Raw genomic sequence first — 114024 nt, forward strand, 5'->3', positions numbered from 1 at the left:
TGACTGAAATGTTCCTTTCTTTGACGGCACAAGGGCATCAGCGAAATACATCTAGCCAGAATCGTCATCTGCTTTTGCGTGAATGGCATCCCAATACGGATTATCGTTTTAGAACACCTGAAAGCCGTTTTTCTGAAAATGAAAACGTGCCTGACTTTTATGAAATTTCAACGGATGAAAATGGTTTTATTCTTCCAAACAAACAACATGCAATAGCAGATAAAACATTGGTATTTTTAGGGGGGTCCACAACGGAATGCATGTTTGTTGATCCTAAAAAAAGATTTCCTTATCTGACGGGGCGTTTGTTGGCAGATCAAACATCTCTTAAAGTGAACAGTTATAATGCGGGGCGTTCTGGTAATAATGTTATGATGTCCAATCTACAGCTTATGGGGAAAATTATTCCGATGAGGCCAGATTACGTGATCATGATGCATGGGGTGAATGATATAGGTGTATTAGGGCGTAAGGATGGTTATTGGACCGATCATCCGACCTTCTCATTAGTTCGGGCTCCAAAGTCCGGGCTTGTCCCTTTTTTACTTCAAATACGCGATGCGACTGTTCCGCTAACTTATCGTGCCTTGAAAAGTGGCATATTAAAATTTAAGCAGCTTGTCGTCTCTCCGGCCCATGCACAAAATGGGATGGATAAAGGGAAGTCTTTTGAAAGTGCATTGCGAACTTTTGTCAGAACAGCGAAAGCTTGGCAGATAAAGCCCGTTTTAATGACGCAGGTGGTACTTAACAATCAGGACTCAAAGTCGGAATACCTCTCTAAAGAACAATTGGCCAAGGGAGGTTTTAATCAAGGACAATTTGAAGATATGCAGAGATATTTCAATGAAATTACGCGCTCTGTCGCTCTTTCAGAAGGGGCACTTTTAATTGATTTGGTAAAGGCTAAGGTCTGGACAGGTCAAGACTTATACGATGATCTGCATTATTCAGATCAAGGCTCAGAAAAAGTGGCACGTATTATTAGTCAGCATATTCAACAAGATTTGAAACAATAAAAAAACTGGTTCCAAAAAATATGGAACCAGCTTTAAACCTATAAGCAGCAATGGCTTAGTGACGGAAGTGACGCATGCCGGTCATGACCATAGCAAGGCCACGTTCGTTTGCTGCGGCAATAACTTCTTCATCACGGATAGAGCCACCCGGCTGGATCACAGCTGTTGCCCCAGCTTCGGCGGCTTCAATCAAGCCATCTGCAAACGGGAAGAATGCGTCAGAGGCTACAACAGAACCTTTTGCCCAGCTCTCATTTTCACCCGCTGTCTTGGCTGCTTGTTCAGCGCGGAAGGCTGCGATACGACAAGAGTTGACACGGCTCATTTGGCCGGCACCGACACCCACGGTCATATTGTTTTTGCAATAAACAATCGCGTTTGATTTCACATGCTTACAGACAGTGAAGGCAAAGCGCAGGTCTTTCATTTCAGCTTCTGTCGGCTGGCGTTCTGTCACCACCTTGAAGTCATCAGAGAAAATTTGGTTGTCTTTAGACTGGATCAGATGACCACCGGACATGGTTTTAACCATGGCAGCTGTATCTGCCGGTGTTGGCATGCCGCCTGTGCGCAAAACACGAACGTTTTTCTTACCAGACAGGATAGAAAGAGCTTCTTCGTCAATTTCCGGTGCAATCACCACTTCAAGGAAGATTTTGGACAGTTCTTCGGCTGTTTTGCCATCCAGTGTCTTGTTAAAGGCCACGATGCCGCCAAAGGCACTTTCAGTGTCACAGGAATAAGCACGCAGATAAGCGTCTGTCAGGTTATCCCCAACGGCTACACCACATGGGTTGGCGTGTTTCACAATCACACAGGCATTGTCGTCCTGGAATTCAGAGACCAGCTCAAATGCTGCGTCTGTATCATTCACATTGTTATAAGACAGTTCTTTACCGTTGAGCTGTTCAGCCGTTGCCACGCCAGGGCGGTTTTCACCCGTGACATAGAAAGCCGCAGACTGGTGAGAATTCTCGCCATAACGCATGGTTTGTTTCAATTCGCCTGCAAAGACTTTGCGTTTTGGGTATTCGATATCGAGCTGAGAGGTATACCAGTTGGAAATGGCTGCGTCATAAGCCCCTGTGCGGGCATAGGCTGTAGCGGACATGCGCTTGCGGAACGTTTCTGTTGTACCGCCGTTGTTCAGTTTCATTTCTTCCAAAACAGCGTCATAGTCTTCCACATCCACAACGGTGACAACACCTTGCCAGTTTTTGGCAGAGGCACGGATCATGGCCGGACCACCGATGTCGATATTTTCAATACAGGTATCAAAATCGGCACCTGCAGCCACTGTAGATTCAAAGGGGTAGAGATTTACCGCCAAAAGGTCGATCGGCGCGATGCCATGTTCATCCATGGCTGCGACATGTTCATCATTGTCACGCAGGGCCAGCAGGCCACCGTGAATTTTTGGGTGCAGGGTCTTCACGCGGCCATCCATGATTTCCGGGAAACCTGTGTGAGAGGAAACCTCAATCACCGGAATGCCGGCCTCTTTCAGCGCTTTGAACGTACCGCCTGTTGAGAGCAGTTCAACATCTTGATCAGCCAAGGCTTTGGCGAAATCAACCAGACCAGTTTTATCGGAAACAGACAGTAATGCGCGACGGATGGGAGTAGCCATGATGAGACCCTAAGCTCCTAATTCGAAAAGGGAGAAAAACTTGCGCTTCTCATATCAGAACTGGGGCCATCTGTTAATAGATAATTCACCTTTTGCACGACAGGTTGGGGATGTATATAAACACGCCTTGATATGCAAAATTCAAGAATGAGGGGACGATGAAAGGTTTTGTCTTAACTTTAGTCTGTTGGCTTTGCATTTCCTTGCCTGTTTCGGCACAGGAACAGTTGCGTTTTGGCTATATTGAATTTGCCCCTGCCTTTTACACATCCCCAACTGGCCAACCCAAAGGCGATTTGATTAAGACATTTGGTAAAATTGCACAAAAAGCCGGCTTTTACTGGACGGCAAAAAGTTATCCTACACCAAGATTGTTGCGTAATTTGCAGACGGGTGATGTGGATGTCACCATGTTGGTGCGCCATCCCTTATTTGAAAATGCGGCCTTGATGGGGGACCTGCCCGTCGGGAAAATCCGCTTGCGGGCCTATCGCAAACCCGATCAAGTTGCCGTGACGAAATTGACAGATTTACAGGGTAAATCCATTATTACGATTTTGGGTTATGGGTATGGCGGACAGATCAAATATATTGATGATCCGGCCAACCGTATTGAAAAATATGCGGTACTGGATCACGGTTTGGCGGTAAAAATGTTACTGAATGGGCGGGCAGATTATTTACTGGATTATGTCGGCCCAGTCCAAACGGCGATGGAGCACTTAAAGATTAACCCCGCTCAAGTTCAAGGTGATGTTATTCAGGACTCCGACGTGTTTCTCATTGTCTCTAAATCTGTTTCTAATCCGGAACAGCTCTTGAGAACCTTGCAAGTTGCCTATCAAGGCATACAATAAGATAAATAAAACAAACGTCATTCCCAACTCGATTGGGAAACCGGTATGGCCTTGAGGTTATGGGAGTCTGGACCCTCAATCAAGTTGCAGGTGGCAGCGGGTTTCTATTTTTCATCTTCTCCAACGGGTGTGCCAATCTCTTTGGCCAACTCTCGCACTTTGTCAATTTCTGGGTGCTTATCCTTTTCTGCCCGAGCCACATTACCAGAAAGATCAAAATCAAGGGAACGTACTCCTTCATCTAGAAGCTTAGTGATTTCATGATAAGCCGCTTTTCCTTCTTCTGTATGGTAAAGATGGGCAAAACGGTAGAAATAGAGTTCAAGAATGAGTGCTTGATCTATTGCACATTCGGAGGCTTCTTCCAGTTTCTTAATAGCCTCTTGGTCTCGCCCTTCTTCAAAGAAAATTTGCGCAAGGTTTCCAAGGCTATTTGCATGTTTAGGGTCTGCTGTAATCGCTTTGCAATAGTATTCTTCTGCTTGTTTTTTGCGTCCCTCTTGTTTGAGAAAGATCGCAAAGCTTCCTAAAGAGTCTGCATTTTCCGGATCTGTTTCAATAGTGAGGAGATAATATTCCTCAGCTTGTTTTTTGCGTCCTTCCTGTCTGAGAAAAAAGGCAAAATTCGCAAGACAACTTGTGTTGTTAGGGTTTGCTTCAATAGCGCGGACAAAATATTCTTCGGCCTGTTCTTTTCGGTTCTCTTGATTGAGAAAAAGGGCAAAGTTTCCTAAATAATCGGCATCATGGGGGGCTGCTTCGATAGTTTTGAGATAATATTCTTCAGCCTGTTCCATGCGCCCTTCTTGTTTAAGGAAGAGGGCATAATTTCCTAAATAATTTGCATTATTAGGGGCAATCCTTATAGCTTTAAGATAGTATTCTTCCGCTTGTTCTTTTCGACCTTCTTGTTTTAAGAAGTAAGCATAGTTTCTTAAAACATGGGCATTTGTTGGGTCTGCAGATATGGCATTTTGAAAGAAGTTTTCAGCCTTTTTTGTATCACCAACTTTTTCTAAATAGAGGGCATAATTCCCTAGAATTTTTGTATCTTTAGAATTCAGCTCAAGGGCCTTTTTGAAGATGCCTTTTGCTTTGTCCAATTGATTTGCTTCATACAGAAAAAGAGCATAGTTGCTGATTAGGGGGCTAAAATCCGGATATTTCTCGACTGCTTGGTCATATTCCATCATCGCTTTTATGGGTTCTTTTCGATGCTCATCAGTATGAAACTTTAAAAGGTTTTGCACGATTGCCCAGGCTTCGGAGTCGTCTTTGGCCTTTTGTGCCATTTTCTGGGTTTCAGCATTGGGACTGCGTGATGTTTCTTCAGCCTGTTGATTAAAATGAGCATGATAGGTTTCTTGTAAAGTTGTGAAACGATCCCATTTGGGGTGTTTAAGTTCAAGGTTTTGATGGAGGTGAAGCATAAGTTCATCAAAATCACGGTGTTCAACCCAGAAAACACCATGGTCACGCATCCATTGTCCAAGGTCATTATCAGGAAAAGTACGATTGACCCAATAAATAGGGAAATGTGGCCGGGTCCCCTTTAATAAGTCCATAATCGTTTGATCATTGCCCCCATAGCCAAGAAAAATAATGCCTTTTCGTTCCATGAGTTTTTGCAGGGCTTTTTTATATTCTTCATGTAGCTGCCCGGAAAGTTCTTCGGTTAAATGCAGGGGGGTGGTTTTAGCGTCTCCATGGAGTTTAAGGATAATCGGGCGGCTAGTGTTTTGTTCCAGATACGGAATAAGGGCGGAATCATTGATGGTTAGGGGTTTTTTATCGGTAAACAGGTAACAGGCATCTGCAACGAGATCATCAAAATTGGTTGTCAGCACATGGTTACAGCGATGGGAAAAAGATGTTTCCGTCATCATCTTAACCAAGGTGGCATAGCCGGGGCCGGGGTCTTTGCCTTCAACAAGTTTTGAAGTTAGATTGAGCACAGCACCGGGGCGTTTGCCTGTCATATGTTCAATGACATTGGAATAAGAGCCTGCTAAATTTTCAGGGTTGAGAGTGTTGAAGATTGAGGCACCCCATTGAATATGGTCCTCTATTTCTTCTTCTTCACTGGGCGTGAAGTCATACCCCTCTTTTGCATATAAGTCTTTGAGCCAGCCATTGACCAATTGAGAGGCAGCAGGGATTTTGGAGCTAACAGAAGCACCTGCCCCAATAAAGAAGACAAATTCATCAGAATCGTTTGTTAATTTGTCTTTTAGTTCTTTGACAAAACCTTCGACATTTAACTTTCTGATGATGGAAGCCTTGTTGTTATTCCCATCTGGCATCTGAAAATCCCTTTAAAAGCGTCTATTTTTAAATAATGCATTTTAAGGACGTTCTTTGCAAAAGAGCTAGATAAAAATAACCCCCGCACCATTTTCAGGAACGGGGGTCGCTTTTGAGCTTAACGCGTCAAATCACAGGACTAATTAGTCAGTGCGGTTTTGACGGTTTTCGATCAGGTCGTCGACAACGCTCGGGTCAGCCAGGGTGGATGTATCACCCAGAGAACCGAAATCGTCTTCGGCGATTTTGCGCAGGATACGGCGCATGATCTTACCGGAACGTGTTTTCGGCAGACCCGGTGACCATTGCAGCCAATCCGGAGATGCGATCGGGCCGATTTCGCCGCGAACCCATTTAACCAGCTCTTTCTTCAGCTCGTCAGATGGCTCTTCACCAGCGTTCAGTGTCACGTAAACGTAGATACCTTGACCTTTAAGATCGTGCGGTGCACCCACAACAGCAGCTTCCGCCACTTTCGGGTGAGCAACCAATGCAGATTCAACTTCTGCCGTACCCATACGGTGACCGGATACGTTGATTACGTCATCGACACGACCTGTAATCCAGTAGTAACCGTCTTCGTCACGACGTGCGCCGTCACCTGTGAAGTACTTGCCCGCATATGTGGAGAAGTAAGTCTGCTTGAAACGCTCGTGATCACCGAAACATGTACGCATCATCCCCGGCCAAGAGGTTGTCATACACAGGTTACCGTCTGTTGCGCCTTCAAGCACGTTACCGTCGTTGTCAACCAGTTGCGGTTCAACACCGAAGAACGGACGCGTTGCAGAACCCGGCTTCAGGGCAGTTGCACCCGGCAGCGGAGAAATCAGGATGCCGCCAGTTTCAGTCTGCCACCATGTATCAACAATCGGGCATTTACCTTTACCAACAACTTCGTTGTACCAGTTCCAAGCTTCCGGGTTGATCGGCTCACCCACAGAACCCAGTACGCGCAGAGTTTCCAGTGAACATTTTTCAACCGGCTCTTTACCTTCACGCATCAGTGAACGGATCGCAGTCGGTGCCGTGTAGAAGATGTTAACTTTGTGTTTGTCACAAACTTCCCAGAAACGGGAAACTGTCGGATAGTTTGGCACACCTTCAAACATCAGTGTTGTCGCGCCGTTCGCCAGCGGACCATAGACGATGTAAGAGTGACCAGTTACCCAACCCACGTCAGCTGTACACCAGTAGATGTCACCTTCTTGATAATCGAAGATATACTGGTGAGTCATTGCCGCATAAACAAGGTAACCACCTGTACAGTGCTGAACACCTTTCGGCATGCCAGTGGAACCAGAAGTGTAAAGAATGAACAGCGGATCTTCAGCGTTCATTTCTTCAGCCGGGCAATCAGCAGAAGCCGCAGCCGTTACTTCTTCGTACCATACGTCACGACCGTCTTTCATGTCGATGTCACCGCCTGTACGTTTTACAACGATACAAGACTCAACACCTTCACGATCCATAGCGATGTCAGCATTGGCTTTCAGTGGAACCTTACGGCCACCACGCAGACCTTCGTCCGCTGTGATTACCATTTTGGAACCAGAACCCTTGATGCGGTCAGCAAGGGCGTCCGGTGAGAAACCACCGAATACGATTGCGTGGATGGCACCGATACGCGCACAAGCCAGCATTGCAACAGCAGCTTCCGGGATCATCGGCAAGTAAAGAGTGACACGGTCACCTTTGCCAACGCCTTGTGCTTTCATGGCGTTTGCCAGTTTACACACACGGCCGTGCAGATCTTTATAAGTGATGTTTTCAGAGTCAGACGGGTCGTCGCCTTCCCAGATGATCGCAACCTGATCACCACGTTCTTCGAGATGGCGGTCCAGACAGTTGTGCGCGACGTTTGTTGTGCCGTCTTCGAACCAACGGATGTCTACGTCACCGTCAAAAGAGGAATTTTTAACTTTTGTGTAAGGCTTGAACCAATCGATTCGCTTGCCATGTTCACCCCAGAATGCTTCTGGGTCTTCCACGGACTGCTTATACATTTCCAGATACTTGTCGTTATCGGCGTGAGCCTTAGCGGCAATTTCTGGGTTGACTGGATAAATGTCGGACATTTCTTGCGAATCTCCCTAGGTATGTCGAGGTCTATGAGCACGTATTTTCGTGCTTCGGTTAAACATTTGCACAGAGCCTAGCAATGCACTGCGCGTGATTATGTCAGAAAATCATCGCGAAACAAGTGAATAAATTGTACTACCAGTGCGCAATAAAATTTTAACACTGGTCATACCGAAAACTGCGTAACGCTAATTCCCTTATCTTTTTGGGGGAAAGGGCTTACAAGTTGTTGTCGATAAAGACTTCTTCCCCGCGAATTTCGCTGGCAACGCGGGGTAAATTTTGGCCCTGACACGGCCCATGCACGCATTCGCCGTCATCAATTTTAAATAAAGCACCATGGGTTGAACAAAGAATAAAGTTCTTTTCCATGTCCAAGAATCGGTCTGGCTCCAAATTTAATGGCACGCCAAGATGGGGGCAGTTATTTACAAAGACGGAAATTACCCCATCTTTTTTAACCGCTATGATGGAAATCTGCTGGTCTTCTTTTTTCAGGAAGAATTCTTTGCTGTCTTCTTCGTCGATATCGTTATAGCCACACAAGCGGTATTCAAGTGTCATGGTTATAGACCCCCCATGGCATTTATCAAGTCCCATGCTTCTGATGCGATAGGCATCACAGACAAACGAGACTGTTTAATCAGCGCAAGATCCTGCAAGCGCGGATCCTCTTTTATTTGTTTTAAGGTAACGGGATGTTTTAAAGGATGCAATGCCTTGAAATCGACACAGACAAAACGCCCGCTTTCATCTGTGAGGTCTGGATAGGCGTCGCGCACCACTTCCAACACCCCGACAACGGCCTTTTCTTTTTGAGAGTGATAGAAAAAGGCCAAATCCCCACAGGCCATTTCCTTCATAAACTTGCTCGCCTGAAAGTTGCGCACACCATCCCAGGGCTCAATACCTGCGCGGACATGATCGTCCCAGGACCAGCAACCCGGTTCAGATTTCACAAGCCAGTGGTTCATATCCCCTCTCAAATTAGTCAGCAGGCAGAACTTTTTTCCATTTGGAGATGGTCACAGATTCAAACAAACCGGCTGCGGCATAAGGATCGTTTGCACAGAATTTTTCGGCCTCTGTACGGTTTTCCAGATCAAGAATAACAACTGAACCATTCATCTGGTCGTCTTCTTCACCCAATGTCGGGCCAGCGGCAAAGACTTTCTCGCCATAGGATTTAAGATATTCCACATGGGCTGCACGATTATCGAGGCGCACTTGCAGGTGGTCGGCTTTATCAACACATTTAATAACGTAGAGCATTAAATTTCTTCCTTAAACGGGCGGGCAAGCAGATTATCAACGACTTTGGTGATATCTGCCCCTTCATTGAGAATTTGGTTTACGGCGGCACAAATGGGCATATCCACATTCAGACTGTTAGCCAGTTTACAGACAGAGCGGGCCGTATAAACCCCTTCGGTCACTGCCTTGCGAGCTTTCAAAATATCTTCGAGCTTGTCCCCTTGTCCCAAGGCCATGCCAAGGGAGAAGTTGCGCGATTGCATGGAATTACACGTCAGTGTCAAGTCACCCATACCTGATAGCCCCATAAGCGTTTCACTTTTGGCCCCTTTCGCCACCCCAAGGCGGGCCAGTTCTGCAATGCCACGGGTAATAAGGGCAGCGCGTGCATTATCGCCAAAGCCTTTTCCTGAGACCATACCGCTGGCGATGGCAAGCACGTTTTTCACCGCGCCACCGATTTGTGCACCGATAATATCATCGCTGGCATAAATGCGAAAACGGTCAGAGCCGATAATATTGGCAATCTCCATAGCCTGCTTCATGTCGTCCATGGCAAGTGTACAGGCCGATGGCAGGGCGTTGGCGACTTCAATCGCAAAGGTGGGGCCCGATAGAATGCCAATGCTGGCTTGGGGAAGTTCTTCACCAATCACTTCACTCATGATCTTGCCGCTGTTCAGCTCAATTCCTTTGGCGCAGACCAACAAGGGCGTTCCCTCTTTATAATGTGGTTTGAGTGTCTGGCAGGTGGCGCGTACAAATTGTGCGGGCGCGACCATCAAAATCACATCACTATCGACCATTTCCAATAAATCAGGTGTGGCTTTGATATTGGGGTCAAGGCTGGTATTAGGCAGGTATGTCGGGTTTGTGTGGCTGCGATTGATAAAATCCGCTACTTCCGGCTCATGAGATTGCAAGAGAACCTCGTTTTCGGCTCGCTGGGCGGCACAAGCTAACGCTGTTCCCCAAGCCCCTGCACCGATCACACCAATTTTCGCCATTTAAACCTTCCTGACTTTCTTTTGCCTCTTTATGCGATGGAAAAGCAGTTGGGTCAAATATTAGTCGAGTTCAAAGGCGTTTTTGTAATCAAGGGCGAGTTTCTCGTCCTGATCTTCTTTTTTCAGGAAACAGTTGCCGACAACCAGATTGTCTAGTTCTGTGCCCATGAAACAACGAAAAGCATCTTCTGGGGTGCAGACAATTGGTTCACCACGCACGTTAAAGCTGGTGTTTACGGAAACAGGGCAGTCGGTGCGTTCCTTAAAGGCAGAGACGACAGCGTGGAAACGTGGGTTTGTGTCTTTATGAATGGTTTGGATACGGGCTGAATAATCCACATGGGTGATGGCCGGAATTTCTGAGCGTGGTACATTGAGTTTTTCAATGCCAAACAGGGCTTTTTCTTCCTCGCTCATTTCCTTTTGCTTATCCTTATGGACATCAGCCACCATCAGCATATAGGGACTATCTTGGTTATGATCAAACCATTCCCCGACATCTTCACGCAGTACCGATGGCGCAAAGGGACGGAAAGATTCGCGGTATTTCACCTTCAGGTTCAGCGTTTTTTGCATTTTGGGGGAGCGGGGATCAGCAATAATGGAACGTCCGCCCAAGGCACGCGGGCCAAATTCCATACGTCCCTGCATCCAGCCAATTGCTCGTTCTGAGGCCATGGCATCAGCTGTTTTCTCAATCATTTCGCCTTCGGAAAGGGTCTCAAAAACCGCGCCAGCCTTTGTTAAACGCGCTTCAATATCGTTTTGTTCAAAGGCGGGGCCAAGATACGATCCTTGCATGAAGTCTTTGCCCGTATCGGCTTTGCGCTTTCCGCCTTTATGATGGTAATGTGCTGTTAAGGCAGCGCCCAGTGCGCCCCCGGCATCCCCTGCGGCAGGTTGTACCCAGATGTTCTTGAAAGCGCCATCGCGCAAGACTTTGCCGTTTGCAACACAATTCAGGGCCACACCGCCTGCGAGACACAGGTTGTCAATGCCATATTCTTCACGCAAGGAACGGGTCAGACGTAGAACGATTTCTTCGGTTACGGCTTGCACAGAGGCGGCCATATCCATATGGAATTGTTCCAGTGGATCCCCTTCACGCCCGCGCACGGGATGGCCAAACAGGTCCGCAAACTTCTGATTGGTCATTGTCAACCCGGTACAATAGTTGAAATAGGACATATCCAGACGGAAAGAGCCATCTTCCTTCACATCAATAATATTATCCATGATCAGGTCTTTATATTTCGCTTCACCATAAGGGGCGAGACCCATGACCTTATATTCACCGGAATTGACCTTGAAGCCTGTGTAATAGGTAAAGGCAGAATAGAGCAGGCCCAAAGAATGGGGGAAATGGATTTCCTTAACCATTTCCATCTTGTTCCCTCGGCCAATGGCGACAGATGTGGTCGCCCATTCGCCAACCCCATCCATGGTTAGGACCACAGCTTCTTCAAAGGGGCTGGGATAAAAGGCTGATGCGGCATGAGACTGATGATGCTCGGCAAAAAGCAGTTTATTTTGCCAGTCAAAATCCGGGTCTTGTTTCTGAAATTCTTTGCGCAGGTAATCTTTTTGAAACAGCTTTTCTTTCAGCCAGACTGGAATAGCCGTTTTAAATGAACGAAACCCCCGTGGAGTAAAGGCCAGATAGGTTTCAAGCAGCCGTTCAAACTTCAAGAATGGTTTGTCGTAGAAAGCCACATAATCAATGTCTTTCATTTCGACTTTGGCTTCGCTCAAACAATAAGCGATGGCCTCACGGGGGAAAGCCGCATCATGTTTCTTGCGGGTAAAACGCTCTTCCTGAGCCGCAGCAATAATAACACCGTCTTCAATCAGGGCGGCTGCACTGTCGTGGTAAAAAGCAGAAATACCAAGGATACGCATCAAACGGATGTCCTAGAATAATGTGTAGATGAACGGGGCAACAGCAGAGCCTTGGGCCAAGACAAGCAGACCACCGAACAAAACCATGACAAGGATGATGGGCAGGAGCCAGAATTTTTTGCGTTCTTTCATGAACGCCCAGAGTTCAGCAATAAAGGACATGGAAGAAATCTCTTAAAATTGATTTTTCATGGTTTCAGGGGACGGGCCAGCTGGATCGCGTTCAATCCAGTAAGATTTTGCATTGGGCTCTAGCTTGAGGTGCAAAGGGTCTTTACCAAACAGGCGCAACAACAGGCCAATTGGAATAATGGTAAGTACATAGACCGCAAACATGATCACGGGGTTCACCACCTTGAACATAATAAAGCCAAGTTTCATCCAGGCTTTATTGAGTGGAGCCAGAAGTGCTGGATAGGTGAGGCCCAGGATCAGCAAAGGCAGTGCAATAGAAAGCAGGACAATGCCAATGGTATCAAGCATATTGGAAGACCATAAACGATAAGCCTCAATAAGGGCCAAAATACCGCCAACTGTCAGACCAAAGCTACGATCCGAAGAGCCTTCGATTTCGTGATGTTCTTGATGTTCGGTTTGCATATTATTGCTCTGTAAAAATCAGTCTTATGTGAATACTGGACCCGTCCCCTAAAACCGGAGAATATCTTTTCCATTTGGTTGTGACTGATTTTGATAAAAAACGCCAGTCCTATATTGTTTGTTTGTCTTTTCTCGTCATAATCAATACAAAATCATAGCGATCACATTGCCAACCTACCAATTTGGGTCAAATGCTTTTCAATTCATATGCATTTATATTTGTTTTTTTGCCCATAGCTTTTATCGGTTATCACGGACTGCGCCGTCTCCCTCATCATAGCCCTGCGATTTTATGGCTATGTGGCTGCTCCCTTATGTTTTATGCCATGTGGTCCTGGGCTTTTGCACCTCTTTTGGCAGGCTCCATCTTAATCAATTTCATTATCGGCAAATATCTACAGCATATTCAAACATACCGGCATTCCTTATTGGTTTGCGGGCTTATTTTTAATATCGGGCTGTTAGGGTATTTCAAATATACCAATTTTCTTCTCGGTAGCCTGTTTAGCTATTCCGGTTTTGATATTGTTTTGCCCATCGGCATCAGCTTCTTTACCTTTCAACAAGTTGCCTATCTTATTGATACATATCGTCACGAGGCTGAAGAATATGATTTCTTTAAATATTTCCTGTTTGTTAGTTTCTTTCCGCAATTGATTGCCGGACCCATTGTCCATCACAAAGAAATGATGGGGCAATTCCAACATAAAATCGAAAAAGACATCTTGTGTGATAAAATCACACGTGGCCTGATTATTTTCTCCATCGGTCTCTTCAAGAAAGTCATTATTGCAGATTATTTTGCGACACTGGCCACACCTATTTTTACGGCGGCTGACAATCAAAAAACAATCGGTTTTTTTGAAAGTTGGATCGGATCACTCGCCTATAGTTTTCAAATTTATTTCGATTTTTCCGCCTATAGTGACATGGCGATTGGCTTAGGCTTACTGTTTGGCATTAGCCTCCCACAAAACTTCAATTCCCCCTATAAAGCAAAATCAATCATCGAATTCTGGCGACGCTGGCACATGACCCTGTCGCGTTTTTTGCGCGATTATCTGTACATTCCTTTAGGGGGAAACCGCCTTGGTCCTCTTAGGCAATATGCCAATATCTTATGTGTTATGCTAATTGGCGGCCTGTGGCACGGGGCCGGTTGGACCTTTATTGCCTGGGGTGGACTTCATGGTGTATTTATCATTTGTAATCACTTTAGTCCCTTTCAAATAAACCAATGGCTGTCCAGGGCTCTCACCTTACTGTGCATTGTGATCGCCTGGGTCTTTTTCAGGGTAGAAAGCTTTGATGGTGCCTTTTATCTGCTTCAGGCAATGACACTGCAAACAAATTTTTTTGTCCCCATTGTCTGGCAAGAAGAACTTGCCCAAATTCCATTCTTAAGTTTTACTCAGACCCATCTTAGTGCAGATCAATTTAAATGGGGCATTCTCTCCTTACCACTCGCCCTCTTGGTCTGCTGGTTGAGCCCCAACAGTTGGCAAATCGCCACCATGAACATCCAAAAACCAGCCCTTCAAGTCACAACTGCTTGCTTTTGTCTGGTCCTCATGGCTATCAGCCTGTGGTACCTTGATCGCCCTAGCGAATTTATTTATTTCCAGTTTTAGGTGAATAATGCGACCCTTTTTATTCACATTCACCATTGGTTTCTTGCTCCTCAGCACTTTTGTTGCAATTTCCTATTTTTTCTTTGATATACGAGCTCTCACCTGCCGTGGTGCAGGCTATAAAGCCAATACATTCATGGCCTATTGCAACCACCCGGCCTATGGCGATTATGAACATGGTGCCTATTATTTTGATCTGGAAAACGTCAATGCCCATCTCAAAAAAGCAGATGTCTTATTTCTTGGTAACAGCCGCATTCAATTTGCTTTATCTACCAATGTTACGGCCGATTATTTCAACAAAAATAACTTGAGCTATTACCTGCTTGGCTTTGGCTATGATGAAGGGGATGAATTTGTCAAAATGCTGCAAGATAAATATCATTGGCAGCCTAAAGTATTGATTATTAATACAGACCCTTTTTTCACAAAAACATCTGATGTAACAAAAGCAATTTCAAATCACACAATTACCGAAAAAGATTACCGCCTAAAAAAGACTTTTCAAACGATCCACCGCCTGATTAGTCCCGTTTCCCCCCAATCAAAAGGGGCTTTTTATCGATCTTCTCAAAATGGCCAATGGGTATGGGAAGAAAGCTTGAAGTTTCCCCAGTCCCCCTTTCCAATTGATGCTAAAAAAGCTGCTGAGATCCCATTTAAAAGTGAGGCAATATCACAACTATTTGATCTAGTTCAAAAGTTCAAGGTTAAGAAACAATGCGTCATCTTAACATCTGTTACAAATAACCAAGTTAATAGTATTTCTTTTACTAAACGATTGGCACAAGTAAGCAAAATACGTTTCTTTATTCCAAATATTCAAGGTCTTAAAACCGTAGACGGTTCTCATCTTGATTATAAAAGTGCACAAAAATGGTCTGATGTTTTCCTAAACGGTATCCAAAACATGCTAAAGAGCTGTATTTAATCTGTGTCTTTAAGCCCACTTGGCAAAACAATCATCAAGGGAATACCTAAAATTTTAATATAAAAACGCCACCATTTTCTATTCTTGGTGTAGCGCCCTTTTAAAGCTAGTAGGTCTTTGTGCCCATAGTAAGTTTTGAAAATAGGAAACCTATAATCATAATGATCAGGGTGCTTCGTTCCCAAATAGCGTTTGATAAGGCCATCAATAAACTTTCTTGGGTAGGCAACATCCAATTTATCAAGCCACATTTCTAGCTTTGGAGCTTGTTCTGGGTTAACTCTTAAAAGTTTAATTTTCACCAAAGGACAGCGTTTTTTTTGCCAAACCTTAGGGAAAAAAGCACTCGCAACCATAATATTCGTATCATACCAACCCACATAACAGTCAGACTTAAACCCTTCTTCATGTAATAAATCAGATAAGCCAAATTCATATTTCCCAACGATTTCATATCGATTATCCAATTTGGTAATGTTCTTCCAAAAAGACTGAAACCGTTTGTTCCCAACGACTGGCTTACGAAAGCCCATAAAGTAACTATTCACACAATACTGATTAATTCGTTTAATAATTGTGCCGCTGACCCCCCAGAAATCACAGGGATTTTGATCCATTGTCCTGAACATCTCATCAAAATTATAAACAGGTCCAAAACAACTATCATTAACAAACAGAACCTCATCATAATTTGCTAAATCCTGCTCAACAGCCAGAAAAGCCCGTTTCCAACTACCGAAATCATATTCACCATGGGGTGCGGTATGGATCACTTCCCCAAAAGGGGCAATCTTGGCACATTCAGTTTCAGATAAATCCACATCAGATACAAAAACAAGACGTTCGTAATGTGGCTTTATCCCCTCTAACAATCGCACCACATAATCGTCGACAAGGTTGTCTTTATCGTAATGGGCAAATAAGATGAGCCGCTTCATAAAATTGACCTGATTTGGAAACATAAGAATATGGACGTTATAGCGCTTGATATCTCCGATGTGAAATTGATTGTACCCGCAAAATTCAGGGATGAACGAGGCTTCTTTTCAGAAACCTATAATCAACAGCGCTTCGCCGAGGCTGGCATTGAATGCCCTTTTGTTCAAGATAATCACTCATTATCACGTGATATCGGTATACTGCGTGGTCTACATTATCAGAAACCACCCTTTGCCCAAGATAAACTCGTCAGGGTTGTGAAAGGTAAAATTCTAGATATTGCAGTCGATATCCGCAAAGAGTCCCCCACTTTCGGTCAATGGGTTAGCGCAGAACTTAGTGCAGATAACTGGACACAAATATTCGTTCCCATTGGGTTTGCCCACGGCTTTGTTACTTTGGAAGAAAATACCGAAGTCTGTTACAAAACCTCAGCCCCTTACGCACCGGATTACGAAGACGGTATTATCTGGAATGATCCTGACCTCAATATTAATTGGCTTATTAAAGACGACACAATTCAACTGTCAGCAAAAGATAAAATTTTACAAACGTTTGCCGACTATACAGACAAACCAAGTTTCTAGTCATGTGAATCTAAAGTTCGTCACATAAAGTTTGTTTCACTTTGTGGCAAAATCTTTTGACCAAAGCGAGTATCTGGTCTGCTGGTTTTGTCCATTTATAAGGTTTTGGGTCTTCGTTGTGAACTTGAATAAAGTCACAGATATCCTTTTCCAGTTCCTTCACAGATGTATGAACACCGCGTTTGATTTGCTTACGTGTTAGTTCTGCAAACGAGCGTTCCATCTGATTGATCTATGACGCTGATGTTGGCGTAAAATGAACATGGTAATGAGGTCTGCGGGCCAGCCATGCTTTGACTTCCTTTGTTTTATGCGTGGCATAATTATCCATCACAATATGGATATCGAACCCTTCTGGCATATTCTTTTCAATTTCCTTGAGGAATTTCAGAAATTCACTGGAACGGTGGCGTTTATAACATTTTCCGATGACAAAGCCTGAAGCAATATCAAGTACCGCGAATAAGGAAGTTGTGCCATGGCGAATATAATCATGGGTTTGACGTTCCGGAATGCCTGGCATCATGGGCAAGACAGGTAAAGCCTGTATCTGGCTTTTTTCATCGACGCATAGCACAATTACTTGAGTAGGTGGAGACAGATACAAACTGAATAGCCCCTATTTTCCTAGACACCTTGTCGGTTACAAAATGAGGCAAGGAGTTATTCAATATCCAAATCCTATTTCACCGATGAATTTAAAATTGATGCTGTAAAGCAGATTACGGAACGGGGCTATTCAGTCGCAGAAGTTTCCCGGCGTTTAGGTGTCAGCACACATTCGCTTTATCAATGGCGTAAGCGGTTTTCTAAATTGCCAGCTGTTGCCCAAGAAGTTATGGAACAATCTGCCGAGATCAGTCGCTAAAAGAAAGAGTTGGCCCGTGTCACCGAGGAGTGAGACATCTTAAAAAAGGCCACGGCGTTCTTCGCAAAAGATGCCAAGTGAAGTACGCCTTTATGAAGGTGCATCGTTCTGATTTTATGATCCGAAGCATGTGCCGTATATTGCAAGTTCATCCAAGCGGGTTTTATGCGTGGTTGAAATCACCGCTCAGCAAAAGAGCCCTTGAAGACCAACGTCAAACGGAGCTTATCAAGCAGGCTTGGGAAGAGAGTGGCAAGGTCTATGGTTATCGTAAGTTACATGATGATCTGTGCGAATTAGGCGAATTCATAAGCCCCAATCGTGTCGCACGTTTAGCTCGTCTGGCAGGAATTTTACTCAGATCGGATATAAACGTCGCCCTGGTCAATATGGAGGAAAACCGTCTATTGTTGTTGATAATACACTTGATCGACAATTTGATGTTCTGGAACCAAATCGATTTTGGGTAACTGATATTACCTATATTAAAACGACAGAAGGATATTCATATTTAGCGGTTGTTATTGACCTTTATTCCAGAAAAGTTGTTGGTTGGTCTATGCAAAGCAGGCAACTGACAGAACTCGTCTTGCAGGCTTTATTAATGGCTGTGTGGCGGCGAAAACCTAAAAATAAAGTCGTCATACATTCCGATCAGGGCTCACAATTTACCAGCATTGAATGGGCTTCGTTTCTGAAATCTCATAACTTGGAACATTCTATGAGCCGTCGCGGTAATTGTCATGACAACGCTGTTGCGGAAAGCTTCTTTAACCTGCTTAAACGTGAACGCATCAGGCGCAAGGTCTACAAAACCAGAGCGGATGTAAGGCAGGATGTATTTGACTATATTGAAATGTTCTACAATCCAAAACGCAAGCATGCTAGGAACGAAATGCTGTCACCAAATGAATTCGAACGACAGCAAAAAAGAGAGATCAAGGCGTCTAGGGAAATAGGAGCTATTCAACTTGTCAGTCAGGCAAGATCCCAAGATCCACATCTAATGTTCTTTTTGCGGATAAAGAATTCTATCGCTACATTGATTTCTTGAGTATAGAAAACTATGAAAAATCTTAGAGTTCTTTTTATTAATTTAGTTATTTTCTTATTTTTATTTGAGGGCTTATCCTTTTTGTATTTTCATTCAGGGATAAGTTTAACAACATATGAGCCTTCTTATGTTCAGGGGGTACATAAGACCGAAGCTCAATGGATGACTGAATTTGAAGACTGGGGGGCCTGGCATTTACCCAATGGAAAAGCGAGTTTTGAAAGGCGTTGTATTACGACAAACCTCTTGGCCAATTCGTTTGGTGCACGTGACAGGGAACGGATGAAAGAGTCTGCGTCTTCGCGTGTGGTTGTTTTAGGTGACTCTTTCGCTGAAGGCTATGGCATCTCAACTGAATTTCGGTTTTCTGATGTATTGGAGGAACGTTTAGAGAAAGAGTTCCTGAATTTTGGAGCGTCAGGAAATTTTGGCCCTGTGCAATATTATATCCTGTATCGTGATCTTGTACGTTCATTTGATCACGACACTGTTTTAATCAGTTTTTTGCCAGATAATGATTTCACTGATAATGACCCGAAAGAGTGGAATAAAGGGAGTGCAACGATTTTTAAAAATCGTTATCGCCCTTATTATCGTAAATTAGAGCAAGGCTATGAGGTTTTCTATCCAGCAGAGAAGCCGCAAAAAATGAAGACATTTGCAGAAATGACGGCTGCTGGACACGATAATCGCTCTATCAAATCTAAAATTCAGCGAATGACATGGATGTATGGGATTTATCGAGAGATCAAGGCATATAAACAAGTGTTTGATGTGGATGTTCCAGACTATTCTGGTTATTTTGATATGTCACAAAGCCAAATAGAGGCTTCACTCTATTTTGTTGGTGAAATCAAGAAGTTGGCTCGGAATAAAAGAGTCATATTATTCACAATTCCACGCCTTGGAGATCTGAGAAAACTGCAACAGCATAAAAGCCATTTGCCGGAGGTCTTCAAGAGTTCATTGGATGAAATGGGTGTGGAATATTTAGACCTGACGCAAGAAACCTTGCAGGCAGAGAATAAACTTGAAAGCCTGTTTATTCCGTGTGATGGGCATTGGGATCGAAAAGGCCACCGTTTAGCAGCAGATATTCTGCAAAAGCATTTCTTTAGTCCTTAAGCCTTCTTCCCACCAGCAAAGGCTGCTTTCGGCGCATCAGGGTCCAGCGGCCATCTGGGGCGAGGCGCAAAGGTGAGGTCGTCGGTTTTACCAGCTTTGAATGTTTCGAGTCCGGCCCAGGCGATCATGGCGGCGTTGTCGGTGCAGAGTTTCAAGGGTGGGGCGACCATGCGCATGTTGTGTTTGTCACACATTTCGCTCAGCTGTGAACGTATGGCCTGATTGGCAGCAACACCACCGGCTACAACCAATGTATCGCCATCGCAATAATCCTGTTTGAACATCTTGATGGCGTTTTTACAGCGGTTGATCAGGCTGTCGGCTGCGGCGTTTTGAAAGGCTGCGCACAGATCATTGAGGTCTTCTTCTTGAAAAGGACCCTCGGGCAGGGCTTCGGCCGTTTGACGCACAGCGGTTTTTAGACCGGAAAAAGAAAAATCACAGCCCGGTTTTCCTTTCATAGGGCTCGGGAGCTTAAACCGTTCCGGGTTCGTCGCTTTTGCTGCGGCCTTTTCCACATGGGGCCCACCGGGGTAGCCAAGACCTAAGAGTTTGGCCGATTTATCAAAGGCTTCTCCCAAAGCATCATCAATGGTGGTGCCCAGACGTTTATATTTGCCAACCCCTTCAACAGCAAGAATTTGGCAGTGTCCGCCAGAAACCAAGAGGAGAAGGTAGGGGAAGGTGACTTGATCAGTGAGCCGTACGGTGAGTGCATGGCCTTCCAGATGGTTCACGGCAATGAAGGGCAGGTTATGGGTCAGGGCGATGGCTTTGGCCGTCATGACCCCAACAATGACCCCACCAATTAAACCTGGCCCACCTGTGGCGGCGATGGCATCAAGCTCGCTATAGTCAATACCAGCTTTTTCCATGGCTTCATTGACCAAACGGTCGATATGATCAAGATGGGAGCGCGCAGCAATTTCTGGCACAACCCCGCCGTAAGGGCGATGTTCATCCAGTTGGGAGAGCACAACATTGGACAGAATGCGCGTTTCGCCCTCCCCCTCATCGGTGATGACGGCGGCTGCGGTTTCATCACAGCTGGTTTCGATTCCTAAAATCTTCACGCGTCTTTCCTAACGTTTGTCCTTGAATAAGTTGATGAAAATCAACAAATACTTTCGGGTCAGGCTCTTAGCCCTAATGCTGTCACAATTATGCGGCAGAGATAGCATAAATTCAGTGTAACGATAAAGAACAGAGATTCAAATTCATGTCCGATCAGCCCAAAGTCGTCATTGGTACCCGTGGTAGCCCGCTTGCGTTGGCTCAGGCTTATGAAACGCGTGAACGTTTACAAGCCGCCCATGAAGAACTACGCGGGGAAGGGGCGATTGAGATCGAAGTTATCAAAACTACAGGCGATATGATTTTGGATCGCCCTCTTTCTGAAATTGGCGGGAAAGGGCTGTTTACCAAAGAAATTGATGATGCTCAGCTTGATGGTCGGGTCGATATTGCGGTCCATTCCATGAAAGATGTGCCCACCTGGTTGCCTGATGGGCTGTGCTTACCTTGTATCTTGCCGCGTGAAGATGTGCGCGATGTGTTTATTTCCAATAAGGCAAAAACATTGGCAGACTTGCCGCAAGGGGCCGTTGTGGGCACGGCTTCACTGCGTCGCCAAGCCCAAATCAAGGCGAAATACCCCCATCTGAAGGTCGAGACATTTCGTGGCAATGTGCAAAGCCGTTTGCGTAAATTGGATGAAGGTGTGGTGGATGCCACGCTTTTGGCCAATGCAGGCTTGCGCCGCCTCAAGAATGAAGAGGCGATTACGTCTGTTATTGATGAAGATGTGATGTTGCCTGCGGTGGCCCAAGGCGCCATTGGCATTACCTGCCGGGAAAATGATGAAAAGGCGTTGGCGTATCTTGCGCCCCTAAATTGTGAAACCTCTAAAATCCGGATTGAAGCCGAACGTGCGTTGTTGCGTGTGCTGGATGGGTCTTGTCGTACCCCGATTGCCGCGCTGGCGACTGTTGAGGGCGATGAAATTACCTTGCGTGGCCTTTTGGCGAAACCGGATGGTTCTGAAGTGTTGACCAATGAAATGACAGGGCCGGTGAGTGACCCCGATAGCCTGGGCACAAGGGCCGGGGAAGAATTAAAAGAACGCGCCGGTGCAGATTTTCTAGCCGAAGCGACCCAAGCCTAATATACTACTCTGAGAGAATGTTGTCCCTGTGAATGCCGGGACCTTTAATCAGGGGAGTAATAGCGATGCGTATTCTTGTCACGCGACCGAAAGAAGATGCTGCGCCGCTTGTTGAAGCGTTGAAAAAGAGGGGGCATCAGCCCGTTCTTTTCCCCTTACTCACCATTGTGAACGAGGCTGATGGGGCAAAGACGCTTTCGTCTTATAAGATTAAGGATATTCAAGCCCTTTTGGTGACAAGTGCCAATGGGGTACGTGCTTTTGCGTCTGCGGATAAACGCCGCTCTTTTAAAGTGTTGGCCGTTGGGGATGCATCGGCAAAAGCCGCTCGTCAGGCGGGTTTTAAGCATGTTGAAAATGCTAATGGTGATGTTGAGTCATTAGCAAAATTAATTAAAAAAGAGGGCGACCCAGCCAAAGGGAAGTTTCTTCATATTGCGGGCTCCCGCCTTGCCGGTGATTTGAAAGGATTGCTGGAGGCCGATGGATTCGAGTATGAGCGGGTTGTTTTATATCATGCGGATAAAACAACCAGCCTGTCCCCTTCGCTTAAGAAACAAATTACCAATCGTGAAATTGATGCCGTGTTGCTCTATTCCCCGCGCACAGCCACGTCTTTTGGCGAATTGATTGAAAAAGCTGATTTGGTAAAGCACTTAGATTGCATACGGGCCTATGGACTTAGCGAGGCTGTTGCGTCAAAAATAAAACATCTGCCGTTTAAAGAGATGAAGACGGCCCCCACACCGGACCAAGAGGCTCTGCTTGGTATCTTATCTGATTCAGAGGAAGACTCGATGACTGCGAAAAAAGAAGAAGACAAAAAAACAGACGTAAAGAGTGACGAACCCCCCAAGACAGAGGAAAAAGTCAAAGAGCCTGTAAAGGCAGAAGAAAAGAAAGAGGCTAAAAAAGAGGTGTCTGCGGATAAAAAGCCAGAAAATAAAAAAACAGAGCCTAAGAAAGTCGCCTTTAGCGATGATGACCCGGTCAAAATGGCGCTGGAAAGCAAAGCAGCGGCCAAGCCTGTGAAGAAAAAAGGATCTTTCAAGCTCAAAGCTTTGGCCGCATCGGTTGTGATTTTGGCAGGTGCCGGGGCAGGCGCTTATTATACGCAGGATATGTGGGTGCCACGGGTGAAGGCTGAAATTGCACGCGTTTTAAAACTGGAAACGGTGCAAGGCTCAGTGGTGCCTGACCAGGTTTTGATGGATATGATGAACCGCATCGCGGCTTTGGAAGCAGGCGGTGGAAATACAGGCGATGGTTCTGATGCAGTTGATGTCCAGCCCTTGCTTGATCGTATTGCTCAACTCGAAGCGGCCTTGGGTGATGTCAGGACGGGTCTTTCCTCTATTGAAATTGCTAATGGCAGTGAGGAAAAATTAGCTGAGTTTAAAGAATTGGCGGCAAAGCTGGAAAGCGTTGGGACAGCTGAACCCGTTGATTTGTCTGGAATTGAAGCTGAAAATGCAGCCTTGCGTGAGGCGCTGGCAACGTTAAATGCCCGTTTGGCTGATGTGGAAGCTGCTAATTTGCAGGCGCGCAGCAGTTCAGATAGTGCCCATGCGTTATTGGCTGGTTTCAGTGCGCTTCGTGAAGCTATGCGAACCTCATCACCTTTTGAGGCTGAGCTTCAGACACTGAGTGTATTGGCTCAAGGCCACCCCACGTTGGAACGCAGTGTCGCAGCTCTTCAGCCTATGGCGGCAACAGGTATGGCGTCGCTGGCGTCTCTTCATACCTCTTTTGAAACCACAGCCAAGGATATCGTGCGTGCCATTGCCGTGCCGGAAGGGGCAAGCTGGATGGAACAGACCGTGCGCAACCTGACCTCTTATGTCAGTATCCGTCGTGCCCCAGGCAATCTGGACGGGACCGGGCCGTTGGGGATGGTTGCACGCGCCGAACATAATGTGCGTGCCGGTGATTTTGTTGGTGCATTAAATGAACTGCAAAATCTGTATGGCAAGCCGCTGGAAGTCGCCCAGCCGTGGATGGATGCGGCGAAATCGCGCTTGATTGGCAATGCCGCACTGGCTGACCTACAAGCCAATATCCTGACCTTGTTAAGCACATCAGGGGAGCAAGGATAATGTTTGGACGTATTGTAAAATATCTTCTTCTTCTTTTGGTCGTTGTTGCCATTGGGGTTTGGTTTGCTGAACATCCGGGCAAACTCGCCATTGAATGGCAGGGGCTGATTGTTGAAATGCCCATTGGTCTGGCCCTGTTGACCGCGCTGATTGTGATTGCCATTTGTGCGCTGGCCTATCGGATTTGGGTGTTTGTGCGCAAAAGCCCGCAAACATTTGTGCATTTCCGCCATGAACGCCGCAACCACAAAGGCTACGAAGCCTTGACCAAAGGTATGGTCGCAGTGGCCGCTGGTGAAACGGCAGAAGCGCGCAAACATGCGAAAAAAGCCCATGATCTGTTGGATGATCCCAGCCTGACCATGTTGCTTTCTGCTCAAGCAGCTCAGCTTGATGGGGATGAAGAGGCTGCAGGTGAGTTTTTTGATGAAATGTCCAAAACCAAGGGGCTGGAATTTCTGGGCCTGCGTGGGCTGATGAACCAGGCCACAGCGCGTGGTGATAAGGAAGAAGCCCTAAAACTGGCGAAGATGGCCTATAAGCTGAAACCGAAAACCGAATGGTTGGCGCAAAGCCTGTTTGAATTGCAAATTCAGCGTGGCGATTGGGCGGAAGCTGAATCTATCCTGTCTACATCTATCAAACATAAACTGGTGGAGAGCAAGGATGGTGCGCGTCAAAAAGCAGCACTTATGGTGGAACGTGCCTCGCAGGCGGAACGTGAAGGTCAAAATGATCAGGCGATTAAACTGCTTGGTCAAGCGTTGAAACAGGATAAAGAGCTGGTGCCTGCCGCTCTTGCTCAGGCCCGTTTGTTGGGGAAAGCCAATAAACGCCGCAAGGCGGTTTCTTTGATTGAAGAAACCTGGCGCAAAACGCCGCACCCGGCTCTTTATGATTTGTACCAAGAGATGCAGGGCGAACCCGATGCGTTGAAGCGGGTGAATTTGGCGGAACGTCTGGCAAGTCAAAACCGCAAACATGTTGAAAGCCGGATCATCATTGCCCGTGCTGCGCTTGAAGGGCAGTTGTGGGGGGAAGCGCGTGACGAGTTGAAAGTTCTGTTGGTTGAAGCTCCCAGTGCACGGGTCTTTGCTATGATGGCGGAACTGGTGGAAACGGAAAATGGTGATTTGACTGGCGCACGTGAGTGGTTGCGCAAGGCGACCGAAGCGGCGGCCAATCCCGCATGGGTTTGTCAAGAATGCGGCCATGTGTCAGTTGATTGGTCTTCTGTTTGTTCAAAATGTGAAGGGTTTGATACGCAGATTTGGCAGACGCCACAACAAGCTGAAACGACACCCCCTGCTTTGGACCAAGGGCAGGTGGTTGAGGTCGAAGCTGTGGAAGCTGAACTGGTGATTAATAAATCAACGGCGGCGCAATAAGAGGTCCTGACCCTAGACTCTTTATTAAAGACAAGTCCGGACTCTTTTGCTAAAAGGTTTTTTTACCAATTGGTCAAGGATTGGGTCGTCCATGACAATCACGCTGGCCCCGATGGAAGGGGTGGTTGATGTTCATATGCGCAATATGCTGACACGTATCACAGGTTATGACCTGTGCGTGACAGAATTTGTGCGTGTCTCCCAAACCGTGGCTCCGCGTGAATGGTTTTTAAAATATTGCCCGGAACTTTTAAGTAACAGCCAGACCCCTGCGGGTATTCCCGTTCATGTCCAGTTGATGGGGGGCGAAGCCGATGTGATGGCTGATAACGCTGCCTATGTGGTGCATGAACTTGGCGCGATTGGGGTGGATTTGAATTTCGGTTGTCCGGCAAAAACCGTGAACCGCCATATGGCGGGTGCTGCGCTCTTGCAATGGCCGGAAAAGCTTCATGATATTACAGCACAGGTCAAACAGGCTATTGATGGCAAGGCCCCACTAAGTGCCAAGATGCGCCTTGGGTTTGAAGATAAATCCCTTGCTCTTGAAAATGCACAAGCCATTGAAGAAGCTGGTGCTGAAAAACTCACGGTTCATGCGCGCACCAAACTGGAAGGCTATAAAGCCCCTGCCCATTGGGAATGGTTGGCTCGCATCAAGGAAGTCATTGATATTCCTTTGGTCGCCAATGGGGAGGTTTGGACGCCCCAAGATGCGCAAAAATGTCGTGAGGTCAGTGGCTGTGAGCATATCATGATTGGTCGCGGTGCCATTGCACGGCCCAGTCTTGCGCGTGAAATTAAAGGGGGCGAGTTTGCTCTCTGGCCGGAAATGCTTGGTTGGCTCAAGCTTTATTGCGACATGATGATTGATACCAAGCGCCCGAAATGGGGCGAAGGGCGTATGAAACAATGGATCAAGTTATTGGGGCGAACTTACCCAGAGGCCAAGGCCCTTTTTGATCGCATTAAGCCGTTGCGCGATCCAGCCTTGATTTATACCCATGTGTGTGAGGAATTGGGTGAGGTGACACATGTCGCCTAAACAGCACCGTTTGGAATTAAAGGGCCTGACCAAGGCTTTTCCAGCCTGTATTGCGAATGATCATGTTAATTTTAATGTGGAACCCGGTGAAATTCATGCGCTTTTAGGGGAAAATGGCGCGGGCAAATCCACATTGGTTAAAATGATCTATGGGATCATGCAGCCCGATGAAGGGGAAATGATTTGGGAAGGTCAAACGGTTCGGATTGAAAATCCAGGGATGGCTCGTAAACTCGGGATTGGTATGGTTTTCCAGCATTTTTCCCTGTTTGATTCCATGTCAGTGCTGGAAAATATTGCTCTTGGCATTAATGAAAAAGGCCCCTTAAAGGTTCTTGCCAAACGAATTGTGGACATTTCCAATCATTATGGCCTGCCGCTGGATCCTGAACGCCCAATCCATACCTTGTCGGTTGGTGAACGCCAACGGGTCGAGATTGTGCGTTGCCTGTTGCAAGACCCCAGCTTGATTATTATGGATGAACCAACCTCGGTTTTGACCCCACAAGAAGTGGATAAGCTGTTTGTGACCTTGCGTCGCCTGCGTGAAGAGGGGCGTTCTATTCTCTATATTTCCCATAAGTTGGAAGAAATTAAGGCCCTGTGTGATCGTGCAACTATTTTGCGTGCTGGAAAGGTTGTAGGTGATTGTGACCCGGCCAAAGAAAGTGCGCGTTCCATGGCGCAGATGATGGTGGGCCAAGAGATCAAAACACCTGAGAAAAAAGAAGGTGTGCAGACAGGTGATGATTGCCTGGTGGTCAATAACTTGTCTATGTCTTCTGATGATGTATTTGTTGCAGATCTTGATTCGATTTCTTTTTCCGTCAAATCCGGTGAAATCTTTGGCATTGCCGGGGTGGCGGGCAATGGGCAGAATAACTTGCTTTCTGTACTGTCTGGGGAACGGTTGTGCCCCAATGATGATGCAATTTTGATCAAGGGCATGGCTGTGGCCCATTTAGGGCCGAATAAGCGTCGCCGCCTAGGATTGGCGTTCGTGCCGGAAGAACGCCTTGGTCATGGCACGGTGCCGGAAATGTCACTGGCAGATAATACGGTGCTGTCTGGACATGGTGGGGTGACCGAACTGGTGCAAATGGGCTGGCTGCGTTTTTCCAAGGCGCAGAATCTTGCCCAGAAAATTATTCAGGCGTTTGATGTCCGCAGTGGTGGACCAAAGGCAGAAGCAAAATCTCTTTCCGGCGGAAATTTACAAAAGTTTATCATTGGTCGCGAGCTGTTGAAAAATCCCACGGTTCTGATTGTGGCCCAGCCCACATGGGGGGTTGATGCGGGTGCTGCTGCGGCCATTCATCAGGCGCTGATGGATTTGCGCGATCAGGGATGCGCCATTTTGGTGGTGTCACAAGATTTGGATGAGCTTTTTGCGGTGAGCGATCGCATGGCGGTGATTTCCCATGGTCGTTTATCACCAGCCCGTCCCACCCATGAAACAACGGTTGAACAAGTAGGTTTGCTTATGGGCGGGATGTTTGATCAGGTTGATCCTTGGGATCAGGAGGCCCATCCATGATCCGTTTTGAACAGCGTTTGGCTCCTTCTCAGGTTATGATCTATGGTGCACCTGTGTTGGCCGTTGTGCTCACATTATTGGCGGGGGGGATTCTTTTTGGGGCGTTAGGATACGATCCACTCCAGTCTATGTATTTATTTTTTATAAAACCAATTAGTAATACTTATGGCGTGTCTGAGTTGTTGTTAAAGGCTGTACCCCTGACGCTCTGCGCGATTGGGCTCGCTTTTGGCTTTCGGGGAAATGTGTGGAATATTGGGGCTGAGGGACAGCTGACTATGGGGGCAATTGCCGCAGGCGCAATTGCTGTAACCTGGCATGATACGACAAGTTCATTAATTTTGCTAATTATGATATTAGCAGGAATTATGGGAGGGGCGGCTTGGGCAGCGATCCCAGCCTTTTTAAAAACGCGTTTCCATGCCAATGAAATTCTGACCAGCCTGATGTTGACCTACGTTGCCACACTTTTTTTGGGATATTTGGTCAATGGGCCGTTACGTGATCCCGAAGGTTTTAATTTCCCCGAATCACGTATGTTCGGTGAGGCCGCTCTTTTACCGTTATTGGTTGACGCATCGCGGCTTCATGTTGGTGCCTTGATTGCCCTTTTTATTGTGATTGCTGCGTGGCTGATTTTAAGTCGGACCTTAATTGGTTTTCAGGTAAAAGTCGTTGGGTTGACACCCATGGCCGCGCATTATGCAGGTTTCAGCTCAAAAAAAGTTGTTTGGATGGGGCTGTTGGTTGGTGGTGCCTTGGCCGGATTGGCTGGCATGTTTGAGGTTGCCGGACCTATCGGTCAGCTCCAGCCTGTGATTTCCCCGGGCTATGGCTTTACGGCGATTATTGTTGCCTTTCTCGGGCGTCTTCATCCATTGGGGATTTTATGTGCAGCCTTGTTAATTGCACTTTCTTATCTGGGGGGGGAGACGGTGCAGATGCAATTGAGCCTGCCCTTGGCTGTAACCGGGGTATTCCAAGGCATGCTGTTATTTTTCCTACTTGCTTGTGATGTCTTGATCAATTACCGCCTGGTTCTGGGGCTGAAAAGGAAGGTCGCATGATCGGGTTTGAGCTGGAAACACTGGTGGCGATTTTACTGGGGGTTGCCCGTGGGGCGACGCCGCTGGTTTTTGCTGCAATTGGCGAATTGATTACGGAAAAAGCTGGGGTCCTGAACCTTGGCGTTGAAGGGATGATGCTGGTAGGGGCTGTGGCCGGGTTTATTGCGGTTGTAGCCACCGGAAGTACAGGGTTTGGCTTTGTTGCGGCGATGTTGGCCGGGGCGGCTCTATCCAGTCTTTTTGCTTTGCTGGTTTTGTTTCTTCACACCAATCAGGTGGCCAGTGGCCTTGCCCTGACCATATTTGGTATCGGCCTGTCCGCCTTTTTTGGGCTGGATTATGTCGGAACACCGATTAAAGGGCTTTCTGGCCTTTATATCCCCGGCTTAACCGATATCCCCGTGATTGGGCCATTGCTGTTTGGTCATGACATTATGGTCTATCTGTCTTTTGTGTTGGTTGCGGGATGTATCTGGTTTTTAAATAAGTCCCGGTGGGGGCTGATTTTGCGCGCCGTTGGCGAATCGCATCATGCGGCCCATGCGATTGGCTATCCGGTGATTGCCATTCGTTTTGCCGCCATTTTGTTTGGTGGGGCCATGTGTGGACTGGCCGGGGCTTATATTTCCCTGATTTATACACCGATGTGGGCAGAAAATATGACAGCCGGGCGGGGCTGGATTGCATTGGCTTTGGTGGTTTTTGCCACATGGAAGCCGGGGCGGGCTTTAATCGGGGCTTATTTGTTTGGCGGGGTGACGATTTTGCAATTAAATGTGCAAAGCATGGGACTGGATGTTTCCGCCCACCTGATGAATATGTTACCTTACCTCGCAACCATCCTGGTATTGGTGCTGATTTCGCGTGATGAAACAAAAATTCGATTGAATGCACCTGCTTGTCTTGGCAAGCCTTTTCAGGCAAATGGATAATATAATTTGTAAACTATTAGAAAAAGTGATGTCTAGGAGTTTGATTTAATGCGTAATTTCAAGGCTGTAATGGCAGCAGCGGCCGTTTCATTGACGCTGGCAGCTTGTGGGGAAGGCGATGCACCAAAACAGCAGGCCACAGAAAAAGCCCCAGCCAAAAAGGAAGTTGTTGAGAAAAAGGCAGCTCCGGCCAAACCGGCAGGCCCGGCAAAAGTTGGTTTTGTTTATGTCTCTCCGGTTGGGGATGCAGGCTATACCTATCAGCATGACCTAGGGCGCAAGGCCATTGAAGAAAAGTTTGGTGATCGTGTAAAGGTCAGCTTTGTTGAAAGTGTAGCAGAAGGCCCGGATTCAGAACGCGTGATCATGAAATTTGCGCAAGAAGATTATCAGGCTGTCTTCGCCACATCTTTTGGCTATATGAATCCGACTTTAAAAGTTGCCAAGAAATTCCCGAACATGGCCTTTGAACATGCCACGGGTTACAAACGCGCCGCCAACGTGAATACCTATCTCGCCCGTTTTTATGAAGGGCGTTATCTGGTTGGTTTGGTTGCTGGCAAAATGACCAAGTCCAATGTTATTGGATATGTCGCAGCCTTCCCGATTCCAGAAGTGGTCCGAGGCATTAATGCTTTTACCCGTGGGATTCGCACCGTGAACCCGGACGCACAAGTTCGTGTGATCTGGACAAACAGCTGGTTTGATCCGGGTAAGGAACGCGAAGCTGCGGATACATTGATTGGGCAAGGCGCAGATGTATTGAACCTGCATGCTGATAGCCCGGCTGTGATTCAGGCGGCAGAAGATGCCGGTATTTATGCGATCGGGTATAATTCTGATCTGTCCAAGTTTGGACCGAAGGCACATTTGACGGCCTCCATGACCAACTGGGCACCTTATTATGTGAAACGTGTGGAAGAAGTTCTGGCAGGTAACTGGACGGGGAATCGTGACACATGGGATGGGTTGAAAGAAGGAATGGTGCAGATTGCCCCGTTTAACGCGGCTGTTCCGGCTGATGTTCAGACCATGGTGGAAAAAGCCAAGGCTGATATTATCGCAGGCACACTTCACCCGTTTGCTGGCCCGCTTAAAGATAATGAGGGCAAGGAACGCATTGCAGAGGGGGCTGTGATGAGTGACGGTGATATGCTCGGCTTTAACTGGTATGTTGAAGGTGTGGTTGGTAAGTTGCCGAATTAATATGACCCAAACAGTCATCCTCACGGATGCGGGAATCTTTTTCAAAAAGGAAAGAGATTCCCAATCAAGTTGGGAATGACGATTAAGTATCAAAAAGGTCCGATCTTTCGGGCCTTTTTTTGTTACATTGTGTTACATTTGTGACATCATTGCGACATAGCCTTTTGATAATGTGGCTGTTATCGGGAGTTGAATGATGATCAAAATAATCAGCATAGCTATTTTATCTATTGTGTTTGCCACAGGTTTACATGCCAAGGACCCAGAAGAACAAAATGCATCTTGCCTTATTCAGGCTTGGGATTGGGTTGTCTGGAATGGATTGCCGGCGCTTTTTTAGAAATGTTTTAGGACTTGCTTTAAGGGGCTAAAATGTTGCAAAGATTGAGTTAGCCGAAATATAGAAGAAGGAAGCAAGCACTGATGTTTATCACGATTAAAACCGCTGAGAAAGAGTACCTCGTGAATCCGCAGGATATCAGTTATATCGAACCTGTTGCAACAGCGGTGTTTACAGGTGTGCGTGTGTTCCTGCGCAGTAAAAAACCGGGCAGCGATTATCCAGTTTGTTTTGAAGCACTATGCAGCCTTGATGAGATTTATCGCGAGCTGGAATACGCTAAAAAATAGCTGTTAATGAGCCCCGCCGCCCAAGATATCGAGCAGAAGGTTATCTTCTGCTGGCTTTGTGGCGGCGGGCTTATGTTTCATCTTGGGCGTGATGATGCGTTCATGCCCGCTTGTGATAATGAAATTCAGCTTGTTATGGGGTAAATGTTGCGCAGTATAGCTGACGCCGATTTTTTTTAGCTCAGCCGTCAGGCTGCGCAGATTGTTGCGAGCATCAATCTGGATATTTTTATAACTGCCCAAAAGACTGGTCTGGGCAGAGTGGGATAGAAACAGGTCCAGATCTTCCACTTTAATTTCTTCAACCTGCCCCATGACCAACAGGGCTTTTTTCAGCGACTTTTCCCCATCGGTCATTAAATCGGCATACATTTTATGTAAGTGCATATCTTCAAAATTCCCCAGTGTTTTGCCCTGTGAGGGATCGGGAATTTTATAGTTCTCAAGCAAAGTCACGAGTTCTTTGGAATAAGCCTGCTGGGCTTGGGCCGCTGTGTGAAAAAAGGGAAGTTTCCATTTTTCATAAAGAGCTGTGTATAAGTCAGCAGTCAGTTTTTCTTCTTCGCGCAAGAAACGTAAGTCTGTGGCTTCTTGCTGGGTAAGCATAATGGAAGCCCCGCGATAAGGGTGGCTATTGGGGCGTGGTATTTTCACATTGCTTTCAGGAATACCGATAAAAAGGTCAAAAACAAGAATGGAAGTGCCTGCAAAGAACAGGGCGCTGACAAAAATAAGGAAACTGCTGACAGGATTAAAGCCGGATCTGCTCATCTAGGGACCACCACAAAAGACGAATACTATTTTAGGAGTCTTATATAGATAGACAGGGCCGTTTAGCAAAAGATTATTTTGAGATGGAGAGCCCGTATTGTGCCGATTCATCAAAGTGTAAATTAAGAGTAAGTTGCACTTTCATGATTAAATATGGTTTTTTGCCTGATATATTAGAGTTATTCTACTAAAATAATACTTCCAATAATTTAGGCGGAATGTTTTCACACTATTTGATTGCATTTTCGATCTCGGGCTTGCCATTTCTGGCATTTTTTGCAAGTATCAACCGCAAATTATTAAGTAAGAATAAACACATATAGTGTTGCTGGAGAGAATTAAGTGTTTGTAATCGCAATGGTAAAGCAGTCTGGAAACAAAGACTTTGAAGGTTTTTGGGAACAGCAGGAAGCCTCGAGCTATTGGTCGGAGCTTTGCACAAAAATGGATTCCAAGTTCAAAGGAGATCCCATTGCAGAAATTCAGCTGTTTAAGGCCGATGCTTCTTCCATTGCCGATGGGATTAAACAGGCCCGCAAAGGGCAACTGGATATGTTGAAATCCCACCGTCCGGCCAACACAAAACAATTGCGTGAAGTTGTGCGCCTGACCGGGGAAGGGCTTGTGGATGATGCGGTGCTCGATGCAGCCAATAAGGCACTTTATGGGATGGCCGATCAGTTTTTGACGTTGATTTCAAAATTGGTCAGTGAATTGTCAGATGTGGTCAAAGGGTTGGCTGCTGGTCAAAGTGCCAGTGACGAACATAAGAACCGCCTGAATGAAATTGCCTATGAGGTTAAAATTCAGGGCGGCAGTTTTAACTTTCCCTTGATGTCTCTGGTTGGGGCGCATTTGGAAAAGTTCTTGTTAAAAAAAGCTCAGGAACCCATGACCGATACGCATTGTGTGACAGTCATGGAAGCGTATGTTTCCACACTTGAATATATTATTACCCATAAAATCAGCGGAACTGGTGGTGATGTTGGTAAGAAACTGTTGGCGCAGCTCCAAGCTGTGATTAAAGGGGAAAGCCAAAGCTTCGAACTGCCGAAGGTCGAAGAGAAAAAACCGCAAGCCTCTGCCCCGAAAGTGGAAGAAAAAGCGCCTGCACCAAAAACAGAACAACCAGCTGCCCCTGCAAAAGCAGCATCGCCATCGGCTAAAGCTTCTGCTTCTGCGCCAGCGGGGCAAAGCGCCCAAGCAGCAAGCAAACCCGCAGCCACACCAACAGCTGAAGCTGCGCCAAAGCCGACAACGCCAAAACCAGCAACACCAGAGCCCGGTGTTCAGTCTCAGGAAGCATTGGCGGCCATGTTTGCCAATGCCTCAACACACGATAGTGATGATCCAGACCCAAGCAAGGTCCATACGGAAGACTTTGAATTTAAAGATACATATAAAACAGGCTGTACAGCCATGGACGAGGACCACCGTTATCTCCTCCATCTGGTGAAGCACCTTTATTTGATGAATAAAGAACATGCCAGTGTGTTTGAAACGGATTTGATTTTGTTGATGCTGGAAAGCTACAGCCGCGTTCACTTTGGCCGTGAAGAATTGCTGATGGAAAAGATCGGGGACCCGGATCTTGAAAAGCACAAGGCAAATCACGAAGATATGCTGGAACGCTTGCTGGCTGTGCGCGATGAAAAAATGGCAACGGTTGATAAGAATCGCCAGCTGAAAAGTGTCTTGAAATATAAGCAGATTATTCTAGAACATATCATCTTTAATGACTTTGGTTATAAAAACATGGTTAAAGGCAAGGATGATCAGATCAGTGCCTTGTTGAAAGATTATGAAGTTCCTAAATCCTGGCTGGGAGATGAAGTATGAGTGATCTCCAGGCGTTTGGTCTGCAAGACCTGAATGTTTTGATTGTTGAAAAGGACCGCTGGGGCTCCAACCTGGTGGAAACTTTGTTGAAAGCCATGGGGGTGGAAAAAATCCGTGTGGCCTTTACCGAGGTGGATGCGGTTGGGATTATCAAGCATGAGAATCCTGATATCGTGATTATGGAATATATGCTTTCGCAGAATACCACACTGGATTTGGTGAAGCGTTTGCGTTCGGCTGCTTTTGAACCTTATCAATATTCCAACATTATCATGTTGACGGGTCGGGCGGATATGTCAACGGTGGCAGCAGCCCGTGATGCGGGGGTTAATGAATTTTTGGCCAAGCCTTTTAATGCCCATACCTTATATTCACGAATTTGTTCGATGATTATCCATCCACGTCCTTTTATTGATTGTAAAAGTTACAAGGGGCCGGAGCGTCGTCGTCGCAATTACCGTGTTGAACACGAACGCCGAAAAAATAACACATAAATTTACTGTGCGGCTTGATGTGTTTTTTCGGCCCAGTGAAGTACGCGTTCAGCTAAGACATTGGGGGGAAGTGACTTATTAATATAGTCATCTCCACCCATTTGGCGGATATCCCGGATTGTCTCGCTGGAAGCCTGCGATGTGAAAAACAGAATGGGGCAGGTCAGCTGCTCCCATTCCAGCCTGATTTTCTTACAGGTTTTTAGTCCGTTTAATTTAGGGCGTAAACTCATAAAATAGACTTGTTTGGCGGAGATGTATTTGAGGATAGACAAGGCATGAAACCCGCAGAAGTGCGAGCACTTTAAGGGTTTTATAACGCAGCTCTATCCTCAAATACATCCCGTCCCTTACGGGATTTCCCTAAAATATAGGCATTACTGCGTTAAAGTCTTTTGAAAGTACAAGTCTTCCTGCAAGCCTTTGCCTTGTCTTGCCTATATTTTAGGGAAACCAAAGCAAGTCTATTTTATGAGTTTACGCCCTAGGCATTTCCATATCAAGGACAATGACTTTTGGGGTTTTTCCTTCCAGATTACAGATTAGTTCAAGCCCATCTTCATAGGCTTCTACGTTAAATCCGGCGCTTTCTATCACAAGGGTGGCCATTTTGCGAAAATGTGCGCTGTCATCTGCGAACATGACAAGAGGTCTGTCGTCATCTGGGGGGTGACGCTGTTCAATTGACCATTGGGTATCATGTTGTGCCCAGTAATCAATACGTTCAAGCAAAGCTTCTGGCTGAAAAGGTTTGATGATGAATTCATCAGCACCAGCTTCCAGAGCACTGTTTTCCAGATGATCCATGGATGTGAAAAAGACAATCGGGGTTTTGATCTCAGCCATATTGCGTTTGATCTGATAACAGGCGGCAAACCCATCCACATTGGGCATATTGTAATCTAGAATAATGACAGAGGGGAGAGGAGCACCTCTCAAATTGCGAAGAGCGGTTAGAAGTTCCCCACCATCTTCAAAGCAGCTGACTTGATAACCCGCTTTTCCCAGAACATAGGAAACCATTTTACGTACAGTCTCACTATCGTCTGCGATAAAGATATGATGTGAATTACGATCAAAATTATTCATTTGGTGCGCCATTTTTATTATTCTAATTATGCTTATAGTATATTGCTATTTAAGTAGCTTTTTATTTTAAGTTTACCATAAGTCGATTTGACATAAATTGCCACCTAAATGGATGATGCCAATCGTATAGTTTTTTTATAGTCTGTATGTATCTCAGCTAAGGGTGATTCGATATGAATATGAGCAACATACAAATAGAACAAAAACTCATCGAAGCGATTAAGGTTCATTGTAAGGCATGTCCAAAGACAGACCCAAATGACCTTTTGGCAGCTTGTAAATACCAATGCGCAGAAATTGATGAGGTACTGTCTAACATCATGTTGATGACGCGGGGTAAAATTTCCTGATAACGGGAGAGCTGAGGCGTTTTTAAGTGCAAAATAGGTTTATTTATGAAGTTGATGCCTAAGACTTTGATGTCTTGGGCTTTTTCTTTGTCTGCATTCCATTCTTAGAATTGATAAAATTTTATCTAAGTTACGGGGGCGTTATGATATTAAGAATGCGTTAAGACAATAAAGATAATTGCATAAAATCTTTAATAACAAGGTCTTATATTCATTATCCCCAAAAATATCCACAGAAAAGAAGGCTGGTGAGGGCGATTTAACTACTTTTGTATTCTTAAAATCAATGTGTAACTGCATTTGAATCCAGAAAGAATGGATTTGGCAAAAATAGATATCTGCACATGTAGGTAACACTTTTTTTACGAAAATTCAGTAGCTTAGATGAAGGTAGTTAAACCCTCAAAAGACAAGGAAACCTCTTGGTTTTAGGGAGAAGCTGCTTTATAACAACAATCGTAGTTGATTTGACGGGAACTTTCCCGGCATAATGAGAAATAGGCAAGAAACGTGTTAGATAGTTCCATGCGCGCCACAGAGACGGCAGCGAATTCGTCAGTTTCCTCTTCACCAGTTGGCGGGGAAGCCGACAAAGAACAAAATGGTGATGTGAAAATGACAAAGGAAAAATCAAAATCATCGAATTTGAAACATTCTTATACCATTCCTTGCGCCAGTGAATTTCGCGATCGGGTGGGCAAACTGGCTGATCATAAAAAAGTCAATGTTGCTGACCTTGCTCGTTCCGTTTTGTTGATGGTCAGTGATGCTGACATATCTAATTTCACCGATCCGGGTGATCCTGAACCGCAAGATCGTGAAACAGTTATCCTGAAATCAGGTCCAAGTAAGGGTCGTCCCTGGCGTCGCAAGCCACGTTTGCAGGTTCGCATGGCACCGGGGTTTGAGGTGATCCATATTCGCAAGGCTCTCAACCTGGCTTTGTATATGGAGGCTGGAAAAGCTCAGGTGCGCATTGATACAGAAGAGACTATGCGTCAGCAAAAACTGGAAGCTGAACGTATCCGTAAAGAAGCGCGTGAAGCAGCAGAACAGGAAAATAAAAATCATCAACTACCCGAAACAACTGAGGAGTTGGAACGGCTTAAGGCAATTGTCTCTGTTCTTTCTTTTGAGCCTCTAAGCGAAGGGGTGCAAGATCGCAGTGATGCTTTACATATTTTGGGCTTCCCGCCCAAGACCTATCCTGATCGTTCTGAATTGCGTGCACGGTTTCGTATGCTGGCAACCATTCACCACCCAGACGGGAAGTATGGCAGCCATGAGAGGATGAGCCAATTAAACCAAGCCATGGAAATTTTACGCTATGCCAGCTGACTTATCCACAGGGTTGTGGGTAAAATATAGGGCGCCGTTCTGTTCTCGGAACGGCGTTTTTTTATGCGGAGAAGGGATAGGTCAAACCTGATTTGAAGAAGTTTCAAGGAGGATAGCCTTGCCTATTTATCGCTTAGAAATCTCCTGATAAAGGGGAGAAAAGGCAAAATGATACATTTGTAACTATTTTTGAGGTCGGAACTTTGAACCTCAGAATGGAAAATTAATTTAACACTTATAAAAGTGTGTATATGATTTTCTATAGCCTTTACGATCAAATCGGCACCGATTTGATTCAGAATGTACCAGACCGCATTCGCATCATTCCAAACACCTTTGTTGGGGGTGAACAGAGCAAAATTGAAGCATGTCGGGCTGGACATATCATGATGACGAAAACAAGGGGTCTTTTAACTGATAATGTAGTTGAACTTGTACTGCTATTGTTGTTAGCCGTGGTGCAAATGATCTTTAAAGAGATAAAATAACTACTGGGGTGGTTGCTGCGATGATTGGCAGGTAAGCTATTGACTTAAAAGACAGAAACTTAACATTGATGTTGAGCTGAGGCGGTTTGACACCTTTTAAAGTCAAGTCGTGACTACAATCGCAGACAAAAGATTTTGACGTCATCTACCATTGTAGTCTGAAAAGCTCATTTCCTGAAATTTGGCACTAAAAAACCCCGCAAAGCGAAAAGCCGTGCGGGGTTTTTGAGAGCTTGTGTAAAGCCTTATTCGCGCTCACCCATGAAGGACAGCAGGAACTGGAACATGTTGATGAAATCAAGATAGAGCATCAACGCGCCCATGATGGCTTTTTTCCCAGCAACATCAGAGCTATCAAGTTCGTGGTATGTATCTTTGATCTGTTGCGTATCATAGGCTGTCAGACCAGCAAAGAGCAGCACACCCACACCTGAAATGATGAAATGCATCATGGTGCTTTGCAGGAAGATATTGACCAAACCACCGATAATCAGGCCCACAACACCCATAATCAGGAAGGAGCCCATACCGGACAGGTCACGTTTTGTTGTATAACCATAGAGGCTGAGCGAGCCAAAGGCGATGGCTGTGACAAAGAAAGTACGAGCCACGCTTGTGCCTGTGTAAGCCAGTAGAATGTAAGACAGGGACAGACCCATCAGGGCGGAAAAGGCCCAGAAGCAGATCTGCGCTGTTGCAGCAGACATTTTGTGAATGCGCGCGCTGAAGAAGAAAACAAAACCCAGCGGGGCCAGCATGACGACCCATTTCAGTGGTGTGCCGTGGATGGCTTGCATCAGGGGTGCGGATGTGGACGCCAGCATGGCCACAATACCTGTCAGCGCAAGGGCTGCAGCCATATAGTTATAGACACCCAGCATATATTTGCGAAGGCCAACGTCATACTGTGCAACGCGTGCCTCAGCATGTGACATGGTTTGACGGTCATTACCGAATTGCATGTGAATCCTCTTATAGGAGCTGTTAAAACTCAATGAAATGTATTGAGTCTAAATATGTCATGAAATTCATGTTTTGCAAGGGAAACCGGACGTTACTTTACTCATTCCTTAAATGAGGGGCTGCTTTTTGCCCCAAAGCCTGCCAGGTCCCGATAAAGCCTGCCCCGATGGTGAGGATCAAGCAAAGGAAAAGGGTCATGGCGATGGTCTGGGGATAAAAGGCCCAATCCATATTCATCAGGAAGGTAATCACCCCCCAGGAGGACAGGGTGCCCACGATCGCTGCAATCAGTCCGGTGACAAGGCCGAGCAGGCCATATTCGATCAGATAAGCCAGCAACATGCGCCCGCGTGTGGCCCCCAGAACCTTAAAGACAATGGCTTCATAGGTACGTTGTTCCCGTCCTGAGGCCATAGCTCCTGCCAGAACAAAGCCACCGGCCATAACGGTCAGGCTGGCGGCAAGACCAATGGCGGTGGAAATTCCGTCCATCAGGTTACGGGCAGATTGTAACGCGTCTTTCACCCGAATGATGGAAACATTGGGAAAATGGCGTGCCAGTGACTTTTCGATTGTGTCCAGGGCTGTATCATCGGCGTGAACGGCGGCAATGTGGGAGTGCGGGGCATATTCCAGCAGGCCCGGGCTCATGATAATGGCAAAATCAAAACGCATGGACTTCCAGTTAATTTCTCGCAAGGAGGTAATGGTGGCTGTCACATTACGTCCCAAGACATTGACGCTGAGTGTATCACCGATATCCACACCAAAGCCTTTGGCAAGGCCAGCATCCAGTGAAATCAAGGGTTTGCCACGATACTCTTCGGCCCACCACTCCCCTTTAATAATTTTGGAGCCTTCCGGTGTTTGGGCGGCATAGGTCAGGGCACGGTCCCCGCGAATGGCCCATTGGGATTGACTGGCGACTTTGGCTTTATCCACATCAACTCCGTTGATCTTGGTGATGCGCCCGCGCAAGGACGGCACCCGTTTATAATTGCTGGCCCCTTTGATGGTTGTCAGGGTGTCATCAAACGGGGTGATTTGATCGTTTTGAATATCAATAAAGAAAAAGGCTGGGGCATCTTTGGGCAGGTCATCATTAATCTGACCACGTAAATTTTGATCAATTTGCGTGACAGCAACAAGTACGGATAGCCCTAAGCCAAGAGATAGAATCACAGATGGAGCAGTGGAGCCGGGACGATGCAGGGCTGTGATGGCAAGGCGTAAGGAGGTTTGCTTGAAATGCGGGGCTCTTTGGGCCAGTTTTGTCACGACTTGTCCGGCAAGCTTTAGAATACCAAGGACAAGGGCGGCAACAACGACAAAGATAATCGCAAAATCAAGGCGATGGGCTGTGCTGAGAGTTAAGGCAATCAGGAAAAAGACAAAGAGATAAGACAGATACTTATATATAGGGGCTGGTGAGGCTGTAATCGGTGTGGTTTTGTCACGAAACAGGGCGCTTGCCGGTACATTTTGTGTGCGTCCCAGCGGCCAAAAGGCAAAGGATAAGACTGTCAGGATACCGAAAGTTGCAGCAATCAATAATTCTGGAAGATAAAGGGCGCTTTCAGGCTGCACAGGAAAGAAACGAGCCCCCACAGTGGCGGCAATATAGGGAACACTGGCCCCAAGGAAAAGCCCTATACCAATACCGACCAGACTAAGAAGAAAGATTTGCAGGAAATAAATCTGAAAGACGGTCTTGCTGCTGGCCCCAAGGCTTTTGAATGTCGCAATGGTTGCGATCTTGCCATTAAGATAATCCCGTACACCGGAGCTGACCCCCACCCCGCCGATCAATAAAGTGGTGAAACCAACGAAGCTGAGAAAGAGGGAAAGGCGGTCGATGAAATTTTCCACACCGGGGGCAGCCTTGTCAGGGGTGCGCATACGCCACCCGGCTTCTGGAAACTTTTCCTTAAGTATGTCTGAGAAATTATTAGAGATGCTAATGTCATTAAGTAGCAGGCGATAATGATGGCGCACCACGCTGCCAGGTTTCAGAAGCTGGGTATTTTCCAATGTTTTTTGGGAAACCAGAATACGGGGGCCAAAATTAATGACAGAGGCAATACGATCAGGCTCTTTTTTCAAAACGCCGGTAATGGTGATTTCAGCCTTCCCAATGGTCAGGGTGTCACCAAGTTTAAGATGCAGGCGGTCTAAAATTGTGGGTTCGATCAGGGCGGTGTTTTCATCCACAGAAAGCCCGGCAGGTTCACTCTCAATTGCCCCGACAAGGGGGTATAAAGAGTCAACGGCCTTTAATTCTACAAGTAGACGTTTATCCTGTTTTTGGGCCATGGCACGCAGTTCTGTGGCATGGGATAAGCGCCCGTTTTCTTGAAGGAAGTTTTGTTGCTCATCAGTAATTTCGCGACCGGAAAGACGAAGGTCAATATCTCCACCCAAGAGAACTTTCCCATCACGGGCCAACCCGGCAGAGATAGATTGATTAAGGGAAAAGACCGCTGCAATGGTTGTCACCCCCAAAATCAGGCAGGCAAGGAAAATACGAAACCCTTTGGTCCCACCGCGTAATTCCCGGCGGGCCAGTCGCCAACTTTGTGTCCAGTTATTCATGAGGCAGCAACCTCTTTCAGGTTCAGGTTTTGAATGAGCCCATCCTGAACATGGATGATACGGTCACATTTTTCAGCCAGTTTGGGATCATGGGTGATGAGTAAAAGCGTGTTGTTTTGAGCTTTATGTCGGTTAAATAATAAATCCATGACCATTTTTCCGGTTTCCCCATCAAGATTGCCTGTGGGTTCATCAGCCAGTAACAGGTCCGGCTGGGCAGCAAAGGCACGGGCCAGGGCAACACGTTGTTGTTCTCCACCAGAAAGCTGGGAAGGGTAGTGATGCAGGCGATGACCAAGCCCGACGGCCTCTAATTGTTCGCAGGCAAGGTCAAAGGCATTCTTATGATTTGCAAATTCTAACGGTATCGAAACATTCTCTAAGGCCGTCATGGTTGGAACCAGATGAAAATCCTGAAAGACAATGCCGATATGGTCGCGCCTGAAAAGAGCAAGCTGGTCTTCTGTATAGTTTGTTACGTCCTGACCGGAAATGATCACCCGGCCCGATGTTGATCGTTCCAATCCCGCAATGACCATCATCATGGAGGACTTGCCCGACCCGCTGGGGCCGACAATGGCGATGGTTTCCCCACGTTCAATTTCCAAATTAATTCCTTTGAGGATATTGACGTGACCGGCCTGACTTGCCAGCTTAAGGTGAATGTCTTGTAATTGTAGCGCGGGAGTATCGCTCATGGGCTTTGGCCTTTTAAATCCTTTGATGTCTGCCCTCAGATTTGTGTTGTTTCTGGTTCTTGTCAACACGGCCAGTGCAAATGAAGGAAAAACAGATTTTACCATTCTTGTTTTGGGCGATAGTTTAAGTGCTGGATATGGGCTTAATCAAGGTGATGGCTTTCCAGAACAGCTTTCTTCAAAGATTAATGAGAAGAAAAACAACATTAAAATTATTAATGCAGGGGTGTCCGGTGATACCACGCAAGGTGGGCTTGCCCGGCTCAATTGGGCCTTGGTTGATAACCCGGATATGGTCATTGTAGAACTGGGGGCCAATGATGGGTTGCGCGGTCTTGACCCCCAATTAATGGAACAGAACCTTGATCAGATGATTACCCAGCTTAAAAAGCGCCAGATTAAAGTATTATTGGCAGGCATGCTCGCCCCGCCCAATTACGGTGATGTCTATGCACAGGAATTTAATAGCGTTTATCCCCGCCTTGCGCAAAAACACGATGTCACCCTATATCCTTTTTTTCTTGAAGGTGTGGCCGGGGACCCTAAACTCAATCTTCCCGATGGCATCCATCCCACTAAAGAAGGCATTGCGATCATTGTAGAGCGTATCCTTCCCTATGTTGAAAAGGTTATGAGATAATGGAATATAGAAAACTTGGTCGCACTGATATTGATGTGTCTCTGGTCTGTTTGGGCACCATGACATGGGGAGAACAAAATTCTGAGGCCGAAGGCCATGAGCAGATGGATTATGCCCTTTCCAAGGGGGTAAACTTCTTTGATGTGGCTGAAATGTATCCGGTCACGCCGCGCAAAGAAACCTATGCCGATACGGAACGGGTCATCGGCACATGGTTTGAAAAATCAGGGAAACGCAATGATGTGGTTCTCGCCACCAAAGTGATTGGGCCGGGTAATTTCTTTGATTATGTGCGCGATGGGGCAAAACGCCTGACTGAAACAGAGATTATGACAGCGGTGGAAAGCAGCCTTCAGCGCCTGAAAACCGATTATATCGACCTGTATCAAATCCACTGGCCGTCGCGCCCAACCAATTATTTCGGCCAGCTCAATTACCCGGATGGGGCCGATTATTCTAATGCTGTGCCGATTGAAGAAACCTTGGGCGCTATGGTGAAATTGGTGGAGCAAGGCAAAATTCGCCATATCGGGGTATCTAATGAAAGTGCCTGGGGGGTGATGGAATATCTTCGCCTGTCTGAGAAAAATGGCTGGCCGCGCATTGTTTCCATCCAAAACCCCTATAACCTGGTGACCCGCCAATATGAGGTGGGCCTGTCAGAGGTAACAGCCCATGAAGATGTCGGGCTTTTGGCTTATTCTCCGCTGGCAGGGGGGACCTTATCGGGTAAATATCTTGGCGATCAGCAGCCCGAAGGTGCGCGTATGACCTTGTGGCCGGAACGTTACAGCCGCTTTACCAAGCCCAAGGCGAAAGAGGCCACCCAGTCTTATGCTGATGTGGCGCAAAAACACGGTCTTGTGATGAGTGAAATGGCCCTGTCCTACTTGAAAACCAAGAGTTTCCTTACCTCATCTATTATAGGGGCCACGTCCCTGGACCAGCTGAAAAGCAATATTGCGGCTTATGAGATGGATCTGAACGAAGAGGTTCTGGCTGATATTGAAGCGGTTCATGTGGGTAATCCAAACCCGGCCCCGTAAATTTTTATGAGGGGGGAAGGAGGGAGGCAACCATGTTGCGTTTATTTGTCGGGGTGGAACTCCCCACTTCCTTTCATGAATCGTTACGTTCGCTGTGCAGTGGCCTGAAAGAGGTGCGCTGGGTTGCTCCGCGTAATATGCATATTACACTGGCCTTTCTGGGAGAGATTGACCAAGGGGCAGCGGCTGATTTTCATGAGGCTTTATGCGATATTCAGTTCGATTCGTTTGAGCTTTATTTAAATGAAGTGGATTGCTTTGAAAGCCGGGGGCGTGCCCATGTGGTCTGGACCGGGGTTAAAGGCAAGGTGGAGGCGTTGGCCCATCTGCATCAAAAGGTGCTGATGGCGGCTGAATATGCTGGATTGAAACCGGATCGGCGCAAATATAAACCACATGTCACGCTGGCCTGGTTAAAAGGAACACCGTTGGAAAATGTGCAAACGTACATGAGCAGCCATAATGGTTTTAAAACGGAACGCTTTGTGGTGGATCATTTCAGCCTGTATCGTTCCCACCTCACCCGGCATGGGGCGGATTATGAGGTCTTGGAACGTTATGGATGATCAGGCATCAAAACGCTGACCGACAAATTTCCCTTCCGGTAAATCGGATTTTGGCGGGAAGGGGTGGCAATTGTCCAGCTCGTGACGACTGTCGTGGATCATGCAACTTTGCTTAATGGTCGGCCAGAGGTTCTGCTGAATGAAAATTTCATCCATTTTGATCTGAGGGCGTGCGTGGGTGATGAATTTATAAAGCAATGTGCCCATATTGGCTAAGGCCCCTTGCACACCGCCCCACAGGCCCGCTGGCACAAGGGCGGATTGGCTGACATGATCGCGTATAATGTGGAAATGTTTATCTGAATTAATCCATTCATTAACAGCGGCGATTTCACGATGGGTAATTGCCGCCATATGATCACGAATAAGATAGCGGTCAATATGTTCATCCATGCAGACATGCAATTTCCACAGGCTGGTGCGCAGAGCAATGTCTTCGACGTCCATTAAAATAACTTCTGCCCCTTTGGCTTGCAGGGCTTTCTGGATGCGTGCTGGTACGGTTTCATCCAGATAAAAACGACAGGTCCATTGCGGATAGAGCAGTTTTGCACTGTCTACTGCCTGTAAGGCCCCGCGCAATGTTTCTTTTTCATCCCCGTTAAAGGAAAAGGCGATGATGTTTTTTGCCTTTTTCAGGGAGTTAAAGGCTGCAATAGGACAGGTTTCAAGGGTGCTGAGCACAGGGGCCTGACATTGTGATTCTTTTAGGGTCAGCCCACAGCTGCTGTGATAGAGACTGTTTTGTTCATCGCCCAAATGGAAATAGCATTCTGCCAGACAGTCGTGAAGAAGTGTGTCATCTGACTTGTCTTCCAGCATCTTGGTCAAGATGGGGAGGGCCAGGGCATATTGTTGGGTACGTGTATAACACAGGGCAAAATTACGGGTGACTTCTGGGTCATCCAGCCCTTTAAGCGAACGTTTGAGCAGCCCCAGCATATCAAGGGCCCCCCGGTAATCCTGATTGGCAATGACATACTGGATGAAAATTTTTAGATCATTGATCTTCTGCGTTTTGTTAAACACATCCAGCTGAACGGAAATCGCATCTTTAAGATGGCCCGTTTCAAAAAGGGAGTGCGCCAGATCGCGCTTGTTGTCTAAATCCACATCCATCATTTTTGGTAGAACTGTATGAGATTGGGTAAAGCAAACATCTCTCTAAAAGTAATATCTGCCCCGGTTAAGTCAAGCATCTCCGCATAGCCGGGCCCGGCATGGGAGGCCCCGGCAAAGCCAAAGGCCGTCATCCCGGCTTTTTTGGCTGCTTTAATGCCAACGGGACTGTCTTCAATGACCAGACAGCGGTTGGGGGAAACGCCCATTTTTTCCGCTGCATAAAGGAAAAGATCCGGTGCGGGTTTGCCACGGCTGACCATTTCAGCGGAAAATAAATGGGGGGCAAGCCTGCTGTACATCCCTGTCAATTTCAAGGAATGGGTGATTTTTTCCACCGATCCGCTGGAGGCAACACAAAGCGGGAGATGAAGCATATCCAGCGTTTCTTCGATCCCTGAGACCGGGCGCAGGCGTTCTTCAAAAACCCGGCGATCACGAATGCGCAGAAGTTCTTCAAAATTATCGGGTAATTCAATGCCTTTGCTTTGAAAGACGATTTCCTTAACCCGTTTCAGGCTGGAACCGGTAAAGCGTTCGCGACATTCTCGCGGTGTAATATCCAGCCCATATCGGGCCAGTTCTTCTGATAGAATGTCTGAGGCGAGAAGTTCGCTATCGACCAGCACGCCATCACAGTCGAAAATAATCAGGTCAAAAGGGTTTTGGGTCATTTTTATTGTTTATCGGCAGTTTGTTTGTGATTTTGCAGGTTTTCCCCACAGTGGGGGCAATGGGTATAGAAGTGCAGCCCCCCTTGGACGCTATGATGCAAAATATTGCGTGCTTCATCTACTGAAATACCCAAATCTTTCTGAATTTTTCGAAGTTGGTCGGCTTCTTCTGTTGTTAAAACCCCATCTGAGAGTAAATCTGCAACCTTGTCGCGGTAACGTTCTCGCCGGATATGCAGCTGTTCGGAAAAAGCCGAAGCCAAGATCCCGGCTGGCAAGGCAACCATGCCGATTCCGACAATGGAAATGGCTGCCCCAAAGAATTTCCCCATTGCGGTGATGGGATAGGCATCCCCGAATCCAACGGTGGTCAGTGTAATGACCGCCCACCACATGGCATTGGGAATATCGGAAAAGACCTCGGGCTGGGCCTCATGTTCAAACAGGAAAATCATGCTGGCTGAAAAAGTCATCAGCAGAAGCAAGACAAATAATGCAGCGCCAAAGGCTTTGGCTTCCTGTCTTAAGACATTAAGCAAAATTGTCATGGCGGATGAATAGCGCGTCAGTTTAAAGACTCGCAATAAACGTAAAACCCGCATGAAACGCAGATCAACGGCAATCAGAAAGCTGAGATAAAAGGGTAGAATGGCAATCATGTCAATCAACGCCGTTGGGGTGAGGAGATAACGCAAGCGCCCCCATAATGGATGGTGGAATTTATCTTGAGGTTTTTCCACAGCGGTCCAGATTCGACAAGCCAGTTCCACACTGAAGATTGCAACACTGAAAACTTCAAAATAATAGAATTCATCGGCCCAGCGGGTGCGCAGGCTGGCAACGGATTCCAGGATCACCGCCAAGACATTCAGTGTGATCAGGTTGACAATCAGAATATCGAAGATTTTGGACGCCATATCTGCACGATGACCGGCATCCATGATTTCATAAAGGCGGTTGCGTCGGCTTTGCCCTGTTGCAGGGCGCTGGAATTTTGGTGTTAAAGGGGCTGCGGCATTTAAAATATCGCTTTCACGTCGTCCAACCGATTGTGTGGGATTTAGGGGGCGTCCTTTTCTGCGATCATAGCCTGAACGTCTTTCTGAATCGTCCGTCATATCGCCCCCCTGTTTTTGCACGTTATAACAAGAGTATAGCGCAAAAACAGGAAGGGTGCTTGGGTTATGTCAAACAGGGGCAGTCTTCAGATGAAGGTTGATCGTTACGACAACGTGAACCTGCCAGAAAGACGATGGACAGAAGACTACAGGCTGCGGCACTCCACAGGCCCAGCTCGCTGAACCCGGTTTGTTCCATGGCAATTCCAGCCAGAATCGGTCCGACAATTTGCCCAACGCCATAAGAGACCACCAAAATGCCGATCAGGGCTGAGGGGTTATGAGGCGAGAGTTTACCGCCAAGGGCCAGAACAACTGTGACAATGCCCATAAAGCAAGACCCGAACATGAAACCACCGATCAGGGCGCTGGCGGTTGAGGGCCAGAGTACTGGCAAGGCACAGCCGATCGCCTGCACAATATAGGCTGCACTCAAAGCTTTGAAGTCCCCCATTTTAATGGCCGTACGCATCCAGAAGTAACAGGAGGGGGCCAGGGCAACACCCAGCAAAATCCAGGCAAGGTTGCGGCTGTCAGCCAGGGCAGGGCTTTGGGCCATGATGGTGATAATAAAGGTTGTCCCGATAGAGAAAGTTGCGCCTGCCAGACAATAGGAAATCATCAACATGGTAATTGGTTTGGAGCGGACCTTCACCCCTTCACCGTGGGCAACTTTAGGGGCTGAAAGCCCGTGAATATTCATCCATAACAAGGCAGGGATGGCGAGTAAAAATCCAATGGCGCCAACAATGACCCAGCCTTCTGCCCAGCCCATGATGGGTTCAATCAACGTAAGAACCGTGCCACTGATGATCACACCAAATCCGACACCGCTAAAATGAATACCGATATAATCCGGGCGGTGGCGCTGTTTGAGGTGATCCAGAACAATAGCCGTGCCGACAACCATGCCGGCTGCACTGGTCATGCCGCCAAAATAACGCATGATGGACCAGAAAATCACATGATCGCTTAAGGCCATGATCGCGGTGGTGATAACGGCCAAGACAATGCCCCAACGATACCAGCGCAGTTTTGTTTCAGGCTTGCGCAGGCGGCTGGCGATCAAGGCCCCGGTGAGATAACCCGCATAGTTGGAAGCCGCAAGAAAACCTGCGCCATCATCACCCAGTCCTGTTGCGGCCTGCATGGCGGGCAATAAGGGGGTGAGGGCAAATCGGGCAATGCCCATAACAAGGATCAGGGAAGAGATACCTGCACAAAGCAATTTCCAGGTGGCAATAGGCTGAGACATAAGGGACCTCACTGATGAATGGACTGGCTGTCTTGTGGGGCTTGGGTGCGTTCTGTCATGGTGTAATCACGCATGACATGGGCAACGCGCAGGCGATAGCCGTCAAAGGCCTGATCGCGTCCCACGTTTTGGGCATCGCGATGGATTTGCAGATTGCGCCATTGCTGCACGGCTTCTTCATTTTCAAAGAAAGAGAGAGACAGAATTTTATTTTCATCGCTTAAGCTTTGAAAGCGTTCAACAGAAATAAAACCGTCAATTTTTTCCAGCTCAGGGCGTAAGCGGGCGGCGATATCCAGATATTCCTGTTTATGATCTGGATTGGGCAGAACTTCAAAAATAACAGCAATCATAACCCTACTCGTAAAATTGTTGAGTGAACGAACAGTATAGTACGGGATCTATAAAATCATTACAAATGATTAGTTTTGATGTTATCATTCATAAAAAGTGATACCATGAAAAGTGTCATTTCCAAAGTGGTCGAGGGTCTCATGGAACTAACAACCTTAAAAGTGTTTATTGCCGTTGCTGAAGCTGGCGGTGTTTCACCAGCCTCAGAACGGTTGCATTGTGTTCAGTCCAATGTCACCGCACGCATTAAAAAACTGGAAGAAGAACTCGGCGTGGCTTTGTTTATGCGCAAAAGCCGGGGGATGGAACTCAGTGCACAGGGGCGGGTTTTGCTGGAACATGCCTATCAAATTGTGGATATGGAACGTCAGGCCAAGCGGGCGGTGAATGCCAGTCTGGAAGATGGGGGCAGTTTATCACTGGGGTCGATGGAAACGGCAATGGCGGTTCGCTTGCCCTCTCTTTTAAAAGAGTTCCATCATCTTCACCCAAAAACGGAATTATCGGTCCGCACGGGTACAACTGATGAAATGATTACACAGGTGCTGAATCATCAACTGGATTGTGCCATTGTGGGCAGTACGGTGAAGAGTGAGGAAATCATCCAGTATCCTTTCTTTACCGAAAGACTTGTGTTGGTCAGTGCGCCGGGCAAAGAAGCCTCCAAGACATTGCTGGTGTATCGCAAAGGTTGTGCCTATCGCGCACGGGCAGAAGAATGGCTGCGCCATGAAGGACGATTGCCTTATACCATCATGGAATTTGGTACGCAGGAAGGTATTGTTGGCTGTGTGTCTGCGGGGCTTGGGGTGACAATCTTGCCAATTGAAGTTGCCAAAACATTAAGCGCAGAACTGACAATTACGGATTTGCCAGAAGATATTGCCCGTGTGGAAACCTTTCTGATTTGTCATAAATCCACCGTCCAGACCAAACCCATGCAAACTTTGATGAATCTCGCGACCCGCTATAGTGCTGTACAGGCGGCTTAGGTCGTAAACTCATAAAATAGACTTGCTTTGGTTTCCCTAAAATATAGGCAAGACAAGGCAAAGGCTTGCAGGAAGTACTTGTACTTTCAAAAGACTTTAACGCAGTAATGCCTATATTTTAGGGAAATCCCGTAAGGGACGGAATGTATTTGAGGATAGAACTGCGTTATAAAACCCTTAAAGTGCTCGCACTTCTGCTGGTTTCATGCCTTGTTTATCCTCAAATACATCTCCGCCAAACAAGTCTATTTTATGAGTTTACGACCTAGGATAAATTATCCCATCATTCTGTTTGGCAAGGCAGTGTCGCTGAACGTTGGTAGGCGTCGGGCATTGAACAGTTGATAGTGCCACCATTCATTGCGGTAAAAATCCCAGCCTGCTGTGGTCATGATCCCCATTAGCAGAAGGCGATTTTTCTGGGCTTCAAGGGAGACACCCATATTACCGTGATGAGATAAAGGCGTGAAGGCATCAAAGCCTGTGCCCATTTCCAGATCATTTCCGTTTTGATCGACGAGGGTCAGATCAATGGCAGCTCCACGTGAATGGGGTGATCCCCGACGGGGATCAGCAAGAAATTCCGGGTCCGGTGTGTGGTTCCATAACTTCCATTGGGCTTCACTGGGGCGAAAGGCATCAAAAATACGAAAGCGATAGCCCTGTTTATCAGCAATTTCAATGGCATTGCGCAACAAGCCTTCTGCCTCTTCATGCAGATAACAGTGTGGGGCATGATAGATCGGGGCACGGGTGAAATTGTCAGGGGTTGCGTATTTTAAATCCAGCAAGACACCATGTTGGTCTTCGGTAATTTCGATTAATGCCATGTAGGGTCAGGACCTCTTGAAGAGTGAGAAGAAAAGGCAGTATAAAGAGCCATTGATTTAGAAAAGGTTATTTCAGCTGATGAAAATTCTGGCAATGGATACAGCCGCAGCGGCTTGCTCGGTCGCCTTGTGGCAAGAAGGGGCCGTGACCCATCATGTGCTTGAAGAAATGGCACGCGGCCATGCTGAAAAGCTGTTGCCGCTTGTACAAAACTTGTTGCAGGACGCGGATGTTTCCATTGAAGACTTGGATGCGCTGGCTGTTACCGTTGGACCGGGTGCCTTTACGGGCTTGCGGATCGGGTTAGCCTCTGCACGTGGCTTTGCTGCGGCCAGTGGTAAGCCTGTGATTGGGGTGACTACGCTGGAAAGTCTGGCCCATGGGACGGGGCAACAGGCGTGTCCGATCCTTTGTGCGCTGGATGCCAAGCGGGCTGATCTTTATGCCCAACTGTTTGATGGAGACGGCCTGCCCCTATCAGAACCTGTGGCTCGACTGCCTGAAAATGTGGTGGATTTATTGCCAGAAGATTGTACGCAGGTTGTCGTTGCAGGCGACAGCTTTTCCCGCTTAAAAGATCTGTTGGCTGAGAAAGGGGTTAAGGCGATCCCATCTGATGTGCGCTTGCCCAATGCCCATGATGTGGTTGAGATTGCAGCAGGCAAAGGCTTGCCCAAAGAGGGGGAAGGTCGACCATCTGCCTTTTATATCCGCCCGCCTGACGCCGCTTTGCCTAAAAATGGCGGACGATTGCGCCCATGAGGCTCGTGTCTTTGGAACTTGCCCATTGTGAAATTCTTGCAGCCCTGCATGCAGAAGCCTTTGGGGAAAGCTGGTCGGTCAAAGCCTTTCAGGATTTGGTGGGGCTTTCTGCCAGTTATGGTTATCTGGCACAGGTGGGCGAGGAACCTGTTGGCTTTATCCTCTGTCAGGGTGATGAGGTTGAGGCTGAAATTATTACTATTGCTACGCGTCGCTTACAGCGTAGAACGGGGATTGGCACAAAGCTTCTGGAACATGCCTGTCAACAAACAGGGCGCATGTTTTTGGAAGTGGATGAAGAAAACGACGGTGCGATCAGTTTTTATCAGGCCCGTGACTTTCACCAGATCGGCCTGCGCACAGGTTATTACAAGCACCCCGATGGGCGTAAAACCGATGCGCTGGTGATGGAAAGAACCAAGATTTAAAAAATGGTTCTATTTTTTCTGAATAAATAATTTATACGTGATACCGTCACTTTGCTCTTCTGTTGCAAGTACTGAATGACCAAGTTCTTCGGCAGAAAGGGGTACGTTCTTTAGCGGTTCCCCGCCATTGAGTAATACTTCAATAATTTGACCGGACTGCATTTTCTCTATTTGAAGCTTTGTTTTGACAAAGGTCATAGGGCAGGTGTCGGAGGTGATATCTATAAAACAATCGGCCTGTAGTTCTTTTTCTTTATTTTGTGTATTATTCATTTTATTCTGATCCTGAACGATTTATTCAAAATAGAAAGACGTTTTACCATGAGTGACCAGCCAAGCAAACTTGAACTTCTCGAACTCACTTCTGAAATTGTATCTGCCCATGTCAGTAACAACTCCGTTACGACCCAGGATTTGCCGCAATTGATTGAAGATGTCTATAAGACTTTAGGCAATGTGGGGGAGAAGCCGGAAGCAAAAGAAAAGGTTCAACCGGCTGTGCCGATCAAAAAGTCTATCCAGCAGGATTATATCATCTGTCTGGAAGATGGGAAAAAGCTCAAAATGCTCAAGCGTCACCTCAAAACTGCATACAATATGACACCGGAAGAATATCGCGAGAAATGGAATCTGCCGTCTGACTATCCGATGGTGGCGCCAAACTATGCTGAACACCGTAGTAATTTGGCGAAAAAGATCGGTCTTGGTACTCGCGCACGTAAGTAATTGCCTCAAAAATCAGGGTAAATTAGGAAATAATAGTCCTTTGCATTGACAGGTCATTTGTGATGGGCATTATGGGATAACACTTTCATGCGGAACATAAAGTGATTGGGTAGTGAAATAATAAGAGGGTAACAAGATGACGGACTCCCGCATCGAAGAAATGTGCATTGAAAAGGGCATGAAAATGACCGGCCAGCGTCGTGTCATTGCCAAGGTTTTGTCTGAGGCCACAGACCATCCTGATGTGGAAGAGGTCTACAACCGTTCCAGTGCTATTGATACCCATATTTCCATCGCCACTGTTTATCGCACCGTGCGCCTGTTTGAAGAAGCCGGGATTATTGAACGTCTGGATTTCGGTGATGGCCGTGCCCGTTATGAAGAAGCGTCTGAAACGCATCATGATCATCTGATTGATGTACAGTCTGGCAAGATCATTGAATTCCATGATGACGACATTGAAGCCTTGCAGCGCAAAATCGCTGAAAAATATGGGTTCAAGCTGGTGGATCACCGTATGGAACTGTTCGGTGTGCCGTTAAAAGACGATTAAGTCTGGCTTTATCTAGAATATTTTTGCATGAATGCCGCAAGCCGCTTTGCCCGCTTGCGGTTTTCTTTTGTGTCGCGAAAGGCAATGACCAGGGGCTTGTTTTCCACAGTCTGGTCATAAAACTGGATCTGTTCGGCCACAGCTTTAAGCTCGGGATTATTTTCCAGCAGGTAATTGAGCACATATTTATCAATCACCCCGTAATCCGTGCGCCCTAATAAGACAAATTTAATCAAAACGGCATCTGAATCGACGCGTTCTTGTAAGGGATGGTTTTCGTAAACGGATGGATAAACATAGGATTTCACCAGTCCGATACTTTGGCTGGCAATTCCTTGGTAAGATTTTTTGTCTGTTCCCGGTTGATAGCTGCTGAAAACCCCAATGGGGGAGGAAAAAATGGGGACCGAGGCAAAGAAGCCAGTGTCGACTTCTTCGGGCCAGGCGCAATAATATCCCACATAACGCTCATCAACGGTGGGGAGGTATTTGGCCCGTTTCCATGGTAGATATTCAATCTCCAGCTCAATCCCCATATCATCCAGAACATTTTTCAGGGCAATATAGCCAAGGCCGCGCTCGCCCAGCTTTTCATCCATATAGGGGGGCCAGTCACGTATGGCGGTAAAGCGCCATGTTTCAGCTTGTGCATTTAGGGGCTGAAAGAAAAAAGAGATCAGAAAGAGAGAAAAGGCAAAAACGAAACGCATTCCACCATCACAGGATTATTTAGGGCGAGAACTTATAAAATCATAGCATAAGAGTGTCTGCGGAGCATGTGCTTTCTGTTGAAGAACTTGACTCTTGGCTCGTCTGGGCTTATGTCGCACTCAGCGTATCGGATATTGTAAAAAATCGGCTGTGATTATGGGTGCTTCCAAAAAATTATTTATCAAGACTTATGGCTGTCAGATGAACGTCTATGATTCCGCCCGGATGGAAGATGTTCTCAAACCCTTAGGTTATGAAATGACCGAGGGGCCGGAAGATGCCAATATGGTGATTTTAAACACCTGTCATATCCGTGAAAAGGCGTCAGAAAAGGTTTATTCCGAACTGGGTCGTTTAAAAAATATCAAGAAAAAGCGCGATGATGAGAATGAGATGATCATCGGTGTGGCAGGCTGTGTGGCCCAGGCCGAAGGTGAAGAAATTTCCAAGCGCGCCCCTTATGTGGATATGGTTTTTGGCCCGCAAAGCTATCATAATTTGCCGGAAATGATTGCCAAGGCACACCGCGCCGGTGATGAAAAGGGCCGTGGTATTTTGATGACCGAATTTCCGGCAGAAGACAAATTTGACCATCTGCCCGAACCGACCAAGCCGGAAGGCTACAGCGCGTTTCTGTCCATTCAGGAAGGCTGTGATAAATTCTGCACCTATTGTGTGGTGCCTTATACCCGTGGGGCGGAATATTCCCGCCCGGCTGAACATGTGTTGAAAGAAGCCAGGCAACTGGTGGCTCAAGGCGCGTTGGAGATCACGCTTTTGGGGCAGAATGTGAATGCGTATCACGGGGATGATGGTCGTGGGGGGGAATGGTCACTGGGCCGTTTGATCCGCGAATTGGCTGAGATCGACGGGCTGGAACGTATTCGTTACACCACGTCTTATCCGGCAGAAGTTGATGATGACCTGATCACCGCCCATGCTGAGGTCCCGCAGTTGATGCCGTATCTGCATTTGCCTGTGCAGTCTGGTTCCAACCGCGTGCTGGCGGCGATGAACCGCAATCACACCCGTGAAGAATATCTTGAAATTATTGCCAAGTTGAAAGCTGCCCGTCCGGATTTGGCCCTGTCTTCTGATTTTATCGTTGGTTTCCCCGGTGAAAACGAGCGTGATTTTGAAGATACACTGGATATCATCCGCGATGTGAAATTCATTCAAGCCTTTTCTTTTGTCTATTCCGCACGTCCCGGTACACCGGCCGCGACCATGGATTTGCAGGTCGACAAAGTGGTGGCAAACGAGCGTTTGCAGATTCTGCAAAAACTTTTGGTCGATATTCAAACCGACTTTAATCAGAACTGTATTGGCCGTAAATTCCCCATTTTATTGGAACGTGAAGGGCGTAATCCCGGCCAGTTGGTGGGCCGCAGCCCCTATATGCAACCTGTTCATGTTGACGCACCCCTTGATTTAATTGGTAAAATCGCTGATCTTAAAATTATCAGTGCGCGCCCAACGTCGTTGGGGGCCGAACTCGTCAATGTGGAAAGGAAACATGCGTGAGTGACGAAATTAATCTGACATTGGACTTTGAGGACAATGGCCTGCTGCCAGACCTGTTTGGCGAACATAACCGTAATTTGGCCCGTCTTGAACAGATGTTGGATGTCACCATCCATGAACGCGGCAATCAATTGATTGTGGTAGGTGATCCTGAAAATGTGAACCATACCAAGGATGTGCTGCAAAGCCTTTATCAGCGTTTGAAAAAAGACATGATTGTTGGCCCGCAAGAAGTCGATGGTGCCATCCGTATGGCGATTGACGGGCAAGAAGCCCCTTATGTGAAGGCGGATAAGAAAAAGACCAAGGCGGCCTTACCCGATACCGCCATGGTGATCAAGACGCGCAAAAAACATATCTCACCGCGCTCGCCCTTGCAGGCTGATTATTTTCGTTCCATTGACAGTTGCGAACTGGTGTTTGGTGTTGGCCCAGCGGGAACGGGCAAGACGTATCTGGCTGTTGCCAAAGCTGTGGAGGCTCTGACCACAGGGGAAGTGGACCGCATTATCCTGTCACGCCCCGCCGTGGAAGCAGGGGAGCAACTGGGCTTTCTGCCGGGTGATATGCAGGAAAAAGTCGATCCGTATTTGCGTCCGATTTATGATGCGCTTTATGACATGCTGCCTCAAGATCAGGTGGAAAAGCGCATGGAAAAAGGCGAGATTGAAATCGCACCACTGGCCTTTATGCGCGGACGGACCCTTTCCAATGCTTTTGTGATTTTGGATGAAGCCCAAAATACCACAGCCGTTCAGATGAAGATGTTTCTGACTCGCTTGGGCGAAGGTTCCCACATGGTGGTGACAGGGGATTTATCACAGGTCGATCTACCTCACGGGGTACGTTCAGGCTTGCGTGATGCTTTGGAAACTCTGGAAGGGGTAAAAGGTATCGGCGCTATTCGCTTTACGGAAAAAGATGTGGTGCGCCATCGTCTTGTCAAACGCATTGTTGATGCCTATGACAAAGCGGAAAAAAATCGCGAAGATGCAGAAATTTACGAAAAACCACGCGGCAGAAGGTTCAAGAAATGACCTTGGAACTCGGTGAGCTGGATATTGATCGCGCCCATGATCAATGGCCCGATTGTGACGGGCTGATTGAAACATGCGTTCGCGCAGCCTTGAAAGAATGTAAAACCGATGCGAATGATCGCCCTTGTGAAATCAGCATTTTGCTGAGCCATAATGATCAGGTGCAGGAACTTAATCGGGAATACCGCGAAAAAGACAAGCCGACCAATGTGCTGTCTTTTCCCGCTATGGACTGCACAGTACCTGGCGATTTAATTCTGGAACCCGGTCCCCTCCATTTGGGCGATATTGTGCTGGCCTATCAGGTTGTTGTGGGGGAAGCGCAAGAACAAAATATTACCTTTGAGGATCATTTAAGTCATTTGATCATTCATGGGGTGCTGCATCTGTTGGGCTATGACCATATTGAAGATGAGGAAGCCGAAGAGATGGAAGGGCTGGAAATTTCACTTCTGGCTGAATTAGGGATTGCGAATCCCTATGCATCTGAGGCAGACTGAACTTATTATAAATTAGACCTTTCTATTTGATCAGAAGAACGAATGAACGACCAAAACGGCGACAGTAGCCAGCCCCAGGAGATGGGGCAAAATAATGGGGCAGAGGCACCCGGCCTTTTTAAGCGCCTCAATCCGTTTCGCAAGAAAAGCAATGGTGATAACAGTGTGCGTGACACGCTGGAAGAACTGCTGGAAGAACGCGAAGAACAGGAAATCCCACTAGAAGCCGAAGAAGCCCAGCTGCTGAAAAATATCTTTGGCCTGCGTGAACGGACCATCGAAGATGTATGTGTACCGCGTTCTGATATTTGTGCCATCGGGGTGGAAAGTTCGTTAAGCGAAGTCGTTGACTTGATGACCCGTGAAGGTCATTCGCGTATTCCTGTCTATGGTGAGGATCTGGATGATCCTATCGGCATGGTCCATATCAAGGATGTCATTGCCTGGCAGAATAAGGAAACCCCCTTTAATCTGGCGAAACTCTGTCGCAAGGTTCTTTATGTGTCCCCCAGTGCCCGTGTGTTGGAGCTCTTGCTGGAAATGCGTACCAAACGGGTTCATATGGCCTTGATGGTGGATGAATTTGGCGGGACAGATGGGCTTGTCACCATTGAAGATTTGGTGGAAGAAATCGTCGGGGAAATCGAAGATGAACACGACCGCCCGGAAGGCCCGATGTTTGTTGAACGCGCAGACGGCTGTATTGATGCAGATGCCCGTTGGGAACTGATTGATGTGGAAGAAAAGATCGGGGCGTTTTTAGAAGAAGAAGAACGCGAGGATACCGATACTCTTGGTGGTTTGATCTTCTCACTCGCTGATCATGTGCCGATTCGTGGTGAAATTATCAAACATCCAGCCAGTGGCCTTGAATTTGAAATCCTCGAAGCTGATCCGCGACGCATTCACCGCACGCGCATTCAGAATTTGAAAGTCTTGAAAATCGACTAAGGTCATCACCAGCTTGACTGGGGATCTTTGTCCCATCTGAAAAAGGTCCCCGCATTCGCGAGGACGACGCTTTTACTCAACGCATCAGGTACTTTTCGATAAAGCCTTCAACATCGCCTTCTTCCAGACCGCGTTTTTTCAGGTCTTTTCGGATTGAGGAAATATCGACGTTTGGATAGGTGTGGCAGTTTTCAATCTGGTTGGTTTCTGCATCAATAATGCGGAAATCATAGGCCATGTTCTCGCTGCGATAGACATCATATTTCAGAATTTGATCAATGGAGTTATCGGGCAGGTAGGTCAGGATGGTTGGCTGTAAGTCGTACAGATCAGTTGGCTTGCAATAATCGGCTGAACAGATGATGACTTCATCACCTTTTTGACAGGTACGTGCCGCAGCCCCATTGAGGATACAGCATTTAGAGCCCGGTTCACCATAGATGACGTAAGTTGAAATACGCGCACCGCTTTGCTTGTTCCAGATATCAACAAATTCCATTGGATAGATACCGGCCAGTTCACACTGTTCTGGGTCCAGGGTGATGGAACCGTGATAGTTCAAATCAGCGCCGGTGACGCGGATACCGTGGAGTTTTGCACGCACAACTTTCATCATGGTTTTAGGCTTTCTTTATATCCAAACTGTTACTGGCGTTATAACGATTTTAAGTTTTTGAGCCAGCTTTTTTTAACATATTGAGCCTATAAATTATATATTCTTTAACCCAAGGGCAGTTACCCATAAGCGGAAACAAAGATTTAGGATCAGGATAAAGAAATGGCGTTGATGCGTTCTATTGCCACAGTGGGTGGTTTTACCATGATGAGCCGTATCCTTGGTTTTGCACGCGATATTCTGGTTGCTGCCATTTTGGGGGCCGGGCCTGTAGCTGATGCGTTCTTCATTGCCTTTAAATTTCCTAATGTGTTTCGCCGCCTTTTTGCCGAAGGGGCCTTTAACGCAGCTTTTGTTCCCCTGTTTGCGGGGAAATACGAAGAAGACGGCGCAGATGTTGCCAAACAGTTTGCAGAACGGGCCTTTGCCTTTCTGTTCTGGGTGTTGCTGGTTTTGTTGGTAATTATGGAACTGGCCATGCCCTGGGCCATGCAACTTTTTGCCCCTGGCTTTATGGACGACCCTGACAAATTTGACCTGGCTGTTTACCTGACACGCATAACATTTCCTTATTTACTGTTCATATCACTTGTTTCTCTAATGGCAGGTATATTGAATTCATTGAATAAATTCGCAGCTGCGGCTGCAACACCTGTTTTATTGAATATCTGTCTTATCGGGGCAATTATCGGGCTGACCCCTTATATGGAAACACCGGGCCATGCGCTGGCCTGGGGGGTGTTTGGCGCGGGTATTGTTCAGTTTGCCTGGTTGTTCTGGAATTGTATGGGCAACAAGATGACGTTGGTTTTGCGTCTTCCCAGTTGGGGGGAAGATGTGAAATTGATGGTGAAGCGTATTATTCCAGGTGCCATTGGCGCAGGGATTTATCAGGTGAATTTGCTGGTGGATATGATGATTGCCACCTTATTGCCTACAGGGGCCATTTCTTTCCTGTTTTATGCAGACCGGATCAATCAGTTGCCCCTTGGCGTGGTGGGGGTGGCTGTGGGGACGGCTCTTTTGCCCATGTTATCTCGTCAAATCAGGGCTGGGAATGAGGCTGAGGCCATGAACAGCCTGAACAGGGCCTTGGAATTTTCATTGTTCTTAACTTTACCTGCAGCCGCTGCTTATATGGTGATTGCTGATCCGATCGTCAGTGTGTTGTTTGAACGCAATGAATTCACGGCTACAGATAGCACAGCCACGGCTGCGGCCCTTTTTGTCTACGCCTTTGGTTTGCCTGCCTATGTGTTGAATAAGGCATTAACGCCGGGATTCTTTGCGCGTGGGGATACGAAGACCCCCATGAAGATTGCCGCTGTTTGTATGGTGGTTAATATTGCTTTTAACCTTTTATTGATGGGACCGTACCTGCATGTTGGATTGGCGATGGCAACGGTCATTTCAGCCTGGACCAATACCATTTTGTTGGCTTGGGTCTTGCGCAAGCGGGGCTTTTTTAGCGTTGATAGCCGATTGGCCTCTAAATCCTTACGGATTGTTGTAGCCTGCCTTATTATGATGGCGGGGCTATATGGTTTGACTATCTGGCTGGAAGGTTTTCTGACAGGTAATCAGGTGGAGCGAATCGTCGCTCTTATCGGGTTGGTCGGGGCCGGTCTGGTTCTTTATTTTGTCAGTGCCTTTCTATTGCGTATTATGCGACCGTCTGAACTGAAATCTATGTTAAAGCGTGGATAATCAAGCCCTTTTTCGTTTGTATGATTATTGATCCAACCTATTGAAATATTAAGCTTTTATTGCATTAAGATGAAACTCCTGAGATCGGCCCAGTCATAAATTGACAAAAGGTTAAGACCGCCCTCATCTGATAGTGAAATCCACAACGGGTAGACTATTCAAGGTGTACGCAACAATGTCTTCAGATCGTATTTCAATTTCTTATCGTATTTATATCGGGTTTGGTTTTCTTGTTCTGGCTTTATTGGGACTGGGGACTTTTGCCACTTTGCAATTTGATAAAATGGCAGGGTCAACAGAAGCCATTGGTGAAAAAATTAATCTGGTGGGCGGGGCAAATGATTATGCCCTCAGTCTTAAAGAACTATCTGATTCCATCTTGCTTTATGCCCGCACACAAAGTGTAGAGGATCGTGAGAAAGTGAATGTTCAGTTGTCCAAGACACAGGCGGTAGAAAAACATTTCATCCGTATTCTGGAAGAGAAAAATCAGGGGGATAATGCAAACAAAGTGAGGGGACTGGCCCAAGCTTATGATGAAACGCTGGAACCTCTTTTACTGCGGATTGAAAATATCGGTGCGTCTTCGGACATGATCCTGATGGGGGCGGGGAAATTGGTGGTTTCTTCACCGATGCTGGCGCAAAAACTGATGACAATTGCAACGGACAAACCGGAATATGCGGTTTTGAGTGGGCAGGCGAAAGCGATTTTGCTGGCCTCAAACAAGGCAATGCTGGCGACCATGACGTATGGCATTAAGCCGAATGAAGAAAACCTGCAAGGTGCCCGTAATGCAACTTCGGCTGTTGATGAAGTTCTTAGCCAGACAAAAGCACAAATGGCCGGGTTATCGCGTCGTGATAAAAAGATTTTGAAATTTGTCGGGCGTGATAATGATCTGTTGAAGCAAGGCTATATTCAGTTTCAAGGTTCAAACATGGGCTTGGTAAACTCCTTTGAAACTTATCGCCTCGCCATTGAACAGACCATGGCTTTTGCCTCCTCAATCCGCCAGAAAGCCATCAATGCACAAAACCAAACGACGACAATTGTCAGCGAACAATCCAATTCAACGATCACCAGCTATATTGTCACCATGGCAATTGTTGCTGCTCTAGCCGTTTTACTGGGGGCCATTACCTCGCGCAGTATTCTGGGGCCATTGAAACGTGTGACGCAGGATATGAAATTGCTGGGCGATGGTGATACGGAAATTCAGGTGGTGGATCGTGAACGTCGGGATGAAGTGGGCACTATGGCCAAGGCGGTGGTGATTTTTCGTCAAAATGCTCTGGATGTGGAACGGCTTACCCAGCAGCGTCTGGAAGATCAAAAACGCGAGGAAGCAAAACGCAGTTCGTCTTTAATGGCGATGGCAGATACGATTGAATCGGAAACGGGTTTGGTTCTGGAAAAAGTGGTGGGCCATACCAAAGAGCTGAATAATGCGGTTGGGACAATCTCGGGTTCAGCACACGCCGTTTCAACTCAGGCGGGGGAAGTGGCTAAAGAAGCAGCGCGTTCTCACCAGTTGGCCCAAAGTGTAGCTGAAGCTGCCGATCATCTGGCACGTTCAATTGAACAGGTATCAGCAAAGGTAGGTCGTCAACGTACCATTGCGGATACGGCCAGTCAGCAGGCGTCAAACTCTTCACAATCGGTTAAATCCTTAAGGGATGCAGCCGATAGCATTGGGGCGGTTGTGGGTATTATTAATGATATTGCTGCCCAGACCAATATGTTGGCCCTGAATGCCACAATTGAGGCTGAACGGGCCGGAAGTGCAGGCAAAGGCTTTGTTGTTGTGGCAAATGAGGTGAAACAGTTGGCAACACAAACATCAAAAGCCACGGCTGAGATTGCTCAGCAGATTAACAGCATTCGTACAGTGACACAGGATTGTGTAAGTTCAATTGAACAGATCAATGTGATTATTGACGATATGGCAGAAATTTCAGGTGATGTGGCCAATAGCGTGAGTGAACAAAGTGAGGCTACTCATCGCATTACGTCAAATATTCTCGACTCTTTCAAGGTTTCTGAACGGTTGAACCAGTCTGTCACAAATGCTTCTGAAGAAATGAAAGGAGTGCAGAATTTGACAGGTGAACTGGGGACTGTTTCGAAGAAAGTGATTTCTATGGTGGAAAGTCTGGAAATGTCCTTGAATACCGCTGTGCGTTCTGCAGATACGATGGGCAGTGGGGTTGAAGGGGAACGGGTGCCGTTGATCGGGCGTGATGTTCATGTGGTTTTGAAAGGGAAGCGTGGCATTTTCCGCTCCAAACTATTGGATATTTCCAATAACGGGATGGCGCTTTATCCACCGATTGATGTCCGCAAAGGGGATGAATTTACGGCTGAGATCGAAGAAATCCCCGGTCACTATAGCATCGAGGTCTTATCTCATCGTGGGCTCGGGTCCCCGAAAACACGGATGCGTTTTGTGGCGGAACTGGAAGAGCGTTCTGAAATTGTTCAATATGTTGCCAAACAATGGGCAGATCGTTTGCGCGATGAAATCCTGGGAGGGGAAGTGATTTATCTGTCGAATTTGCAAGCGGCAGAATAATAAAGTTTCCTTGACCGTGACTTGCGGCCATTGCATAAGACAGACACGTTATAAACTGAGGGCGTCTCCATCGCGCCCTCTTGTGTTTTCTATAGAAGCGGGACAATCCAATGGGTCGCATTTTTTCTGGCGTTCAGCCATCCGGTAATCTTACACTTGGCAACTATCTGGGGGCAATTCGCAACTGGGTAAAGCTGCAAAATGATTATGAATGTATTTTCTGCGTTGTGGATATGCATGCCATCACCGTCTGGCAAGACCCAGAAGCCCTTCGCCGCGCAACGCGTGAGGTTGCTGCGGGCATGTTGGCCTCTGGTGTAGACCCGAAGAAAAACATCATCTTCAATCAGTCTGCGGTTTCCGGTCATGCGGAACTGGGCTGGATTTTCAACTGTGTGTCCCGTCTGGGCTGGCTTAACCGTATGACACAGTTTAAGGAAAAGGCAGGCAAGCATAAAGAAAATGCCTCTTGTGGCCTGTATGTCTACCCCAACTTGATGGCAGCTGATATCCTGCTTTATAAGGGGACCCATGTGCCGGTTGGTGATGATCAAAAGCAGCATCTGGAATTGGCGCGTGACATTGCGCAAAAATTCAATAATGATTTTGGCAAAGAAATCTTCCCACTGCCTGAACCGATGATCTTTGGATCAGCCACACGTGTGATGTCTTTGCGTGATGGCACCAAGAAAATGTCCAAGTCAGACCCGTCTGAATATTCCCGTATCGGCATGACAGATGATGCTGATACGATTGCGAAAAAAGTGCGCAAAGCCAAGACAGACCCGCATCCGGTGCCCGATTCTATTGAGGCTTGTGAAGATCGCCCGGAAGCGAAAAACCTGATGAATATTTTTGCGGCCTTGTCTGATCAAGAGCTTAAGGATGTGTGTGGTGAATTTGGGGGTCAGTCCTTTGCTGATTTCAAAAAGGCCCTGACCGAACTGGCTGTTGAAAAGTTGGCTCCAATCAGCGAAGAAATGCAGCGTTATATGGATGACCCGGCACAAGTCGATGCCATTTTGAAAGATGGGGCAGAACGCGCCAATGCGATTGCTGAGCCGATTTTGAAAGAAGTAAAAGAAGCTGTTGGTTTCTTACAGCCGTAATGTTGTTAAATAAAGGATCACTTTTTCTTATGTTGAAGGTGATCCTTTATGTATTTTTATGGCTTCGTGTTACCAGCCAAATCCCCAGGACAATCAGGCAGATTCCGAAATAGTGGAAAGACTGGAGTTTTTCCCCTAGAATCAGCATGCCTAAAATAGCACCAAAAACAGGCATGAGATTAAGGAAAACGCCTGCGGTATTGGCCCCGACCAGTTCCACCCCTCTGTTCCAGCACAGGAAGGAGAGAACAGAGGGAAAAATACCGATATAGACAAAGGCCCAAATGGTATCGCTATTCAGTGTGAAGTTGGCGCCGGTGGATATTTCCCAGCCATAAAGGGGAATGAGCAAAATAATCCCGGCTAATACCATGGCAAAGGTAAAGGCAAAGCGTGACAAGCCTTTGGGGGCTTTTGCGAGCAAGACTGAATAGATGGACCAAAGTACCACCGAAGTGAGCATCATCAAGTCACCGGGGTTAAGGTGCAGGCCCGCCAGTGTTGCCCAATCTCCACGGGCGACAACCGTACTCACTCCGATCATGGAACACAGGATACCAACCCCGCCCAGCATCTTGACCCCTTTTTTAAGGATCAGGATGGAGAAAAACAGCGTGACCACAGGCATACCTGCCTGAATGAGCGAGGTATTAACCACCGTGGTATAATGTAGCCCCCAGTATAGAAGCGCATTAAAGGCGGTGATGCTTAAAAAACCCTGCACAAACACATATAGCAGGTTCTTCTTAATGATCTCGATGTCCCGTAAAAACGGCTTGATACAGATCGGTAGCAAAATAGCCGCAGCAATAATCCAGCGCCAAAAGACCATGGCAACAGGGGGAAGGTCAGCGGCAAACAAACGTCCGACAACGGAATTCCCCGCCCAAAACAGCACGGCAAGGGAGAGTAAAATATAAGGGTGGCTTATATGACGCAGCAAAATCTTATCCTTTATGTGCCACTTGTTTTGATCAACCAGTGGCGTCTTTTGGCGCGCAGCTTATCATTTTTTACGGTTTCTTCGATGAATTGTTTTAGACAATGGGGATAATTCATCGCCTTTAACACGCTTTCCTGCAGTTCTTTTTGAGTAAGAGATGGGTAGGGCCGGTTTTGCGCTTCAATGGTTTGCAGGCCAATTGGTAAGGAGTTTATTTTAAATGTTCCTAATGAGCTATTATAATTATAAGAATTATTGATTATTTCGCCGCAGTCGGAGTGGAAGTGAATGTGATCTAATTCAACGAATTCGTAATTGATGCCCAGGCTTTCTGTTTTATGCATGCCGTCAAGCTGCTCATGATTCAGCCAGGTGATCATTTGTCGTGAGCGAATGCCTTTTTCATAATGATAGGTTGCTGCAATAGATCCATATTTGGTGAAATGGGCGCTATAGACGGAATCGTAATCATGCAACCATCCGGCCATCACAGGCAGATATGTCGGGCCGAATTTCCGTAACAATTGTGTTGGGGACTGGTTGGAGCCACAGGCCAGTACCGGGATGCGGTTTGTCAGGTCAAGAGCATGATCCCAGGGTTTGATCTCTTCCCCGTCAATCAGATAGCTGTGAGACGGGATATCATAGGGATAACCCAGGGCACGTTCTGTGATGTCATTTCCCATTTGATTGGGATGCTTTTTACCCTTCATCTCCGGTCTTTACATATTGCGAGATATCAACTTCGTCGAGTTGTTCTGGCTTAAGGAAGCGTTCGGCATATTCTTTATATTTGCCTGAGGTCAGGAACAGTTCGAACAGGTCTTTATCAATATGATTGTCTTTGGCCATAAAGGACATGATTTTGACGGATTGTGAGAGGGTCTTGGGGAGTTTATACGGGCGATCAGCAGCTGTCAGGGCCTCAAAGATATCGGCGACTGCCATCATACGTGCCGGCCAGGACATATCATCAGCGGTGAGTTTACGGGGATAGCCTGTGCCATCCATTTTCTCATGGTGACCACCAGCATATTCCGGCACACGTTTGAGGTGACGCGGGAAGGGCAGCTGGTCCAGCATAATGATGGTTTGGACGATATGATCGTTAATTTTAAAGCGGTCTTCTTCGGTCAAGGTTCCGGCCTTGACTTTTAAATTATAAAGTTCCCCCTGATTATAGAGGTTTTCCGGCGGTGCCATATTAAAGCCGTACGGGTTGCCTTCTTCAAACAGGGATTTGTCTTGGCGTACGAAAATATGGTCTGCACGATCAGATAGAATTTTTTCCACCACAGGCAAACTTGGCTCAACACCTGCGGCTTCTTTACGCGTCTTTTCTTCATGGCCGATGCCAAGGCGATCGGAAATGGTGCGTGTCCAGTTCAGTTGCGAGATTTTATCCAGGCGCTCTATACGTTCCGGGGCCATGAAATCCCCGCCGACATTACATTCTGCAATAAAGGCAAAATCGTCATCAAGCTGGGCAATGCGTTTATCAAAGGCTTCTTTCAGCCCTTTTTCATCCCCGCCTGCGGCCACAGCCTTAAGGTAATTGATTTCTGCATCGCGTTTCATCACTTCAAAACGCATGCGCACTTCGTGAATGCGGTCATAGATGGTTTCAAGCTTGGTGGCTTTATCGACGATATATTCCGGTGTGGTGACTTTCCCACAGTCATGGAGCAAGCCTGCGATGTGCAGCTCATATTGGTCTTCTTCGCTCATGTCAAAATCGGCAAACACCCCGTCTGTGGCTGCTTTTGCCGCATCGGCGAGCATGTCTGTTAAAACCGGAACCCGCTGGCAGTGCCCGCCCGTATAGGCGGACTTGGCGTCAATCGCACCTGCAATCAAGCTGATGAAAGAAGCCAGCAATTCTTTTTGGGCTTCGACCAGAAGCTGGTTATCAAGGGCAATAGCCGCCTGAGCCGCGAGGGCTTCGACAAAGGGTTGGAGGGTTGTATCAAACGGGACAACCTCGCCAGTATCGCGATCTTGAGAGTTGAGCAATTGCAAAACAGCAATCACGCGTCCTTCATTGTTATAAAGAGGAACGGTGAGGAAGGATTTGGAGCGATAGCCCGTGGCTTCGTCAAATTTCTTGGTGCCGGAAAAATCAAAATCTTTGAAAGTATAGGCATCATCAACACTGATGGTGTTTTTGGACAGGGCGCAAAAAGAAGCGACGTTTTTATGGTTTTCTTCGCCCGTTTCCGGGTCGTATAGTTCAACTGGCGGTAAGGTGATTTCGTTGCCTGATGTGCCGCCGTTATAAATGTTGAGACTATCATTGCGCATAATCTCAAATTTAAGACGGCGGTCATCATCAATTACCCGATAAAGTGTGCCGCCATCGGCATTACACATGGTTTTTGCTTCGTTGAGAATCTGTTCCATCAATCGTGTGGAATTACGTTCCGTGGATAGGGCCAGACCGATATCCAGGAGTTTACGATATCTTTGTTCCCGCAAGTCTTCCATGTGTCTCACACCTTATGTAATTCTATTCTTTGGATTTATTGTAACAGCTTTTATTAAATTGGAAATTAATAGTTACATAGAAATCCAACCTTTCCTTAGTGCAAAGTTGTATTTGGATGGACGTTATAGCCTGACTCATAGATTGAACAGGCAATCTCTACATAATCGACCAAAGCTTGCAGGCGGTGATTGACCCGTCTGTCTTTACATTCCGGGTCCTTATCCATCAGCGCAAGGATAATGGAGAGGTCTTCTTCGGCACTGATCAGCAGGCGGCAAAAATGATCAAAATGGTGATCAAGGGTTTGGGGGCTGTCATAGCGGGTAAAGTCAGGTTTACCGTTAATCTTTACCAGATCGGAAAGCAAGTTGCGCAAGTAATCATGGGTGCTGTGTGTTGGAATAGTCATTTAAACTGTCCTTTAAAGAGATAAAGTTCTGTAAGTCTTGTTCGCAGCTTGTTATGAGATGATCTGAAAGATTTTTTTGCGAGTTAAGGAAGTCCCCATGCCGTTTGCGTCCTTGCGCGATTTTATGGATCGTCTGGAAAAAGAAGATCGTCTGGTTCGTGTCACAGAACCTGTCTCCACCGTTTTGGAAATGACGGAAATCCAGACCCGCCTTTTGGCCGAAGAAGGTCCGGCTGTTCTGTTTGAAAATGTCGTGGGCGAAGATGGCAAAAAACACGATATGCCTGTGCTGGTGAACTTGTTTGGCACCGTAGAACGTGTGGCCTGGGGGATGGACCGTGAGCCAAGTCAATTGCGCGAAGTTGGGGAAACACTGGCCTTTTTAAAACAGCCTGAACCCCCCGGTGGCTTTAAGGAAGCCTTGAGCCTTTTACCACTGGCGAAAACCGTTATGGCGATGAAGCCGAAGACGGTACGATCAGCGCCTTGTCAGGAAGTCGTGTTAGAAGGCGATGACATTGATCTGGCGGATTTACCCATTCAAACTTGCTGGCCCGGTGAACCTGCCCCGCTGATTACATGGCCGCTGGTGGTGACACATGGACCGGGTAATGGCAAAACGGATAATTTCAACCTCGGCATTTATCGCATGCAGGTGTTGGGGAAGAACCGCTGTATCATGCGTTGGCTCAAGCATCGTGGCGGGGCGCAGCATTTTGCGCGCTGGGTGAAAGAAAAGAACGAGCCCATGCCCGTTGCCATTGTTCTCGGTGCTGATCCGGGCACGATTTTGGCGGCTGTCACGCCTGTGCCTGATACGCTGTCAGAATATCAGTTTGCGGGATTGCTGCGCGGCAAAAAGGTGGAACTGGTGGATTGTAAAACTGTCCCGCTGAAAGTTCCGGCAGAAGCTGAGATCGTGCTGGAAGGTTATGTGCGCCATGATGAAGAGGCCGCCGAAGGACCTTATGGCGATCACACAGGCTATTATAATTCGGTGGAAGATTTTCCGGTTTTTGAAATCAGCGCCATTACCATGCGCAAAAAACCGATCTTTCTTTCAACCTTTACCGGACGTCCACCAGATGAGCCGTCTGTTTTGGGGGAAGCATTAAACGATGTGTTTGTCCCCTTGTTGCAACAGCAGTTTCCGGAAATTGTTGATTTCTGGTTGCCACCGGAAGCCTGTTCTTATCGTGTGGCGGTGGTGTCGATCAAGAAAGCCTATCCCGGTCATGCCAAGCGGGTCTTGATGGGCTGTTGGTCGTTCCTGCGCCAATTCATGTATACAAAATTCATCATTGTGGTGGATGACGATATTGATTGCCGCGACTGGAAAGATGTCTGGTGGGCGGTGTCCACTCGGATGGATCCGGTGCGCGATACCATGATGGTGGAAAACACCCCGATTGATTACCTTGATTTTGCCTCGCCTGAAAGTGGGCTCGGCGGCAAGGTCGGTTGGGATGCCACCAATAAAATGGGTAATGAGACCCACCGCGAATGGGGCGAAAAAATCCGCATGGATCAGGATGTGGTGGATAAAGTCTCTGATATGTGGGACAAATTAGGTCTGCCGGGGTCCGGTCAGCCGATTTGGAAGTAATAATACGTCATCCTCGCGCATGCGGGGGGCTTTATGAATTTTTAAAAAAGATTCCCAATCAAGTTGGGAATGACAATGGATCAGAAGTAAAGATAGCGACATGAGCCAGCACGAAAATAATCTCGACCTTTTAAATAATCTGATTGAAAAAGCCAAAAAACTGGGGGCTGATCAGGCCGATGCGGTGCTGGTCTCAGGTACGTCTCTTTCCCTGTCTCAACGTTTGGGCAAGCCGGAAAGCTTGGAGCGTTCAGAAGGACAAGATATGGGTTTGCGCGTTTTTATTGGAAAACGTCAGGCAATTGTGTCTTCCAGTGATTTTAACAAAGACTCTCTGGATGAACTGGCACAACGCTGTGTGGATATGGCACGTGTGGTTCCCGAAGACCCCCATTGTGGCTTGGCTGATCCTGACCAGTTGGCGACGGAATTTCCCGATGTGGATGGCTATGACCCTTATGAGCCCGATGAAGCACAATTGATTGCCTGGGCTAATGAGGCCGAAGAGGCGGCCCGTGCGGTTGAAGGTGTGACAAATTCCGAAGGGGCGGAAGCTGGCTGGGGCCGCCATGATGTGGCAATTGCAGCATCAAACGGTCTGTCTCATGCCTATAGTTCTTCAGGGTGTTCCATCAGTGCGTCCGTTTTGGCGGGTGAAGGCACCGGGATGGAACGTGATTATGAATATACCTCTGCCGTTTATGCCGAAGATTTGGATAATCCGGCAGAGGTGGGAAAAAAGGCAGGTGAAAAGGCCGTGGCCCGCCTGAACCCGCGTAAAGTGGAAACCCAGCAGGTGCCGATCATTTATTCCACCCGTGTGTCCAATGGGTTGCTCGGGCATCTGAACGGGGCAATTAACGGTAATTCTGTGGCGCGTGGCACCAGTTTTTTAAAAGATATGATGGACGAGAAAGTCTTTTCTGATGCGATTACCATTGTGGATGATCCGCACCGCAAACGGGGATTGCGCTCCAAGCCGATTGATGGTGAAGGATTGGCAAATAAAAAGCGCAATATCGTTGAACAGGGTGTCTTGAAAAGCTGGATTCTGGATTTGCGTTCTGCACGCCAATTGGGGTTGGAAAGCACAGGCCATGCCGCACGCGGTACAGGTTCGCCCCCGTCACCCAGCACAACCAATTTCTATATGGAAGCAGGCGAGCTGTCCTTAAAAGAGCTGATGGCTGATATCAAACAGGGCTTTTATGTCACAGAATTGATTGGCATGGGGGTGAATGGGGTGACAGGTGATTACAGTCGCGGTGCGGCTGGGTTCTGGATTGAAAATGGCGAAATCGTCTACCCGGTCTCAGAACTGACGATTGCGGGGAACCTCAAGGATATGTTCAGGAATTTGACACCAGCTGACGATCTGGAGTTCAAATACGGCACCAACGCCCCCAGCCTGCGTATTGAAGGACTTACGGTTGCCGGGCAGTCGGCGTAGTGCTATTGTGCGCCGCAATTTGATGGGTTTGGGGAACATTCGTCGTTGGGACAGAAACAAAAACTGGATACACGGACTTTCACGCTGTTAAAGCGTCTGATTAAGGAAAGTGTCAGCCCCTATAAAACACAGGTCTTTCTGGCCCTTGTTTTTATGCTGATTTCATCCGTGGCCGCGTCCATGAGCATGTTTATCCTCAAGCCTGTTTTTGATGATATTTTCATCAATAAGAACGAAGACATGCTGTGGACCATTGGCATGGCGATCATCTTTATCTATCTGATTAAATCCATTGCCTATTATGGGCAGGCTGCGACCATGTCGTGGCTGGGCTTGCGTATTGTGACGGATTTACAGGTCAAGATTTATGACCATTATATGCGCATGGATTTGAATTTTTTCCATGCGCACCCCAGTGGCAGTTTGTTATCACGCATCACCAACGATGCGGTTCTGATGCGTAATACGGCAACCAAGGTGCTGACCAGTGCGGGCAAGGATTTTACCTTATTGATCGGTATGATCGCAGTGATGTTGACGACCAACTGGCAGCTGGCGCTTTTTGCCCTGATCGTTTTTCCCATCACCATTGCTCCGGTGTTAAAACTGGGCCGTCGCATTCGTAAGGTCACGGTCAATACACAAGCCGAGATTGGCCTGTTGATCACCTTGGTGGGCCAGACCTTGTCCGGTATTCGCCATGTGAAAGCCTACCGCATGGAAAATTATGAACGCAAGCGCGTGCGTGACATCACCGAAAATATCCGTGCCCTGATTTTTAAGGCGGAACGCACCAAGGCATTAAACTCCCCCATTATGGAAACCGTGGCGGGTTTTGCCATTGCGCTGGTGATTGTTTATGGCGGCTATCAGGTGATCGAAGGGGTGAAGACCACAGGTGACTTCATGGCATTCTTGGGCTCTGCCATGATGTGTTATGAACCGGCAAAACGTTTGGCGAATTTGAATTCGGAAATGCAGGGTGGTCTGGCCGGTGCACAGCGCATGTATGAAATTCGTGATGTGGAAGCCACTATCACCACGCCGGAAGATGCCAAAGATATCGTGGTTAAAAAGGGCGAAATTCGTTTTGATACGGTTGAATTTGCCTATGATGACGGCAAGGTCGCTTTAACAGATTTGAACCTGCATGTGCCTGCGGGCAAGACCGTTGCGCTTGTTGGCCCCAGTGGGGCGGGAAAATCAACCGTGCTCAATATGGTGCCGCGCTTTTATGATGTGAGTAAAGGTAACGTCAGCATTGATGGTCAGAATGTTACAGATGTCAGCTTGACCTCTTTGCGCAAATCCTGCGCCTTGGTGTCTCAGGAAATCGTTTTGTTTGATGATACCATCCGCGCCAATATCGCTTATGGTCGTTTTGATGCCACAGAAGAAGAGATTATCGAGGCCGCCAAACATGCCGCCGCCCATGACTTCATTATGGAATTGCCTGAAGGTTATGACACCATTGTCGGTGAAGACGGGGTGAAACTGTCTGGCGGGCAGCGCCAGCGGGTTTCCATTGCACGCGCCATGTTGAAAAATGCCCCGATCTTGTTGTTGGATGAAGCCACATCAGCACTGGATACGGAAAGTGAGCGCAAAGTTCAGGCCGCCTTGCAGGAACTGATGAAAGACCGTACCACCCTTGTGATTGCACACCGTCTGTCCACCGTTGTGGATGCGGACCTGATCTATGTGATTGATCGTGGTACCGTAGTGGAAAAAGGCACCCATGGGGAACTGATTGACCATGACGGCATTTATGCGCGTCTGTATGCCATGCAGTTCTCAGACGATGAAGGGGCTGAAAACCCATGAGTCTGATTAAATCCATCACCAAGTCAGACGGGTTTCGGGCCTTTTTATGCTGGATCGGGGCGCAATATATCCGCCTTGTCTATTTGACCGGGCGTTGGGATGTGGTCAATGGCGATGTGCCGCGCAAGTTTTGGGATGAAGATAAGCCTTTTATCCTCGCCTTCTGGCATGGGCGTATTTTGTTGATGCCTTATTGCTGGGATCGCAAAAAAAATATCCATATGCTGATTTCTGCTCACCGTGATGGGCAATTGATTGCGCGCACAGTTGGGCATTTCGGCATTCATACTATTGAGGGGTCGACCTCTAAAGGCGGGGCAACGGCCTTGCGTGCCATGTTGAAATCCCTGAAGAATGGCGAATGTATTGGCATTACGCCAGATGGCCCGCGCGGACCGCGTATGCGGGCCTCAGCTGGTGTGGTCAATGTGGCGAAAATGTCCGGCGTGCCCGTGATCCCCTGTGCTTTTGGGGCAGCAAAACGCAAACATGTGCGCAGTTGGGATCGTTTCTGTGTCGCTTGGCCATTTTCCAAAGGGGTGTTTGTCTGGGGTGATCCGATCCATGTACCCAAAACAGCCAAAGGCGAAGAGCTGGACCAATACCAACAGGTCATTGAAGATCAACTGACCCATGTGACGAATGAAGCTGATCGTCTCACAGGCCATCCCCCGGTGGAGGCCGCAGCGAAATGAGCTATTCCCTTTATCGCGGGCTGACGACCATTAGTGGCCCCATGATCACCCATTATCTCAAGAAACGACTGGCCCGTGGCAAGGAACACCCCACGCGCTATCCTGAACGTTGGGGGCAGGCATCTGTTGCACGACCTGAGGGTAAGCTGGTGTGGCTTCATGGGGCCAGTGTGGGCGAAGCGCTGTCCTTGTTGGTGGTGATTGACGAGATCAAAAAGACCTATCCGGATTTTACCATCCTGATCACCACAGGTACGGTCACGTCGGCAGATTTGATGGCAAAGCGCTTGCCCGAAGGGGTGATTCATCAGTTTGTCCCGGTGGATCGCCTGTCTTATGTGCGCAGTTTTCTGGATCATTGGCAACCGGATGTGGCGATTTGGGCTGAAAGTGAATTATGGCCTAACTTGGTGGTGGAAACCAAAAAGCGCGGCACAAAAATGGCGCTGATTAATGCGCGTATGTCCGATAAATCCTTAAAAACATGGCGCAAGCTCAAAGGTTTTATTCAAACCCTGCTGGGGTGTTTTGATCTATGTCTGGCTCAAACGGAAAAAGACGGCGAACGCTATCACAGCCTGGGGGCAAGGGATGTCCAATGTCCCGGCAATTTGAAATATGCCTCTGCTGACTTGCCTGTTGATACAGAAGAGCTGGCGTTGTTGCAGAAGTTTATTGGCAAACGCCCTGTTTGGCTCGCAGCCAGTACCCATAAGGGGGAAGAGGCTATGATGGGCCGGGTCCATGGGGCGCTGCAGGATCAACATCCTGACCTGTTCACCATCATTGCCCCGCGTCACCCCGAACGTGGGCAAGAGATTGTTGCAGAATTAAAAGCTCAAGGATTGAATGTCTGCCAACGCAGCCAAAAAGAAGCCTTAAGTGATCAGACACAAGTCTATGTGGCCGATACGTTGGGGGAAATGGGCTTGTTTTATCGCCTGTCCCCCATTGTTTTTATGGGCAAATCCATGGAACCGTTGGGCGGGCAAAACCCGTTGGAGCCTGCGCGTCTGGGCTGCACCTTGATCTGTGGCCCTTATATGACCAATTTTGAAGAGATTATGGGCCGTTTCATTGATGCACAGGCGATTACTATCGTGGAAAATGAACAGGTCATTGCTACAAAATTACAGGAGCTGTTTGAAGACCCGAAACAATGCGAAGTCAAGGCGGCGAATGCAAAGATCGTGGCCTATACTCAAGCGGCCGTTCTGGGCAAAACCATGAAAGCCCTGAAAGATTTGTTTGAGTAAGGCGATGAAGGCACCGGGGTTTTGGTCATATGGGAAAGGCGGTTTGAAGGCATTTGCCCTATCACCCCTAGGGGTGATATATAATTGTTTGACTACTCGGCGGGCCAATCAGGAAGCCCGTGGACAGGCGTCAGCGCCGGTGATCTGTATCGGCAACCTCACCATGGGGGGGGCGGGAAAAACGCCGACAGCCATGGCGATTGCAGCCTTGTTGAAACAGCAGGGAAAAACGCCTTTTTTTCTGTCACGGGGATATGGGGGCTCCCTATCCGGTCCTGTGATTGTTGATGATCACGGGGCAGAACAGGTGGGGGATGAACCCTTATTGCTGAAACAAATTGCCCCTGTCTGTGTTTCTCATGATCGGGTGGCGGGGGCTGATCTTTGTGTGCGCCAAGGTGCTGATGTTATCATTATGGATGATGGCTTTCAAAACCCGCATCTTTATAAAGACATGTCCTTGCTGGTGGTTGATGGCGGTTATGGTCATGGTAATGAAAAAGTCTTTCCTGCCGGACCGTTGCGTGAAAAACTCGCCAGTGGCCTGAAACGTGCCCATGGGGTAATTATGATTGGCACGGACCAGACCAATAGCTGTGAACGTATTCAAGCCGTTTCATCAAATATTCCCTTGATGAAAGCTGATATTCAGGTTGAGGATCGCGCCGATCTGGCTGGGCAAAAGGTCGTGGCCTTTGCCGGGATTGGGCGACCGGGGAAATTCTTTGATACGGTGCAGAGGCTGGGCTGTATCATCTGTGAGACGGTGAGTTTTGCCGATCATCACCCCTATAGCCTGAAAGAACTTATCGCCTTGCAAGAACAGGGGGAAAGATATGGGGCAAAATTGCTCACCACGCAAAAAGATTGGGTGCGCCTGCCAGAAGAGATGCGAAAACATGTGGATTATGTGAAAATCTCGCTGGTCTGGCAGGACCAAGACGTGGTAAAGGCACTGTTGGCGTCACTTTAAATCAGGCATTTTCCCATGTCCTCTTTTAACACACAGAAATATATTGCACACCCTGCCCAAGGGCTGGTTGCGCATGTGTTGTTTTTTATCATGGGACTGTTGCCAATTGACTGGGCCTCAAGCATTGGTGGATTTATTGCCCGTACCATTGGGCCAAAGCTAAAAGTCACACGCATTGCCCGTGATAATCTGACACAGGCTTTTCCGGATAAATCACAGGCGGAGATCAACGATATTATCGTGAAGATGTGGGATAATCTGGGGCGGGTTGCCTTTGAATTCCCGCAAGTCTCCAAGATGAATGTCTATAGTGATCCGGATCGTTTTGAGGTTGTGGGCGCAGAAAATATCGCCTTGCTTGAAGGGGATGACAAATGCGGGATTTTCTTTTCCGGCCATTTGGCGAACTGGGAATTTTGTGCGTTAGGTTGTGCGCAGCATAATCCGCCTGTGCCGGTCCATTTGATTTATCGCGAACCTGATAATCCGCATATGCGCGCCCTTTTTGCCAAACGCAAACCCACCCCGGAATGTGGCTTGATCCCGAAAGGGTCCAAAGGGGCGCGCCAAGCCCTTGATGTGCTGAAAAAAGGTGGTCATCTCGCCATGTTGGTGGATCAGAAGATGAATGACGGGATTGCAGTTCCGTTTTTTGGCCGCGATGCCATGACCGCACCTGCCATTGCACAATTTGCCCTGAAATATGATTGCCCGGTGGTGCCGGTGCGTATTGAACGCTTAGATGGGGTCAAATTCCGCATTACGTTTTTTGAGCCCATGGAAATCAGCAAATCCGGTAATCGCAAGGGCGATATGCTCAAGATTATGACCGATATTAATGGGATGCTGGAAAGCTGGATTTCTGAGCGCCCGGAGCAATGGCTCTGGCTTCATCGTCGCTGGCCGAAAAACTGATTTATGAGTTACGCCCTAGCTTAGGGCGTCTTGAAGTTGGTGGGCGCTAAAGGGTTTGGCAAGGACGCTGTTGGCACCAAGGCTTTTGGCGGATTCCAGTGGGCTGAAACTGGATTCATTATAGCCACTCATGGCGATGATTTTGATATCGGGATAGAGACGGCGTACATCGTTGATGGTTTCAAAGCCATCTTTTTCCGGCATGAAAATATCCAGTAAAATATGATCAACAGATCTTTCGCGCAGGCGCTCCAGTGCCTCAATACCATTGGCAGCTTCCAGTATGTCATATCCCAATCTTTTTAGAACTTGAGACATGGCAAACCGCACATCTATATCATCATCAACAAGCAGAACCGTCTGCATGGTGTTACATCCCCATATTTCGCCAGATGGTTGAGGATTACACGATTAAAAAAACGCTCATAACACCCATATGGGGGATATTGTTTGTTATTCTACCAATAATTCAGGGTCAAGGGCGACATTATTCAGGCTGACCCCCCAATGCAGGTGCGGCCCTGTGGCCCGTCCGGTTTTACCGACTTTGCCGACTGGATCGCCTTTTTTAACATATTGACCGTCACGAACTAAAATTTCATCCATGTGGATATAGATGGATTGCAGCCCGTGGCCATGATCAATCATCACGCATTTACCCATCAGATACATATCTTGATGCACCAGTGAAATGACCCCATCGGCATCTGCACCAATCAAGGTGCCTGTAGGCGCGGCAATATCCGTGCCTTTGTGCGGGCTGCGCGGTTTTCCATTCAAGATACGTTGGGAGCCAAACACACCGGAAATACGCCCCTTAAACGGCCAGTCAAAGCCGGAGGCAAAATAGGCTTGGTCCGTCACAGTTGTGCGGGTGCGCCACACGGCCGCATTATCGGCCTTGATGCGTTTAACCGCCACCGGGTCGGGGGTGACTTTCTTTTTTGGCAGACCATTAATGCGTTGGATTTTATAATTCTGTTTGGTGATCTTTAAGGTTTCATCAGCTTGCGTGCCATCGGGATAGGTGATCATCAAGTGGCTTGAGCTGCCATGATCTCGTCCAAAGCCAAGAAGGAAGAGACCGTCTTTGGATACTTTGACATCCTTGGCATCCAGCGTGACGATACTGCCCGGTGTGACTGTCCCGTAAATCAGCCCGCCCTGTTTAAAATGCCCGTTCAGGGAATAAGTGCCTGCATGGGCAAAGGAAGAAGCGAGAAGCAGCAAGGGGCCTGCAAAAATAGAAATCCATAGGTTCTTCATCAAAACAAACTTCCTTGTTCTGGTGCGGGTGCTTTTTTGGGTTTTGGTTTGGCTTTGGGCTTTGGGGCGGGTTGAGGTGTTGGCGGGGCACTCGGGGTGATGCCTTCACCATTGACCAGCACATCCAGTTTATCATCCCCGCCAAACTGGATGGATAGCTCATCCCCGCTGGTGAGACCGCTAGAGGATGTTATTGCCTTGCCCTCTTTGTCACTGACCAGGGCAAAGCCACGATCCAGCACACTTTTGTAAGAATAACTTTCCAACAAGGCCGATAGGCTGTTCAGTTTCTGGCCTGCACGATCCAGGGAATCATCGACGGCCTTGCGTCGCACCAGGGCTGATGTGCGATCATACTGGCTTTGGCGTTTCTGGATAAAGGATTGATAGCCCGACATCAGCGCTTGTGTGCGCCCTAACAAGCGTTCCTGTGCATTCTGGATTTGCTGTTGCGGCTGGGGGATTTTTGCAGCCAGTTGTTCCACGCGCATGCCATGGCGTTGTAACAGGTTGTCCATGGAATTACTCAGTCGTTCCACCCGGTCATCCAGTCGCTGGGTCATATCATCGACCAGGCGTTGGGGGTTGGGGATGGCGCGCGCCGCACTTGTGACGCGCATGGTGCGTTCATCAAGGGTTCGGTTAATGGCATTTTCCAGCCGTGCGCCATCATCCATCACCTGGGCATAGAGTTCCCGGCGCACCGGAACGGCCATTTCCGCCGCTGCTGTGGGGGTGGGGGCACGTCGGTCTGAGGCATAATCAATCAAGGTTGTGTCGGTTTCGTGCCCCACAGCCGAGATCAGCGGAATGTCACTTTCAGCGGCTGCACGCACTACAATTTCTTCATTAAAGGACCAGAGGTCTTCCAGTGAGCCGCCACCACGCGCCACAATCAAAAGGTCAGGGCGTGGGATGTTGTTTGATCCGTCCAAGGCGTTAAACCCGCGAATGGCCGCAGCGACCTGATCAGCGGCCCCTTTTCCTTGTACCAGACAAGGCCACAGAAGCACATGGCGGGGAAAACGATCATTGAGGCGATGCATAATATCGCGGATCACCGCACCCGTAGGTGAGGTCACAATACCGATGGTTTGGGGCAAAAAGGGGATCGGTTTTTTACGTTCCGGCTGAAACAATCCTTCGCTCGCCAGCTTGCGTTTCAGGTCTTCCAACAGTTTGAGCAACGCGCCCTCGCCTGCCAGTTCCATAGACTCAATAACAAGCTGATATTTGGATCGGCCGGGATAGGTTGTCAGGCGTCCCTTACAGACGACTTCCATACCATCTTGGGGGCGCAGGTCGAGCTTGGCCGCTACCCCTTTCCAGCAGACCGCATCCATCACGGCATTTTCATCTTTCAGTGCCAGATAAAGGTGGCCGGAAGCCGCACGTTTAAAGCCGGAGATTTCCCCGCGCACACGTACCAAAGAAAAGGCATCTTCCACAGTGCGTTTCAAGGCACCGGAAAGTTCGGAAACACTAAGGACAGGCTGGTTATGTTGCGCCGGGCTGTCGAATGCATCTGCAAAAGGGTTGTCAGTCATGGGGGGTAATATGGTACAAGTGCCCCAACTTGTGAACATTTAAATATGGAAGATATCATGAAAGTACTCGTTGTTGGTTCCGGTGGTCGTGAACATGCGTTGTGTTGGGCGATTGCCAAGTCTGCAAAACTGTCCAAACTTTATTGCGCACCGGGCAATGCGGGTATTGCGGATGTGGCTGAATGTGTCGCTGTGGGTGCAGAAGATGTAGACGCCGTAGTAAGCTTTGCCAAAGAAAACGCCATTGATCTGGTTGTTGTTGGCCCCGAAGCGCCGTTGGTTCTCGGCATGGTGGACAAGCTGGAAGAAGCAGGCATCAAGGCATTTGGTCCCAGTGCGGCAGCTTCTGTGCTGGAAGGGTCCAAAGGCTTTATGAAAGACATGTGTGCCAAGGCCGGTGTGCCGACAGCAGGTTATGGTCGTTTCACCGATGCAGCCAAGGCGAAAGAATTTATCCGTGAAAATGGCGCACCGATCGTGGTGAAAACCGACGGTTTGGCTGCTGGTAAAGGCGTGATCATCTGTCAAAGTGTTGAAGAGGCTGAAAAAGCCGTGGATGATATGATGGGCGATAAAATCTTCGGTGATGCGGGTAATGAGATCGTCATCGAAGATTTCCTGCGCGGTGAAGAATGTTCTTTCTTTGCTCTGGTGGATGGCGAACGTGCCTTGCCACTGGCCGCAGCGCAAGATCACAAGGCGGCTTATGATGGCGATCGTGGTCCGAACACAGGGGGCATGGGTGCGTATTCTCCGGCCCCGATTGCGTCCCCAGAAATCTGTGATAAGATCATGGAAACGGCGATTAATCCGCTCATTAAGACGATGGCCGATGAAGGTTGCCCTTACAAAGGTGTGCTGTTCTGTGGCCTGATGGTGGAAGATGGCGTGCCGACCGTTCTGGAATATAACATCCGTTTTGGTGATCCAGAGTGTCAGGTGCTGATGATGCGCTGGAAGTCTGATGTGCTGGAAGCATTGGATGCCGCTGCTGAAGGACGTCTGGATGACATCACACTGGAATGGCATGATGAAACAGCCATGGTTGTTGTGATGGCGGCAGAAGGGTATCCGGGTTCTTACGAAAAAGGCACCGAGATTAAAAATCTGGCTGAAGCCAATGGGGTTGAAAATGCCTTTGTTTTCCATGCAGGGACAAAAGCTGAGGACGATAAGGTTCTAGCCACCGGTGGTCGTGTGTTGGGTGTAACAGGCCGTGGCACAAGCGTGAGCGAAGCTCAAGCGACAACTTATAAGGCTGTGGATGCCATTGACTGGCCGAAAGGTTTTTGCCGTCGTGATATCGGCTGGCGTGCGGTTGAGCGCGAAAAATCTTAAAGCTCTTTATATAATTTCGGCTTCTGCATTTAATGATGCAGAAGCCGAGAAAAAGAGAACAACTCGGCAAAGGGTTGTAGAAGGGGGGAAGGATACCGACATGTTCACCCCTATAGTGTATCTATATTTCTCTTTTGTATGCAAATCACACTTCTGTGAAGTTGCAGCTATTCAATAAATTTGGTTTGACGGGGTAGGCTGTCTAATAATTGGGGGGCGGTTTCTTGCAGGCTTTTTCTATTGGCAATTAAAAGGTTGTCTTCGCTATAGACCACAGGCAGGCGATAAAGGGGCGTGCCCGTTTCGATATCTATCACCTGTTTGGCAAGGCGTTTGCCGATATTGGCATAATTGGGGCTTAAACCAAGTCCGATCCCATGTTCGACATATTTATTGAAAGAGCCGATGGACAGGATATTGGCCTTACGGGTCAGCTTGCCAAGTTTTTCAGCTTGGGAGATAAGAAAGCTGTCGAGGGGGAAAAACAGCAGGTCATATTCTTTATGGCGTCTAAGAGCAGCACCAATTTGATTGCTGATGGTTTCCGGTTCCGGGCGGATACGAATGGGGAAAATATCAGCCCCATACTCGCGGGCAACCTGTTGCATGGCCGGGATGATTTCCCGGCTTTGGGGTTCAAACAGGTTAAAGGGAACGGCAATTTTCTTGGCCTGGAGCATTGGCAGGAAAATTTCCAGGACAGAACTATCGAGAACACTGGGGCGTCCAAGCAAAAGCTTTTCCTGATTGGTTTGGCGGTTGAGATGGGCATCCAGTAAGATGCTGGTATTGCCAAAGGCAATCAGAACCCCTTTAAAGGCTGTATTTTTAAGTTCCTCTCTGATTTTCAGGCAATTGCGTGAACCAAAACAGAGAATGTAATCCATATCCATTAAAGAGGCACGCCAGATAGAGCGTAAAGTCGAAACGGTCCGACGCAGTTTTTGCTCACTATTGACCACATAGAACATACTATCAGGGCGCTGCTTTTTGATTTCAGCGATAAAAGCTTGATCAAAAGGGGTCTCACCACGCCAAAGCATAACGCCAATAGACAGGGGTCTGTTATTGGCCGTTGCAGAAACACTATAAAGGCCGATAACAAAACATATCAAAGTTGTTAAAAGTATATTTTTCATGGTGAGGTGTGTGCTTAAGATTGTGCGTGGCCTATAATCACAGGTTTCCGAGGCGAGGTCAAAGTTAAATTACGTAACGTCAACTCACATGCCTGTGATGGGTTGTGACGTGCGTTTTGCTCTCTACATGTGTACAGTCTAATGAAGCGAGGAATAAGCGGGATAGGGTTATGGCGTTTTTCAGCCTGTTTTCGCCACAGCGTATTTGGGACACATTGGTGCATTGTCGATTGTGTCGTCAAGTCACTGGGGCGGTTTTTATTGCTATTGTGCTGGTCGAAGGTGCGATTTTGATTTTTTCGGTCAATAATTTTGAACGTGACCGTCTGTTGGAAATTGAACGTGAAGGCTTTGCGGTTGTACGCGCCTGGCTGGAAATCAGTGGTGACAGTCCTGTGACCTTAAACAAAATGGCCCCGATGATTGGGGGCGGTTCGGTCCTTTTATCAGCTCAGGTCACAGATGAAGAGGGCAAGGAAGTGGCTTATTTATCCCAAAATTCCATTTTGGCACCCGCGCAGGAAACTTTTCAAGCGAGCTGGAGCCCAAGTGAACTTGGTTATCCCTATTGGGTGAGTGCGCGGTTGGATAAAACAGAAATTCCCGCTCAGGTCACGGCCTTTATCTGGCGGATTATCGGCTTGGTTTTGTTGATTTCCTTTTTTGTGACGATTGTCACCATGGCGATTTTGGAACGTTTGATGCTGCACCCTATTCGCCAGATGCACGCCCGTATGGGGGAGGCCGGTCTGGATTTGGCCCATCCGGAAAACCATCAGGTGACAGACAGGCGCAATGATGAACTGGGTGATATGGCCGGGGCCTATAACCAATTGTTGGGGCGTTTGTCTAAGGCATTTGCGGAAATCCGTACCCAGCAGGAAAATTTACAGCATCATAATACCCAGCTGGAAAGTGATGTGGCCGAACGGACCAAAGAGCTGAATTTGGTGGTGCATGATTTGCGCCGCGAAGCTGTGGAACGTGAACGTGCCGAAAAAGCTCTTGATGCATCAAAGAGTGAGCTATCGTCTGAACACCTTAAGAAACTGGCGTATACGGACACGTTGACCGGGCTGGCAAACCGGGACCTGTTTATGGATCGCTGTAATCAGGTTTTGCGCCAGATGAAACGTCAGGATGTCAAAGCGGCTGTGCATTTGATTGATCTGGATGGGTTTCATGCGATCAATCAGACGTATGGCTCTCAAGGGGGCGATACGGTTTTACAAACGGTGGCTGATCGCCTTGGAGCTTTGGTGCGCGAATCTGATACATTGGCACGATTAAGTGCCGATGAATTTGCTGTGGTTCAGTTTGATATTCAGGATAGTGATGATGCCTCTGTCTTTGCCCAACGCATCACGGAACGCATTCGAGAAGCGATTGACTGGCAAGATGAGGAAATCGACATCAGTTGTTCCATTGGCATTACGCTTCTTGGTTCAGAAGATACATCGGCGGAAGATGTGCTTCATCATGTGGCTTTGGCGCGAGGTCGGGCCAAGGAAGACCAAGGGGCCAGTTATCATTTTTACGCAGAAGAAATGAACCGTCAGGCGTTGGAACGCCAAGATATTGAAAGAGATTTGAAAAAGGCCCTGCAACGAGACGAATTGGTGCTGTTTTATCAGCCCAAACTGGATGTGCGAAATAAACACGTATCGGGCATGGAGGCTTTGGTGCGCTGGAACCATCCTGAACGCGGTCTATTGGGGCCGGGCTTTTTCATTCCTGTGGCAGAACGTAGCCCCTTAATTATAGCCATTGGCGAGTGGGTGCTTCGTGAAGCCTGCAGGCAAGCCCAGCGTTGGCAAGGTGAAGGCATGGGAAAATTGAAAGTCGCGGTGAATGTGTCAGCCGTTCAACTGGCGGAAAGTTGCATGGTCACGACTGTTCGCCAAGTGTTGTTGGAAACGGGATTAGCACCCCATCTTTTAGAATTGGAAATTACCGAAAGTGCGGTGATGGAAAATGTGGAAGACACCATCACCGTGTTGGAAGAATTGCGTGGCCTTGGGGTGTCTTTATCCATTGATGATTTTGGCACAGGTTATTCCAGCCTGAATTACCTGAAACGTTTCCCGGTCAAGCGGATTAAGATTGATAAGGCTTTTGTGGATGAGATTGTTGATGAAACCAGCGAAGGGGTCATTGCGCGTGCCGTTGTCACCATGGGCCATAGCTTTGGCATGGAAATCACAGCCGAAGGGGTGGAAGAAGAGTTTCAACATCAGTTTTTATCAAATTTGGGATGCGATGAAATTCAGGGCTATCTCTTTGCCAAACCGATGGCCGCAGTTGATTTTGAAGATTTTGTAAAAGCACAGGCAAAAGACGCAGGCTCCGCCCAGTAAGCGCTGGACAAAACCAGTGAAAAGGCCATAATGCGCGGCGATTCTATTGCTCTTTCTGTCAGGCTGGATTCCAATGACATCATCCCCAGAACTCTCTGTGATTGTGCCCGTTAAAAACGAAGCAGAAAACATCCAGCCTTTGGTTGGTGAAATTATGGCTGCACTTGAGGGGCGAATTGAGTATGAAATCGTCTATGTGGATGATGGCAGTGATGATGACACGCCTGCTCGCCTGAAAGATATGCAAAAAATTACCGACAAATTGCAGGTGGTGACGCATAAAAAATCCTGTGGTCAAAGCACAGCGGTGCGCACAGGGGTTCAACATGCCAAGGGCCGTGTGGTCGCCACACTGGATGGGGATGGGCAGAACGATCCGGCTGATATTCCAGCTCTTTATGATGAATTGATCAAGGAAGATCAGCAGGACTTACTGTTGATGGCCGGTTGGCGTGCCAAGCGTCACGACAGTGCTTTCAAACTGTGGCAGTCACGCAATGCGAATAAAATCCGGGCTAAATTGCTGGGTGATAATACACCGGATACAGGCTGTGGCTTGAAGGTCCTGACCCGAACAGCCTTTCTGGATTTGCCTTACTTCAATCATATGCATCGTTTTTTGCCTGCTTTGATGATCCGCCGGGGCGGTCAGGTGAAATCGGTTGTGGTGAACCATCGTGCGCGGGAACGTGGCACATCCAAGTATGGTATGTGGAACCGCCTGTGGGTTGGTATCGTCGATATCATGGGGGTGATGTGGCTGCAATCACGCGGCAAGGTGCCGGAAATCATTCCTCAGGATAAAGCATGAATTTTAAGGTCTTCATAAAGGGCCTTTTGTTTCTCTGTGCCTTGGCAGGTGGGGCATATCTGCTTTCCCAAGGGATGGATGAAAGCTGGATTGATACATATGTGCGCGATCAGGGCTTAAAAGGTTGGATTGTCTTTATCAGTCTGGGGGGCCTGTTGGCTGCGGTCGGTTTTCCCCGTCAAATTCTCTCCTTTATGGGGGGGTATGCCTTTGGGGTGGTCAAGGGCACGACCATTGCGGTCTTGGCAACGGTGGCAGGCTGTATCCTGACCTTTACCTTTGCGCGTTTCTTGGGACGCAGTTTCGTACAACGTAAATTTCCGCGCAAGATCAAACGTATTGATGACTTTCTGTCCGATAACCCTTTCTCTATGACTTTGCTGATCCGTTTGTTACCAGCGGGCAGCAACGTGGCAACCAATGCGGCTGCCGGGGTATCCGGAGTAAATCCACTTCCTTTTGTGGTGGGGTCCATGGTTGGGTATATCCCCCAGTCGCTGGTTTTTGCGCTGGCAGGTAGCGGGATTGAATTGAACCCACAATGGTCGATTGCCTTAAGTGTGATTCTTTTCATTGTTTCCGGCATTTTGGGCGTGTATCTCTATCGTCGCTATCGTCATGGCAAAACACTGGGACGTGATATTGAAACCGCGCTCAGTGGGGATGAACAAAAAGCTGAGGCGATTGTATCTGAGAGTGACGGAAAGTCTTTATAACCGTCATTCCCAACTTGATTGGGAAACCAGCATAACCTAATACTGGACCCCTTCTTTTGCGTGGATGACGAAAAAGAGCAAATAATGCTGCAAAAATACTGGTCCCCTATCACCTTTACCCTTCTTTGGATCGTGCTGGTTGCGACAGCCATTTACACACGTCCGGCTTTGCCTGTGGATGAAACGCGCTATTTGGCGGTGGCGTGGGAAATGTGGTTGCGTGGTGATTACATCGTGCCTCATCTCAATGGAGAGACTTACAGCCATAAGCCACCTTTGTTATTTTGGCTGATGAACTTGGGGTGGGCGATCTTTGGGGTGAATGACTGGTGGCCACCTATGGTCGCCCCGCTTTTTGCGCTGGCTTGTTTGTTTTTGACTCGTGCCATGGCCCAAAAGCTATGGCCGGAAGAAAAGTTGATTGCCGATTTATCACCGATTATTTTGCTTGGCGCTGTTTTCTGGACCATTTTCACTACCGTGACCATGTTCGATATGCTGGTGGCCGCCTGTACCTTATGGGGGCTGTTGGGGCTGTTGATGGTCTGGCGCGATGGCGATTCCAAGGGATGGTGGCACTTGGCATTGGCGATTGGTTTTGGGGTGCTGGCTAAGGGACCAGTGATTTTGCTGCAAATCCTGCCCATTGCTTTGTTGTTGCCGCTGTGGGATGTGGAACGGCGCATTGAAAATCGCAAAAAATGGTATCGCAATATTCTCTTGTCTGTTTTGGGCGGGGCGGTGATTGGTCTATCTTGGGCCATTCCGGCCGGCATCATGGGCGGGGAAGAATATCGCAATGCAATTTTTTGGGGGCAAACCGCAGGGCGCGTGGTGAAATCTTTTGCTCATGCCCGTCCATGGTGGTGGTATTTGGCTGTGATCGGTCCGTTGCTTCTGCCTTGGGTGATCTGGCCGACTTTGTGGAAAGCGGCCTGGGCAGGAGGTAAAAAGCTGTTGGCGGAAAGTCAGGTGCGTTTTTGCCTCTTGTGGTTTATCCCGATTTTTATCGCTTTTTCCCTGATCAGCGGTAAGCAGCTCCATTATTTACTGCCCATCTTCCCGGCCTTTGCCTTTGTCTTGGCGCGTTTGCTGGTAAAAGAAGAGATTGCGGTAAGTCGTGTCGATCGCTTGCTGCCTGCGGGCTTTGTGATTGTGCTGGGGCTTGCGGTGATGACTGCACCGCATCTGGGCCTGAGAAAATTCCCGGACTGGGCGACAGACCTACCGACGGCTTGGTTTATCTTGCCGATTGGGTTGGCGCTTTATGTGATTGTCCGCCCGTTGAAAACTCAATGTGGGGCTATTCTTAGTCTCACAAGCATGATGACAGGATTGGTCGTCGCGATACATATGCTGTTTGCGCCGTATTTGGGCTCGGCTTTTAATTTACGTGGCTTGTCTGTTGAGCTGAAGAAAATGCAGGATGCAGGCTATGACGTGGCCTTTGTTGCGAAATATCACGGGACTTTTCAATATTTGGGCCGCCTTGAAAAGCCGATTGCTGAACTGTCTACAGAGCGAGGCCATCCTATGATGGAATGGTTGCACGCCCATCCCCGCAGCAAAGTCATTACCCTGTGGAAACAGCCTGCGCCGGATCATCCGGCGGTGGACTATGTGCAAAATTTCCGGGGGAACAATATGATTGTCTTTGATGTGGCAAAACTCAAAGGCGATTATGACTTGCTCAACCGTCGTGGCAAATTAAAATAGCCTTTCCATGCTGCAATGCAGCAACGATTTATAAGAAAATTCCGATTCACCGCTTGACAGTTTCAGGGGTTGAACTTAACTCTGTTAGCACTCGAACCCAACGAGTGCTAACGCATGACTCGTTTGGGTCATTACTTTGGTGATATCACGGAGTTGAAACCATGAAATTTCGTCCTCTGCATGACCGTGTTCTGGTCAAGCGCTTAGAGCAAGAAACAAAAACTGCTGGCGGCATTATCTTGCCGGAAGCTGCACAAGAAAAACCGTCTGAAGGTGAAGTTGTTGCAGTTGGTAAAGGTGTACGCGGCGACAACGGTGAATTCGTTGCTCTGGACGTACAAGCGGGCGACCGCGTTCTGTTCGGCAAATGGTCCGGTACAGAAGTTAAGGTTGACGGCGAAGAGCTGTTGATCATGAAAGAATCTGACATCATGGGTGTGGTTGAAGCCTAAGCGCTTGCCCATTCACCTGTTTTATTTATTGACTGCTTAACATAAGGGTCTAGCTACAATGGCTAAAGAAATTAAATTCGGCACAGAAGCACGTGCTAAAATGCTCGAAGGTGTTGACCTTCTGGCGAACGCTGTAAAAGTAACACTCGGTCCAAAGGGTCGTAACGTTGTTCTCGATAAATCTTTTGGCGCTCCGCGTGTAACGAAAGACGGTGTGTCTGTCGCCAAAGAAATCGATCTGGAAGACAAGTTCCAGAACATGGGTGCACAAATGATCAAGGAAGTTGCATCCAAAACAGCTGATCTGGCTGGTGATGGTACAACAACTGCGACTGTTCTGGCACAAGCCATCGTTCGCGAAGGGACAAAAGCGGTTGCTGCGGGCATGAACCCGATGGATCTGAAGCGCGGCATCGACACAGCTGTTTCTGCTGTTGTTGCAGACGTTAAAGGCCGTTCCAAGCCGGTTGCAACAAACGAAGAAATCGCGCAAGTGGGTACAATCTCTGCAAACGGTGAAACAACTGTTGGTCAACTGATCGCTGATGCGATGGCAAAAGTTGGTAACGAAGGTGTGATCACTGTTGAAGAAGCAAAAGGTCTGGATACAGAGCTGGACGTTGTTGAAGGTATGCAGTTTGACCGTGGTTACACGTCTCCGTACTTCGTAACAAACTCTGAAAAAATGATTGCAGAGCTGGACAACCCGTACATTCTGGTTAACGAAGGCAAACTGACTTCCCTGCAACCGATCCTGCACCTGCTGGAAGGCGCTGTTCAGTCTTCTCGTCCGCTGTTGATCATTGCAGAAGATATTGAAGGTGAAGCACTGGCAACACTGGTTGTGAACAAACTGCGTGGTGGCCTGAAAGTTGCTGCTGTTAAGGCACCGGGCTTTGGTGATCGTCGTAAAGCAATGCTGCAAGACATCTCTATCCTGACAAACGGTCAGCTGGTTTCTGAAGAACTCGGCGTTAAGCTTGAGAATGTGACACTGGACATGCTGGGTACAGCGAAGTCTGTTGTGATCACCAAAGAAGAAACAACAATCGTGGAAGGTGCGGGCGACAAAGACGAGATCGTTGCACGTTGTAACCAGATCAAGGCACAGGTTGAAGAAACAACTTCTGACTACGATCGTGAAAAACTGCAAGAGCGTCTGGCGAAACTGGCTGGCGGTGTTGCTGTCATCAAGGTTGGCGGTGCAACTGAAGTCGAAGTGAAAGAACGCAAAGACCGCGTTGACGATGCGCTGCACGCAACACGCGCTGCTGTTGAAGAAGGCATCATCTCCGGTGGTGGTACAGCGCTTCTGTACGCTGTGAACGCACTGGAAGGTCTGGAAGGCGACAATGCTGACCAGAAAGTTGGTGTGGACATCATCCGTCGTGCGCTGCAAGCACCGATCCGTCAGATCGCTGAAAACGCTGGTCACGATGGTGCGGTTGTTGCGGGCAAGCTGCTGGAAGGCACAGATCCGAAAACTGGTTTCAACGCACAGACTGGTGAATACACTGATCTGGTGGCTGCTGGTGTTATCGACCCGGTTAAAGTTGTTCGTACAGCCCTGCAAGATGCAGCATCTGTTGCTGGCCTGCTGATCACAACTGAAGCGATGGTTGCAGACAAGCCGGAACCAGCTGGCGCTGCGGCTCCTGCAATGCCTGACATGGGCGGCATGGGCGGTATGGGTGGCATGGGCTTCTAAGCCAACCCCTCATATAGCTGCTAAAGCTTTTAAAAGGGTCGCATTCTTGGTGGTGCGGCCTTTTTTTATTTATGTAAGACCAGACGTGCTGCCCAATCGAGTTAGGAATGAGGATCAGGCAAATTTTCATTTGCTCCGCTTTGGCACCTCTGATATAAAATTTACAATGTTTACGTTAACGTAAAGGTAAAGGATTTAGAGTGATGAATGTACAGGGTTTAGCTGCGATTGTGACAGGGGCTGCTTCTGGTTTGGGGGAGGCAACGGCTCGTAAATTGGCTGCGCAAGGAGCCAAGGTGGCGATTTTTGATATGAATATGGAAGCCGCGCAAAAAGTTGCTGATGAAATTGGCGGGATTGCGGTTGAATGTAATGTCGCTGATGCCGCCAGTGCTGAGGCCGCGTTTGCTACGGCACGTGAGGCCCATGGGCCGGCGCGTATTGTTGTTTCCTGCGCCGGGATTGCACCTGCATCCAAGATCGTTGGGCGTAATGGTGCCCATGATCTTGATCTCTTTTCCAAAGTTATCAATGTGAATTTGATCGGTACATTCAATATGACCCGTCTGGCCTGTGCTGAAATGCTGGACCAAGATCCGGTGAATGGTGAAGAGCGCGGCGTGGTGATTAATACGGCTTCAATTGCTTTTGCTGACGGCCAAATTGGACAGGCGGCTTATGCGGCCTCAAAAGGCGGTGTGGCCTCTTTAACCTTGCCGGTTGCGCGTGAAATGGCGCCTAAGGGGATTCGGGTCATGACCATTGCACCGGGGATTATGGCAACTCCGATGTTATTGGGAATGCCGGATGAGGTACAAGATGCATTGAACAAGTCTGTTCCTTATGGCCGCATGGGTAAACCCGAAGAGTTTGCCGACTTGGTTAACCACATTGCTGAAAATGCTTATTTATCCGGTGAAGTCATCCGCATGGATGGTGCCTTGCGGATGGCCCCGAAATAAGTCTTCTTCGCCTTTGTTACTGGCGCATGCCACTTAAAAAGACATTCAATGCAGTCTGCAGATTGCCTGATTCCAGTTGTAATTGTTCAACTGCTTTTTGGGCCTGCGAGGCTGCGGTGCCTGACTGATGGGTGGCATGTCCCATTTCACCGACGATCTGATTAACTTCGACTGTATCGGTTGCGGCTTGCTGCATGCTGGCGGAGATTTCATCTGTGGCGGAAGATTGTTGTTGGATGGAAGCTGCAATAGAGTTCGCAATTTCCTGAACTTCTGCAACAACAGTTGAAATTTCCTGAATGGCCTGAACAGAATTTTCCGTGGCGCTTTGAACCGCATTGATCTGATTGGTGATTTCATCTGTGGCACGGGAGGTTTGATTGGCAAGGTTCTTGACCTCACTGGCAACCACGGCAAAGCCTTTCCCGGCTTCGCCTGCGCGTGCCGCTTCAATTGTAGCGTTCAGGGCGAGCAGGTTGGTTTGTTCTGCAATACCGGTAATTAAATCCGTCACTTCACTGATACGTACAACAGTTTGCTGCAGGCTGGAAACCCTGTCTTGAGCCTCATCCGATGTGGTTGATGCCCGGTTTACAACCATGTTGGAACGTTCAACCAAAGACGCAATTTCAATGTTGGATGCCGATAGTTCTTCAACAGCGGCAGCAGTGGCGTTAACGGCTTGGGTAGTGTGTTCTGATTTTTGAGAGACAACACCACTGGCTTCGTTGGCCTGAGTGGAGGTGGAGCTGACCTGTGCGGCAATCTCTTCAAGGTCGGAGGCTGTTGTTTTTACAATTTGTGCCGCATTACCGACATTTTGTTCCAGCTCATTTGCCAATTTTTCAATACTGGCTTTACGTTCTTCTTCGGCTTTTGCTTTTTGTGTTTCTTGTTCTTGCTGCAAAGTGCGCCGGTCTGTTTCATTGGTCCGGAAAATTTCAAGGGAGTGGCCCAGTCGCCCAATTTCATCGGCACGCTCACTGTAGGGAATAGGCGTGTCCAGATGACCATTGGACATTTCATTTGCCGCCAATGTCAGTTTTTCAATCGGTGTAATCGCACGTGATTTCAGCGCCAAAATGATCAGACCACACATAATGACCAATGCCGTGGCCAGCAAGGTCAGGGAACGCATAAGAGTTGACTGGGAATTATCCAATGTATCCTGAACATTTTTTGACAGTTCAAAATTGCCGATTGAACTGCCGTTAAGATCAAGGATTGGCAGCTTCATGGAAACAAGGGCAGTCTTGCTGTCGAGCTGGATTTCTTCTTTGGCATTGCGCGTGATTTCGATATTGGCTGTTTCAAGCGAGCCAATGTTTTGAATGGCTTTTAAAGTCGGCGTCAATGTAGCGTCAATGCGCACAAGATATTGCAGCACACGCCCGCGTGCCTTGCGGCTGTATTTTGTAACGGGGAAATAGCGAGATAACACAACGTCATTATTGACAACGAAAAAGCCTTCAAGCGGTTCTGCGGTTTTACCTTTTTTCAGGTACCCGGCAATGGCTTTGGTGACTTCCGGTGAATCGCAGCTGCTGCCTAGTTTGACATTGGTGTTATCGACAGGTTCGACGAATTTAACCGTCAGGCTTTGACCATCGCAATAGACCAGATGTTTCATATTGCCGCCAAAGCGTTGGTTGAGATTGTTAAAGGTGGGTTTGGCATGTGAATCTGAAAAATCAATGGGATCAAATTCTTTGGCCATAAAGTTTTTGGTTGCCCCTTTGTCGCGTGCAATCAAATCAAGGCCCATTTCACCCATTAAATTCAAGCGGGATTCTACATCCAGCGACAGGACTGTTTCATAGGATTTTCGGTTCTTTTCCAGGTTTTCCATTAAGGAATCATTGTTCCAACTGCTTTGTTGCCATCCCAACCCAAGGACAACAAAAACAGAAAGGGCAATAACAGGTAAGACAGTTTGCCCAGCCAATGTGTTTTTCAGAAAAGACATGAATAAAACCCCATTATAAAACAGTGTAGTTATGAACAAAACGGGAAGGCCGATCATATGCTGATCAACCTTCCAATAAAACGTTTTGCCTGATTTTATGATTATTCCACTGGAAGACCGGCAGCTTCCCAAGCAGGAATGCCATCACGGAAGTAGAACAGGTTTGAGAAACCCCATGCTTTGGCTTTTACGCAGCTGTTTGCGCTACGTGGGCAAGATGGGCCATTGCAATAGAAAACAATTTTGGTGGTTTTATCGCCACCGACAGCTTCACTGAGGCTGGCTTCTGTCATGTTGGTTGATTTGCCTTTGATGTCGAGATGAACCGCACCTGGGATGTGAGCACGATCAAAATCAGACTTTTTACGCGGATCAACAAATACGACAGCATCATCGTTAAACAGCTCTTCAGCCTTTGCAACATCTACAGTTACGGCGCCCTCTACTGTCATTGGCGCTTCTGCTGCAAGAGCAGGAGCTGCGAATAACGTAAAAGTTGCAATAAATAGCGTTGAAATAACTCGTTTCATTTTAAACCCCTAGTAAATTACCGTCTTGGTGTGTAATTTTTGATTGTATGAGTAAGAACGCATCTTCGCAAGCGACGATTCGGTATTACGTAATATTACGTAGTTTTAAGGCTTGAAAGAGGGGGAAACCTATCATTTCGTATATGGCTTGGACTCTCTTGCAAACCGTGCTAAACAGCGAAAAAGTTTTTGTCTTTAAAGAGGTTCAAGGTGCAATACGTTTCCACACGCGGCAAAGCGCCCGCACTGTCATTTGATGATGTTTTATTGACGGGTTTGGCTCGTGATGGCGGGCTTTATTTGCCTGAAAGCTGGCCGCAATTCAGCGCTGATGAAATTCGTGAAATGCGTGGTTTGTCGTATGCCGATATGGCGGTGCGTGTGATGTATCCGTTTGTGGAAGGTTCCATTCCGCATGATGATTTCAATGAACTGGTTCAGGATGCTTATAAGGATTTTGGTCATCCGTCTGTTGCGCCACTTAAACAGCTCGACAGTGACCAGTGGGTGATGGAACTGTTCCATGGCCCGACCTTGGCCTTTAAAGATTATGCCCTGCAACTGCTCGGTCGTCTGTTTGATTATGTGCTGAAAAAACGTGGTGAGAAAGTCACCATTGTAGGGGCCACATCCGGGGACACAGGTTCTGCGGCGATTGAGGCATGTCGTGATCGTGAATGTATCGAAATTTTCATCATGCACCCAAAGGGCCGTGTCTCTGACGTGCAGCGTTGCCAGATGACGACCGTTCTGTCTGAGAATGTTCACAATATTGCACTGGAAGGCACCTTTGATGATTGTCAGGATGCGGTGAAGGCCATGTTTAACGACATGGATTTCCGCGATAAATATAACCTGTCTGCGGTGAACTCTATCAACTGGGCGCGCATCATGGCGCAAATCGCCTATTACTTCTGGGCGGCTGTTCAAGTGGGGGCACCTGATCGTAAAACCCGCTTTGCCGTTCCAACCGGGAATTTCGGCAATGTGTTTGCAGGCTATTGTGCCAAACAGATGGGCCTGCCGATTGACAGCTTTATCATTGGGTCCAACCGCAATGATATTTTGACACGTTATTTCAACACGGGCGTGATGACGATGGAAACGGTAGAACCAAGCCTGTCTCCATCCATGGATATTCAGATTTCGTCCAACTTTGAACGTTTGCTTGCCCAACATTATGACAAAGACGGTTCTGCCCTGACACAGGCCCTGAGCGAGTTCCGTGATACGGGTGAAGTCGATTTTGGTAAAAACCGTTGGGAAGCCATGTGCGCAGAATTTTCTGCTCAAAGTCTGGATGATGGGGAAACGAAAAAGGCGATTGCCGATTTTTATCAGTCTACAGGTGAATTGCTGGACCCGCATTCTGTCATTGGCTGTGCGGTGGCCCGTGATGGTGAGAAAACGGATGCAGTCACAGTGGCGTTGGCAACGGCCCATCCGGCAAAATTCCCTGCCGCTGTTGAAGAGGCATCGGGCGTTCACCCTGCTTTGCCTGAACGTATGGCGGATTTGTTTGAACGTGAAGAACGGTTCACTGTTCTGGAAAATGACCTGAAAACAGTTCAAACTTATATTGAAGAGACATTGGCTTAAATGACAGTACGCGTCACTACGTTAGAAAACGGTCTTCGCATTGTTTCAGACTCCATGATGTCTGTACAGTCGGTGTCTTTGGGTGCCTGGGTTGAAGCGGGTACCCGCCATGAAGCCCCGCAAGTGAACGGGATTTCCCACTTGCTGGAACATATGGCCTTTAAAGGGACCAAGCGTCGCAGTGCATTGGAACTGGCAGAAGAAATTGAGAATGTCGGTGGCCATATTAATGCCTATACCTCACGGGAAAATACCGCTTATTACTGTAAGGTCTTGAAAGAAGATGTGTCGCTGGCCGTTGATGTGATTGCTGATATCTTGCAGCATTCTGTGTTGGATGAAGAAGAGCTGACCCGTGAGCGCAGTGTGATTTTGCAGGAAATCCATCAAGCCAATGACACGCCGGATGATATTATTTTTGACGTGTTTCAGGAAACGGCTTATCCGGATCAGGCCATGGGCCGCCCCGTTCTGGGCAAGGCGGATATCATTGCCTCTATGGCGCGTGATGATGTGCTGTCTTATATGCAGAATAATTATGCTACATCGAACATGATTTTCAGTGCAGCGGGCAATGTGGATCATGAGGCTTTGGTCGCATTGGTGTCTGAAAAATTTGACAGTTTACCAAAGGAAAGTGGCATTAACGCAGACCCGACCCGCTATCAAGGCGGGGTGCTGGCTGTCAATCGCCCCAGTCTGGAGCAAGTCCATATTGTGGCTGGCTTTGACGGGGTGCGTTATGATGACCCGGATTTTTATGCCTTGTCTGTCATGTCGACTTTGTTTGGCGGGGGCATGTCTTCGCGCCTGTTTCAGGAAATCCGTGAAAAGCGTGCCTTGGTCTATTCCATCTACAGCTTTGTCTCTGCCTATGATGATGGGGGGATGCTGGGGATTTATGCGGGAACAGGGGCAGAAGAAACCAAGGAATTACTGCCTGTCTTGATTGATGAGATCAAAAAGGTTTGTGACGATGTCCATGATGATGAGGTCATTCGCGCCCGTGCCCAGTTGAAATCCAGTATTTTGATGTCACTGGAAAGCACCTCAACACGGTGTGAACAGCTGGCCCGTCAGATGATTGTCTTTGGCCGTCCCATTACGGTGGAAGAAGTCGTGAAGAAAATTGATGCGATTGATGCCCAGGCTGTACAGGATGTATCCCAACGGGTCTTTTCCAGTACGCCTACATTGACGGCGATTGGCCCAATTACGGAATTGCCCGAATTCAAGGTGTAGTCGGTCATTCTCAACTCGATTGGGGATCTGTGTCCGTTATTTTGGAGGCCCCCGCTTGCGCGAGGATGACAGGTTTATTATCGTCATCTCGCCAGCAATGCTGCATTGAGCATGCTCATCATAATGCCAAGGAATAGGTCAAGGATGACAATGCCCACTGCAGCGCTGATAGGAATGCGCAGGGATTTGTGGGCAAGATGTCCAATCCAGACCAACCCGGCGAACATAAGCCCAACAGAGAGGGAAGAGGCAGCTTCCCAACTGATCATCTTGCTGGCTTGTGCCAGAGCGACCAGCAGATACATGATATTATAGAGACAGCCCAGCCAGTTATAGGCGATGATGAATTCCAGAAATTCGCCGCGTCTGTTGATAGAATGACAGACCCGCTCCATAAGTATGGGGAAGATCAACCAGGCGAGGGCGTAAATTTCGGCCTCAAGGATGAAATAGCGGGCACCATCGTGCTTTTCAGGGTTAAAGCGCAAGAGGGCCAACAGCACATAGAACGGCGCAACCAAGGTTGCAGCCCAATAAAGTGAGGCCCAGAAACCTTGAATGCCCCCGACCATCATTTTCGCACCACTGATGTCAAGGCGAACCAGTCGCCCGGCACCGGCTAAACCATAAAAGGGTGCGCGAAGATTGATCATGCAGCCTCGTTAAAATAATTTTCCAAAATGCGCTGATAGATTTTGGTCAGATTGGTCAGGTCTTCAATCAACACATTTTCATCTACCTTATGCATGGTCTGTCCGACAAGACCAAATTCGGCCACGGTGCAGGAATGGGTGATGAAACGGGCATCGGATGTCCCGCCTGAGGTGGAACGTTCCGGGGCGACCCCTGTGACTTCTTCGGTTGCCTGTTCAATCAGGTCTGTAAGTACGTCTTGGGGGCTCATGAAGCTTTCGCCGGAAATTCGGGTTTTCAGTGTGTAGTTTGTATCCACATGATCCAGTGTACTGCGAATCCAGTTTTCCAATGAGGCCCCTGTGTGGATATTATTATAGCGGATGTTGAACATGGCGGTGGCTTCGGCCGGGATGACATTTTCCACTTCGTTACCGCAGTCAATGCTGGTGATGGACAGGCTGGAGGGGTCAAAAAATTCATTACCTTGGTCCAGCGGGTCTGCAATCAGGGCATTCATCATCTTGACAAGGCGCGGTAAGGGGTTATCTGCCCGCTGTGGATAAGCCACATGGCCTTGGGTGCCATGAACGGTGAGAACTGAATTGATGGAGCCTCGACGCCCCACTTTCATCATTTCACCCATACATTTCGGGTTGGTCGGTTCGCCCACAAGACAGTGATCCATGATCTCGCCTTGGTCTTCCATCCATTCCAGTACCTTTTTGGTGCCGTTAATCGCAGGGCCTTCTTCATCTCCTGTGATCAGGAAAGAGAGGGAGCCTTTAAAATCATCGCCTTGATCTTTCAGGAAATTTTGTGCGGCCTCAACAAAGGCAGCGACAGCACCCTTCATATCGGCAGCCCCCCGGCCATAAAGGCGATCATCGTGAATGGTGGCGGCAAAAGGGTCAAAGTTCCAGCCGGATAAATCACCAACAGGCACCACATCTAAATGCCCGGCAAAACAGAAATTTGGGGCCTGGGTGCCAATACGGGCATACAGATTTTCCACCCGTTCTGTCCCTTCTTCCTGAAAGGGCAGGCGGTGACAGATGAAGCCAAGGTCTTCCAATGTGTCTTGCAGCAGATCAAACACCCCTTCATCACGAGGTGTAACGCTGGGGCAGCGAATGAGTTCTTGAGCAAAGGAAATGGTGTCGATCATTGGAAGGGGCCTAAAAGTGAAAAATCTTATGTATAAAACTATATCGGCCCCAGCCTTCTGACAAGGTGGAGCCGATACTTATTTGACATCCCCGCGAATGCGGGGATCTTTTCAAAGCAAGGAGGTCCCCGCATTCGCGAGAACGACGACCTTGCTTAGTCACGCAGCAGTTCATTGACGGATGTTTTGGAACGTGTCTTTTCATCAACGCGTTTTACAATCACTGCACAAGCCAGGTTCGGGCCCGGTTCACCGTTCGGCAGTGGCTTGCCCGGCAGGGTGCCTGGAACAACCACAGAATAAGCCGGAACGCGACCATAGCTGACTTCGCCAGTTTCGCGATCAACGATTTTTGTAGACTGACCAAGGAAGACACCCATGGAGATGACAGAACCTTCTTCAACGATCACGCCTTCGGCCACTTCTGAACGTGCACCGACAAAGCAGTTGTCCTCGATGATAACCGGGCCAGCTTGCAGCGGTTCCAGAACGCCACCGATACCAGCACCACCGGAAATGTGAACGTTTTTACCAATTTGGGCACAGGAACCAACTGTTGCCCATGTGTCGATCATCGCGCCTTCATCTACATAGGCACCGAGGTTGAGGAAAGACGGCATCAAAACAGCGTTCGGGGCAACATAGGCGGATTTACGAACCACACAACCCGGTACAGCGCGGAAACCAGCTTCGCGGAAATTGCTTTCCGTCCAGCCTTCGAATTTAGACGGCACTTTATCCCACCAGTTGGCGTTTTCACCCGGTGCACCACCGATTGTTTCCATGTCATTGAGACGGAAAGACAGCAAAACAGCCTTTTTTGCCCATTGGTTTACAATCCAGTCGGAACCTTGCTTTTCAGCTACGCGAAGGGCACCGCTGTCCATCAGGTTCAGGGCTTCGTTTACCGCGTCGCGAATTTCACCTTTGGTGTCGTAATTAACAGAATCACGGTTTTCAAACGCGTTTTCGATGACAGATTCCAATTGTGCTTTATCCATAGCAAAATGCCTTTTCTTTTGAGTCAGTCTAGAAGTTGGCGAGACAATGAAAAAATTGCGCTCTTCTGTCAAGTTTAGAGAAGTAAACCCAGTAAATTAATCGGACTTGCTCTCTCATATGTTCCCTTGGGTAAGGGGTGCACAATTATGACGGTTTGTTTTGTGTAAAATCAATTATGGATTGTATTTTATGTTTATCTAATAAGGTGAGCATCTAAGGTTTAAAAACGTGATGAATAACAAATCAAAGAGATATTAATTTGTATTATTAGTATAATTTAAAAGTAATTTTTTTATAATGAAACATGTATTTCAATATGTTATAAAATTTCTTAGAAAATTCACCTTGATAGGTGATTACGTAGTTTCCGGTAGTCTATAGAATCTGCTGCATCGCACAAATAGTCTAGGGGTAGATATGTTTGATAACAGTAAAGAAGTGTTTTTTAACAATCATGAGTTGATTGTGAGCAAAACAGACCTTAAAGGGCGAATCACTTATGCCAATGACGTTTTTTTAAAAGTGTCTGGTTATGGGCTCGATGAAATTATGGGGCAGCCTCATAATATGATCCGTCACGATTTTATGCCGCGCAGCGTCTTTCATTTGCTGTGGACAACACTTCAAGAGCGCAAAGAAATCTTTGCCTATGTGGTCAATAAAACGAAAAACGATGGCCATTATTGGGTGTTGGCCCATGTTACGCCGTCTCTTAATCTGGAAGGAGACGTGATCGGTTATCATTCTTCACGACGTGTGCCGGAACGTGACTTGCTGGAAGGCCATATCATACCGCTTTACAACGAATTGAACCGCATTGAACAGGCGGCAAATAACCGCAAGCTTGGCATGCAGGATGCCGTGTCCTATTTACAGGATGTGGTTCAGGGCTATGCGCCCGATTATCACCAATTTATTCTGACACTTGATAGATTGGCGGCTTCATGATGTTTTTTAAGGGAGAAAAGTCAAAAGCCATTTCGCAATTTATCGAAGTCTGTGAAGCTGTGGCGGAAGGGGACTTTGAAAAACGCATTATTGATATGCCCGTTGATGCAGATTTCCAGCAACTGGCACAAGCAATCAATCGCCTGATTGACCGAACGGATGCCTATGTGCGTGAAACAACCGCTTCTTCGCAATATGTCCGCGACAATAAATATTATCGCCGCATCAATATGAAGGGGATGCTGGGGGCTTTCGCGGTTGCCAGTGAAATCATTAATGATGCCACCCAAAATATGGAAGACCGCGTATCGTCTTTTAATACGGTGGTCGATCATTTTAATGAAACGGTTTCAGGTGTGGTGACAACGGTGAATGATACGGCTCATCATCTGGAGGAACAGGCAAAAAACATGTCGGACATGTCTTGCCAAACCAGTGAAAAGGCAGGAACTGTTGCAGCCGTGGCCGAACAGACATCTTCCAACATTAATACCGTGGCTTCTGCGACGGAAGAATTGAATGCTTCTATTGCTGAAATTGGTGCACAGACACATCGTTCACTCGATATTTCCAGTACGGCTGTTGAGCAAAGTACACAGGCGCGAGAACAGGTGGCGCACTTAACGCAGGCTGCTGACGAAATTACAGATATTGTCAGTTTAATCACCGATATTGCGGCCCAGACCAACATGCTGGCCTTGAATGCGACAATCGAAGCTGCCCGTGCTGGTGAGGCCGGTAAAGGGTTTGCTGTAGTTGCAGGTGAAGTCAAAAACCTTGCCAGTCAGACAACAGGGGCCACAGATGAGATTGAACGAAAAATCGGGGCAATCCAGCAAATCACCCATCAAGCCCAGCAATCCATTCAGGCGGTTTCCACAACTATTGCCAATTTAAGTGATAATTCCTCTTCCGTTGCAACAGCTGTTGAACAGCAAAATTCCGCAACAATGGAAATCAGCCGCAGTGTCAGCGAAGCAGCCTCAGGCATGGATGTGACCAAACGTGATATTGAAGCCTTGTTAGGGGTGGCAGAAGGGGCGCATCAAACAAGTGATCATGTTGCCCAGTCTGCAACAAGCCTGCCCTCACAGGCGGTTTTGCTGAAACAGGCCGTGGATCAATTTATGGTCCGGGTCAAAGAGGTTGTTTAAACTGTTCCTTGTACGAGAGGCAGCATCCTGTATGCTGGTGTTATAAAAGGGGGCCCTAGCCCCTTATCTCTTATGGAAGGAACGCTCTGATGAGCCAGTTGGAAAACGGTCAAACCGTTAAAGTCCTCGTTACATTTACCATGGAAGATTCCACGGTGATTCCTGCTTCACCTGATGGCACGCCATTGGAACTTATCGTTGGGGAACCTTGTGGTTTTGTTGCCATTGATACTGCATTGCCAAGCATGAGCATGGGGGAAAGCCGTACCCTCAAACTGTCACCGGACGAAGCTTTCGGTATGCCGGACCCGAACTTGCGTTTTGATGTACCGCGCACCAGTATTCAGGTGGAAGGGGACCTTCAGCCCGGTGTGGCCTTACAGATGAATGGTGAGGATGGTCAGGTGTTTACCGCCATTGTCCATGAAGTCAGCGAAACTTCCGTGCTTGTCGATGCAAACCATCCTTTGGCTGGGGAAGCATTGGAATGTAAAATCGACGTTGTAGGCTAGAATGTCTCAGAAAATCTGGAAAGTTTATCTCTCTGGTGAAATTCACAGTGACTGGCGTGAACAGATTAAACAGGGGGTGGCCGATAAAGGCTTGCCTGTTGAACTGAACTCGCCGGTCTGTGTCCATGACGATTCCGATAAGTGCGGTGTTGCCATTTTTGGTGAGGAAAAGGATGCCTTCTGGATGGATCGCAAAGGGGCGAACTTAAACGCCATTCGCACCCGTACCCTGATTGAAGAGGCTGATTTGGTCGTGGTGCGTTTCGGTGAGAAGTATAAGCAATGGAATGCTGCTTTTGATGCGGGCTATGCCGCTGCTCTTGGTAAGCCCTATATCACGCTTCACCCAGAACAGCATGATCATGCTTTGAAAGAAGTCGATGGTGCTGCTTGTGCTGTGGCACGGGAACCTGTCCAAGTGGTGCAGGCACTGGCTTATGTGATCAATGGAGAGATGCCTTAATATAGCAAATCCCGAGTCATTTTGATTGAAAATTACGGCGACGTATTTGCGTAAAACCAATTGATTTACAGAAAAGGGCTGTAACGATAGTGTTGCCATTCTCAACGGGGTTGGGAATGGCGTCTTCTTTTATGTTTTAAGCACAAAAAAAGCCGCCAAGATGGCAGCTATTTTTATAAGCTTAAGATGGAGCGGGCGAAGAGATTCGAACTCTCGACCTAAACCTTGGCAAGGTTTCGCTCTACCCCTGAGCTACGCCCGCACGCTTGCATCTTATGCATATGGTGTTTTCTAGAAGATGGAGCGGGCGAAGAGATTCGAACTCTCGACCTAAACCTTGGCAAGGTTTCGCTCTACCCCTGAGCTACGCCCGCTTAACCTTCTAAAAATGGCTTCCTTATTGAGGGTGGGTAACCCCCAGAAGCGGGGCGCATAATATTAAATGACGAAGACTTTGCAAGCTAAAAATTCAAGAAAGTGAAATATTTTGGGATTTTAAGCCATAATCCGTTGAAAACATTGATTCTACGCGACATATTCTTCTTATCTTCGACATTCTTAAAGAGCCTTTCATGCCGCTAACGCCACAAGAATTATTAACCCAACTGGATCACTTGCAGATTCAGGCCCAAACCCACCATCATCCGCCATTGCGCACAGTGGAAGAAAGTAAGGCACTGCGTGGGGATTTACCGGGCCTGCATTGTAAGAATCTGTTTTTGAAAGATAAGAAAAAGCAGCTTTGGCTGGTGGTGGCTGCAGAAGATCGCCCGATTAACTTAAAAGAGCTGAAAGGCAAGATCGGTTCGGCCCACCTTTCCTTTGGCAAGGCAGACTTGTTACAGGAGGTTTTGGGTGTATCTCCGGGCTCAGTCACGCCTTTTTCCCTGATTAATGATGTGGACAAGCAGGTTCGTGTGGTACTGGATTCCCATATGATGGCTGAACCGCTGATTAATTATCATCCCCTGACAAATGAAATGACCACGGCCTTAAGTCCTGAGGGCTTGCGTCAGTTTATTCGTCATTGCGGCCATGAATTTAGCGAAGTGGAACTTTGACTTCGCAGGTTAAATAAGAGTACAACAACCAGAACAGGTTCAACGTAAAAGAGACAATATAAAGATGATTCTTGATCCCAATGCCCCGGCAACAGCCCCTGATTTGATTAAAGATGCCACCAACGAAACCTTTATGGCAGATGTGGTTGATGCCTCTATGGAAGTCCCTGTTCTGGTTGATTTTTGGGGGCCGGGTTGCAAACCTTGTGAAACGCTAAAACCCATGTTGGAAAATCTGGTGCGCAGCATGGGCGGGGCGATCAAGCTGGTGAAAATCAATGCGCAGGAATGCCAAGATATTGCCATGCAGCTGCGTGTACAATCTGTTCCGACGGTTTTCTGTTTTAAAGGCGGGCGTCCCATTGATGCTTTTCAGGGGGCATTGCCGGAAAACGAACTGCGTAAATTCATTGATAAGCAAATTGGGGATGAAGGTTCCCCCATTGCCCAAGCGCTTGCTCAAGCCAAGGACTTGCTCGATTCCGGGGATGCCGCCAATGCTCAGGGGCTTTATATGCAAATTTTGCAAAATGACAGTTCCAACCCGGAAGCCTGCGCTGGTGTGATGCGTACCCATGTGGCCTTGGGCAATGTCGATAGCGCCAAGGAAATTGCAGATAATTTACCCGATGAGTTGAAACGCAATGAACATATTGCCTCTGCCATTGCCATGATGGATCTGGCAGGCGGGGCTGATCTGGATACGTCTGAATTAGAAGACAAGCTTGCAACCAATCCGGATGACCATCAGGCGCGTTTTGATCTGGCCATGGCGCTTTATGGGGCAGGGCAAAATGAAGAAGGCTTGATGCAGCTTCTTGAAATTGTGAAAAAAGATCGTAACTGGAATGAAGATGCGGCGCGCTTGCAGATGCTGAAAATTTTCGAAGCCCTTGGTTTAAGTGACCCGCTGGTGATTAAAGTACGCAAAAAACTAACCACAGTGTTGTTCTAATGGGTCCTCTTCTTCCTGAAACACTTCCCTTATTCCCCCTGAGCGGGGCTTTGTTGTTACCGCGTGGGCAATTGCCGCTTAATGTGTTTGAACCGCGTTATCTGACGATGGTTGAAGATGCCTTGGGTGTGGGGCGTGCCATTGGGATGATCCAGCCTTGTCATGATGTGCCAGACCCCATTCCCGATTCTACAGCGATTTACACCGTGGGATGTATGGGTAAAATCGTGGAATTTCGGGAGCTGGAAGACAGCCGCTTTCTGGTGACGCTGGCCGGGATCACCCGCTTTAAGGTGAAAGAGGAATTAGAGATCGAACGGGGCTATCGCCGTGCGACTGTGGACTACAGCCCATTTAAGGTGGATCTGTCTGAAAATCAGGCCCCGGTAGACCGTGAGGCTTTACTGGATGGTTTGCGCCATTTCCTTGATCTGAATGCTTTGGGTGGCCAAGAGATGATGGATGTGAACTGGGATGCCTTGGAACAAGCCCCGGATGAAGATCTCGTCAATGCCTTGTCCATGCTTGGACCGTTTGAGCCGCGTGAAAAGCAGGCCCTGTTGGAAGCTGTCAGCCTCACAGCGCGGGCTGAAACCTTGATTACCATGATGTCGATGGCGGCGCTGGCGAATGAAGATGGCTCTTCTGGTCACGCCTAGGTCCTGACCCTAATCACCAAAGAAAGTAAGAGATGATGTCTACACCTGCTGTTGATCCAAAACTTCTGGAAGTTCTGGTCTGTCCGATTACCAAAGGTCCTTTGCGTTATGATGCAGAAGCTCAGGAACTGATCAGTGATCAGGCCCATCTGGCTTTTCCGATTCGGGAAGGTATTCCGATTATGTTAAGCGAAGAAGCGCGCAAACTGGATGAGGATGCGTAAAGGCCGTGTCTCAATCTTCATCAGATAAAAAACGCATTGTCACAGAACTGCGTATTAAAAAAGAAGAAAAGCTTTTGATCGTTTCTTTTGAAACGGGGGAAAAGTTTGAAATTCCAGCAGAACTGTTGCGTGTGGAAAGCCCATCTGCCGAAGTGCAAGGCCATAGTCCGCAGGAAAAGAAAATCATTCCCGGTCGTCGCCATGTAGGGATCATCGGGGCTGAGCCTGTGGGCAATTATGCTATTAAGCTGGTCTTTGACGATTTGCATGATACGGGTATTTTCACCTGGAACTATTTGTTCTGGCTGGGTGAAAATATGAATGAGGTCTGGGATGATTATCTTACCAACCTTGAAGCTGCGGGCCTTAGCCGCGATCCTTAAATCCAATTTATGAGTTTACGCTTTCCTCAAAAAAACATAGATTGAGGCAAGAAACGAAAGGAGTTGTTTGGTCTCATGTCTAATCCATTCATCATTGGTTTGCGCACAAATCCGCAGCTGTTCTTCAATGAACTGGATACAAGCGAAGTTCAGGCCGTTGCCGAAGCCTGCATTCGTGTTTTGGAAAATCGCCATAAAGAAGGCGATGCAGACGCCGCAGGCTGTTTGCAAAACGTTTATCGTGAAGTGGCGAATATCGAGCTTTGATTCGTTTCATCCCCGCCCTGTTCGTTTTTTTATGGAGCACAGGCTTCATCGGGGCGAAACTCGGCCTGCCTTATGCCGAGCCTTATACATTTCTCTTTATCCGTATGAGCATCACCAGTGCTTTGTTGCTGGTGGTTTTGATCATGCTGAAAAAGCCCTGGCCTGAGACAAAGGTACTCAGTGGTCATGTTGCCTTATCTGGTGTGTTGATCCATTGTGGCTATCTGGGCGGGGTGTTTACTGCTATTAAGTTGGGCATGCCCTCTGGGCTGGCGGCGTTGATTGCTGGTTTGCAGCCCCTTCTCACAGCCTTTGCCGCCCAACCTGTTTTGGGTGAAAAGGTCAAACCGATCCAGTGGCTGGGTCTTAGCCTTGGGCTTGCCGGGATTGTTCTGGTGCTGAGTGAGAAGCTGGATTTGAGCAGTGGCAATCTGTTTGACGGATTCGGCATGTGGGCGGTTTTTGCGGCCTTTTTTGCTGTGATCAGTATTACGGCCAGTTCGCTTTATCAGAAAAAATATTGCACGGACATGCCGCTGATGAGTGGCACCTTCATTCAATATTTTGCGGCAGCCGCCCTTTATTCCTTCTTGGCCGTTGGCTTTGAAACCATGGAAGTGCAATGGACGGGGGAGTTTATCTTTGCCTTGTTCTGGCTGATCTTTATGCCGTCTTTTGGCGCAATTTCCCTATTGATGTGGATGATCAAGCAGGGCGAAGCTTCAAAGGTCGCCAGCCTGTTTTACATGGTCCCCCCTGTCACCGCAGTGGAAGCCTATTTCCTGTTTGACGAGACTTTAGGTCTTGCTGCGATTGCCGGGATGGTCATTGCCAGTGTGGGTGTGTGGATGGCGGTGAAAAAGTAACAGCCTTATTCCGGCCAATGGACGATATAGTCTTCCAGATCGCCTTCGACTTTATCTTCTGAAATAAAACGCCCGACGATGGATTTCCCGGTTTTCACCGCGCTTTGGGCATCCCCGCTCAGCAAGGGGTGCCAGTCAGGCAGATCTTTGCTATCACGCAGCAAGCGATAGGCGCAGGTTGAGGGCAACCAGTGCAGGTTTTCCAGATTACGGGGTAGAAGTTCCACACAATCAGGTACCAAAAAAGTGCGCATTTGATATTGGGTACAGCGACAGGTATCCACATCCATCAAACGACAGGCTACATTGGTGTAGCAGACCTCGCCGGTCTCTTCGTCTTCCAGCTTGTGCAGGCAGCATTTGCCACAGCTGTCACACAGCGATTCCCACTGTTCCAGTGACATGTCACTGAGTTTTGTTGTTTTCCAAAAAGGTTCAGTCATAGCTTCTAAAAAAAGTCCCCGCCGATCAAGGCAGGGACATCTCTGTGAGTTATTTTTTGTTCAGCTTGTGGTCATGCTTGCGAATAAATTCTGCGACCATGGGCTTGATCTCTTCGCGCCAGCGACGCCCGTTGAAGATCCCGTAGTGACCAACGTTGGGGTGGAGAACATGCTTTTGCTTGTTCTTTGCCAGGTTGGAACAGATATCATGGGCGGCTTTGGTCTGGCCTTTCCCTGTGATATCGTCTTTTTCACCCTCAATCGTAAACAGGGCTGTTTTTTTAATGGCAGATGGGTGAACCTTGCGATCACGCCAGTTCATGATATCGCGTGGCAGGGCATGTTCCATAAACACTGTTTCCAGTGTTTGCAGATAGAATTCTGCCGGCAAATCCATGACAGAAAGATATTCATCATAGAAGGAATGGTGCTGTTCAGCCGAATCGCCATCACCTTCAATCAGATGGTTAAACAGGTTCAGGTGTGCGCCCACATGGCGGTCCATATTCATGGACATAAAGCCTGTCAGCTGCATGAAGCCTGGATAAACATGGCGCATAAAGCCCGGATAGTTGACCGGAACTTGGGCAATGACGCTTTTGCGGAACCAGTCGATATCTTTTTCTTCAGCCAACAGGTTGACTTCTGTCGGGCTAACGCGGGTATCAATCGGGCCACCCATCAGTGTCATGGAAGCCGGTGCACAATAATCATCATCTTCTGACATCAAAGAAACGGCCGCCAAGACCGGAACGGAAGGCTGACAGACGGCAATCACGTGGGTGTTGGGACCCAGGTGATGCAGGAAGTACATGATATATTCAATGAAATCGTCCAGATCAAAATCGCCATGGGATGTGCAGACATCGCGAGCGTTGATCCAGTCGGTGATATAAACGTCATGATCGGGCAACAGGGCTTCAACCGTACCACGCAGTAGGGTCGCATAGTGACCGGACATGGGCGCAACCACAAGGACCTTGGGGTCTTCATGTTTGGTGTGACGTTTGAAATGAAGCAGTTCACAGAAGGGCTTGTGTAAGACAACTTCTTCATCAACTGCGACTTCATTGCCGTCAATTTCGGTGAAATGCAGGCCGAATTCCGGCTTGATGTAGCGGCGTGTTACGCGCTCAAACAAGTGGCAGCTTGCGGCAATCGCACGTCCCATCGGGGTATAGGATACCGGCATGAAGGGAGAGCGAAAAACTTCTTCCATCTTTTCCGCAGCATGGCGAAAGGGGGACCATACAGAATGTTGGAATTCATAGAATTGATAAAGCATACGACCTCATTTAAGTCCCTTATTTAAAAGGGTGTTTGTTCAAATCTGTAACGACTGGTTTAGACTTTATATAAATCCCGGTCATTTATTGACACGAACATTAAGATTAAAATATTTCAAGCGTCAACCAATTTACGCACAAATAGTACAAAAGTTGGTTGCAATTGTAACTACGGTTGAGTGTTTCTCAGTTAAACGGAATTTCACACTGCGCTGCACAATTGTTGTTGCAATGCAACATAGCATGACCAGCTGGTCAGAATCCAGATTTTTTTAATATACAGCCGATAAAACGCACTTTTTTAACAGGAATGTCATGAGTCCGTTGACTTAACCTTGGCAACGCCTTATATAGCGGGCTCGTTTACTTTGGTTTTCAATTGATTTAACGGAGTTGACCCGTGAAACGCACGTATCAGCCCAGCAAGCTCGTTCGCAAACGCCGCCATGGTTTCCGTAGCCGTATGGCTACTGTTGCAGGCCGCCGCGTTCTTTCTGCTCGCCGTGGAAAAGGCCGTAAGCGCCTGTCTGCGTAAGTCCTTAACTTACGTTTAGATTTGCCCGTAAAGGATGGTTGGGTATGCCCCGTATTCCACGTCTTAAAAAACGACGTGAATTTCTGTCAGTCGCTGCGACTCGCAAGAAATGGGTGACACCCGGCCTGATTTTACAGGTTCGCAAAAGAAAAAAACCGTTTACTTCTTTATATAAGAATCCAACGGTTCGCGAACTGCCGGAAGGGCAACCGGATATTCGGATCGGATTTACGGTCAGCAAAAAAGTCGGAAACGCCCCTGAGCGCAATCGCGCCAGACGGCGTCTTCGGGCTATTGCTGACCTTGTCTTGTTTAAAAAGGCCCGATCCGGTTTTGATCTTGTTGTAATTGGTCGCCGGGAAACGATTAAACGTCCCTTTGATAAATTGGAAAAAGATCTCAAGACAGCACTTTGGAAAACAGGGGTTCATATTGATGCCCCCACCCAAAATGCAAAAGGCGGAAGGGTCGCCAAATGACCTTTTTGGCTTATGTGGCAAAGGCGATTGTGCGGGTTTATCAATATGGTATTTCCCCCATTTTGCCGGGAACTTGTCGTTATACACCGACCTGTTCGCAATATGCTATTGAAGCCATTGACCGATTTGGCCCTGTTAAAGGGGGCACACTCGGGTTAAGACGAATCTTTCGCTGCCATCCGTGGGGCGGGTCAGGATATGATCCGGTTCCGCAAAAAGTCGAATCGGCATCCTGTCGGTGCGGCTCAAAACATAGTTCACAGTAAAGATTCGACTTTTTTGCATAAGAATTCTTTTGTACAAAAGGTCGTTTTTTAATTTATCAGGGGTCCCTTTGTGGAATATAGGCTGAGATGAACGACCAGAAAAATATGATTTTGGCGATTGCCCTTTCAATCGCGATTCTGTTTGGCTTCCAATTGCTGTTCCCACCGGCTGAGCAAGTCGCCCAGCAACAACAGCAAACCACACAGGACGGTTCTGCACCGCAAGCCCCTGCAACACAATCCGGTGATGCATCTTATGCACCGCAAATCCCAGGCGGCGCGGCTGAGGCCATGAAAAAAGCCATGGCAACGCGCTCGCAAAAGCTGGATGCGACGGCGCGTATTACCATTGAATCCCCTCGTCTTTCCGGTTCCCTGTCTGTACAGGGCGGTCGCATTGATGACTTGACACTGGATGATTACCGCATCGACCTGAGCGAAGACAGTGACACGATTACACTGCTCAACCCCAAAGGTCTGCAAGCTGCCTATTATGCCGAATTTGGCTGGTCTGCACCGAATGTCAAAGTTCCGACAGCCGATACGGTTTGGGCCACAGACAAAACAGTTTTGAAGGCTGGTGATTCTGTTACACTCAGCTGGGATAACGGCGAAGGTTTGCTCTTTACCCGTAATATCGCTCTGGACGACAACTACGCCTTCACCATCAACGATTCTGTCACCAACACAGGGGCGGCAGGCGTTGACCTTTATCCTTACGGTCTGATTTCACGTTCCGGTACACCGCAAACCAGTGGTTTCTTTATCCTGCATGAAGGTCTGCTTGGGGTGTTTGATCATGTTCTGGAAGAAATCGACTATGATGATCTTCAAGACAAGGGCACACAGAAGGTTGATCCGGTTAAAGGTGGCTGGATTGGCATTACAGATAAATACTGGCTAATGGCATTGGTGCCTGATCAAAATTCAATGATCAACCACCGTTTCAGCCATTATCGCAGCGACAATCTGGATAAATACCAAACAGATTATCTGGGGCCGAAACTGGCGGCCGCACCGGGTCAAACTGTGTCTTTCAAAAGCACGCTGTTTGCCGGTGCCAAGGAACTGGACATTCTGACACATTATGAAGAAACAATTGGTGTGCAAGAATTTGATCTGGCGATTGATTTTGGCTGGTTCTTCTTCATCACCAAGCCGTTCTTCCTTGCCATGTCCTGGCTCTATGGTGTTCTGGGGAACTTCGGTCTGGCTATTTTGGCCCTGACAGTCGGTGTTAAGATCCTCTTCTTCCCGCTGGCCAACACGTCTTATCGTTCTATGGCGAAGATGAAAACGCTCGGACCGAAGATCAAGCAGCTGCAAAAGCAATTTGGCGATGACAAGCAGCGCATGAACCAGGAAATGATGGCGCTTTACAAGCGTGAAAAAGCCAACCCGGCTTCTGGTTGTTTGCCGATCCTGTTGCAAATCCCGGTTTTCTTTGCACTTTATAAAGTGTTGTTCGTTTCCATTGAAATGCGCCACGCCCCGTTTTATGGCTGGATTCAAGATTTGTCCGCACCGGACCCGACCACCATCTTCAACCTGTTTGGTTTGATCCCGTGGGATCCGCCGCAGTTGCTGATGATCGGTGTTTGGCCGTTGCTCATGGGTCTGTCCATGTTCTTGCAACAGCGCCTGAACCCACAACCGACTGATCCTATTCAGGCAAAAATGATGATGTTCTTGCCAGTGGTCTTCACCTTCATGCTGGCGGCCTTCCCGGCTGGCCTCGTGATCTACTGGGTGTGGAACAACGTCCTTTCAATCCTCCAGCAATGGACGATTATGAAGGGTATGGAAAAAGGTAAATAAGGCAGTTCACTCATCCCCGCAACTTGCGGGGATGATGCTTTTTAAGGTGCAGATATGACAGACGAAAACACATTCAGCGAAGAAGAAATCGAATTTGGCCGCTGGCTTTTTACCCAGCAGACCGATTTTATGTTGGGTGTTGCCGGCTTAAACCAGTTGCCTGATACATCTGCCTGTGAAATCTGTTTTGCCGGACGTTCCAATGTGGGGAAATCCAGCCTGATCAATGCGCTATGTGGCCGTCGTGATCTGGCCCGGACCTCTTCCACACCGGGGCGTACACAGCAGCTGAACTTTTTCAAAATCCGCGACCGTCTGGTTTTTTGTGACCAGCCCGGTTATGGCTATGCCAAGGCGCCTGTGGCCGAAGTCAAGAAATGGCAGGATGTGGTCTTTTCTTACCTGCGCGGTCGTCCCCAGTTGCGCCGCGCCTTTGTCCTGATTGATGGACGCCATGGGATTAAGGAAACCGATCGTCCCGTCATGGAAATGATGGATACGGCCGCCATGTCCTATCAGATCATCGTCACCAAGGCCGATAAGACCAAAAAAGGCGAATTGGACAAGCATTTACGAAATATTGAGAAAGAATTGGCTAAACATCCAGCAGCCCATCCTGATATTCTGGTCACCAGTTCTGAAAAGGGAACCGGAATTTCTGAGGTGCGCGCCACCATTGGACGTATGGTTAAAGAATTCGAAGGCTAGGATAAAAAGATGACCACTGTTGATAAGTCCCCCATGACGCAAGAAGATTATCTCTCTCAGGCTGTGACCCTGTCTGAGGCCCTGCCTTATATGCAGCGCTATGCGGGTGAAACCGTGGTGATTAAATATGGCGGGCATGCCATGGGTGATCCGGAACTGGCAAAACTGTTTGCCAAGGATATCGTGCTGCTTAAACAAGTCGGCATTAACCCGGTTGTTGTGCATGGCGGCGGGCCGCAAATTGGCAATATGCTCAAACGTCTGGAAGTGGAAACCAACTTCATTGACGGGCTGCGTGTCACAGATCAAGCCACCATTGATGTGGCTGAGATGGTCTTGTCCGGTTCCATCAACAAATCCATCGTCGCCAATATCAATGAGGCTGGTGGCTTCGCTGTGGGGCTGAGTGGGAAAGATGGCTCACTCATTCGTGCAAAAAAACTGCATCGCACCAAAAAAGACCCGGAATCCAATATTGAAAAAGTTCTGGATCTTGGTTTTGTTGGCGAACCGGATGTGGTGACGCCGCATATTCTGGATGTCTTTCTTGATTCAGACATCATTCCGGTGGTGGCCCCTATTGGCGTGGGCCCCAATGGTGAGACTTACAACATCAATGCCGATACGGCTGCGGGCGCTATTGCTTCTGCCATTGATGCCAAACGCTTGTTGATGCTGACCGATATCGCAGGCGTTTTGGATGGCGATAAAAACCTCATTCAGGAAATGAACGCTCTTGAAGCGCGTGATATGATTGCTGATGGTACCATTAACGGCGGCATGATCCCAAAAATCGAGACCTGTCTGTCTGCGGTTGAACCTAAAGACGAGGTGCCGGGTGTGAATGCGGCTGTCATTATGGATGGCCGCGTGCCCCATGCGGTTCTGCTGGAAATCTTCACTGAACACGGTGCAGGGACCATGATCCGTTCTGTGGAATAAGTTTTATATAAGTAATACACAGATTAAAAAAGGGAGCCATTTGGCTCCCTTTTTCGTGGTGAACTTACATGTTCGGGTAATTGGGACCGCCCATACCTTCCGGTGTGGTCCAGTTGATATTCTGGGTCGGGTCTTTGATGTCACATGTCTTACAGTGCAGGCAGTTGGCAAAGTTGATTTGCAGCTTTTTCTGGCCTTCGTTCTCTTCATCATCGAGATATTCATAAACACCGGCCGGGCAGAAGCGCACTTCCGGGCCTTCATATTTTGCCCAGTTGACAGACAAGGCAAGGGACTCATCAGCCAGTTTTAAATGACAGGGCTGTGTTTCTTCATGGGCGGTGTTCGAAATAAAGACAGAGGATAATTTATCAAAACTGATTTTCCCATCCGGCTTGGGATAGTCGATCTTGGGCATGCTTGCCGCAGGCTTCAATGTTTCGTTATCAGCGTGCGGATGTTTCAGGGTCCAGGGCTCGCGACCACCTGTCAGATAGGTTGTGAAGCCAGAATAGATCAAGCCACCCCAGAAGCCCCATTTGGCGAAGCTTGGGCGGATGTTACGGACTTTATAAAGCTCATCCCACACATAAGAGGCTTTCATGTTGGCGCTATATTGTGTGGGTTCTGTTGCCACATTTTCATCTTCTGACGTACAGAGGTCGAAAATCGCCTTGGCTGCTTCGATACCGGATTGCATGGCATTATGGGTGCCTTTGATCTTCGGTACGTTCAGGAAGCCGGCAGAACAACCGACAATACAGCCGCCTGGGAAAGTCAGTTTCGGGATGGACTGGAAGCCCCCTTCGTTCAGCGCACGTGCGCCATAGGCAATACGGCGACCGCCTTCAAAAGTTTTGCGAATTTCCGGGTGTGTTTTAAAACGCTGGAATTCATCAAACGGGGAGAGGTGCGGGTTGGCATAATCCAGACCAACCACAAAGCCAACAGCCACCTGATTGTTATCAATGTGATAGAGGAAAGAGCCCCCATAAGTGTTGCTATCCATCGGCCAGCCTGTGGTGTGAACGATCTTGCCTTCGGAATGTTTCTCCGGATCAATTTCCCACAGTTCCTTG

Annotated in this window: 113 protein-coding genes, 2 tRNA genes and 2 pseudogenes (2 of these 117 running past the window's edge); 71 read left to right on the top strand and 46 right to left on the bottom strand. The window is 47.9% G+C overall.

The annotated features are described in order from the left end of the window. A protein-coding gene (locus E4K71_RS16835) for an SGNH/GDSL hydrolase family protein (RefSeq protein ID WP_167730658.1) crosses the window boundary here: on the top strand, nucleotides 1-1019 show its 3' portion. It extends 31 nt beyond the left edge of the window; only the last 1019 of its 1050 coding nucleotides appear in the window; the start codon falls outside the window, past its left edge; it ends in the stop codon at nucleotides 1017-1019. A gap of 55 nt (nucleotides 1020-1074) precedes the next feature. On the opposite strand, the gene purH is transcribed toward E4K71_RS16835, so the two are convergent. Beyond that, nucleotides 1075-2649 carry a bifunctional phosphoribosylaminoimidazolecarboxamide formyltransferase/IMP cyclohydrolase gene (gene purH, locus E4K71_RS16840; protein WP_135081557.1) on the bottom strand — a complete coding sequence of 525 codons (1575 nt, stop codon included), beginning with the start codon at nucleotides 2647-2649 and terminating at the stop codon, nucleotides 1075-1077. Between the two features lie 158 nt (nucleotides 2650-2807). On the opposite strand from purH, the gene E4K71_RS16845 reads away from it, so the two are divergent. Continuing rightward, nucleotides 2808-3506 carry a hypothetical protein gene (locus E4K71_RS16845; RefSeq protein WP_135081559.1) on the top strand — a complete coding sequence of 233 codons (699 nt, stop codon included), beginning with the start codon at nucleotides 2808-2810 and terminating at the stop codon, nucleotides 3504-3506. Between the two features lie 104 nt (nucleotides 3507-3610). Here E4K71_RS16845 and E4K71_RS16850 read toward each other — a convergent pair whose 3' ends face one another. The 9 genes from E4K71_RS16850 to E4K71_RS16885 all read right to left on the bottom strand — a co-directional run bounded on the left by E4K71_RS16850 (nucleotide 3611) and on the right by E4K71_RS16885 (nucleotide 12652). Continuing rightward, nucleotides 3611-5392: a tetratricopeptide repeat protein gene (locus E4K71_RS16850; protein WP_167730660.1), complete on the bottom strand. Its 1782-nt coding sequence runs from the start codon at nucleotides 5390-5392 to the stop codon at nucleotides 3611-3613. Nucleotides 5393-5953: 561 nt separating this feature from the next. Beyond that, the gene (gene acs / locus E4K71_RS16855; RefSeq protein WP_135081562.1) at nucleotides 5954-7888 is read right to left on the bottom strand and encodes an acetate--CoA ligase; all 1935 of its coding nucleotides are present in this window, start codon (nucleotides 7886-7888) and stop codon (nucleotides 5954-5956) included. A 223-nt stretch (nucleotides 7889-8111) separates the two neighbouring features. Continuing rightward, complete coding sequence (locus E4K71_RS16860; RefSeq protein WP_135081564.1) at nucleotides 8112-8456, bottom strand: Rieske 2Fe-2S domain-containing protein; 345 nt, start codon at nucleotides 8454-8456, stop codon at nucleotides 8112-8114. A gap of 2 nt (nucleotides 8457-8458) precedes the next feature. Then, entirely contained in the window at nucleotides 8459-8866 is a 408-nt protein-coding gene (locus E4K71_RS16865; protein WP_135081566.1) for an EVE domain-containing protein, read from the bottom strand. Nucleotides 8867-8879: 13 nt separating this feature from the next. Then, nucleotides 8880-9164: a YciI family protein gene (locus E4K71_RS16870; protein WP_135081568.1), complete on the bottom strand. Its 285-nt coding sequence runs from the start codon at nucleotides 9162-9164 to the stop codon at nucleotides 8880-8882. After that, nucleotides 9164-10153, bottom strand: coding sequence for an NAD(P)H-dependent glycerol-3-phosphate dehydrogenase (locus tag E4K71_RS16875; RefSeq protein WP_135081570.1), 990 nt, complete (start codon nucleotides 10151-10153; stop codon nucleotides 9164-9166). Before E4K71_RS16875 ends, E4K71_RS16870 begins: the two co-directional genes overlap by 1 nt. A gap of 60 nt (nucleotides 10154-10213) precedes the next feature. Beyond that, on the bottom strand, nucleotides 10214-12052 hold the full coding sequence (locus E4K71_RS16880; protein ID WP_135081572.1) for a carbamoyltransferase: 1839 nt from the start codon (nucleotides 12050-12052) through the stop codon (nucleotides 10214-10216). Nucleotides 12053-12064: 12 nt separating this feature from the next. Further along, nucleotides 12065-12214, bottom strand: a complete 150-nt coding sequence (locus E4K71_RS18295) for a DUF5989 family protein (protein ID WP_167730662.1) — start codon at nucleotides 12212-12214, stop codon at nucleotides 12065-12067. 12 nt (nucleotides 12215-12226) lie between these two features. Beyond that, the gene (locus E4K71_RS16885; RefSeq protein WP_135081574.1) at nucleotides 12227-12652 is read right to left on the bottom strand and encodes an SxtJ family membrane protein; all 426 of its coding nucleotides are present in this window, start codon (nucleotides 12650-12652) and stop codon (nucleotides 12227-12229) included. A 314-nt stretch (nucleotides 12653-12966) separates the two neighbouring features. On the opposite strand from E4K71_RS16885, the gene E4K71_RS16890 reads away from it, so the two are divergent. Then, nucleotides 12967-14283, top strand: coding sequence for an MBOAT family protein (locus tag E4K71_RS16890; protein ID WP_206201923.1), 1317 nt, complete (start codon nucleotides 12967-12969; stop codon nucleotides 14281-14283). A 7-nt stretch (nucleotides 14284-14290) separates the two neighbouring features. Next, nucleotides 14291-15214: a hypothetical protein gene (locus tag E4K71_RS16895; protein ID WP_135081578.1), complete on the top strand. Its 924-nt coding sequence runs from the start codon at nucleotides 14291-14293 to the stop codon at nucleotides 15212-15214. On the opposite strand, the gene E4K71_RS16900 is transcribed toward E4K71_RS16895, so the two are convergent. Beyond that, nucleotides 15211-16152 carry a rhamnan synthesis F family protein gene (locus tag E4K71_RS16900; protein ID WP_167730664.1) on the bottom strand — a complete coding sequence of 314 codons (942 nt, stop codon included), beginning with the start codon at nucleotides 16150-16152 and terminating at the stop codon, nucleotides 15211-15213. The genes E4K71_RS16895 and E4K71_RS16900 overlap by 4 nt on opposite strands. Nucleotides 16153-16182: 30 nt before the next feature. Here E4K71_RS16900 and rfbC point away from each other — a divergent pair, with 30 nt between their 5' ends. Beyond that, entirely contained in the window at nucleotides 16183-16740 is a 558-nt protein-coding gene (gene rfbC, locus E4K71_RS16905; RefSeq protein WP_135081582.1) for a dTDP-4-dehydrorhamnose 3,5-epimerase, read from the top strand. A 10-nt stretch (nucleotides 16741-16750) separates the two neighbouring features. Here the strand turns inward: rfbC and E4K71_RS16910 are convergent. Beyond that, nucleotides 16751-17347: pseudogene (locus E4K71_RS16910) on the bottom strand (IS630 family transposase); the annotation flags it as partial. A 63-nt stretch (nucleotides 17348-17410) separates the two neighbouring features. Between E4K71_RS16910 and E4K71_RS16915 the strand changes: the two are divergent. Both E4K71_RS16915 and E4K71_RS16920 read left to right on the top strand, forming a co-directional pair. After that, nucleotides 17411-18533: pseudogene (locus E4K71_RS16915) on the top strand (IS3 family transposase); the annotation flags it as partial. 141 nt (nucleotides 18534-18674) lie between these two features. Further along, nucleotides 18675-19787: an SGNH/GDSL hydrolase family protein gene (locus tag E4K71_RS16920; protein WP_135081584.1), complete on the top strand. Its 1113-nt coding sequence runs from the start codon at nucleotides 18675-18677 to the stop codon at nucleotides 19785-19787. On the opposite strand, the gene tsaD is transcribed toward E4K71_RS16920, so the two are convergent. Continuing rightward, nucleotides 19784-20860 (bottom strand): tRNA (adenosine(37)-N6)-threonylcarbamoyltransferase complex transferase subunit TsaD, encoded by a 1077-nt coding sequence (tsaD, locus tag E4K71_RS16925; protein WP_135081586.1) that lies wholly within the window; start codon nucleotides 20858-20860, stop codon nucleotides 19784-19786. The two genes, E4K71_RS16920 and tsaD, sit on opposite strands and share 4 nt — an antisense overlap. A gap of 146 nt (nucleotides 20861-21006) precedes the next feature. On the opposite strand from tsaD, the gene hemC reads away from it, so the two are divergent. The 10 genes from hemC to E4K71_RS16970 all read left to right on the top strand — a co-directional run bounded on the left by hemC (nucleotide 21007) and on the right by E4K71_RS16970 (nucleotide 31852). Beyond that, a complete protein-coding gene (gene hemC, locus E4K71_RS16930) occupies nucleotides 21007-21951 on the top strand; it encodes a hydroxymethylbilane synthase (RefSeq protein WP_135081589.1) in 945 nt (314 codons plus the stop codon). A 65-nt stretch (nucleotides 21952-22016) separates the two neighbouring features. Further along, a complete protein-coding gene (locus E4K71_RS16935; RefSeq protein ID WP_167730666.1) occupies nucleotides 22017-24047 on the top strand; it encodes a uroporphyrinogen-III synthase in 2031 nt (676 codons plus the stop codon). Then, nucleotides 24047-25435 (top strand): heme biosynthesis HemY N-terminal domain-containing protein, encoded by a 1389-nt coding sequence (locus E4K71_RS16940; RefSeq protein WP_135081593.1) that lies wholly within the window; start codon nucleotides 24047-24049, stop codon nucleotides 25433-25435. Before E4K71_RS16935 ends, E4K71_RS16940 begins: the two co-directional genes overlap by 1 nt. A gap of 91 nt (nucleotides 25436-25526) precedes the next feature. Continuing rightward, on the top strand, nucleotides 25527-26480 hold the full coding sequence (locus E4K71_RS16945; protein WP_135081595.1) for a tRNA-dihydrouridine synthase family protein: 954 nt from the start codon (nucleotides 25527-25529) through the stop codon (nucleotides 26478-26480). Continuing rightward, nucleotides 26470-28017: an ABC transporter ATP-binding protein gene (locus E4K71_RS16950; protein ID WP_135081597.1), complete on the top strand. Its 1548-nt coding sequence runs from the start codon at nucleotides 26470-26472 to the stop codon at nucleotides 28015-28017. The genes E4K71_RS16945 and E4K71_RS16950 overlap by 11 nt, the downstream gene beginning before the upstream one ends. Next, complete coding sequence (locus tag E4K71_RS16955; RefSeq protein WP_135081599.1) at nucleotides 28014-29084, top strand: ABC transporter permease; 1071 nt, start codon at nucleotides 28014-28016, stop codon at nucleotides 29082-29084. Before E4K71_RS16950 ends, E4K71_RS16955 begins: the two co-directional genes overlap by 4 nt. Continuing rightward, nucleotides 29081-30016 carry an ABC transporter permease gene (locus E4K71_RS16960; protein ID WP_135081600.1) on the top strand — a complete coding sequence of 312 codons (936 nt, stop codon included), beginning with the start codon at nucleotides 29081-29083 and terminating at the stop codon, nucleotides 30014-30016. Before E4K71_RS16955 ends, E4K71_RS16960 begins: the two co-directional genes overlap by 4 nt. Before the next feature lie 48 nt (nucleotides 30017-30064). After that, complete coding sequence (locus tag E4K71_RS16965) at nucleotides 30065-31222, top strand: BMP family ABC transporter substrate-binding protein (RefSeq protein WP_135081602.1); 1158 nt, start codon at nucleotides 30065-30067, stop codon at nucleotides 31220-31222. A 193-nt stretch (nucleotides 31223-31415) separates the two neighbouring features. Beyond that, nucleotides 31416-31562, top strand: a complete 147-nt coding sequence (locus E4K71_RS18300) for a hypothetical protein (protein ID WP_167730668.1) — start codon at nucleotides 31416-31418, stop codon at nucleotides 31560-31562. An 83-nt stretch (nucleotides 31563-31645) separates the two neighbouring features. Next, a complete protein-coding gene (locus E4K71_RS16970) occupies nucleotides 31646-31852 on the top strand; it encodes a hypothetical protein (protein ID WP_135081604.1) in 207 nt (68 codons plus the stop codon). A 3-nt stretch (nucleotides 31853-31855) separates the two neighbouring features. On the opposite strand, the gene E4K71_RS16975 is transcribed toward E4K71_RS16970, so the two are convergent. Next, nucleotides 31856-32623, bottom strand: a complete 768-nt coding sequence (locus E4K71_RS16975; protein WP_135081606.1) for a DUF2202 domain-containing protein — start codon at nucleotides 32621-32623, stop codon at nucleotides 31856-31858. 342 nt (nucleotides 32624-32965) lie between these two features. Here E4K71_RS16975 and E4K71_RS18575 point away from each other — a divergent pair, with 342 nt between their 5' ends. Both E4K71_RS18575 and E4K71_RS16985 read left to right on the top strand, forming a co-directional pair. After that, nucleotides 32966-34462 carry a hemerythrin family protein gene (locus tag E4K71_RS18575; protein ID WP_135081609.1) on the top strand — a complete coding sequence of 499 codons (1497 nt, stop codon included), beginning with the start codon at nucleotides 32966-32968 and terminating at the stop codon, nucleotides 34460-34462. Continuing rightward, nucleotides 34459-34956 (top strand): response regulator, encoded by a 498-nt coding sequence (locus E4K71_RS16985; protein ID WP_135081610.1) that lies wholly within the window; start codon nucleotides 34459-34461, stop codon nucleotides 34954-34956. Before E4K71_RS18575 ends, E4K71_RS16985 begins: the two co-directional genes overlap by 4 nt. 2 nt (nucleotides 34957-34958) lie before the next feature. Here E4K71_RS16985 and E4K71_RS16990 read toward each other — a convergent pair whose 3' ends face one another. Together E4K71_RS16990 and E4K71_RS16995 are read right to left on the bottom strand one after the other, a co-directional pair. Next, on the bottom strand, nucleotides 34959-35189 hold the full coding sequence (locus E4K71_RS16990) for a response regulator (protein ID WP_135081612.1): 231 nt from the start codon (nucleotides 35187-35189) through the stop codon (nucleotides 34959-34961). A 244-nt stretch (nucleotides 35190-35433) separates the two neighbouring features. Continuing rightward, complete coding sequence (locus E4K71_RS16995; RefSeq protein ID WP_167730671.1) at nucleotides 35434-36045, bottom strand: response regulator; 612 nt, start codon at nucleotides 36043-36045, stop codon at nucleotides 35434-35436. Between the two features lie 173 nt (nucleotides 36046-36218). On the opposite strand from E4K71_RS16995, the gene E4K71_RS18305 reads away from it, so the two are divergent. The 3 genes from E4K71_RS18305 to E4K71_RS17005 all read left to right on the top strand — a co-directional run bounded on the left by E4K71_RS18305 (nucleotide 36219) and on the right by E4K71_RS17005 (nucleotide 38221). Then, complete coding sequence (locus tag E4K71_RS18305; RefSeq protein WP_167730673.1) at nucleotides 36219-36395, top strand: hypothetical protein; 177 nt, start codon at nucleotides 36219-36221, stop codon at nucleotides 36393-36395. 525 nt (nucleotides 36396-36920) lie between these two features. Continuing rightward, a complete protein-coding gene (locus E4K71_RS17000) occupies nucleotides 36921-37733 on the top strand; it encodes a J domain-containing protein (RefSeq protein ID WP_240796839.1) in 813 nt (270 codons plus the stop codon). A gap of 251 nt (nucleotides 37734-37984) precedes the next feature. Then, nucleotides 37985-38221, top strand: a complete 237-nt coding sequence (locus E4K71_RS17005; protein ID WP_135081616.1) for a hypothetical protein — start codon at nucleotides 37985-37987, stop codon at nucleotides 38219-38221. A gap of 245 nt (nucleotides 38222-38466) precedes the next feature. On the opposite strand, the gene E4K71_RS17010 is transcribed toward E4K71_RS17005, so the two are convergent. The 3 genes from E4K71_RS17010 to E4K71_RS17020 form a co-directional block, all read right to left on the bottom strand. Next, nucleotides 38467-39183: a Bax inhibitor-1/YccA family protein gene (locus E4K71_RS17010; protein WP_206201924.1), complete on the bottom strand. Its 717-nt coding sequence runs from the start codon at nucleotides 39181-39183 to the stop codon at nucleotides 38467-38469. Between the two features lie 97 nt (nucleotides 39184-39280). Then, entirely contained in the window at nucleotides 39281-41776 is a 2496-nt protein-coding gene (locus tag E4K71_RS17015) for an FtsX-like permease family protein (RefSeq protein ID WP_135081618.1), read from the bottom strand. After that, entirely contained in the window at nucleotides 41773-42474 is a 702-nt protein-coding gene (locus E4K71_RS17020) for an ABC transporter ATP-binding protein (RefSeq protein WP_135081620.1), read from the bottom strand. The genes E4K71_RS17015 and E4K71_RS17020 overlap by 4 nt, the downstream gene beginning before the upstream one ends. Between E4K71_RS17020 and E4K71_RS17025 the strand changes: the two genes are divergently transcribed. Genes E4K71_RS17025 through thpR form a run of 3 tightly spaced genes read left to right on the top strand, consistent with a single transcriptional unit; the run spans nucleotide 42473 to nucleotide 44726 of the window. Next, the gene (locus E4K71_RS17025; protein ID WP_135081622.1) at nucleotides 42473-43114 is read left to right on the top strand and encodes an arylesterase; all 642 of its coding nucleotides are present in this window, start codon (nucleotides 42473-42475) and stop codon (nucleotides 43112-43114) included. The two genes, E4K71_RS17020 and E4K71_RS17025, sit on opposite strands and share 2 nt — an antisense overlap. Further along, complete coding sequence (locus tag E4K71_RS17030) at nucleotides 43114-44160, top strand: NADP(H)-dependent aldo-keto reductase (RefSeq protein WP_135081624.1); 1047 nt, start codon at nucleotides 43114-43116, stop codon at nucleotides 44158-44160. The genes E4K71_RS17025 and E4K71_RS17030 overlap by 1 nt, the downstream gene beginning before the upstream one ends. A gap of 32 nt (nucleotides 44161-44192) precedes the next feature. Next, entirely contained in the window at nucleotides 44193-44726 is a 534-nt protein-coding gene (gene thpR / locus E4K71_RS17035; RefSeq protein ID WP_135081626.1) for an RNA 2',3'-cyclic phosphodiesterase, read from the top strand. Here thpR and E4K71_RS17040 read toward each other — a convergent pair whose 3' ends face one another. The 5 genes from E4K71_RS17040 to E4K71_RS17060 all read right to left on the bottom strand — a co-directional run bounded on the left by E4K71_RS17040 (nucleotide 44727) and on the right by E4K71_RS17060 (nucleotide 49245). After that, nucleotides 44727-45848: a hypothetical protein gene (locus E4K71_RS17040; protein ID WP_135081628.1), complete on the bottom strand. Its 1122-nt coding sequence runs from the start codon at nucleotides 45846-45848 to the stop codon at nucleotides 44727-44729. Continuing rightward, nucleotides 45845-46519: an HAD family hydrolase gene (locus E4K71_RS17045; RefSeq protein WP_135081630.1), complete on the bottom strand. Its 675-nt coding sequence runs from the start codon at nucleotides 46517-46519 to the stop codon at nucleotides 45845-45847. Before E4K71_RS17045 ends, E4K71_RS17040 begins: the two co-directional genes overlap by 4 nt. A gap of 2 nt (nucleotides 46520-46521) precedes the next feature. Next, nucleotides 46522-47637, bottom strand: a complete 1116-nt coding sequence (locus tag E4K71_RS17050; protein WP_240796840.1) for an ion transporter — start codon at nucleotides 47635-47637, stop codon at nucleotides 46522-46524. Nucleotides 47638-47701: 64 nt separating this feature from the next. Beyond that, nucleotides 47702-48892, bottom strand: a complete 1191-nt coding sequence (locus E4K71_RS17055; RefSeq protein ID WP_135081632.1) for a YbfB/YjiJ family MFS transporter — start codon at nucleotides 48890-48892, stop codon at nucleotides 47702-47704. A gap of 8 nt (nucleotides 48893-48900) precedes the next feature. After that, nucleotides 48901-49245, bottom strand: coding sequence for an antibiotic biosynthesis monooxygenase (locus E4K71_RS17060; protein ID WP_135081633.1), 345 nt, complete (start codon nucleotides 49243-49245; stop codon nucleotides 48901-48903). Nucleotides 49246-49350: 105 nt separating this feature from the next. Between E4K71_RS17060 and E4K71_RS17065 the strand changes: the two genes are divergently transcribed. Then, nucleotides 49351-50238 carry a LysR family transcriptional regulator gene (locus E4K71_RS17065; protein ID WP_167730675.1) on the top strand — a complete coding sequence of 296 codons (888 nt, stop codon included), beginning with the start codon at nucleotides 49351-49353 and terminating at the stop codon, nucleotides 50236-50238. Between the two features lie 275 nt (nucleotides 50239-50513). On the opposite strand, the gene ddpX is transcribed toward E4K71_RS17065, so the two are convergent. Next, nucleotides 50514-51068, bottom strand: a complete 555-nt coding sequence (ddpX, locus tag E4K71_RS17070; RefSeq protein ID WP_135081637.1) for a D-alanyl-D-alanine dipeptidase — start codon at nucleotides 51066-51068, stop codon at nucleotides 50514-50516. A 79-nt stretch (nucleotides 51069-51147) separates the two neighbouring features. Here ddpX and tsaB point away from each other — a divergent pair, with 79 nt between their 5' ends. After that, a complete protein-coding gene (gene tsaB, locus E4K71_RS17075; RefSeq protein WP_135081639.1) occupies nucleotides 51148-51831 on the top strand; it encodes a tRNA (adenosine(37)-N6)-threonylcarbamoyltransferase complex dimerization subunit type 1 TsaB in 684 nt (227 codons plus the stop codon). A 5-nt stretch (nucleotides 51832-51836) separates the two neighbouring features. Further along, entirely contained in the window at nucleotides 51837-52259 is a 423-nt protein-coding gene (locus tag E4K71_RS17080; RefSeq protein ID WP_167730677.1) for a GNAT family N-acetyltransferase, read from the top strand. A 9-nt stretch (nucleotides 52260-52268) separates the two neighbouring features. Here the strand turns inward: E4K71_RS17080 and E4K71_RS17085 are convergent, their stop codons facing one another. Next, nucleotides 52269-52532, bottom strand: a complete 264-nt coding sequence (locus tag E4K71_RS17085) for a sulfurtransferase TusA family protein (protein ID WP_135081643.1) — start codon at nucleotides 52530-52532, stop codon at nucleotides 52269-52271. A 48-nt stretch (nucleotides 52533-52580) separates the two neighbouring features. On the opposite strand from E4K71_RS17085, the gene E4K71_RS17090 reads away from it, so the two are divergent. Both E4K71_RS17090 and E4K71_RS17095 read left to right on the top strand, forming a co-directional pair. After that, nucleotides 52581-52985, top strand: a complete 405-nt coding sequence (locus E4K71_RS17090) for a MucR family transcriptional regulator (RefSeq protein ID WP_135081645.1) — start codon at nucleotides 52581-52583, stop codon at nucleotides 52983-52985. Between the two features lie 136 nt (nucleotides 52986-53121). Then, a complete protein-coding gene (locus E4K71_RS17095) occupies nucleotides 53122-53538 on the top strand; it encodes a Fur family transcriptional regulator (protein WP_135081647.1) in 417 nt (138 codons plus the stop codon). A gap of 8 nt (nucleotides 53539-53546) precedes the next feature. Here E4K71_RS17095 and E4K71_RS17100 read toward each other — a convergent pair whose 3' ends face one another. Next, nucleotides 53547-54248, bottom strand: coding sequence for a transporter substrate-binding domain-containing protein (locus E4K71_RS17100; protein ID WP_135081649.1), 702 nt, complete (start codon nucleotides 54246-54248; stop codon nucleotides 53547-53549). A gap of 157 nt (nucleotides 54249-54405) precedes the next feature. On the opposite strand from E4K71_RS17100, the gene miaB reads away from it, so the two are divergent. Genes miaB through E4K71_RS17120 form a run of 4 tightly spaced genes read left to right on the top strand, consistent with a single transcriptional unit; the run spans nucleotide 54406 to nucleotide 58261 of the window. Beyond that, on the top strand, nucleotides 54406-55773 hold the full coding sequence (gene miaB / locus E4K71_RS17105) for a tRNA (N6-isopentenyl adenosine(37)-C2)-methylthiotransferase MiaB (protein ID WP_135082116.1): 1368 nt from the start codon (nucleotides 54406-54408) through the stop codon (nucleotides 55771-55773). Further along, nucleotides 55770-56810, top strand: coding sequence for a PhoH family protein (locus E4K71_RS17110; RefSeq protein WP_240796841.1), 1041 nt, complete (start codon nucleotides 55770-55772; stop codon nucleotides 56808-56810). The genes miaB and E4K71_RS17110 overlap by 4 nt, the downstream gene beginning before the upstream one ends. Beyond that, the gene (ybeY, locus tag E4K71_RS17115) at nucleotides 56807-57310 is read left to right on the top strand and encodes an rRNA maturation RNase YbeY (protein ID WP_135081651.1); all 504 of its coding nucleotides are present in this window, start codon (nucleotides 56807-56809) and stop codon (nucleotides 57308-57310) included. Before E4K71_RS17110 ends, ybeY begins: the two co-directional genes overlap by 4 nt. A 42-nt stretch (nucleotides 57311-57352) precedes the next feature. After that, entirely contained in the window at nucleotides 57353-58261 is a 909-nt protein-coding gene (locus tag E4K71_RS17120; protein ID WP_135081653.1) for a hemolysin family protein, read from the top strand. A gap of 76 nt (nucleotides 58262-58337) precedes the next feature. Here the strand turns inward: E4K71_RS17120 and E4K71_RS17125 are convergent, their stop codons facing one another. After that, nucleotides 58338-58877, bottom strand: a complete 540-nt coding sequence (locus E4K71_RS17125) for an aspartate 1-decarboxylase (RefSeq protein WP_135081655.1) — start codon at nucleotides 58875-58877, stop codon at nucleotides 58338-58340. 162 nt (nucleotides 58878-59039) lie between these two features. Between E4K71_RS17125 and murJ the strand changes: the two genes are divergently transcribed. The 3 genes from murJ to trpS all read left to right on the top strand — a co-directional run bounded on the left by murJ (nucleotide 59040) and on the right by trpS (nucleotide 64268). Continuing rightward, nucleotides 59040-60584, top strand: a complete 1545-nt coding sequence (gene murJ, locus E4K71_RS17130) for a murein biosynthesis integral membrane protein MurJ (protein WP_135081657.1) — start codon at nucleotides 59040-59042, stop codon at nucleotides 60582-60584. Nucleotides 60585-60759: 175 nt separating this feature from the next. After that, nucleotides 60760-63159, top strand: a complete 2400-nt coding sequence (locus tag E4K71_RS17135) for a methyl-accepting chemotaxis protein (protein ID WP_135081659.1) — start codon at nucleotides 60760-60762, stop codon at nucleotides 63157-63159. Between the two features lie 110 nt (nucleotides 63160-63269). Beyond that, a complete protein-coding gene (trpS, locus tag E4K71_RS17140; RefSeq protein ID WP_135081661.1) occupies nucleotides 63270-64268 on the top strand; it encodes a tryptophan--tRNA ligase in 999 nt (332 codons plus the stop codon). Between the two features lie 46 nt (nucleotides 64269-64314). Here trpS and E4K71_RS17145 read toward each other — a convergent pair whose 3' ends face one another. From E4K71_RS17145 to E4K71_RS17160, 4 genes are all read right to left on the bottom strand, one after another. Beyond that, nucleotides 64315-65211, bottom strand: coding sequence for a DMT family transporter (locus E4K71_RS17145; RefSeq protein ID WP_135081663.1), 897 nt, complete (start codon nucleotides 65209-65211; stop codon nucleotides 64315-64317). 11 nt (nucleotides 65212-65222) lie between these two features. After that, the gene (locus E4K71_RS17150) at nucleotides 65223-65924 is read right to left on the bottom strand and encodes a hypothetical protein (RefSeq protein ID WP_135081665.1); all 702 of its coding nucleotides are present in this window, start codon (nucleotides 65922-65924) and stop codon (nucleotides 65223-65225) included. Beyond that, nucleotides 65914-67695 (bottom strand): HD domain-containing phosphohydrolase, encoded by a 1782-nt coding sequence (locus E4K71_RS17155; RefSeq protein WP_135081667.1) that lies wholly within the window; start codon nucleotides 67693-67695, stop codon nucleotides 65914-65916. Before E4K71_RS17155 ends, E4K71_RS17150 begins: the two co-directional genes overlap by 11 nt. A gap of 95 nt (nucleotides 67696-67790) precedes the next feature. After that, nucleotides 67791-68105 carry a hypothetical protein gene (locus E4K71_RS17160; protein WP_135081669.1) on the bottom strand — a complete coding sequence of 105 codons (315 nt, stop codon included), beginning with the start codon at nucleotides 68103-68105 and terminating at the stop codon, nucleotides 67791-67793. 97 nt (nucleotides 68106-68202) lie between these two features. Here E4K71_RS17160 and E4K71_RS17165 point away from each other — a divergent pair, with 97 nt between their 5' ends. The 7 genes from E4K71_RS17165 (at nucleotide 68203) to E4K71_RS17195 (ending at nucleotide 76824) form a co-directional block, all read left to right on the top strand. After that, nucleotides 68203-69711: a UbiD family decarboxylase gene (locus E4K71_RS17165; RefSeq protein WP_135081671.1), complete on the top strand. Its 1509-nt coding sequence runs from the start codon at nucleotides 68203-68205 to the stop codon at nucleotides 69709-69711. 100 nt (nucleotides 69712-69811) lie between these two features. After that, nucleotides 69812-71161, top strand: a complete 1350-nt coding sequence (locus E4K71_RS17170) for a metallopeptidase TldD-related protein (RefSeq protein WP_135081673.1) — start codon at nucleotides 69812-69814, stop codon at nucleotides 71159-71161. Between the two features lie 45 nt (nucleotides 71162-71206). After that, the gene (locus tag E4K71_RS17175) at nucleotides 71207-72985 is read left to right on the top strand and encodes an ABC transporter ATP-binding protein (RefSeq protein WP_240796842.1); all 1779 of its coding nucleotides are present in this window, start codon (nucleotides 71207-71209) and stop codon (nucleotides 72983-72985) included. Next, nucleotides 72982-73680, top strand: coding sequence for a lysophospholipid acyltransferase family protein (locus tag E4K71_RS17180; RefSeq protein ID WP_135081675.1), 699 nt, complete (start codon nucleotides 72982-72984; stop codon nucleotides 73678-73680). Before E4K71_RS17175 ends, E4K71_RS17180 begins: the two co-directional genes overlap by 4 nt. After that, nucleotides 73677-74936 (top strand): 3-deoxy-D-manno-octulosonic acid transferase, encoded by a 1260-nt coding sequence (locus E4K71_RS17185; RefSeq protein ID WP_135081677.1) that lies wholly within the window; start codon nucleotides 73677-73679, stop codon nucleotides 74934-74936. Before E4K71_RS17180 ends, E4K71_RS17185 begins: the two co-directional genes overlap by 4 nt. Nucleotides 74937-75024: 88 nt before the next feature. After that, nucleotides 75025-75909 carry a tetraacyldisaccharide 4'-kinase gene (gene lpxK / locus E4K71_RS17190; protein ID WP_240796843.1) on the top strand — a complete coding sequence of 295 codons (885 nt, stop codon included), beginning with the start codon at nucleotides 75025-75027 and terminating at the stop codon, nucleotides 75907-75909. A gap of 15 nt (nucleotides 75910-75924) precedes the next feature. Continuing rightward, nucleotides 75925-76824, top strand: coding sequence for a lauroyl acyltransferase (locus E4K71_RS17195; protein ID WP_135081681.1), 900 nt, complete (start codon nucleotides 75925-75927; stop codon nucleotides 76822-76824). 15 nt (nucleotides 76825-76839) lie between these two features. On the opposite strand, the gene E4K71_RS17200 is transcribed toward E4K71_RS17195, so the two are convergent. The 3 genes from E4K71_RS17200 to xseA form a co-directional block, all read right to left on the bottom strand. Continuing rightward, entirely contained in the window at nucleotides 76840-77190 is a 351-nt protein-coding gene (locus E4K71_RS17200; RefSeq protein WP_135081682.1) for a response regulator, read from the bottom strand. A gap of 87 nt (nucleotides 77191-77277) precedes the next feature. Next, complete coding sequence (locus E4K71_RS17205; RefSeq protein ID WP_135081684.1) at nucleotides 77278-78090, bottom strand: M23 family metallopeptidase; 813 nt, start codon at nucleotides 78088-78090, stop codon at nucleotides 77278-77280. Then, nucleotides 78090-79637: an exodeoxyribonuclease VII large subunit gene (gene xseA / locus E4K71_RS17210; RefSeq protein WP_135081686.1), complete on the bottom strand. Its 1548-nt coding sequence runs from the start codon at nucleotides 79635-79637 to the stop codon at nucleotides 78090-78092. The genes E4K71_RS17205 and xseA overlap by 1 nt, the downstream gene beginning before the upstream one ends. Before the next feature lie 57 nt (nucleotides 79638-79694). Between xseA and purD the strand changes: the two genes are divergently transcribed. Then, nucleotides 79695-80975, top strand: a complete 1281-nt coding sequence (purD, locus tag E4K71_RS17215) for a phosphoribosylamine--glycine ligase (protein ID WP_135081688.1) — start codon at nucleotides 79695-79697, stop codon at nucleotides 80973-80975. Between the two features lie 167 nt (nucleotides 80976-81142). On the opposite strand, the gene E4K71_RS17220 is transcribed toward purD, so the two are convergent. After that, on the bottom strand, nucleotides 81143-82114 hold the full coding sequence (locus tag E4K71_RS17220; protein ID WP_135081690.1) for a hypothetical protein: 972 nt from the start codon (nucleotides 82112-82114) through the stop codon (nucleotides 81143-81145). A gap of 170 nt (nucleotides 82115-82284) precedes the next feature. Here E4K71_RS17220 and E4K71_RS17225 point away from each other — a divergent pair, with 170 nt between their 5' ends. The 7 genes from E4K71_RS17225 to E4K71_RS17255 all read left to right on the top strand — a co-directional run bounded on the left by E4K71_RS17225 (nucleotide 82285) and on the right by E4K71_RS17255 (nucleotide 90836). Continuing rightward, on the top strand, nucleotides 82285-84471 hold the full coding sequence (locus E4K71_RS17225; RefSeq protein WP_135081692.1) for an EAL domain-containing protein: 2187 nt from the start codon (nucleotides 82285-82287) through the stop codon (nucleotides 84469-84471). Between the two features lie 73 nt (nucleotides 84472-84544). Continuing rightward, the gene (locus E4K71_RS17230; protein WP_135081694.1) at nucleotides 84545-85282 is read left to right on the top strand and encodes a glycosyltransferase family 2 protein; all 738 of its coding nucleotides are present in this window, start codon (nucleotides 84545-84547) and stop codon (nucleotides 85280-85282) included. Further along, nucleotides 85279-85998, top strand: coding sequence for a VTT domain-containing protein (locus tag E4K71_RS17235; protein WP_135081696.1), 720 nt, complete (start codon nucleotides 85279-85281; stop codon nucleotides 85996-85998). Before E4K71_RS17230 ends, E4K71_RS17235 begins: the two co-directional genes overlap by 4 nt. Nucleotides 85999-86082: 84 nt before the next feature. Beyond that, nucleotides 86083-87714: a glycosyltransferase family 39 protein gene (locus E4K71_RS17240; protein WP_135081698.1), complete on the top strand. Its 1632-nt coding sequence runs from the start codon at nucleotides 86083-86085 to the stop codon at nucleotides 87712-87714. 161 nt (nucleotides 87715-87875) lie between these two features. Beyond that, nucleotides 87876-88166: a co-chaperone GroES gene (gene groES / locus E4K71_RS17245; protein ID WP_135081700.1), complete on the top strand. Its 291-nt coding sequence runs from the start codon at nucleotides 87876-87878 to the stop codon at nucleotides 88164-88166. 58 nt (nucleotides 88167-88224) lie between these two features. Next, a complete protein-coding gene (gene groL, locus E4K71_RS17250; protein ID WP_135081702.1) occupies nucleotides 88225-89874 on the top strand; it encodes a chaperonin GroEL in 1650 nt (549 codons plus the stop codon). 203 nt (nucleotides 89875-90077) lie between these two features. Next, nucleotides 90078-90836 carry an SDR family oxidoreductase gene (locus tag E4K71_RS17255; RefSeq protein WP_135082119.1) on the top strand — a complete coding sequence of 253 codons (759 nt, stop codon included), beginning with the start codon at nucleotides 90078-90080 and terminating at the stop codon, nucleotides 90834-90836. A gap of 16 nt (nucleotides 90837-90852) precedes the next feature. Here the strand turns inward: E4K71_RS17255 and E4K71_RS17260 are convergent, their stop codons facing one another. Together E4K71_RS17260 and E4K71_RS17265 are read right to left on the bottom strand one after the other, a co-directional pair. Then, nucleotides 90853-92802, bottom strand: a complete 1950-nt coding sequence (locus E4K71_RS17260; RefSeq protein ID WP_167730679.1) for a HAMP domain-containing methyl-accepting chemotaxis protein — start codon at nucleotides 92800-92802, stop codon at nucleotides 90853-90855. Nucleotides 92803-92903: 101 nt separating this feature from the next. Next, nucleotides 92904-93332 (bottom strand): rhodanese-like domain-containing protein, encoded by a 429-nt coding sequence (locus E4K71_RS17265; RefSeq protein ID WP_135081706.1) that lies wholly within the window; start codon nucleotides 93330-93332, stop codon nucleotides 92904-92906. Nucleotides 93333-93542: 210 nt separating this feature from the next. On the opposite strand from E4K71_RS17265, the gene thrC reads away from it, so the two are divergent. Together thrC and E4K71_RS17275 are read left to right on the top strand one after the other, a co-directional pair. Then, entirely contained in the window at nucleotides 93543-94931 is a 1389-nt protein-coding gene (gene thrC / locus E4K71_RS17270; protein ID WP_135081708.1) for a threonine synthase, read from the top strand. Continuing rightward, the gene (locus E4K71_RS17275) at nucleotides 94932-96173 is read left to right on the top strand and encodes a pitrilysin family protein (protein WP_135081710.1); all 1242 of its coding nucleotides are present in this window, start codon (nucleotides 94932-94934) and stop codon (nucleotides 96171-96173) included. An 83-nt stretch (nucleotides 96174-96256) separates the two neighbouring features. On the opposite strand, the gene E4K71_RS17280 is transcribed toward E4K71_RS17275, so the two are convergent. The 3 genes from E4K71_RS17280 to dapD all read right to left on the bottom strand — a co-directional run bounded on the left by E4K71_RS17280 (nucleotide 96257) and on the right by dapD (nucleotide 98975). Then, a complete protein-coding gene (locus E4K71_RS17280) occupies nucleotides 96257-96826 on the bottom strand; it encodes a hypothetical protein (protein WP_135081712.1) in 570 nt (189 codons plus the stop codon). Beyond that, entirely contained in the window at nucleotides 96823-97974 is a 1152-nt protein-coding gene (gene dapE, locus E4K71_RS17285; protein ID WP_135081714.1) for a succinyl-diaminopimelate desuccinylase, read from the bottom strand. The genes E4K71_RS17280 and dapE overlap by 4 nt, the downstream gene beginning before the upstream one ends. Nucleotides 97975-98129: 155 nt before the next feature. Continuing rightward, nucleotides 98130-98975, bottom strand: a complete 846-nt coding sequence (gene dapD, locus E4K71_RS17290) for a 2,3,4,5-tetrahydropyridine-2,6-dicarboxylate N-succinyltransferase (RefSeq protein ID WP_135081716.1) — start codon at nucleotides 98973-98975, stop codon at nucleotides 98130-98132. Between the two features lie 418 nt (nucleotides 98976-99393). On the opposite strand from dapD, the gene E4K71_RS17295 reads away from it, so the two are divergent. From E4K71_RS17295 to E4K71_RS17310, 4 genes are all read left to right on the top strand, one after another. Then, on the top strand, nucleotides 99394-99924 hold the full coding sequence (locus tag E4K71_RS17295) for a PAS domain S-box protein (protein WP_135081718.1): 531 nt from the start codon (nucleotides 99394-99396) through the stop codon (nucleotides 99922-99924). Further along, nucleotides 99921-101078, top strand: coding sequence for a methyl-accepting chemotaxis protein (locus E4K71_RS18580; protein ID WP_135081720.1), 1158 nt, complete (start codon nucleotides 99921-99923; stop codon nucleotides 101076-101078). Before E4K71_RS17295 ends, E4K71_RS18580 begins: the two co-directional genes overlap by 4 nt. An 89-nt stretch (nucleotides 101079-101167) precedes the next feature. After that, nucleotides 101168-101590, top strand: a complete 423-nt coding sequence (locus E4K71_RS17305; RefSeq protein WP_135081722.1) for an FKBP-type peptidyl-prolyl cis-trans isomerase — start codon at nucleotides 101168-101170, stop codon at nucleotides 101588-101590. A gap of 1 nt (nucleotide 101591) precedes the next feature. After that, nucleotides 101592-102053: a YtoQ family protein gene (locus E4K71_RS17310; RefSeq protein ID WP_135081724.1), complete on the top strand. Its 462-nt coding sequence runs from the start codon at nucleotides 101592-101594 to the stop codon at nucleotides 102051-102053. Nucleotides 102054-102240: 187 nt separating this feature from the next. Here E4K71_RS17310 and E4K71_RS17315 read toward each other — a convergent pair. Then, nucleotides 102241-102315: transfer RNA gene (locus E4K71_RS17315), tRNA-Gly, on the bottom strand. Between the two features lie 37 nt (nucleotides 102316-102352). Further along, nucleotides 102353-102427: transfer RNA gene (locus E4K71_RS17320), tRNA-Gly, on the bottom strand. 198 nt (nucleotides 102428-102625) lie between these two features. On the opposite strand from E4K71_RS17320, the gene E4K71_RS17325 reads away from it, so the two are divergent. From E4K71_RS17325 to E4K71_RS17355, 7 genes are all read left to right on the top strand, one after another. Beyond that, entirely contained in the window at nucleotides 102626-103114 is a 489-nt protein-coding gene (locus E4K71_RS17325) for a prolyl-tRNA synthetase associated domain-containing protein (RefSeq protein ID WP_135081726.1), read from the top strand. Nucleotides 103115-103178: 64 nt separating this feature from the next. Continuing rightward, nucleotides 103179-104069: a co-chaperone YbbN gene (locus E4K71_RS17330; RefSeq protein ID WP_240796844.1), complete on the top strand. Its 891-nt coding sequence runs from the start codon at nucleotides 103179-103181 to the stop codon at nucleotides 104067-104069. Beyond that, complete coding sequence (locus E4K71_RS17335; RefSeq protein WP_135081730.1) at nucleotides 104069-104728, top strand: LON peptidase substrate-binding domain-containing protein; 660 nt, start codon at nucleotides 104069-104071, stop codon at nucleotides 104726-104728. Before E4K71_RS17330 ends, E4K71_RS17335 begins: the two co-directional genes overlap by 1 nt. A 32-nt stretch (nucleotides 104729-104760) precedes the next feature. Next, the gene (locus tag E4K71_RS17340; protein ID WP_206201925.1) at nucleotides 104761-104952 is read left to right on the top strand and encodes a Trm112 family protein; all 192 of its coding nucleotides are present in this window, start codon (nucleotides 104761-104763) and stop codon (nucleotides 104950-104952) included. Nucleotides 104953-104957: 5 nt separating this feature from the next. After that, nucleotides 104958-105335: a DUF971 domain-containing protein gene (locus tag E4K71_RS17345; protein ID WP_135081732.1), complete on the top strand. Its 378-nt coding sequence runs from the start codon at nucleotides 104958-104960 to the stop codon at nucleotides 105333-105335. Between the two features lie 75 nt (nucleotides 105336-105410). After that, on the top strand, nucleotides 105411-105602 hold the full coding sequence (locus tag E4K71_RS17350) for a hypothetical protein (RefSeq protein WP_135081734.1): 192 nt from the start codon (nucleotides 105411-105413) through the stop codon (nucleotides 105600-105602). Continuing rightward, nucleotides 105599-106468, top strand: a complete 870-nt coding sequence (locus tag E4K71_RS17355; protein WP_240796845.1) for a DMT family transporter — start codon at nucleotides 105599-105601, stop codon at nucleotides 106466-106468. The genes E4K71_RS17350 and E4K71_RS17355 overlap by 4 nt, the downstream gene beginning before the upstream one ends. Before the next feature lie 5 nt (nucleotides 106469-106473). Here the strand turns inward: E4K71_RS17355 and E4K71_RS17360 are convergent, their stop codons facing one another. Beyond that, nucleotides 106474-106911 (bottom strand): YcgN family cysteine cluster protein, encoded by a 438-nt coding sequence (locus E4K71_RS17360; RefSeq protein WP_135081736.1) that lies wholly within the window; start codon nucleotides 106909-106911, stop codon nucleotides 106474-106476. Between the two features lie 49 nt (nucleotides 106912-106960). Next, nucleotides 106961-108196, bottom strand: coding sequence for a polyhydroxyalkanoate depolymerase (gene phaZ, locus E4K71_RS17365; protein WP_135081738.1), 1236 nt, complete (start codon nucleotides 108194-108196; stop codon nucleotides 106961-106963). A 401-nt stretch (nucleotides 108197-108597) separates the two neighbouring features. Here phaZ and rpmH point away from each other — a divergent pair, with 401 nt between their 5' ends. From rpmH to argB, 6 genes are all read left to right on the top strand, one after another. After that, a complete protein-coding gene (gene rpmH / locus E4K71_RS17370) occupies nucleotides 108598-108732 on the top strand; it encodes a 50S ribosomal protein L34 (protein ID WP_135081740.1) in 135 nt (44 codons plus the stop codon). Nucleotides 108733-108776: 44 nt separating this feature from the next. Next, entirely contained in the window at nucleotides 108777-109211 is a 435-nt protein-coding gene (rnpA, locus tag E4K71_RS17375) for a ribonuclease P protein component (RefSeq protein WP_135081742.1), read from the top strand. Further along, a complete protein-coding gene (gene yidD / locus E4K71_RS17380) occupies nucleotides 109208-109477 on the top strand; it encodes a membrane protein insertion efficiency factor YidD (RefSeq protein ID WP_135081744.1) in 270 nt (89 codons plus the stop codon). Before rnpA ends, yidD begins: the two co-directional genes overlap by 4 nt. An 87-nt stretch (nucleotides 109478-109564) precedes the next feature. Next, nucleotides 109565-111295 carry a membrane protein insertase YidC gene (gene yidC, locus E4K71_RS17385; RefSeq protein WP_135081746.1) on the top strand — a complete coding sequence of 577 codons (1731 nt, stop codon included), beginning with the start codon at nucleotides 109565-109567 and terminating at the stop codon, nucleotides 111293-111295. Nucleotides 111296-111349: 54 nt separating this feature from the next. After that, entirely contained in the window at nucleotides 111350-112003 is a 654-nt protein-coding gene (gene yihA / locus E4K71_RS17390) for a ribosome biogenesis GTP-binding protein YihA/YsxC (protein ID WP_135081748.1), read from the top strand. Nucleotides 112004-112012: 9 nt separating this feature from the next. Then, the gene (gene argB / locus E4K71_RS17395) at nucleotides 112013-112945 is read left to right on the top strand and encodes an acetylglutamate kinase (RefSeq protein ID WP_135081750.1); all 933 of its coding nucleotides are present in this window, start codon (nucleotides 112013-112015) and stop codon (nucleotides 112943-112945) included. Between the two features lie 64 nt (nucleotides 112946-113009). Here argB and E4K71_RS17400 read toward each other — a convergent pair whose 3' ends face one another. After that, nucleotides 113010-114024 carry the 3' portion of an electron transfer flavoprotein-ubiquinone oxidoreductase gene (locus E4K71_RS17400; protein ID WP_135081752.1) on the bottom strand. 635 nt of this gene lie beyond the right edge of the window, so only the last 1015 of its 1650 coding nucleotides appear in the window; its start codon lies beyond the right edge, outside the window; the stop codon is at nucleotides 113010-113012.

This window comes from Terasakiella sp. SH-1, assembly GCF_004564135.1.
In the GTDB taxonomy this organism is placed as follows: Bacteria; Pseudomonadota; Alphaproteobacteria; order Rhodospirillales; family Terasakiellaceae; genus Terasakiella.

Excerpts from the sequence above, each read along its gene's own strand:
- purH (WP_135081557.1), bottom strand. The coding sequence starts at position 2,649 with ATGGCTACTCCCATCCGTCGCGCATTACTGTCTGTTTCCGATAAAACT.
- E4K71_RS16845 (WP_135081559.1), top strand. The coding sequence starts at position 2,808 with ATGAAAGGTTTTGTCTTAACTTTAGTCTGTTGGCTTTGCATTTCCTTG.
- E4K71_RS16850 (WP_167730660.1), bottom strand. The coding sequence starts at position 5,392 with ATGATGACGGAAACATCTTTTTCCCATCGCTGTAACCATGTGCTGACA.
- acs (WP_135081562.1), bottom strand. The coding sequence starts at position 7,888 with ATGTCCGACATTTATCCAGTCAACCCAGAAATTGCCGCTAAGGCTCAC.
- E4K71_RS16860 (WP_135081564.1), bottom strand. The coding sequence starts at position 8,456 with ATGACACTTGAATACCGCTTGTGTGGCTATAACGATATCGACGAAGAA.
- E4K71_RS16865 (WP_135081566.1), bottom strand. The coding sequence starts at position 8,866 with ATGAACCACTGGCTTGTGAAATCTGAACCGGGTTGCTGGTCCTGGGAC.
- E4K71_RS16870 (WP_135081568.1), bottom strand. The coding sequence starts at position 9,164 with ATGCTCTACGTTATTAAATGTGTTGATAAAGCCGACCACCTGCAAGTG.
- E4K71_RS16875 (WP_135081570.1), bottom strand. The coding sequence starts at position 10,153 with ATGGCGAAAATTGGTGTGATCGGTGCAGGGGCTTGGGGAACAGCGTTA.
- E4K71_RS16880 (WP_135081572.1), bottom strand. The coding sequence starts at position 12,052 with ATGCGTATCCTTGGTATTTCTGCTTTTTACCACGACAGTGCAGCCGCC.
- E4K71_RS18295 (WP_167730662.1), bottom strand. The coding sequence starts at position 12,214 with ATGTCCTTTATTGCTGAACTCTGGGCGTTCATGAAAGAACGCAAAAAA.
- E4K71_RS16885 (WP_135081574.1), bottom strand. The coding sequence starts at position 12,652 with ATGCAAACCGAACATCAAGAACATCACGAAATCGAAGGCTCTTCGGAT.
- E4K71_RS16890 (WP_206201923.1), top strand. The coding sequence starts at position 12,967 with ATGTTTTATGCCATGTGGTCCTGGGCTTTTGCACCTCTTTTGGCAGGC.
- E4K71_RS16895 (WP_135081578.1), top strand. The coding sequence starts at position 14,291 with ATGCGACCCTTTTTATTCACATTCACCATTGGTTTCTTGCTCCTCAGC.
- E4K71_RS16900 (WP_167730664.1), bottom strand. The coding sequence starts at position 16,152 with ATGAAGCGGCTCATCTTATTTGCCCATTACGATAAAGACAACCTTGTC.
- rfbC (WP_135081582.1), top strand. The coding sequence starts at position 16,183 with ATGGACGTTATAGCGCTTGATATCTCCGATGTGAAATTGATTGTACCC.
- E4K71_RS16920 (WP_135081584.1), top strand. The coding sequence starts at position 18,675 with ATGAAAAATCTTAGAGTTCTTTTTATTAATTTAGTTATTTTCTTATTT.
- hemC (WP_135081589.1), top strand. The coding sequence starts at position 21,007 with ATGTCCGATCAGCCCAAAGTCGTCATTGGTACCCGTGGTAGCCCGCTT.
- E4K71_RS16935 (WP_167730666.1), top strand. The coding sequence starts at position 22,017 with ATGCGTATTCTTGTCACGCGACCGAAAGAAGATGCTGCGCCGCTTGTT.
- E4K71_RS16940 (WP_135081593.1), top strand. The coding sequence starts at position 24,047 with ATGTTTGGACGTATTGTAAAATATCTTCTTCTTCTTTTGGTCGTTGTT.
- E4K71_RS16945 (WP_135081595.1), top strand. The coding sequence starts at position 25,527 with ATGACAATCACGCTGGCCCCGATGGAAGGGGTGGTTGATGTTCATATG.
- E4K71_RS16950 (WP_135081597.1), top strand. The coding sequence starts at position 26,470 with ATGTCGCCTAAACAGCACCGTTTGGAATTAAAGGGCCTGACCAAGGCT.
- E4K71_RS16955 (WP_135081599.1), top strand. The coding sequence starts at position 28,014 with ATGATCCGTTTTGAACAGCGTTTGGCTCCTTCTCAGGTTATGATCTAT.
- E4K71_RS16960 (WP_135081600.1), top strand. The coding sequence starts at position 29,081 with ATGATCGGGTTTGAGCTGGAAACACTGGTGGCGATTTTACTGGGGGTT.
- E4K71_RS16965 (WP_135081602.1), top strand. The coding sequence starts at position 30,065 with ATGCGTAATTTCAAGGCTGTAATGGCAGCAGCGGCCGTTTCATTGACG.
- E4K71_RS18300 (WP_167730668.1), top strand. The coding sequence starts at position 31,416 with ATGATGATCAAAATAATCAGCATAGCTATTTTATCTATTGTGTTTGCC.
- E4K71_RS16970 (WP_135081604.1), top strand. The coding sequence starts at position 31,646 with ATGTTTATCACGATTAAAACCGCTGAGAAAGAGTACCTCGTGAATCCG.
- E4K71_RS16975 (WP_135081606.1), bottom strand. The coding sequence starts at position 32,623 with ATGAGCAGATCCGGCTTTAATCCTGTCAGCAGTTTCCTTATTTTTGTC.
- E4K71_RS16985 (WP_135081610.1), top strand. The coding sequence starts at position 34,459 with ATGAGTGATCTCCAGGCGTTTGGTCTGCAAGACCTGAATGTTTTGATT.
- E4K71_RS16990 (WP_135081612.1), bottom strand. The coding sequence starts at position 35,189 with ATGAGTTTACGCCCTAAATTAAACGGACTAAAAACCTGTAAGAAAATC.
- E4K71_RS16995 (WP_167730671.1), bottom strand. The coding sequence starts at position 36,045 with ATGAATAATTTTGATCGTAATTCACATCATATCTTTATCGCAGACGAT.
- E4K71_RS18305 (WP_167730673.1), top strand. The coding sequence starts at position 36,219 with ATGAATATGAGCAACATACAAATAGAACAAAAACTCATCGAAGCGATT.
- E4K71_RS17000 (WP_240796839.1), top strand. The coding sequence starts at position 36,921 with ATGCGCGCCACAGAGACGGCAGCGAATTCGTCAGTTTCCTCTTCACCA.
- E4K71_RS17005 (WP_135081616.1), top strand. The coding sequence starts at position 37,985 with ATGATTTTCTATAGCCTTTACGATCAAATCGGCACCGATTTGATTCAG.
- E4K71_RS17010 (WP_206201924.1), bottom strand. The coding sequence starts at position 39,183 with ATGCAATTCGGTAATGACCGTCAAACCATGTCACATGCTGAGGCACGC.
- E4K71_RS17015 (WP_135081618.1), bottom strand. The coding sequence starts at position 41,776 with ATGAATAACTGGACACAAAGTTGGCGACTGGCCCGCCGGGAATTACGC.
- E4K71_RS17025 (WP_135081622.1), top strand. The coding sequence starts at position 42,473 with ATGGGCTTTGGCCTTTTAAATCCTTTGATGTCTGCCCTCAGATTTGTG.
- E4K71_RS17020 (WP_135081620.1), bottom strand. The coding sequence starts at position 42,474 with ATGAGCGATACTCCCGCGCTACAATTACAAGACATTCACCTTAAGCTG.
- E4K71_RS17030 (WP_135081624.1), top strand. The coding sequence starts at position 43,114 with ATGGAATATAGAAAACTTGGTCGCACTGATATTGATGTGTCTCTGGTC.
- thpR (WP_135081626.1), top strand. The coding sequence starts at position 44,193 with ATGTTGCGTTTATTTGTCGGGGTGGAACTCCCCACTTCCTTTCATGAA.
- E4K71_RS17040 (WP_135081628.1), bottom strand. The coding sequence starts at position 45,848 with ATGATGGATGTGGATTTAGACAACAAGCGCGATCTGGCGCACTCCCTT.
- E4K71_RS17045 (WP_135081630.1), bottom strand. The coding sequence starts at position 46,519 with ATGACCCAAAACCCTTTTGACCTGATTATTTTCGACTGTGATGGCGTG.
- E4K71_RS17050 (WP_240796840.1), bottom strand. The coding sequence starts at position 47,637 with ATGACGGACGATTCAGAAAGACGTTCAGGCTATGATCGCAGAAAAGGA.
- E4K71_RS17055 (WP_135081632.1), bottom strand. The coding sequence starts at position 48,892 with ATGTCTCAGCCTATTGCCACCTGGAAATTGCTTTGTGCAGGTATCTCT.
- E4K71_RS17060 (WP_135081633.1), bottom strand. The coding sequence starts at position 49,245 with ATGATTGCTGTTATTTTTGAAGTTCTGCCCAATCCAGATCATAAACAG.
- E4K71_RS17065 (WP_167730675.1), top strand. The coding sequence starts at position 49,351 with ATGAAAAGTGTCATTTCCAAAGTGGTCGAGGGTCTCATGGAACTAACA.
- ddpX (WP_135081637.1), bottom strand. The coding sequence starts at position 51,068 with ATGGCATTAATCGAAATTACCGAAGACCAACATGGTGTCTTGCTGGAT.
- tsaB (WP_135081639.1), top strand. The coding sequence starts at position 51,148 with ATGAAAATTCTGGCAATGGATACAGCCGCAGCGGCTTGCTCGGTCGCC.
- E4K71_RS17085 (WP_135081643.1), bottom strand. The coding sequence starts at position 52,532 with ATGAATAATACACAAAATAAAGAAAAAGAACTACAGGCCGATTGTTTT.
- E4K71_RS17090 (WP_135081645.1), top strand. The coding sequence starts at position 52,581 with ATGAGTGACCAGCCAAGCAAACTTGAACTTCTCGAACTCACTTCTGAA.
- E4K71_RS17095 (WP_135081647.1), top strand. The coding sequence starts at position 53,122 with ATGACGGACTCCCGCATCGAAGAAATGTGCATTGAAAAGGGCATGAAA.
- E4K71_RS17100 (WP_135081649.1), bottom strand. The coding sequence starts at position 54,248 with ATGCGTTTCGTTTTTGCCTTTTCTCTCTTTCTGATCTCTTTTTTCTTT.
- miaB (WP_135082116.1), top strand. The coding sequence starts at position 54,406 with ATGGGTGCTTCCAAAAAATTATTTATCAAGACTTATGGCTGTCAGATG.
- ybeY (WP_135081651.1), top strand. The coding sequence starts at position 56,807 with ATGACCTTGGAACTCGGTGAGCTGGATATTGATCGCGCCCATGATCAA.
- E4K71_RS17120 (WP_135081653.1), top strand. The coding sequence starts at position 57,353 with ATGAACGACCAAAACGGCGACAGTAGCCAGCCCCAGGAGATGGGGCAA.
- E4K71_RS17125 (WP_135081655.1), bottom strand. The coding sequence starts at position 58,877 with ATGATGAAAGTTGTGCGTGCAAAACTCCACGGTATCCGCGTCACCGGC.
- murJ (WP_135081657.1), top strand. The coding sequence starts at position 59,040 with ATGGCGTTGATGCGTTCTATTGCCACAGTGGGTGGTTTTACCATGATG.
- E4K71_RS17135 (WP_135081659.1), top strand. The coding sequence starts at position 60,760 with ATGTCTTCAGATCGTATTTCAATTTCTTATCGTATTTATATCGGGTTT.
- trpS (WP_135081661.1), top strand. The coding sequence starts at position 63,270 with ATGGGTCGCATTTTTTCTGGCGTTCAGCCATCCGGTAATCTTACACTT.
- E4K71_RS17150 (WP_135081665.1), bottom strand. The coding sequence starts at position 65,924 with ATGAAGGGTAAAAAGCATCCCAATCAAATGGGAAATGACATCACAGAA.
- E4K71_RS17155 (WP_135081667.1), bottom strand. The coding sequence starts at position 67,695 with ATGGAAGACTTGCGGGAACAAAGATATCGTAAACTCCTGGATATCGGT.
- E4K71_RS17160 (WP_135081669.1), bottom strand. The coding sequence starts at position 68,105 with ATGACTATTCCAACACACAGCACCCATGATTACTTGCGCAACTTGCTT.
- E4K71_RS17165 (WP_135081671.1), top strand. The coding sequence starts at position 68,203 with ATGCCGTTTGCGTCCTTGCGCGATTTTATGGATCGTCTGGAAAAAGAA.
- E4K71_RS17170 (WP_135081673.1), top strand. The coding sequence starts at position 69,812 with ATGAGCCAGCACGAAAATAATCTCGACCTTTTAAATAATCTGATTGAA.
- E4K71_RS17180 (WP_135081675.1), top strand. The coding sequence starts at position 72,982 with ATGAGTCTGATTAAATCCATCACCAAGTCAGACGGGTTTCGGGCCTTT.
- E4K71_RS17185 (WP_135081677.1), top strand. The coding sequence starts at position 73,677 with ATGAGCTATTCCCTTTATCGCGGGCTGACGACCATTAGTGGCCCCATG.
- E4K71_RS17195 (WP_135081681.1), top strand. The coding sequence starts at position 75,925 with ATGTCCTCTTTTAACACACAGAAATATATTGCACACCCTGCCCAAGGG.
- E4K71_RS17200 (WP_135081682.1), bottom strand. The coding sequence starts at position 77,190 with ATGCAGACGGTTCTGCTTGTTGATGATGATATAGATGTGCGGTTTGCC.
- E4K71_RS17205 (WP_135081684.1), bottom strand. The coding sequence starts at position 78,090 with ATGAAGAACCTATGGATTTCTATTTTTGCAGGCCCCTTGCTGCTTCTC.
- xseA (WP_135081686.1), bottom strand. The coding sequence starts at position 79,637 with ATGACTGACAACCCTTTTGCAGATGCATTCGACAGCCCGGCGCAACAT.
- purD (WP_135081688.1), top strand. The coding sequence starts at position 79,695 with ATGAAAGTACTCGTTGTTGGTTCCGGTGGTCGTGAACATGCGTTGTGT.
- E4K71_RS17220 (WP_135081690.1), bottom strand. The coding sequence starts at position 82,114 with ATGAAAAATATACTTTTAACAACTTTGATATGTTTTGTTATCGGCCTT.
- E4K71_RS17225 (WP_135081692.1), top strand. The coding sequence starts at position 82,285 with ATGGCGTTTTTCAGCCTGTTTTCGCCACAGCGTATTTGGGACACATTG.
- E4K71_RS17230 (WP_135081694.1), top strand. The coding sequence starts at position 84,545 with ATGACATCATCCCCAGAACTCTCTGTGATTGTGCCCGTTAAAAACGAA.
- E4K71_RS17235 (WP_135081696.1), top strand. The coding sequence starts at position 85,279 with ATGAATTTTAAGGTCTTCATAAAGGGCCTTTTGTTTCTCTGTGCCTTG.
- E4K71_RS17240 (WP_135081698.1), top strand. The coding sequence starts at position 86,083 with ATGCTGCAAAAATACTGGTCCCCTATCACCTTTACCCTTCTTTGGATC.
- groES (WP_135081700.1), top strand. The coding sequence starts at position 87,876 with ATGAAATTTCGTCCTCTGCATGACCGTGTTCTGGTCAAGCGCTTAGAG.
- groL (WP_135081702.1), top strand. The coding sequence starts at position 88,225 with ATGGCTAAAGAAATTAAATTCGGCACAGAAGCACGTGCTAAAATGCTC.
- E4K71_RS17255 (WP_135082119.1), top strand. The coding sequence starts at position 90,078 with ATGAATGTACAGGGTTTAGCTGCGATTGTGACAGGGGCTGCTTCTGGT.
- E4K71_RS17260 (WP_167730679.1), bottom strand. The coding sequence starts at position 92,802 with ATGTCTTTTCTGAAAAACACATTGGCTGGGCAAACTGTCTTACCTGTT.
- E4K71_RS17265 (WP_135081706.1), bottom strand. The coding sequence starts at position 93,332 with ATGAAACGAGTTATTTCAACGCTATTTATTGCAACTTTTACGTTATTC.
- E4K71_RS17275 (WP_135081710.1), top strand. The coding sequence starts at position 94,932 with ATGACAGTACGCGTCACTACGTTAGAAAACGGTCTTCGCATTGTTTCA.
- E4K71_RS17280 (WP_135081712.1), bottom strand. The coding sequence starts at position 96,826 with ATGATCAATCTTCGCGCACCCTTTTATGGTTTAGCCGGTGCCGGGCGA.
- dapE (WP_135081714.1), bottom strand. The coding sequence starts at position 97,974 with ATGATCGACACCATTTCCTTTGCTCAAGAACTCATTCGCTGCCCCAGC.
- dapD (WP_135081716.1), bottom strand. The coding sequence starts at position 98,975 with ATGGATAAAGCACAATTGGAATCTGTCATCGAAAACGCGTTTGAAAAC.
- E4K71_RS17295 (WP_135081718.1), top strand. The coding sequence starts at position 99,394 with ATGTTTGATAACAGTAAAGAAGTGTTTTTTAACAATCATGAGTTGATT.
- E4K71_RS18580 (WP_135081720.1), top strand. The coding sequence starts at position 99,921 with ATGATGTTTTTTAAGGGAGAAAAGTCAAAAGCCATTTCGCAATTTATC.
- E4K71_RS17305 (WP_135081722.1), top strand. The coding sequence starts at position 101,168 with ATGAGCCAGTTGGAAAACGGTCAAACCGTTAAAGTCCTCGTTACATTT.
- E4K71_RS17310 (WP_135081724.1), top strand. The coding sequence starts at position 101,592 with ATGTCTCAGAAAATCTGGAAAGTTTATCTCTCTGGTGAAATTCACAGT.
- E4K71_RS17325 (WP_135081726.1), top strand. The coding sequence starts at position 102,626 with ATGCCGCTAACGCCACAAGAATTATTAACCCAACTGGATCACTTGCAG.
- E4K71_RS17330 (WP_240796844.1), top strand. The coding sequence starts at position 103,179 with ATGATTCTTGATCCCAATGCCCCGGCAACAGCCCCTGATTTGATTAAA.
- E4K71_RS17335 (WP_135081730.1), top strand. The coding sequence starts at position 104,069 with ATGGGTCCTCTTCTTCCTGAAACACTTCCCTTATTCCCCCTGAGCGGG.
- E4K71_RS17340 (WP_206201925.1), top strand. The coding sequence starts at position 104,761 with ATGATGTCTACACCTGCTGTTGATCCAAAACTTCTGGAAGTTCTGGTC.
- E4K71_RS17350 (WP_135081734.1), top strand. The coding sequence starts at position 105,411 with ATGTCTAATCCATTCATCATTGGTTTGCGCACAAATCCGCAGCTGTTC.
- E4K71_RS17360 (WP_135081736.1), bottom strand. The coding sequence starts at position 106,911 with ATGACTGAACCTTTTTGGAAAACAACAAAACTCAGTGACATGTCACTG.
- phaZ (WP_135081738.1), bottom strand. The coding sequence starts at position 108,196 with ATGCTTTATCAATTCTATGAATTCCAACATTCTGTATGGTCCCCCTTT.
- rnpA (WP_135081742.1), top strand. The coding sequence starts at position 108,777 with ATGCCCCGTATTCCACGTCTTAAAAAACGACGTGAATTTCTGTCAGTC.
- yidD (WP_135081744.1), top strand. The coding sequence starts at position 109,208 with ATGACCTTTTTGGCTTATGTGGCAAAGGCGATTGTGCGGGTTTATCAA.
- yidC (WP_135081746.1), top strand. The coding sequence starts at position 109,565 with ATGAACGACCAGAAAAATATGATTTTGGCGATTGCCCTTTCAATCGCG.
- yihA (WP_135081748.1), top strand. The coding sequence starts at position 111,350 with ATGACAGACGAAAACACATTCAGCGAAGAAGAAATCGAATTTGGCCGC.
- argB (WP_135081750.1), top strand. The coding sequence starts at position 112,013 with ATGACCACTGTTGATAAGTCCCCCATGACGCAAGAAGATTATCTCTCT.